Consider the following 112,987-nt stretch of genomic DNA (forward strand, 5'->3'; position numbering starts at 1 on the left):
GGCCGCCGCAGAGACCGCGACATGACGCCCGACGAGGAGTACGAATTTTTCGCGGCGCAGTTGCGGACGGCCAACAAGCTCGGCTTTCACCGGGTGGTGATCCGCTCGGCGGGCAAGGAATTGCTCCGGAGTCTGCTTCCTCTGGCCGAACAGTACGACCAGAAGCTCGGCTACGAGATTCACGCACCCTCGGGTCCGAACGACCCGAAGATCCTGCAGATCCGGGAAATGTACGAAGAGCTCGGAAGCGACCGGCTGGGCTTCACTGCCGACTTCAGCTCCACCATGCACAGCCTTTCACCCACACTGTTCCGCACCCTGACGCAGATGGGGCTGCCCGAGGAGCACTTCGCGGTCATGCAGGAGGTCTGGCGCAAACCGCTGCCCATGCAGGAGCGGAACCAGGAGTTCGAAGACCACCTGCGCGCCAACAACTTTGATCCAGCCCGACTGGGGCCATTCACGCGTCTGGCATTCAACATGCACGGCCTGGTGCCCCCGGAGGAATGGCTGGACATCATGCCGCAGATCTTCCACGTCCACGCAAAGTTCTACGACATCGACGAGAACGGCAACGAACCTGCCATGGACATTCCCCGCATCGTGCGGCAGTTCGTCAAGGGTGGCTACAAAGGATACCTGTCCAGCGAGTGGGAAGGGCATGCGTTCGCGGACCTTGGCGAATCCGATCCCATCGACCTTGTCAAGAAGCAGCACGCGCTTATGCGCCGTGCCATCGAAGAGGCAGTGGTTCCGGCCTAGGGGTTTGGACGCCACCACTACGTTTAGCAAAGGAAAGCCATGGCAACTCATAATTCCCTCTTCCAGGACTCCGACGTCCGCAGGCATCCGGAGGGCGTTGCGGTTTCAGTGCAACTGCCCTGGTACCGCAGTCTTTGGCTGTCGGCAGTGGACGACGTCGCGGCCACGGTCAACGGCGTCGAGATTCCGAAGGACTCCCTGCGCTTCGAGCTGCAGGGAAAGTCGTATTCCATTGCGGAGCTTCCCGGGCAATGGCAAACCCTGTGGTTCGTCGCCGATCGACCGGACGTGATCATTCCCTTGGCGCGCGTCCCCGAGGCTGGCGAGGAGATCGACGTCGAAGTCATCCTGACCCTGCGACTGCTCTATATGCAGATCGCCCCAATGCGTTACGTCGGGAACCGGGTAGCGGTTGAGCGCAAGGTAGTGCTCGCATGAGCGGCCTGAGAGTGGCCATGATCGGATACGGCTTCATGGGTGCGGCGCACTCCCAGGGTTGGCGCACCGGACCGCGAGTGTTCGACCTGCCCGCCGAGCCGGAAATGGCGGTGATTGTCGGACGCAATGCCGACGCCGTGGAAGAAGCAGCCCGAAAGTGGGGTTGGGCCGAGTCAGCCACCGATTGGCGGGAAGTCATCGCCCGCGATGACATAGACATCGTCGACATCGTGACCCCGGGGGACTCACATGCCGAGATCGCGATCGCGGCGCTCGAGGCCGGGAAGCACGTGCTGTGCGAGAAGCCGCTGGCCAACACGGTGGCCGAAGCCGAAGCAATGGCCGAAGCTGCGGAACGTGCCGCTGCCCGGGGCATCCGGGCGATGGTGGGGTTCACGTACCGGCGTGTTCCGGCTGTGACCTTCCTTCGCAACCTCATCGCGGAGGGCGTAGTCGGCACCGTGCACCAGGTGCGGGCTTCGTACCGGCAGGACTGGCTCGTAGACCCCGAGATGCCGCTGGCTTGGCGACTGCAGAAGGAACACGCAGGTTCGGGGGCCCTCGGTGACATCGGAGCCCACGCGATCGACCTTGCCCAGTTCGTGACCGGCATGCACCTGGAGAAGGTCTCCGGCACCATTGACACCATCGTGAAGGAGCGGCCTCTGCCCGTCTCTGCGTCGGGCTTGTCCGGCAAAGGGGCTCCTGTGTACGGACAGGTCACCGTGGATGACATCGCCATATTCGCGGGCCGTTTTGAATCCGGGGCGCTGGCTTCATTCGAGGCGTCGCGCTTCGCGACAGGCCGGAAAAACGCGCTGGCCATTGAGGTTTCCGGAGACAAGGGAGCCCTTGCTTTCGACCTTGAGGACCTGAACAATATCCACTTTTATGATCGCACTGCACTTGCCGACCGTCAGGGCTTCCGGAAGATCCTCGTCACGGAGTCGGAGCATCCCTATGTTTCGGCGTGGTGGCCCGCCGGCCACATGCTCGGGTATGAACATGGGTTCTCCCACCAGGTCAAGGATCTAATTGAAGGCATCGCAGAGGGCACGGACCCGCACTCGACGTTCGCCGACGGCCTGAGGGTACAAAGGGTGCTCGATGCCGTTGAACGGAGTTCGGAGAACGACTCGGCATGGACCCGCGTCTCCGTAGACATTCCGGCCCACGCCGGTTAGGGGAGAACATGGCACGACCTATCACACTCTTTACCGGTCAGTGGGCTGACTTGCCGTTCGAAGAAGTTGCTCGGCTCGCCGGAGAGTGGGGCTACGACGGTCTTGAAATCGCCTGCTGGGGAGACCATCTGGATCCGTGGCGTTGGGATGACGACGCCTATGTGCAGGGCAAGTTGGACGTACTCAAACGCCATGGCCTGAAGGTTTGGACGATCTCCAACCACCTCAAGGGCCAGGCGGTGTGTGATAATCCGATCGACCAGCGGCACCGTGAGATTTTGTCCGACATGGTGTGGGGCGACGGCGAACCGGAGGGCGTCCGCCGTCGGGCCGCCGAGGAAATGAAGCACACCGCGAGACTCGCGGCGAGACTGGGTGTGAAAACGGTGACCGGGTTCACTGGTTCATCAATCTGGAAGTACGTGGCGATGTTTCCGCCTGCGAGCGAGAAGATGATCGACGCCGGATACCAGGACTTCGCGGACCGGTGGAATCCGATCCTTGACGTCTTCGACGAGTGTGGTGTCCGCTTCGCGCACGAGGTGCACCCGTCGGAGATCGCGTACGATTACTGGACGACAGCCCGCACCTTGGAGGCGATCGGACACCGCAAGGCCTTTGGCCTCAACTGGGATCCGAGCCACATGGTCTGGCAGGACATCGACCCTGTCGGCTTCTTGTGGGACTTTCGTGACCGCATTTACCACGTGCACTGCAAGGACACGAAGAAGCGCTTGGCCAATGGCCGCAACGGCCGTCTCGCGTCCCACCTGCCCTGGGGCGACCCGCGCCGCGGCTGGGACTTCATTTCGACGGGCCACGGTGACGTGCCGTGGGAGGACGCTTTCCGGATGCTCAACGCCATCGACTACCGGGGGCCACTGTCGGTCGAGTGGGAGGACGCCGGCATGAACCGGCTTGTCGGCGCCCCCGAGGCCTTGGGGTTCGTTCGAAGGCTCTCAAGTTACGAGCCCTCGGCGGCCGCTTTCGATGCGGCCTTCAGCACTAAATAGCACCAAGGAAGAGCGGCGGCCGGCTGCAGTATCTGCTGCGGCCGGCCGCTTTTGTGCGTTCAGCGGCTAACGCTCGACGGCGGTCGCCACCTGAGGCGGGTCACGCCGCCGTCGCTGGCCCCGGCAGCTTTACGTTCGAGGGCGGTCGTCACCCTGGAGGGTGGCGCCCCCCAGTGCACCCTCGGCAAGTGCCGAAGCTGCAAGCGCTAAGTGGCGTCGCGTCATGTCGGTGGGATCATCCTGGAGCCATTCGTGGCCGCCCCATTCGCTGGTGAGCGTGCCCGCAAATCCGTTGCGACCCAGGAGGCTGCCAAGATCGTGAAGCGGCTGCGAAACGCGCCCATCGGCGTCGTCCAGATCCCAGAACTTCAGGTGGAAGGCGCCAATCAGGGGAAAGATGTTTTCCAAATCCGAGGCGTCGCTGCGGCCGAAGCGGATCAACAGATTCATGAAGAGCGTGTGGATTTGCTGAGGAACCTTTCCGGAGCGCAGCAGGACCGTCACGGCGTCGAGTGTGGCAGGGTCCTGCCACTCCTCGGCCAGGCGCTTGAGCAGTTCGGTGGGCACGTCCGCGCGACTAAGTTCCTCCAGATAGCTCATAGGAAGGGCAGGCATCAACATGCTGATGTCCACCAGCACGCGAACGTGGTCGTCTGCGAGCCCGGCTATACAATCCAGGGCCGGCGCTATCGCGGGGTTATGCGGATTCTGCTGCCCTTGGATTTCCTCATAGAGCACGAGGTCGAGGTCATGCAGTACGGGCTGCACCAGTCCGAGCAGTTCGGCGCCCGCCTGGCCGATCGGCAGCCGGATTCCGGTAGCGCCGACCCGGTGGGCGGCTCGTATTTGGGGGACGAGGAAATCCAGGCGTTCCTGCGTGGTTCGGCGGTTCGTGGGGGAGGTGAAGTCGTCAAGGCTGCCGCCCATAATACTGATGCGTCCTCCGTTTGCGGCCACGGATTCGCGCAACTCGTCCACCTCGGCGTCCTTCGGATCCGGAAAGGACCGCCAGAGCAGTCCGGGCTCCAGTTCGATTGTGTCCACCACGCGCTCCGCCACGATGCCGGTGACGATGTCCAGGGCCGAGCGGCGTGCGGCTGTGACCTCCGGCGTCCAGTTGAAGGAGCTCGCGCAGAGGGTCCAATTGTCGGGAATTCCGGGAGTCATGGCACCTTCCCAAATAGGCATGTTAATGACAAACTTATGTCACTTTTAGGATAAAGGATGGAAAGCATGCTGCAAACCGCTTTGCGGGACGACGCGCTCGCGTCCACTTCTGAGGGTTTTGAACTGAGGATCGGCCTTCCGTGGATTCGCTCGATGCCTTTGTCCAGCGTGTCGTCGCTCGAGTTAGTGATAGACGATGAGCCGATGCCTCCGACCGCGCTCAGCGCCCTGCTTGGTGAACGGCGGGTGCCGGCATCATCGTTGCAAGCGGAATCGGGCTGGTGGTTCGTGCAGGATCGCCTTGTCATCGCTGGTCAGCGCAGACTGGGCCCAGGTGAGCACACGGTATCCGCTGGCTTTTGGCTGCTTGTCCCCTACCTGCAGGCCGGGCCGGGATCGCCCCTCATCCTGCCATTCCACCTCAAGTCCCGGCTGCAGCTCGACCATGCCCACGTTCCCAGCGTCTCTTGCGACGTCGCCTGAGTCGAGCCGAGGCCTTAACGCTTACTAGTTCACCGTTACGCTTCTTGGGGAAGGCAGGCCCTCGGCAAACCAGCGCGGGAAAGTCACTTCGAAGAGCTGCTCAAGGGCCAATTCGGCGCCACCCCGTAGCGGTTCCCGCGCGTCATTGACCGAGAGGACAATGCTGAGGTCACGGGTGGCCAGCGGGAGTGACAACTCGTAAACGCGCTGGCGAACCTCTGCCAGGAATACTTCGCCGGCGGCGGCCATTGCGCCGCCTATGACGATCACCCCTGGATTGAACAGATTGACCAGTGCAGCGATGGATTCGCCAATCACTCGCGCCGATTTTTGAATGAGCGTGATGGCGAGCGGATCTCCATCCTCCGCGGCGCGGGCAATTCCCTCGGGGGTGATTGCCTTCCCATTGCTGCCAAGGGCCGATGCGCCGGCCGTTCCTTCGTGGATTGCCGTCTCAGCGTCGCGGACGAGGGCCCAGCCGCCGGCCACGGCTTCCAGGCAACCGATCTTGCCGCAGCGGCAGGCGGCGTTTGAGCCGGCCACCTTTACGTGGCCGATGTCACCCGCAGCCCCGTTGGCGCCGCGATGTATGCGGCCTTGGGAGAGTAGCCCTGCCCCGATTCCCGAGCCGACTTTGCAGTAGATCAGGTCGGCGTTGACGTCGCGTCGGCGCGCGCGTTCCCCAAGTGCCAGAAGGTTGACGTCATTGTCCACCCAGACGGGCGCACTGTAACGTCGCTCGAATGGTCCGCGCACATCAAAACCGTTCCAGCCGGGCATGATCGGAGGTGCTACCGGGCTTCCGCTTTCAAAATCCACCGGACCCGGAACCCCCACCACGACCCCCCAAGTCGGCACCTTGGCGACTCGATCGAGCAGTTCGTCGATGCGGGTCATGACGACCTCGAGAGTCTCCTGGGGGCCGCGGGCAATCTCCCAGTATTGGTGGGTTTCGTCGAGTATCTCGCCGTCCAGATTGGCGATCCCCACGCGGATGTGCAGGGCGCCAAGTGCGCAGATAATGATTCGGCCCTGCTCGGCGCGAAACCGCAATGTTCGAGGTGCCCGGCCGCCCGAAGAGGCTCCGAATACGCCATCGCCCAAATAGCCCATTTGGATCGCCTGGTCTACCCTCTGCGTGACCACCCCGCGCCCCAAGCCGGTTACTCGGCCGATCTCGGGCCTTGTGGTGACTTCCCCCGTGCGCACAAGGTTGACGATGCGCAGCAGGCTCGTCACTTCATCCGTTTGTGCTCCGAACCGAAGTGTGGACTCTGATGTCATGATTACGATTCTCCCATATTCCTGCCCACTAAGGTGCAAGCGGCGGCTACTATAGCCAAAACTATGTCTACTTTGGAGCGAACATGACAAAAGTGGAGAGATTGCTATGCCTTGGAACGTAGGCCTTATTGGCGCCGGTCCCGGGGTTGCGGCGCTGCACCTGGCGACTCTGGGGCGAGTTGACCAGATTTTTCGGATCGTACACATCTCAGATGCGGGGAGTGGCCGTGCCCAATCGCTGGCAGAGAGATACGGTGCACGCTGGTCCCAGGGGGACGAGGCCTTGCTCGCTGACCCGGAAGTGGAAGTCGTGGCCGTCTGCAGCCCGCCCTCTGAGCATGCCCGGCAGATCCTCGCGGCCGTCGCGGCGGGTAAGCGGGCAGTCATGTGCGAGAAGCCGCTCGCAACCAGCCGGCTCGAAGCCAGCGCGGTGATTGCGGCGTGCAGGGCTGCCGGTACGGCACTCCTGGTGGGGACAAACCACTTGTTCGACACGGCTTGGGGGCGTGCAAAGCACCATCTGGTTGCCTTTGAAGGCCGCGCGCAGACCGTCTCCGTGACGCTCGCCCTCCCGCCGAACGACCGGTATCATCGCCTGGTCGCGGAGGTCGGGCCATATCTTCCCTCGCACCGGGGTCGGCCGGATCTCAGTGACCCCGTGATTGCAGCGGACGTCCTTCGGCAACTGGTGACCGGACTTGCCGTACACGACCTTCCGGCTTTGCGGGATATTGCGCCGGTCCTGGAAAAAGTCGAGTACGCCCGGCTGGTTCCACCCGTGGGGTATGTTGTCGGGTACCGCGCCAGTGGTGTACTAGTGCAATTGGTGGCGACGATGATTCCGCATGGACCCGACGCCCTATGGCGCATGAGTATCGCAACCACGGAGGATCGAATAGAGGTTGATTTCCCTCCGGCCTTCGTCCATGCTGGCAGCGCCGTGATTCGCGTCCGAACCGCCGACGGGCGTTGGACGACGTACCGGAGGGATCTCGAGGACGGGTATATTTCCGAATGGCGCGCTTTCGCCGCACTCATAGAAGGCGTTGCGCCCACGGAGTACGACGATTTGCTCGCAGACGCCTACTACGCGATTGACATAGCGGATGCGGCCGTGTCGAGGCTGCGTGCTGAGGCGCCGCGATGATCGGGGAGGGCGCTGCCGTGCCTGTGTTCACCTCGCTTCCGGCGTATCGGGCCGCCGCGGCCGAACTGCCGCTGAGTACGCGCCTCACGACGACTGTGGGGGGATCGGTCGCCGTCGTGCCCGGAGCAGGGGAATGGTGGAAGGAGGCGGCGGAGGCGCGGCGGCAGTCCGCCGCCGCGATCGTGGTTGTGGATCCGGTCGAAGCGCCCGCGAGTGCCGTGGAGATGCTTCACCAGCGGTGCAAAGGAATTCCTGTAATCGTCGAGCGTCCCCGTTTGCGTTCCGATGTCGTCGCTGATGCGCGCGCGGGGAGGGCAGGGATTCCGGCTCGCGTGGTGATGGTGGAATGTGCGTCGCTTGACTCGGAGTTCGAAGCGGTTGTTCGTGATGCGATCGGATGGGCCAGGGTGTTCGATGGGGGATCCCTGAGGGTCCGTTCCGTCAGTGCAACGCCTCGCAGCCGCATGGGCCTGCTTGAGTCGGCTAGTGCAGCCGGGGCACTTCCGATAGCCCTGAGCGCGACAACCCTGGCAGGACGCGAGGAGGGGGGCCTCGTCCGGGTGCTGGTTCTCGCTGAGGTACTTTCTTCGGTCACCGTGGACGTCCCTGCCGGGTTGATGTGCGTTGAGAATTCCACTTCCGAGGGCACATTGAGGATGCCGACGCGATTTGAGGCCTCGGCTCGCCTTTCGCTCCGGCGGGCCCTCGAAGCACTGGCGAGTGGCGAAGCTTTGGCCGATCTGGAGGAGCTTCTTCACGATAGCCGACTGGCGGCCGCCTTCTCGCGGCCAATCCAGGGCGATGGTCTTGAATAGCTGGCCGCTACAAGGGAGAGGCGGTGGTGCGGTCAACTTCAATGTCGCTTTCAGTCATTCTTTAGTTGATTATCTACTAAAGCCGCCTCTATGATGGTAAAGACGCCGGGGTTCCTCCGAACCCGTTCTCCGCCGTGCTGATGCGGCTGAGGCACAAAACGTCGCGTCGACGGCCCGATCGTTCGGGTAGATCACAATGTCACTTTCGCCTTTCAGGCTCCGCCTCCTCGTCGTCTCACTACTGACTGTGTCCTTCATCGGGGCGCTCGATCACACCGTGGTCTCCACCTCGCTCGCAACAATTGCGGGCGAGCTGGGGGGCCTCAGGCTCATGAGTTGGGTGGTGGTCGGCTACACCCTCGCAAGCACTGTGCTGTTGCCCGTCCTTGGCAAACTTGGCGACGTGCTCGGTCCTCGGCGGGTGTTCCTGTCCTCCCTCGTTGTCTTCATCCTCTCGTCGCTTGCCTGCGGATTCGCCCCGACAATAGAGTGGCTCATCCTTGCGCGCGTCGTGCAAGGAATGAGTTCCGCAGGCCTGCAGCTGATGTCGCAGACGATCATCGCCCGCGTCACCACGCCACGCGAACGCCCCCGCTACATGGCCATCATCGGGGCAGCGTTCCCTTTTGCTATCCTGATCGGCCCAGTGCTCGGCGGTGCCATAACCGACTATTGGGGCTGGTCGTGGGTGTTCTGGATTAACATCCCGGTCGGCGCAGCGGCCCTCGTGCTCGCATTCATTGGAGTGCCTTATCTCGAGTGCAGCCCGGGGCGTCGTAGCTTTGACGTCGCCGGGGCGACCACTTTCACCATCGGGCTGGTGTCTCTCGTACTGGCGGCTACCTGGGTAGCGGAACGCAGCGCCGGGACCGAGACCGTCGTCGCACTCGCGGTCGCCATTCTGGGGTTTGTACTTTTTTTCTACATTGAACGGCAGTCGCCCGAGCCGATCGTCCCTCTACGGCTATTTGCGAACCGGATGATTACAGCCAGTACCGCGCTGTCGGCGATCATCGGCGTCGGGCTGTTTTCCATCACGGCCTATCTGCCCACATATTTCCAAATGTCATACCGGACCAACGCAACGGTGTCGGGGCTCGTTCCCATGGCGACAGTGTTCGGGATGCTGATAAGCAATCTCTTCACGGGCTGGCTAGCCAGCCGAACAGGGCGCTATCGGGTTTTCCCGATTTTGGGTACATCGCTTGGGGCAGCGGGACTTCTTGGCATGGCACTGCTGCCCGTGGGACTGCCTATCTGGGTGCCGATGCTCGTCATGGGGATCGTCGGAATCGGTACAGGTTCCTTCATGAGCCTGATCGTCGCCGTCGTCCAGAGTGCGGCACCGCAGAGTCAGATAGGCACGGTCACCGCCACGATCAACCTGGTACGCCAGGTTGGGTCCACCCTCGCCACGGCGATCATTGGTGGCGTGATCGGCTTCGGTGTGGCGGTTCTTCTGCCTGCGGAAGTGGACGCTGCCAGCCTGACTCCCCATTTTGTCCAGGGAGCAGCGCCGAGTCTTCAAACGAACATTGCGCAGATATACAGCGACGTTTTTCGACCGATCTTCATTGCCCTCGGGATCACCTATGCTCTCGGCATCATTGCCGCGGTCCTGCTCCCGCCCGGACGTCTGTCCGACGAGCCCGAATCCTCACGTCAAACGACACCTGAAACCCTTTCCGCCTGAGCTCCCGAAGGAGACGATATGTCCCAGAACCCCACCATCGCCATTGTCGGCAGCGGCCCGATCGGCTCGGCGTACGCACGGGTCCTCCTCGAAAGACTCCCCTCAGCCCGCGTCGTGATGTTCGAAGCCGGCCCGCAGCTCACGGAACGTCCGGGAGAAAGCGTGAGAAACATCGCCGATCCGGAAGAAAAAGCGCGGGCGCGGGAGATCTCCCAGGGTCCACAAGCCGGATCCCACCGTGAATCCCTAGGTCTCCCCGCAGGCACCGTAGCGGAGGGCATGTTCACTGCCCGCCAAGGCACTCACCTGCTCGATTTCGGCGGCGAGGGCTCCGCGCACGCGCCAACTTTTCCGGCGGCCGCGGCAGCCACCAATGTCGGAGGCCAGGGTGCGCACTGGACCTGCGCGACCCCATCGCCTGCCTTCAGCGAGAGGATCCCGTTCATCGCGAACAGGGAGTGGGATGAGCTCATCCGCACCGCAGGAGAGCTCCTGCACGTGCAAAGCGCCGCGTTTGCCGATTCCGCAGTGGGAGGCGCCATTCGGTCCCTCCTCGAGGAGGAGTTTGGCGACAAGTTGCCGGAAGGTTATGGGGTGGGCACGCTTCCTGTCGCTGGTGACCCGCAACCCGACGGATCCATGCGCTGGGCCGGTGCCGATGCTGTCCTCGGACCGCTCATTGACAAGGATTCCCCTCTTTCTGCGCAATTCGAGCTCCATGACCTCACCCTGGTTCGACGCATCGACCTTGAGGCTACTCGTGTCACGGGGGTGACGGTCGAGGACCTCCGTACCGGCGAGACATCACTTGTTGCCGCTGATGTTGTGGTTGTCGCGGCGGACGCATTCCGCTCTCCCCAGCTCCTCTGGGCCTCTGGCATCCGCCCGTCCGCACTTGGCCACTACCTCACCGAGCATCCGGTGGTTATCTCGACAGTGGCTCTGGACGCCGAGAAGATGATGCGGTTCGCCACTGAGGAGGATCTTGCCGCCGAGCTTGCCCGTCGCGCTATGAATCCTGCTGATCCTGTCGCGGCCGTTAACCGCATCCCATTTTCAGAACCGGACCATCCCTTCTCCGTGCAGGTGATGTATGCGGAGACAACGCCTTTCCCGATGGAACCGCGGACCCCGTACGCGAACAACCGGTGGGGATACGTCAATATGGGATACGGCATGCGAAAGCAACCTCGTTATGAGGACGGTGTAACTTTCGATGACAAGGAGCCGGACTACCGAGGCCTTCCGAATATGACCATCACGTATTCACTGACCGAACGGGAACACGCCGAGATTAAGGAAGCGACCCTGCGCCTGCGTCGCGCCGGGGGAGCGCTTGGTGTGTTCGTTGCGGAACCTCGTCTCATGCCCAATGGATCAAGCCTCCACTACCAGGGGACGATGCGCATGGGTGAGAAAGACGATGGCACTTCGGTGGCCGATCCATGGTCGAGAGTGTGGGGATACGACAACCTCCTTGTCGGCGGTAACGCCCTGATTCCGACGGCAACCGCGATGAATCCGACCCTCATGAGCGTCGCCATTGCCGTGCGCGGCGCGCGCAAGTTGGCGGACGAGCTCAGCTTCACGACTGCGGTGGCATCCAAGGGCCCAGATGTGACGGAACGCCGCTGAGCGAAGAGTCCCCAGCGGACCGTTAGCCTGTATGGGTGGCCTGGAGGGGACAGGTGGATAACCTATGGGTATGAAGAACCTTGACCTGAACTTGCTGCCCCAACTTCAGGTCCTGCTGGAACTGCGCAACGTCTCCCGGGCGGCTGAGCGCCTCCAGCTCAGCCAGCCGGCCACGAGCGCCGCAATGGCCAGGCTCAGGCGGCATTTCGACGACGAACTCCTCGTGCGCACCGGCCGCAGCTACGCACTCACCCCGTTCGCGCAGGCGCTGGTCCCGCTGGTGGATGAAGCCATGCTTCATATCCAACGGGCCACGCGCGTGCGTTCCGGCTTCGATGCCGCTACGAGCGAAAGGGAGTTCGTCATCGCGGCCTCGGACTACGCGGCGGCACTGATTGTGGGGCCGCTGAGGGGAATTCTGCAGGAGGGGGCCCCTAAGGTTTCGGTGGATTTCGTCCCGACCGCGGCCACCGGCATCCAGGGCCGGATGGCTGACTACTCCAAGATCGACCTGCTGGTGGGGCCCACGGGCTACCACATGCAGGGCGCCACGAAGCAGCTGTTCCGGGACAGTTTTGTAGCCGTTGTGGATGCCGGGAACCCGCTGCTCCACCAGCCCCGCCTGACGCTGGAGGACCTCACCACGGTCCCTCACGCCGTCGGCTACTTTGGCGAGGGCATCAGCACCCCGGCGGACAAGCTGTTTGAAGCACGTGCCCTTAAGCGCCGCGTGGCAGCCGCGGTTGCGGGGTTCCTGTCGCTGCCGCTCCTGGTCGAAGGCACGGACCTGGTCGCGTTGGTTCCGCGAATGCTGGCGTCACGGGCCCAACGCGGCGCAGACATTGCGGTGCTGGAGTTCTCCCAAGAGATCGAGGCCTCCCTGGTTGAGGCCATGTACTGGCATCCATCGCAAACAGAGGATCCTGCGAGCGTCTGGCTGCGCTCGGTGGTGCAGCGGGCGTGTTCGCGGCTCCACGAGTTGTTTCCGGTCGCGGCCCATCCAATAACTATCCACGACGCGGATACCACGTAGAGCCAACGAGCCATTCCCCTTCCGCGCAGTCCCTGCGAAAGTCGGAGAAACGTACTTCGGAAGGAACTCCCATGCCTGTTTTCAACCAACGCCTGGCCGGCAAGACGGCCGTCATCACAGGAACTGCCAGCGGCCAGGGGAGGGCAGCCGCGCTCGCCTTCGCTGAAGCAGGCGCCTTGGTGATCGGTTGCGATATGGACGACGACGGCGCCGCGGCCACGGTGGCGGAGGTCACCAAGGCAGGTGGCCGGATGAGCAGCAGCCGGGTGGATCTCACGGACGAGGCTGCGGTGGCGTCGTGGGCCCGGGACGTTGCCGCCACCCACGGCCAGGTCCACATCCTGTACGCCAACGCGGCCGTGACCCGGTTCGCCGCGGTGGACCAGCTCACATTCGCGGACTGGAAGTGGAACGTGGCGCATGAAATGGATGTGGTCTTCCTGCCTGTGCGGTATTTTTGGCCGCAGCTGGTCCTGGCGCAGAACGCGGCCATCATCCTGGTGGGCTCCACGGCAGGGGTCACCGGGTCCATGACCAACGGTCGCCTGGCCCACACTGCCACCAAAGGGGCCGTGGTGGCCATGACCAAGCAGCTCGCCGCGGAAGGCGCTCCTCATGGTGTGCGCGTGAATGCCGTCAGTCCGGGGATGATCCGCACCGCAGCAACTGAGGGCAACCTGCTTGCTCCGGATCACCCGATGCGGACCATCGCGGGCAGTATCCCGTTGGGCCGGATAGGCACTCCGGACGAGGTCGCCCAGTGTGCCTTGTTTCTGGCTTCGGACGAAGCCTCATACGTGACTGGGGTCAATCTGATGGTCGACGGCGGCTGGTCGGCCGTTTTGCCAGGCTAACTGGATCGGCGGGGCGTGCGTGAAGCCGCGTTAGCGCATGGAGTCAGAGACCGACTTGGCCCCGCCGTGGCCAGTCTGGCCGCCGTCCACGGGGATCTCGGCGCCCGTGACGAATGAGGACAGGGGGCTGAGCAGGAACAGCACGACGCCAGCCACTTCATCAACGCTTCCGGTGCGGCCCAGCGGGGTCTCGGCCAGCGTGGCCTGCCTGAACTCTGGCTTGGCGCCGGCCGTCATGGGCGTTTCAATGAAGCCGGGATGGACGGTGTTCACGCGGATCCCGCGAGGGCCCAGCTCCATGGCCGCCACCTGCGAGAGGCCACGCAGGGCCCATTTGCTCGCGGTGTAGGCCACAGGATAGTGCGCGCTAAGGCCCGCCACGGATCCTACATTCACGATCGACGCGCCGGCGCGCATGTACGGGGCGAGGGCCTGGATGCCCAGCAGCGATCCGGCGACGTTTACGTCGTACACCTGGTGAAGGTCTGCCACCGAGGCATCCATGAGCCGGCTGCGCTGAGTGATGCCCGCGTTGTTGACGAGGCCATCCAGGCGCCAGCCCTGAGACCCAACCCAGTTCCCCAAGGCTGCCCAGGCTGAAGGGTCGGTGACGTCAAGCTGCCGGTAGAGCAGGCCTGCGCCGTCCGAAGAGCAGGGAGCTGCCACCGAGGCCAGCCCGGCAGGCATTTCTGCTGCCAGATCAGTAGCGATGACGCGTGCCCCGGCGTCGACAAGGAGCCGCGCTTCGGCGGCTCCCTGGCCTTGGCCGGCCCCGGTGACCACCACGGTGCTGCCTTGGAGCCGGAGGGATACCATCTAGAGTCCCCTGGAGGCTGGCTGGGCGGTCCTGGCACGTGCCCGTGGTTTGGCGGGGACCCGGGTCATGGCGTCCCGCCGTTCGCCTACGGTATTTTCGATGGTCCCGATTCCTTCCACCGACATCCGGACCGCGTCGCCGGTCCTCAGCGGCGGTGGTGTCTTTGAGCCGGTCCGTCCCCACAGCTCGGCGAGGCAGCCACTCCCGCAGGTTCCGGAGCCAAGCACGTCGCCCGGACGGACCACTGAGTCCTGCGAGGCGTACGCGACGAGTTCAGCGAAAGGCCAGGCCATGTTAGAGAGCAGGTCCTGCCCGATGATGACCCCGTTCACTTCCACGGTCATGGACAGCGGCAGGAACCCCTCGTCGTCGTGCTGGTGCCCAAACTCGTCTGCCGTCACAATCCACGGGCCCAGCGTGCTGGCGAAATCCTTGCCCTTGCACGGCCCTAAACCCACCTTCATCTCGCGCCGCTGCACGTCCCGGGCCGACCAGTCATTGAGCACGGTGTATCCGAAGATGTGCCGGTGTGCCTGGGCGGCGGAGAGGTTGCTCCCGTTGCTTCCGGGAACATGACCGACGACGGCGGCGACTTCTGTTTCGAAGTCCAGTTCGTTGCAGCCGGCCGGAACCCCGATGACCTCGCCGGTTGCCCGCGCTGTGTGCGGGTTGGTGAAGTAGAACGTGGGTGCCTCGTACCATTCCGGAACCACCCCGGCCGCGCCGTCGATGCTTTTGCGGACACCTTCGACGTGCTCTTCGAACGCCACAAAGTCCCGCATGGTGGCCGGGACCAGTGGGGCCAGCAGTTCGACGTCGGCAAGCGGCGTCGGCGTGGACTGCCGGAGGGTCTGTTCGGCCAGCCGGAGGGTGGCCTCGAGGCCGGATTCAAGCAGGCCGTTCACTGTCTGTCCTTGAGGCAGGGCATGGCAGGAATCGCCGGAAACGAACCCTGAATAGGTTCGGCCGTCGTGGTTCCAGCGTGCGATCTTGACCATGGAGGTGTTCCTTAGGCGATGGGGCGGGCGGTCAGGGCGGCAGCGGCGATGCCAAGTCTTGCGGCGTTGCCGGCCCGTATTTTCGCCGCAGCATCCGCGGGGAGGGCCGCGGCGGCAAGGGCCGCGACGGGATCATTCACGCCCATGTCGAAGGGGTAGTCCGAGCCCAGCAGGACCCGGTCCGCTCCGGCGGCGGCCACCAGCGCCCGGAGCTCGTCGGGGCTGTGCACAAGGGAATCAAAATGCAGCCTCTTCAGGTACGACGACGGCGGTTCGGCGCAGGTGCGTGCTTCCGGCCGGACCTTCCAGGCGTGGTCGGACCTGCCGAGTTTGGTGGGCAGGTATCCGCCGCCGTGCGCTGCGATGACCGTCAGGTCCGGGTGCCGGTCGAGGACACCGCTGAAGATCAGGTGGGACAACGCCACCGCGTTTTCGGCCGGTTGGGAGACGGTGTTGGCGAGGTAGAACCGGTCCAGGCGCTCGTCCAGCGAGCAGCCAAAGGGGTGGAGGAACACGATCGCCTTCAGTTCTTCCGCCCTGGTCCAGAAGGCTTCGAGTCGCGGGTCGGAGAGTTCCACTGTGGGTCGTTCGGCGTCGCCGGGAGTGGCGGCGAAGGATCCGATCTCCACGCCCGCGAGCCCGCACCCCAGCACGGCATCCTCCATGGCTTCCACCATGAGCTTCGGGTGCTGGAGCGGGACAAGGCCGAGTCCGTTGAGTCGGTCCGGTGCCTGGTCCACGAGGGCACGGATGGACCTGTTTGCCCGGCGTGCCAGTTTGAGGGAGAGCTGTTCGCCGGCGAAGTAGTAAAAATGCGAGGGCGAGGGCGAAACGAGCTGGACGTCGACTCCGGCGGCGTCCATGTCGGCAAGGCGGCGGTCGAGGTCCGTCAGCTGCGGCCAGCGTTCCTTGATCATCTTCCCGGAAGCAGCCATGGAGGGGCCCCCGTTGCGGCGCACCTCAAGCTCCTGCTGTGCCGCGAACCCGGCCGGGTCGTCGTCGGCCACGAGCTGCTGCAGTCCAGGCAGCAAGGCGTGGGCGTGGACGTCCACCACCGCTGTGGCTGAAGATTGTGCGCTCATGCTTTTTCCTTCAACATCATGGACAGGGAGTGCATCAAACCGGGCACATCGGCGTCCCGGACGCCGTCGAGCATCCACTGCCCCAGCTGGACAGAGGCCTGGACCACGGCCCGGGCGCGGTCCAAGCGGCGGTCGGAGAACTCTTTCCAAAGCGTCTCGGTCAGTTCGTCCCGGGTGGTCAGCAGCTCGGCGAGGACGGCCGCGTCCTCCACTGCCATCGCTGCCCCTTGCGCCACGGTGGGCGGGCAGCTATGCGCGGCATCGCCGATGATTACCGTGCGGCCGCGGTTCCAGGGGCCATCCACCAGGTGGGTGGTGAACTTGGTGTAGTTGACGCGGGCGCTGTGGTCCAGGTTGGCCCGGATCTCGTTCCAGGGCCCGCCGTAGGCTGCGGCGAGCCGGGACATGATCTTGGGACCGTCCTCCTGGTTGCGTTCCTGCGCTTTCTCCACGAGGTAGGCGTAGATAGTGTCCGGGCCGGTGGGGCAATAGCCGGCGATGTAGCACGGGCCGCCGTAGGTGAGGTCGGTGCGGACCACGTCCTCGGGCCGTTCCACGAAGGCACGCCAGATCCCCATGCCGGTGGCAACAGGCTCGACGTTGATGCCGATCCCGCGGCGGACCGCCGAGTGCAGTCCGTCCGCACCGATGAGGAGGTCGTAGCCGTGGCTGGCGCCGTCGGCCGTGTGGACGGTGACGGAACCGCCGACGTCCGTCACACCCGAGACGGTCTTGCCGTAGCTGATGGCCGCCCCCGCCTGCAAGGCGCGTTCCCGGAGGATGGCGGTGAGCTCGGGGCGGTACATCCCGAGAGTGGCCGGCAGGTCGTCGCCGCCGGTCCGGATGTCCTCGAGCACGGCAAGGACGGTTCCCTCCGGGTCGGGGGCGCGCAGGCCCAGCGTGCTGAAAGCGAAACCTTTTTCCTCGATCCGGTCCCAGACACCGAGCTGCCGGAAGATCCGCAGGGCGTTCCCCTGCAGGGTGATCCCCGAACCAAGGGTCTGCGGTTCGTCGGCCCTTTCCAGGATCTCTACCTCGACGCCGGCATCTGCCAGCAGGATGGCTGCGGTCAGTCCCGCGGCTCCCGCTCCGACGATTCCGACTTTCTGTACTGCTGCCATCTGGAACTCCTTTGTAGTGACGGCGGAATGTGTTGATGATGCGACGATGCCGCCGCGGGCCTGCTACCTCAATGCGATCGGGTTCACCGGGGAGCCTACCGCTCCGGTGATGGGAAGCGGTGCCGCGGTCAGCAGGAAGTCATACCTGCCGTCCTCTGCGCAGGCTACGGCGAGGCCGTCCGGGTCCCACATCTCGCCCAGGAACAGTCCAAGGTTCGGGATGGCGATCTGGTGCAGCGGTTGGAAAGCGGCGTCGAATTCGTTGGGCCGTACTTCGAAGCCCCACGTGTCGGTGGCGATGCCGGCGATTTCGCTGCGGTGCAGCCACGGAGCAGTGCCGAACGACAGGCCCGGAGCGGACCCTCCGGCATAGTCGCCCCAGCCGTCGCGCCGTACACGGGTGTACTGGCCGGTGCGTACCACCACGATGTCCCCGCGTCCCACACGGGAACTGGGCCCTTGCAGTTCAATGGTGCGTTCGAGGTGCTCCACGGTGATGGCGAATCCGTCCGGCAGTTCGCCGTCGGCCAGCCCGAGTTCCGGGCCGAGTGCCCTTCCCACGTCCAGCAGCACTCCGCGGCTGATGATCTTCGCCGACGCAGTTTCGATACCTGTGACCAAATCCCCTTCGGAGGTGACGACGTCCCCGGCGGCCCGGCCGTTCCACGCCTTGGCACGGTCGAAGATATGGCCCAGGCCATCCCATTGTGTGGAGCATTGCAGCGGCATGGCTATTACGTCGTCGGCACCGCCGAAGCCATGCGGGAAACCCTGGTTGCCGCGTTCGGCATCGACTCCCGTGTCCGTCATGGTGTGCACGGGGTTGGTACGGCGGCGCCAGCCCTTCTGCGGGCCGTTGGTGTCGAACGGCTGGGAGAGGGAGAACGCTTCCCCGGTGCGCACCAGGGAGGCGGCCTCCACACGCTTGGCGGCGTCGATGAAATTGAGCGTGCCCAGAACGTCGTCGTCGCCCCAGCGTCCCCAGTTGTTGTGCGCCTCGGCCATGGCAGCGATGCTGCCCATGGCGTCCGCGCGGTTGATGAGGGACGTTGCCCTCCCGGTTTGGCTGGTCACTGCTGGCCGCTTTCGGTCGGTTCCTCGTCCTTGCAGTGTATGAGCTGGGTGCCCAGGCCGGTGATGGTTCCTTCCATGACGTCGCCGTCCTTAAGCAGCCTGCCCCAGTGGGCGCCGTTCCCGGCGGGGCTGCCGGTCAGGACCAGGTCGCCGGGGCGCAGCGGGATGATCTGGGAGGCTTCGCTGACCAGCTTGGCCACGCCGAAGATCATGTCATGCGTGGACTCGTCCTGCATGGCTTTGCCGTTGAGCTTCAAGGTCACCTGGACGTCTTGGGGGTTGCCGAAGAACTTCGCAGGTAGCAGAAGCGGACCGGTAGGCAGGAATCCCGGGGCGTTCTTGGCGCGGTACCAGTCTGTGCCAATCTCAGGCATGTCCTTGCGGAAGACGTACTCTCGGGTGGTGATGTCGTTGACCATCGTGTAGCCGAAGACATGCTCGAGCGCTTCTTCCGGGCTGACGCGGAAGGCCTCCTTGCCGATGACGGCCGCCAGTTCCAGCTCCCAGTCATGGGAGTTGGAGTAGGCCGGCAGAACGAGATCATCCGTTGCCGAGGCGATGGCGGTGGGAAGCCCGATAAAGAAATACGGCGTCCCCTCGCCGGCGCGGGCGTCCATCATGGCCGCCGTTTTGGCGCGAACTTCTGCTTCATCCTCGCCGGGCCCACGATGCGCAGCGGCGAGGTCGATTACGTGTTTACGGTAGTTGGCGCCTGCCTGGAGCACCTGGACGGGTTCCACCGGGGCGAGGACCTCTACGTCGGACACTGCGAGGCCGGTTAGCCCATCGACGGAGGCCGCGAGGGCATCCAACTGCCCCTCCGTGGTGTCCCAGTGCCGGATCAGCGTATTGATGTCCTCCCCCAAGGCCAGGACGCGGTCTCCCACCAGAAGGCCGGTCTGCACTTTGGCCGCGCCAACCTCCTGGAAACGGATCAGCGCATATGTTGGCTGTGCCATGGTCGCTAGCCTCGTCCCTGCTTTGCGTACGGGTTCAGAAGGACGTCCTTCATCTCGGGTGAGGCGCCTTCTTCGGTAGCAGTGAAACCCTCGGCCGGGGGGAAGGACTCTGTCATCGAGTGCGGCATGGCACCGTTCTTGTAGAAGTTGTTCGAACCCTCGGAGGGCTTCCACGTGTTTGCTTCCCAGTCCGGGACGTAGTTGCGGTAACCACCGGAGTTCAGCTCAATGCGCAGGCCGGAGGGCTCGCGGAAATAGAGGAAGTTCTGCTCGCCGACACCGTGTATTGAGGGTCCGTATTCCATCGGGGTGTCGTTTTCCATCATGACGTCCGCCGTGCGCAGGAGATCTTCCGTGGCGTCCACCCAGAAGGCAATATGGTTGACGCGGCCGGGACGGCTCGACGTATCCAGAACCACGCCGAGGTCGTGTGACTTCTCGTTCGTGGTCAGCACGGAAAAGACCGTGATCGGCGCTTCATCCAGGTCCACGAAGGCCATGACACGGAAACCGAGGGCTTCGTTGTACCACTTGGCGAACCCTCTGACGTCGGATGAGGCCACCGTGACGTGGTCCAGGAAGCGAGGAGCGGCTGCGTGGCTGGAGCGCTTTTCCGGGCGGTCAGGGTAGATCGACGCGAATTCGGGCTCGGCCACAAACCTTTCGACGTCGAAAAAGAGACGCATATGGTGGCCGTAAGGGCCGGTGAACTCGTAGGCCTTGCCGTAACCGTGCCCGCCAGCGGTCCACGTTCCCTGGACGCCGTTGGCTTCGATGCGGGCAGCGGCAGCTTCGAGTGCTGCCTGGCTGGTGGTGCGCCAGGCCATCCGGCCAAGGCTCGCTTCCTCGCCATGGGTCACAACAAGGCTGTACCGGTAGTAATCGCCCCAGCACCGCAGGTAGACATTGCCATCCACCCGGCCGATGATCCGCATACCGAACTTCTCCTCGTAAAACCGGGCAGAAGCCTCGACATCGGGGCTGGTAATTTCGAGGTGGGCAAGATGGGAAAGGGGAGTTTCCACGCTGAATTCCTTCTACTAACTATTGGCCAGGCAGGTGTTGCGAAAGGCCTCCCAATAACTGTGACTCAGCGCATGTATCTGAGGAAGGCGACCTTTTGGATGTCAGCTATCAGCCTGGCGAATAGTTGGGGCGCCCGCGGGGAGCGCTGTCCCGGTACAGGCCTTGTGGTGATTGCAACCGACTCACCTTTAACTCACCTCAATCAGCAACAACCAACAACTATTCATCGCCTGTCGTTGGTTGCAAAAACCCCTAGAATCCGCGAGAAAATCGCCATATTCCAGGCAACGCTGGGCATTCAGGCATAAAGCGGGGGTCGTCGGTTCGAATCCGACAGGGGGCTCTTAATTTGACTTTGACCTGCGGGTCCGTAAATTCGCGGTGCGCCCGAACAATTGCCCGTCGCCCCAACCTTGCGGCCAGCTCGATCTGCTGATGCGCGCAACGCGTATTCGGCCGTTATGGGGTCTCTGGATGAGTGCCCGCCCTTTGCCGTCCGCGATTAGCTTGAGGCTGGCTTTGTCGCCTTTACTGGCGGGGCCGATCGGGCTTACAAATCGGGACAGGATATAGAACGAGCGCCGGTTTCCTCCGGGGTCCTTCCCTTCGAGCCGGATAGTGACGCCGTCTCGGCCGGCGGTCTTCCGTGTGACGGTGACCTCGACCTGCCGCCACTGGGCTCCGGAGGCGAGCAGTTTCCGGATTCTGCCATAGTCTCCAAGCTCGTTCCTGAGTACGAGGGTGATTGTGGTCGGGAGTATTAGCAGAAATATGCCCATGGCCAGAGGATCGGGATGGTTCGCATCGCTGGCGCCGTCGATCCAGATGTCTTGGGGATCGGCTGTGTCGACGTCGATCGTTGTCGGGAACCCCGGGCCCGGCAGGGTATTGCAGTTCTCGTTGACTTTCGCGACGCTGTGCAGTTGGCGGCCGTTGACGGTGTAGTCCACGTCCAGCTGGCACGAGGAATCGCGGCGTGTTGAGGTATCAATTTGTGCCGTGACCGTCCCATCGGTCTTGGTGTGCCTGGCGAGTGCGTGATTGATCCCCTCGATGACGGCCCATCCGAGCCAGACAGTGACCGATGCGATGAGCACGACAGCGGCGGCGCGTTTGAGCCAAAGCCTCATGTGAAGCCAGCTACCTTTCCAGATCGGAGGTGCGGAGTCTGGCGGTATGGTGGCCTCTATGCGGGTTTCCCTGGTGACCTGGACCCAGGGTCCCATTGCCTCGCTGCCCGTGACCGCCGACGGATCTTCGATGGTTTCGCGTGCAGAGTGGCGAGGGGTTCTCGGTGGAAGATTGCCGAGTTCGGACGAGGTCAGGTGGGCCTTTGCCGTGAACCATGTGCGGGACATGGCGCTCGTGTTCCAGTCGCTCTCGACCTTGTGCGCCGCATCCGTGCCTGTCAGCGGCCAGGGCATGTACCGGCCTGTTCCGAATGCTCCCGGGACCAATAGTCCTTCGGAAACCAGCTCTTTGATCGCCTCGAGGGTGAGTTCCCTAGCCCGTCGATGATCCGAAAGAACACCAGTGCTCCGTACGACGGCGACTAGGTCGGAGGCGCTGAGCCAGCGGGCAGCGGCCGCTGCCATCATCGACTCCCGGAGAGTGTCCGCCTTCATGCGGGCACGTCACCAGGAACATTGCCTGGAGCCCGAGCTGAGTTGTGTCCAAAGATGTGGGTCATTGCGTTTCCCCCCCGCGGATGCTTCCACGTTCTTACGGCAAACTATCGCATAATCGGGGAGGGGCCGAAACGGCGATCTGGTCTAATGTGGATCGATGATTGAACCGCGCCAACTTAGTGAAAGCGTCAGCATGCGCGTACTGCGCATAGGTGATGCGGCCGCGCTTGCCGCCGCATATGTGCGCAACCGTGCGTACCTTTCAGCTTGGGAGCCGCTACGGCCCCGGGAGTACTTCACCGAAGATTGGCAGTCAGCGGACATTGCCAGCCGCCTCGCCGCGCATGAAAGAGGGGAGGCGTATCCGCTCGGGCTGTTCGACGGCGATCGACTCGTCGGCCGATTCAACATGGCAGGAATCGTCCGCGGTCCCTTCCAGAGTGCGGGCCTGGGTTACTGGGTTGACAGCGATTATGCGGGCCGCGGACTGGCGTCGGCGGCAGTCCAGGCGATAGTCGAAATGGCGCGCGACGAACTCGGACTGCACCGCATCGAGGCGAGCACCCTTCTGCACAACGCTGCCTCGCAGCGCGTGCTGCTTAAGGGCGGCTTCCAGCAGATTGGCATGGCGCCGCGATACCTGCAGATTGCCGGAAAATGGCAGGACCACAATCTCTACCAAGTGGTCCTTCACGACTAGAACCGTACACGGGCTCGTCAAGTACGCTATCGCCATGCAGATTCGTGAATGCACCCTCGACGACCTGGCGCAGGTGAATTCGCTCTGTGACGCCAGCGAGCGAAAACGCTGGACAAGCGACATGATCGCCCGAAGGAGCGACCGAGTCGTTTTAGTGGCCGTAGCAGACGGCAAGGTCATCGGCGTGGCCAAGACGCATTTCCACCCGGATCCGGAAGGCCACTCGCCCGCAGGCCACTATCTCGGCGGCGTGGTGGTCGCTCCGGGGTTTCGACGGCGACGGGTCGGTTCTGCCCTCACCCTGGCGAGGTTGGAATGGATCTGGTCCCGGGCGTCGATCGCTCACTACTTCGCAAACGAACACAACACGGCATCCATCAGAATGCACGATTCTCTCGGCTTTCAACCGGTCGCCCGATTCTCGGAGATTCGCGGAGTGACCGCCGACGACGGCCGGTCTGAGCTCATTCTCTTCGCGGCGTCCCGATAAGCGATTGGGCTGTTTGACTACGGCGACTCGCCGGAGAACCCGGACGGCCTGCCCGCACGGAATGTGCGGGCAGGCCGTCAGCTCTTGAACGCTATGAAGGGTTTAGGGGCGGAAGAGTTCCTCGAACGTGCCCGACGTAGTGGGCGAGCAGGGGTTCCCCAGACAGCCGAGGTGCCACACATGAACGGGTTGTGCTTCTGGGCGTACAGGTTGACCGTGGTGGAGCCGATTGTGGGTGCGTATTCGACCTGGGAGCCGGTGCTAGGGAGGTTCTCCATGTGTGCCTTTCAGCTCAGTCCCTTGTTTTCGAGCTGGTCGACGATGGTCTGGCCGGAGAACATATGCGGAGTCGCGGCGGCGCTGGCCGCCTGTTCTGGCGTGAGCTGCCGGTGACTCTTGTGTCGCTGGAACCGGGGACGAACTCTTCAGGGGCACACGTGACATTCGCTCCCGCTTTGCAGTCGTCCCAGATTCCTTGGAAGCTGCCCGAGATGGCTGAGAGGTAGTTGGGCAGGCTCGGGTACGTGACGCCGTGGTAGTTCGCCGCGGTGTTGTCCTTTCGGGTTGCGCCCCTGTCGGAGCGCTTCTATTCGGGTGAAGCAGCGGGATGAGGAACAGCAGGCGACGGCGGGCGGGCGCCCGTTATCGGCCCAACTGTGGGTCGGACGTGAGAGCCCGGCCGTCGTCGAGGCGCCCTGCGAGGACTCGCACGAGCTTCGGATCCGCTGCGGCGGTGATCTTGAGGTCGTACCAGCCGCCTTGCGTGGGGATCACCACGGTCTTGGCCTGGCCCGGGTTGAGCGCGAGGGCCTGCGATCCGGGGCCGTACGAGTCTGTGAGCGTGAGGGCGGCAGCGGCCGGGCCAGCGTTCTCGATCCGGAACTGCGCGTGGCCGGACACGCCGTGGCGGGTGACGGTCGCGCGGATGTCCGCGGCCGCCGTCGTGCCCGCGAAGCGGCGGTACCAGCCCGCCGGGCCGTGCATCTGCACGTCGTACTCGGCGCCAAGCGCCCACGACGCGTCGAGTGCCGCGCCTGCGCCGATCGTGTACGAGAACGGTCCCGCCGGAAGGAGATTCGAGCGGACCTGCACGTGTGCGCCGAGCGCCCCGGCGTTCGACCAGTGGGCGGAGAGCTTGCCACCGGCCACCGAGACCGCGACGTCGAGCGCGTACCCGAGCGGGCGCGACGGGCGCGTGCCCTTTTCTTGGGCCGGCATCGAGTTGACTGCGGGAGGCGTCGGCACGTAACTCGGGTGCCGATTGTGGTCTGCGGGCTTGAATGCCGAGGTGTCGGGAAGGGCCGGCGCCGCGCCTTCGTTCGCCGAGAAGTCGAACGCGCTCGTGAGGTCGCCACACACCGCGCGGCGCCACGGCGAGATGTTGGGGGACTTAACACCGAAGCGTGATTCGAGGAACCGCACGATCGAAGTGTGGTCGAACGTCTCCGAGCAGACCCACCCGCCCATGCTCCAGGGCGAGGCGACGAGCATCGGCACGCGCACTCCGAGACCGTAGTGGCCCGGGGCATCGGCGATGCCGGAGAACGTCATCCGGCCGTCGTACCACTCGCCCTCGGTAGAGACCGTGGATGCGCCGGGGATCTGCGGGGTGTTGGGGTGCGGCGGGACGACGTGGTCGAAGAAACCGTCGTTCTCGTCGTACATGAAGAACACTGCCGTCTTGCTCCAGACGTCCGGGTTGGACGTGAGGATGTTGAGGATGTTCGCCGTGTACCAGGCGCCGAAGTTCGGCGGCCAGTTCGAGTGCTCGGTGTACGCCTCCGGGGCCACGACGTAGGAGACCTCCGGGAGCTTCCCGCTCGCGACGTCCTCGCGGAAGATCCGGAACAGGTCGTCGCCGGCCTTCGCGTTCGTGCCGGTCAGCGCCTTCTCGTAGAGCGGGCTGCCGGGCTTCGAGTTCTGGTACTGCGTGAGGTACAGGAGCGAGTTGTCCCCGTAGTTGCCGATGTGCGCGTCGCCCGTCCAGCCCCAGTAGCCCGCGGCCGTGAGGCCGTCGCCGACGTCCTGGTACACCTTCCAGCTGACGCCGGCCTTCTCAAGCTCCTCGGGGTACGAACTCCACGAGTAGCCGACCTCGGCGTTCCACAGGTCGGGGCCGCCGGCCTTGTAGTCGTTGCCGTCCCAGCCCGTGAACATGTAGTAGCGGTTGGGGTCCGTGGGGCCGAGCAGCGAGCAGTGGTACTGGTCGCAGATCGTGAACGCGTCCGCGAGGGCGAAATGGAACGGGACGTCGCCGCGTTCGTAGAACGCCATGGTGGCCTCGGACTTGGCGGGGAGCCACTTGTCGTATTTGCCCACGTTGAAGGCCTCGTGGGTGAGCTTCCACGAGTGGTCGAGGTCTTCCATGAACTGCATGCCGAGATCCGGCGCGGTCGGGTGGTAGGGGAAAATGTCCCGCGTTCCGTTGTTCTGCGCAAACGCGTCCTTCCCGCTCGGGAGGATGGCCGGATGCGGGTCACCGAACCCGCGTACGCCCTTGAGCGTGCCGAAGTAGTGGTCGAAAGCGCGGTTCTCCTGCATGAAGACGATCACGTGCTCGACGTCTTTGATCGAGCCGGTGGCACGGTTGGCCGGAATGGTCGCGGCGCGCGCGATGCTCTCGCCGAGCATTTCCGCGATTGCGGTACTCGCCGCGCTAGCCCCTGATAGTTGTAGAAAACGCCGACGGTTGAGACCTGACATGAGATGCTCCCAGTGCTTGCATTTGCTGACGAAAACCCCCGACCGACTCTTCCAGCACCAGGCAAAAGCTAAGTGCAGGAAAGGCAAATTTTGGGGCAACATGCAGCCGCGGCGCCGGAGGCGGCTTTCATCCGCTTTGAGTCCCGCCCCTGGAGTGGTTGGGCTTTTCAGTCTTTCGGGCGGTGAGGTAAAGACGGTGAGCTGTAATGACCAGGACCAGCCACGCCGCGCCGAGCGTCCAGGCCGCCAGCACATCGGTGAGCCAGTGGTGGCCCAGGAACACCCGGCTTAGGCCGATGGTCAGGGCGAAGAAGGCCGCAGCGGTCACTGTCCAGGTACGGGCCCGGCGGGAGCGGCAACGCAGGATGACCAGGTAGGCGACGATTCCGGCGATCACGAACGAATTCAGCGAATGCCCGCTGGGAAACGAAGGGGAATACTCGTAGGGCGGCACGGCGTCGCTGAGCGGGGGCCGGGCACGGCCGATGAGCTGCTTGCCGGCGATGGTCATGAGGAGGGAGCCCCCCCACCGCGGTCACAATGAGGATCGCCGGCGTCCATGAGCGGCGCCGGAGGACCAGCACGGCGGTGGCGATCGCGGCGAGGATCGGCATCCCGATTCCTCCGCCCAGATCGGTGTAGGCCGTGGCGGCGGCGTCCAGTGCGGGGCTGCGCAAGGTCATTGCTGCCTCCAGGACCGGGTGGTCCAGGGCGGACACGCCATCTGCTTCTGTCACGGCCTCATACACTCCGCCGGTCGCGAAAGCCAGCAGTGATGCCGCTACGGCTCCAGCAGCGAGGATCAGGATCAGCGCACCGTACGGGCCGAGACGGGCACTGAGGCGTTGTGCACGGGAGGCGAGCCACCTACCAGCGGGGGACTTCCACCGGGCCAGGTCAGCGTCACCGACGAAACGGTCGTCGGCAAGCTCGCCTTTGCCTCCGGCTGAGTCGTCGTCCGACGTGCCTTGGGGATGAACGCCCATTGTCTGCCGCCTCACCTCGTGAATTGATTTGATCAGTAAGGTTACCTTCTAGGCTGTTTGAAGACCGGACCCCAGAGGATTGGCCTCGCCCCCGGAAGGAGCACTGAGTGGACACTGATGCTGGCACGTGGTTCCTGAGTCGCGCTGAGCGGGGGAATCTGGCCACGGAAGTGCACGCGGGCGGTGCCGGGTCTCCGGCGTGGTCGGAGGGCAACCTTGTGCGGCCCCTGATTCATGGAGTGAGCTATTTTGCCCGACTGCATGAGGAGCTGACTGCTCTGCGGGCGGGAGACCGTGTGTGGTTCACCGACTGGCGTGGCGACGCCGACGAACGGCTGCTTGCGGACGGACCGACGATCGGGGACTTGCTCGCGGGGTTGGCTCGCGCGGGCGTGGAAGTGCGGGGCCTTGTCTGGAGATCCCACGGAGAGCGGGTATCGGCCCCGATGAGCGGCCGATCCAACGAGCTCCTGAGCCGCAAGATCAACGACGCCGGCGGAGAAGTGTTGTTGGATCAGCGGGTCCGCCTGTTCGGTTCCCATCACCAGAAAATGTTCGTCATCCGCCGTCGTGACGATCCGTCGCGGGATGTCGCGTTCATCGGCGGGCTCGACCTTTCCCACAGCCGAAGGGACGACGCCGACCATGCGGGAGACCCGCAAGCGGTGACCATGGATCCCCGGTACGGGAAACGTCCCCCGTGGCACGATGCCGCACTCGAACTGCGGGGGGCCCGTGGTCGCGGATGTACTGGCGGTGTTCGCTGAACGGTGGAACGACCCCCATCCACTGGATCGACGCACCCCGTACCGGATGCTGCTGCAACGCCTGGCCCGTATGCCCCGGCACCCCGAACCGCTCCCGGCCGCTGCACCGCCGCCGCCTGCGGCCGGACCCCATGCCGTGCAGCTGCTGCGAACCTACGGTGTTAAACGTCCCCCGTTCCCGTTCGCGCCCGAAGGGGAACGCAGCGTTGCCCGCGGATATGCGAAAGCCTTCGCCCGCGCCCGCTCGCTGATCTACATAGAGGACCAGTACTTATGGTCGACAGAAGTTGCAGCCGGAATCGCAGAGGCCCTTGAGCAGAACCCCGAGCTGAACGTGATCGCCGTCGTGCCACGCTACCCCGACTCCGACGGCCCCCTTGCGGGGCCGGCAAGCCGGATCGGGCAACTTCGCGCCCTCAAGTTGTTGCGCGAGGTCGCACCCGACAGGGTTGGCGTGTTCGACCTGGAAAACAGCTCCGGAACTCCGATCTACGTCCACGCCAAGATCTGCATTATCGACGACATCTGGTTCACCTGCGGCTCAGACAATTTCAACCGCCGGTCCTGGACCACCGACAGCGAGCTCACCTGCGCCGTATTCGACACCACTGCCGACACCACTGCCGAGAACGGGGAGCCGCCCGGCACCGACAACGGCCACGCCGCTTCCGGGCCGCTGGCCCGCGGGCTCCGGCTCCAACTCTGGGCCGAACACCTGGGCTTGGATCATGACGATCCCCGAATTCACGACCCGGCGGCTGGGCTAAAGCTGTGGAAGACCAGTGCCGACGCCCTCGATAACTGGCACGAAACCGGGCGCCGCTCGCTCCGCCCCACCGGAAACGTGCGGCACCACACGCCGGAATCCGTGTCGGCCCTACAGCGTCTGTGGGCGGATCCGCTCAGCCGCTTCGTCGTGGACCCGGACGGCCGTCCCCGGCGACTGCGCGGCACCACCAAGTTCTAGGCAAGCTGGGTCGAAGCGCCCACCACGTTCATAGCCGCCGGATTCAGGCGGCCATCACCGCGTCTGCGGATGACCGGACGGAGATGTTGACATCTGACTGTTGGGGATCGATCAGGGCCGGAAGACGGCGGGATTGCGAGCAGCGGCGGAGCGCTTCCATGGCCGCCGGGTCCACGTTGGCCCCGCTGACGTCGATTTCGAGGGCCAGGCCATGCATAAGGGCGTTGGCCCGCCTCGCGACTACGTAAAGGGCGTGGAGGCTCCGGGAGGTTAGCCGTCCATGGGCTGTGATGCGGACCTGGGCACCATCGATGTCCATTTTTACGAGAAGCCGGATTTTTTCGGTCATGAGTCCTCTTCCGATCAGGAACCGCGACGCTGCGGCCCGGAACAAAGACTAAACGGAGGATGTGACGCAGGCAACAGTTACCTCCGTTTGCGGCTTAACTGATTGCGAACCATCTCTTCTGACTGGCCCATGGCCCTTCAGGGAATCCTGGCATAGGGTTTGACCCACTACCCGCTGGCTGCCCCATTGGGTTCATACGCACGATGTGGGCGTTCGGGCATGAACTTTGAACGCGGGATCCGGCCGACGCCGATTCCCGACCGATGAAGACGTGAGGGAGAAACATGACGCTTGCTCGTGCTGGACATCGAATTGCCGCCCATCGTCCCTGTATCCCCGCAGCGCTGCCAAGGGTGCCAGCCTGCGGGCAGTGCGGCCCTGGGTTTCCGTTGACCTTCCATGAGTATGTTCCGGCGGTTTATGCAGCCGATGGCAGCGGATTGCGGCCGCCGTCGGCGAGCTACAGCTGCGCAAAATGCGGTACGAAGGACAACCATCAGGTTCCCTCGGGCTGGGAACCGCCTGAGTGGCAGTGGTACTCCTGAGCGGCGTCGCCGCTAAACGCAGGGAACGACGGCGGGAGGCCCCGCCGTCGTCCGCGCGCAGCGTTTTCATGGAGCTCCGCCTCGGAGGGTAAGACTGGAACAGCAACGCGGAGACTCGTTGCGGGAGCTCGCTTCCGCGCCCTATGATCGCCATGGGCTTGCCGTCGGCGGGCTTCGGGGTGCGGCACCGGCGTCGCTTCATGGGTGCGTCTAAAGTGACTTCAAAATTGATCAGGATCCGGGAATTCACGAGGCGTTTGATGCGTCTTGGATTCATGGCGACGACTATTGCTTCCATGGCGGCGACCGGCATCATAGGGATGGGTGCGGGTCTCATGCCCCCAGGATCACCCGGTGCCCCCATAGCCGTGGACGGAGTCTCTTCGGCCAGCGTTTCCGTTTCCCCGCCGTCTTCCGGCGGGGCAGTGGATTCATACACCGTGACCGCCAACCCCGACGGCGCCACCTGCACCATCACAGGGGCATCGGGTTCATGCGTGGTCAGAGGTCTGATCAATGGTTACACGTACAGCTTCACAGCCACGGCCACCAACAGCGCCGGTACGTCACAGCCGTCGCCACCCAGCAATTCGGTCACCCTCCACCTGACTCCTATCGACATCTACTACTTTTCCCTCGGCGGTCCTGCATTTCTTGGTGATCCCACCGGCTGGGAGGTAGACAATTTGCGCTTCGGTGGAGCCTACCGCAACTACAGCCGGGGGACGATCTACTGGTCGCCGACGACCTACTCCCACCTCAATCAGGGTGCGATCCGATCCGCCTACGCGGCTCAAGGATGGGAGAACGGCCCCCTCGGATACCCCACCTCCGATGAAGTCGGACCGATCCGCGGCGGCGGCGTCTACCAGTCCTTCCAGGGCGGGGCGATCTATTGGTCACCGGCCACAGGCGCACACGTGAACGCGGGCGCCATCCGCTCTGCGTATGTCGCTCAAGGTTCGGAAAACGGCCTGCTGGGCTACCCCACGGGCAATGAGGTAAAAGGGTTGCGCGACGGCGGCGCCTACCAGTCGTTTCAAGGCGGGGCGATCTACTGGTCGCCGGCGACCGGCGCCCACGTGAACGCGGGCGCCATCCGCTCCGCCTATGCGGCACAGGGATGGGAGAACGGCCTGCTGGGCTACCCCACGGGCAATGAGGTAAAGGGGCTCCGCGACGGCGGCGCCTACCAGTCGTTTCAAGGCGGGGCGATCTACTGGTCCCCGGCCACCGGCGCGCACGTGAACAAGGGCGCCATCCGCGATGCATACGCCGCTCAGGGGTGGGAGAACGGCGAGCTGGGCTATCCCACAAGCAACGAGTACTCCGTTTGTTGCGGTGGTGCTGCCCAGGACTTCCAAGGCGGCCGAATCACCTGGACGCCAACAGGGGGCACCTCCATCACCCGACGCTAGCCGCGCCCGCGCGGAAGCCGCGAGCGGAGTGGGTGATTCCGCGTCGTGGCCTCGGAAGGGGTGGCACTAGTCAGCGAGGATGTGGTACAGCGCTCGCCGGGTTTCGTCGATCTTTTCCATGGCGGCTGTGCGCTGTTCGTCGGTTGCGGCAAAGCGGAATTGGTGGATAACCCCCATGAGCTTTGCCACGCTCTGGTGAAACGCGGGTCCTGATCCTTCTGGATCGATGTTCCACGCATTTTCCAGCTCCTCGGCGTGCTCCGCTACGTATGCCTTTCCGGCGTCGGTGAGTGTGAACTCAGTGCGCCGGCCTTCGCCGACGGGTGCAATGAGCTCTTCGTCAACGAGCTGCTGCAGCGTCGGATAGACGGAACCCGGGCTTGGGCGCCACGATCCGGACGTCTTCTCGGCGATTGTCTTGATGAGTCCGTATCCATTGGATGGTGCTTCGGCCAGCAGGGAGAGGATCGCGAAGCGAACGTCGCCCTTGTTGGCCCGACGCTGGCCGCCGGGGCCAAAGCCGGGACCAAAGCCTGGGCCAAACCCCGGCCCGAAACCGCGGCCTGGCCCAAACCCGCGGCCCGGCCCGAATCCGCCGTGTCCGTGGGGCCCGCGACGGCTCCGGCCGCGTCCGAAGCGTTCCATATCCGGACCGCAATCCGTGTGTCTGTTGTCGTGAATGCCTTTCATAGCGGCATCGTCCTTTCAATCTTGTGTGGGTTGCCCTGAGGCTCGCAGTTTGTTCTGCGATAGTTAACGATATATCGCTGACTGTCGTTAAACAAGGGCCAATTCATGTCCGGGTGGTAAGAAGAAGAACGTGTGTTCGAACGGCGGCAGCCCCGTGCCTTCGGCCGTATCGGCCCCTGCCAGGAACCGGCACCGTTCGCGCGCAAGGCGCACATCCGGCGTCGGCTCCCTTCTGCCGTTGACGACTCGGCCCTGACTCTCCGCTACCAGCCAGTCCTGGATCTCGCGACCGGGGAGGACGCCGGCGTCGAAGCGTTCCTGCGCTGGAACGATAGGGAAATCGGCTCAGTGGCCGGACGAGTTCATCCCGCTCGCAGAACATACCGGAGAGATCCGCAGGATCGGGGCATGGGTTCTGGCTATTCGTCCTTGGCCATGCTTCGAGTCCTTCCGCTGACCACGCTAAAAATCGACAAAGCGTTCATCAGGGACATTGATAGTGAGCCGCAGACTGCGACGATTGTCCGGGGGTTGATCCAAACCCTCAACGCGATGGGGGTCCGGGTTACCGCCGAAGGAGTGGAACGCCAGGAGCAATTGAATATTCTGCGGGACCTCGGCTGCGACACCGCCCAAGGGTATCTGATCGCTCCGCCGATGGCTCCCTCGGAATTTAGGATGGTCATGAACGAGATTGAGGACAGCAAGTGAGTGAACGACTTACGACCATCGAGGTCGAAGAATTCTTGCCGTATTCGCCTGCCAAGGTTTGGCAAGCGCTGACGGATCCGGCACTGATCGCCGGCTGGTTGATGGAAAACGACTTCCAGGCGGTCGTCGGGCACCAGTTCCAGATGCGCGGGATTCCCGTTCCGGCGGTCGGATTCAGCGGCTTGGTGGCCAGCGAAGTCCTTGACGTGGAAACGGAGAAGCTCCTGCGTATTTCATGGCGGGACGCGAACTCTGGAAACAGCCTCAACAGCACTGTGACATGGTCAATCACTGCGGAGGACACCGGCACCCGGCTGTCGCTTGTCCATGACGGCTTCAATCCCGACGAGCCGACCCACGTGGCATCGCACCGCATCATGAGCGGCGGGTGGCGAAACCATGTTCTTCCGCGGCTCGGCCAGACCCTGGCCGAATCCGACAGCGCCGAATCCGACAGCGCCGAATCCGACAGCGCCCACCCCGACAGCTAAGGAAAACAATGCAATTCGTTGTCTTCTACAGCTCGGATCCTTCGGCGCTTCCAGGGCTGCAGGCCGTTTACCCCAGGCACGTTGAATATATGCAGGCGTTCGCTGCCGAAGGCGGCCTGATAGGCATCGGGACTTTCAACAACCCTGCCGTGAACGGTTCGATGGGCATCTTCACCAGCAAGGAAAGGGCGGAGCAGTTCATTGCTGGCGATCCTTTCGTCCTGGAAGGACTGGCCGTACCCAGCGAGATCCGGGAATGGAATGCAGTCATGTTCAGTCTGCAGGATGGTGCTTGACTTCCCCGGGAGCCGGCTGCTGCATGGCGCCGATGGCTGCTCCGCGGGCCCAGTGAGTGTCGTCAACGTCGATGACGGCAAGAGGTACATCGCGGGCATGGACTTCGCGATCGTGTCTGCGCCCGGCGTCAATGGCCCCCCGGGCCGCCCCCACCAAGCCGACGCCTTCCCCACTCAGGATGATCAGTTCAGGCATGACCAGTGCTGATGCGATGGTGAGCAGGCGGCCCAGGGCGAATCCGGCCTCGTCGACGAGTGATTTGGCAACCCCGCCTTGTGCCGAGAGCTCGAGCAGTTCCGCATAGGCGACGGGTCTGCCCATGGAGGCCAGAGCCCTTGACTCGAGGCTGGGCAGACTCAGCATGACGTTGGCGCAGCCGCGGTGGCCGAGATCGCACGGCGGCCCGAACGGATCCAAGGGGATATGGCCGGCAGTGCCCAGACCGGAGTTGGCGTCGGTGATCATTTGATGATTGATGACCAGTCCGTACCCTACGCCCGCACCAACAGTGAGAACCACGAGGTTCGCTATCCCGCGGCCTGAGCCTAGCCAAAGTTCCATCAAGGTCAAGGCGTTGAGGTCATTGATGATGCTGACGGGCAACGCCATCCGTTGCTCCAAGAGGTTGCCGAACGGAACGTTTTCCCATTTGAGGAAGGGTGCCCAGCCGATGTTCCCGCCGTCCAGGACTTGGCCGCCAAGGCATACCCCTACCGCGGCAACCGGCCGGGGGGCCGACTGCTCAACCCTGCGGACCAGAGCCGCGACGAGATCGGCCACGGCTGCGGGATCCAGAGAGTCGATCGGGGCTTCCGCGGTGTCAATCACGTTAGCCCGCAGGTTGACCAGCGCAGCGGATGCATGCGTTCCAGTGAGTTTCACACCAACGAAATAGTGGCGGCCGGCTACGATCTCCAGCGGCTGCGTAGGCCGTCCGGTAGGGCCGACATGCCGTGATTCCGTTTCGACGATTTCCCCCGCAGTCAGCAGGGGTTTGGTGACACGGGTAAGGCTTCCGGCTGAAAGGCCGAGCTTTTCGGCCAGGGCGCTTCTGGATGAAGGGCCGTCCACGAGGAGTTGGTACAGGACGTCGCGGGCAGAGCCGGGCGCGCCCAGCCACGTTGGGTGGGCGGGGGTTGGCTGGGCGTCCATGTCGCCTCCTCATCGATGGGCTTGTGTCAGACTATCTCAGCAATGCTGGTTTTTGTATCGAAAGTTAACTTCAAAAAATCATACCAAAGCGAGTAATTCTCATCACATTTTATCAATCTATTGACAGTTGGGAGTTCTACGGCAAAACTTTCAGTACTTCACATGCGGCAACGTCGCCCAGCAAGGGACTCATCAATGACGATTCAAGAAGCGCACGCAGACCCTCCAGTGAGCACTGACCACGAATGGTTCAAGAGCGCGGTGGTTTACCAGATCTATCCTCGCAGCTTTGCCGACTCGAACGGTGACGGCGTGGGAGACATTCGCGGCATCATCTCCCGGCTCGATTACCTGAACAAGCTTGGGGTGGACGTTCTGTGGTTGTCCCCCGTCTACCACTCGCCCCAAGACGACAATGGCTACGACATCAGCGACTACCAGGACATCGATCCGATCTTCGGAGACCTCCAAACCTTCGACGAACTCATCGCCGGCTTGCACGCCCGCGGCATGAAGCTCGTGATGGATTTGGTAGTCAACCACACCTCCGACGAGCACCCGTGGTTCGTGGAATCCCGCTCCAGCCTGGAGAACCCGAAACGCGATTGGTATTGGTGGCGGTCCCCGAGAGTTGGGATGGAGCCTGGTTCTGCCGGGGCGGAGCCGAATAACTGGGGCTCCGCCTTCTCCGGCCCGGCATGGGCATACGACCTGACCACTGGTCAGTACTACCTCCACCTTTTCTCCAAGAAGCAGCCTGACCTCAACTGGGAAAATCCGGAAATGCGGGCGGCCATCTACAGCATGATGAACTGGTGGCTCGACCGGGGCGTCGACGGTTTCCGGATGGATGTCATCAACTTCATCTCGAAGAACCAACAGCTGCCTGACGGACCAAAGTCGCAGGACAAACTTTATGGCGACGGCGGCGCCCACTTCATCAGTGGTCCGAGGATCCACGAATTCCTGCAGGAGATGCACGAAGAGGTATTCGCGGGCAGGAACAGGCCGCTGCTTACCGTTGGAGAGATGCCAGGAGTCACGGTGGAAGACGCTGCCCTGTTCACCGACCCCGCCAGACATGAAATCGACATGGTGTTCCAATTCGAGCACGTCGCCCTCGATCAGGAAGGCGGCAACAAATGGCGCCCCAAGAAGTTGCGGCTCAGCGAGTTGAAGAAGTCCCTGGGTCGCTGGCAGGAAGGGCTGGCCGTCCGCGGATGGAACAGCCTGTACTGGGGAAATCATGATCAAGCGCGCGCTGTGTCCCGCTTTGGGAACGACGGCCTTTACCGGGAAGCCTCGGCCAAGATGCTTGCGGGCATCCTCCACCTCCACCGCGGGACTCCTTACGTGTACCAAGGCGAAGAGCTAGGCATGACCAATATGTCGTTTGGCGCGATCAGCGACTACCGCGACATCGAAGTCCTCAACCATCACCGCGAAGCCACCACGCATCTGGGCCACACCGATGCCGAAGTCTTAGCGGCTTTGGCACCACTGAACCGGGACAACGCCCGCACCCCTGTCCAATGGGATGCGACCCGGAACGCTGGATTCACCACTGGATCCCCGTGGATTGCTGTCAATCCGAACGCCAGTTCCATCAACGCGGCCGCCCAGGTTGAGGATCCTGGATCCGTTTTCAACTTCTATCGCGAGGTCATTGCATTGCGCCATCGTGATCCCGTCGTTTCCCGAGGAGACTTCACCATGCTCCTCCCGGAGGACGAGCAGGTGTACGCGTTCAGCCGAGCACTTCCCGACGCGGGGATGCTGGTCCTAGGCAATTTCTCCTCCGACGAGTGCATTGCCGACGTCGGCGACGAATCCTGGGCTGCGGCAGAGCAAGTACTGGGCAATTATCCCGTCGAAAAGTCGCTGCGCCTCCGCCCTTGGGAACTCAAAGTCTTCCGACGCCGGCTGTGATCCGCAGCAAGACCCCATAACCTCTCCCCAAAATGCTTCATCAAAACCCTGCGGGCAGTAGCTGCCCGAAATGTGAAAGGTCCAGCCATGATGAAAAAGCTTGTCACTCTCTCCTCCATAGCCCTCCTGGCGGCCGCAGGCCTCACGGCCTGCGACACCGGAGGGGGCGGAGCCCAATCCGCAGCAGTGTCCACACTGTCATCGGGGGCCGCTGTATCCGGCGAGATCACGTTCTGGCATGCCTACAGCGCCGGCGGGGGTGAGATCAAGGCGCTGGAAAACACTGTCATCCCGAACTTCGAGAAGCTGCATCCCGGGGTCAAGGTCAAGGCGGTGCAGATTCCAGACAAGGACATGCACCAGAAACTCGTCACCGCAGCTGCTGGTCAGAGCCTGCCGGACGTTGTCCGCGCGGATATCGTCACGGTCCCCGAACTGGCCAAGATCGGTGTGCTGACTCCACTGAGTGAGGCCATGCCGGACTTCCAGTCCTGGGCCGACAAAATGTTCCCTGGTCCGCTGGCTACGAACAAGTACAACGGCAAGTCCTGGGGACTTCCGCTGGACACCAACACCAAGGTGGTCATCTACAACGACGAGGCGCTCAAGGCCAACGGCGTCGCTTCCGTCCCGAAGACTCTGGACGAGCTCAAGGCAGCGGCGGACAAGGTGGGAGGCAAGTACATCCTCGCCGAAGGCGGTTCCGGAGCGTGGCAGATGCTGCCTTACATCTGGTCCAACGGCGGCGACATGACTGATCCGGACGTGAAGAAGTCCTCGGGCTACCTCAACGGGCCCAAGGCCGTCGCAGCCTTGCAGATGATCGTCGACCTGTACAACAAGAAGGCCATTCCCGGAGTAATTCTCGGCGGCAGCGGCGGGACGCCCACGGGCGACGGCCTGCCCAAGGGAATGTATCCGACCATTGTGGACGGCCCATGGACCTTCCCGAACATGGCCACCTCCTACCCGAATTTCCACCCCCAGACGTCACCGATGTTCAGCGGCGCCGGCGGCAGCATCAGCGTGGTGGGTGGCGAGGACATCGTCATGACGCAGCAATCCAAGAACAAGGAGTTAAGCGCCGAGTTCATCCGTTACATGCTTTCTCCGGATGCCCAGAAAGCGATGGGCCAGGTGGGCCAACTTTCCGCGGAGAAGGACATGGCCGAAACAATGGCCGCCATCCAGCCCTACTATGGCGCCTTCCTTGAGCAGCTCAAGACAGCCAAACCCCGGCCTGCCACCCCCCAGTGGGCAAAGGTCGATGACATCTTCACCAAGCAGGCCCAGCTTGCACTCCAAGGCAAGCTGTCCGCCCAGGAAGCGATGGATGCAGCGGTGGCACAGATCGATCCGCTCTTGGCGCAAGGCTGATACATGCCGTCACAAGATGTCCTCCCGGAACAGGCAGTCTCGACGCCCTCCGCGGCCCGGCCTCGCAAGCCGGGCCGCGGAGGGGCGAGCCGCAGGCCCTCGCACTGGTGGGTGCCCTGGGCGTTCGCGGCGCCCGGGCTGATTCTGTTCTTGCTTACCACCGGTTATCCATTGGTGCGTTCCCTGCAGATCTCCTTCTACAACTGGTCGGTGCTGCCGACGCAGGCCAGCACTTTCATCGGACTGGACAACTACATTCGGGCTCTTGGAGATCCCCAGTTTTGGACCAGCGTGGTCAACGCAGGCGTGTACTTGTTGATGTCCGTCCCGGCCACCGTAGCGCTCGGCCTGTTCTTCGCAATCTTGCTCCAAAAGAAGATGCCGGGGCGCACTCTCTTCCGGGTCCTGTTCTACATCCCGGTGGTCACCAGCTGGGTGGTCGTCTCCTTGTTGTTCAAGTTCCTCTTCACGACCGACAACGGCGCTGTCAATTGGTTCATCACTGACTTCTTCTCCTTTTCCGACCATGCGGTGCCGTGGCTCGAACAGCGTTGGACGGGGCTGATCGCGATTTCCCTCCTGGGGATTTGGAAGAACCTCGGATGGTGCCTGGTAGTGCTTCTCGCGTCGCTGGGCGGGGTAGGCGAGGAACTGTATGAAGCGGCAGCGCTTGACGGGGCCAATGCCTGGCATAAGTTCGTCCACGTTACGCTTCCCGGAATCAGGGGAACATTGCTGTTTGTATTGGTCCTGCAAGTGATCGGGGCGTTCAATGTCTTCCCCTCGGTCCTTCTCATGACCAACGGCGGACCTGCCGGAAGCACGGAAGTTCCCCTGACTTATATGTACAAACAGGCATTTTCGTTCCTGGACTTCGGCTATGGCTCGGCCATGTCCTTTATCCTCGCCATTTTCATCTTCATTGTGTCGTTCGCCCAGTTCAAATTCCTTGGCGAGAAGAAGGAGGCCCTGCGATGACGACGACTTCCCTCAAGCCCAAAAGCTTGCGCGAGGCGGACAAAGCCGGCGGGAACGAACGCTCTAAACGGCCGTTCAACGCCTGGCCGCTGGTCCGCGTTGCGATCGTCTTGTGCGGGGCCGTGATGATGGTGGCGCCATTCTTGATCATGGTGTCCACTTCGCTGGAGCCGAACACCGCCACACTTCCAAATCCTCCCCACTTCCTGCCACAGAACCTCACCCCGGCAAATTACGAGGAGGCCTGGACGGAGAACAATTTCGCCGGGTTCTTTGGCAATTCCGCCTACGTTTCAGTGCTGACCACCGTGGCGTCAGTGGTCATTTCGTCAATGACGGCCTTCGCTTTCGCCCGCTTCGACTTCCCACTGAAGAACCTCATGTTCTCCATGCTGCTGGCCGGGCTGATGATTCCGGGCATTGTGGTGATCGTCCCGCAGTTCGTTCTCGCGAAGAGCCTGAACATGCTCGACTCCCTGGAAGGCCTGGTGTTTTTCTACACAGCCGGCCAGATTGCCTTCACCACGTTCCTCCTGCGGGCCTTTTTCGAAAGGGTTCCTCGGGAACTGGACGAAGCCATGACTGTAGATGGCGCGGGCATCCTCCGTAAATTCCTGGTCTTGTACATCCCTCTTGCCCGGCCCGCCCTGGCGACCGCAGCCGTCTTTTCGTTCCTGGGGGCATGGGATGAGTACGTGTGGGCCTTGACCGTCATCAGCGACGCTGCCAAGCGCACGCTTCCCCTTGGCATCGCTGCGTTCCAAGGCGAACACTCAACCGCGTGGGGCCTTGTATTCGCGGCGTCCACGCTCGCTGTCATCCCTGTTATCGCGGTCTACATCGCTGGACAAAAGCACCTCATCGCCGGAATCACCACCGGCGCCGTCAAATAGGCGTCTAATCGTCACAACTCCCAAGGACAATCCCATGCCTCAACCCCTCGACATTCTCCCTACCAAGGCGAGCTACTCGCCCACGGAACCGGTCGCCGTCGAGCTCTGGATTCCCGACGGCGGCACCGCCGCCTTGACGGTCTGGCACCTCGGCAAGCAGGTCCAGGCACTCGAAGGATGCACGTCCGGGGTTCTTAGCCTGGGCCCTCTCGACCCGGGTGGCTATGGCATGGAACTGGAGTCCGGCGGCAAGACGGCGCGGACCGCCGTCGAGGTTTCGGCGGACCCAAGGGCGCGCCTGAGGTACGGTTTCGTGGCTAGCTACGCTCCGGGCAAGGACGTGCAGCCCGTTGCCGAACTCGTGCGCCGGCTGCATCTGAACGGTGTTCAGTTCTACGATTGGGCGTACCGGCACGCGGACTTGATGGGCGGCGGCGAGGAATACTCGGACGCCCTCGCCCAGCCTGTTTCCTTGGCCACGGTCAAGGAACTTGTGCGGACTGTTCAGGCAGCGGGATCCCGGGCACTCGGCTATGCCGCGGTGTACGCAGCCGGTCCCGGCGAGTGGGACAACTGGGAGCAGCACGCCTTGCTCATGCCAAATGGCGAGCCTTACGCGTTGGGGGACTTCCTTTTCCTCCTGGACCCCGCAGCCCAACCATGGCTCGCCCATTTCACCAGGGAACTCGCCGACGCCACGTCGTCGCTAGGATTCGACGGCTTCCACCTGGACCAATATGGATATCCGAAACGCGCAGCCACGCCCGATGGTGCCATGGTCGACGTCGCGGATTCCTTCGTTCAACTGATCGACGGCGTCCGGGATGCCTTGCCCGCCAGCCATCTGGTCTTCAACAATGTCAACGACTTTCCCACGTGGCGCACGGCGCCGGCCCCCCAGGACGCTGTTTACGTCGAAGTCTGGCCTCCGCACACGACCTTGGGTTCCCTGGCAGATGTGGTCAACCGAGCCAAGGCCGTGCGTCGAAACCAACCGGTGGTGATCGCTGCATACCAGCACGTGTACGACAGCGCCGACCAGCAAGCCGCCGACCGGGCAACCGCGCTGACCATGGCCACGCTGTTTTCCCATGGGGCAACCCAGCTACTCGCCGGCGAAGGGGACAGGGTGTTGGTTGATCCCTACTACGTCCGCAACCACCCCATCAACCAGGAGACATCGAGTTTCCTGGCCCGCTGGTACGACTTCCTGGTGGAACACGACGAACTGATCATGGATCCCGGGATCTGCGATGTCACCGGATCATACGCGGGTGCGTACAACGACGATCTGGACATTTCCTACCAAAGCGCGGCGGTATCGGATCGGCCTGAGCCAGGGGCTGTCTGGCGCCGCGTGACCAAGGTGCCGGGCGGCTTCGTCATCCATCTGATCAACTTGCTGGGCCAGTCGGACACCGAATGGGATGCGCCGCGGGCGGTACCGCAATCACCTGGCGATGGGCGTCTGCGCATCCGGCGAACACGGGGTACAGTGCCACGCATTCGGTACGCGGACCCCGACCGCAGGTCGAGATTGGTTGAGGCTCCAGTGGAACTCGAAGGAGACTATGCGACGGCGATTCTTCCTGCGCCGCACTTCTGGCAGCTCGTCTACGTGACGGAGGAACCCGCTAAGGTTCCACCAACGCCGGCACCTTAGGCTCAATTCCCCAAGCTACCCGGTGCAATGCGGTTGCGAGCCAACCCCGGAGCCGAGCCAGCCGCAGGCTCCTCGCCGGGCGTGCCGGAACAACCGGTGCTCCCGGCAAGGCACTGCGGCTGTCATTATTCACGATGCCGATAACTGCACAAGCCATCATCAACGAAAATTCCATAGTCATCTTCTTCTCATCTAAAACGTGGAGCCCTGGACTGTAAATCAGTTAGCGGCTGGAAGAAACCCGAGTACTCAAGGCGGAACCGCCGTCGTTCAAGGTTCTGTTAAAGACGCTAAGGGCTCCGGAAGACGATGTCAGCAGCTGGGCCGCGCCCTGCTTTTCCTAGGATTGACGGTCCTACCCTCACTGCGCGCGGCCGAGCGGCGGCCGCCAGCGGCCTGGCCGCAATGCCCTGAACGGTCAGTCGGAGATCGACGCCGGCGCAGCCAGTTCGCTGGCGGTGGTAGCCGCCCAGCTCGCGAGCAGTTTCAGGCGTTCGTCGCTCGCCGACCCTGGTTCCGCGGTGTAGGCGAACACCGTCCACCCGGGGTTGGCGGGCAGCTCCATTGCCTCGTAGCTGAGTTCGAGATCCCCGACCACCGGGTGGTGCATGCGCTTGGTGCCGGTTCGGTGGAAGCGGACGTTGTGGGCGGCCCAGCGTGTGCGGAATTCCTCGCTTCGAGTGGCGAGCTCGCCGACCAGGTCGCTCAGGCCCTTGTTGTGCGGCTGCCGGCCGGCGTAACTGTGGAGGGTGGCCACAATGTCGTTCGCACCTTGCTCCCAATCGAGGTAGAAGTTGCGTGACTCGGGGTTGAGGAACACGAACCGGGCGTTGTTCACGGGCCGGACCGGATCGGCAAAGAGGGGCGAGAAAAGGGCGCGGCCGAGCGGGTTGGCAGTGATGAGGTCCATGCGCTCGTTCCGCACCCACGTCGGGGCACCCGTGATCGCGTCGATAAACCGCTGGAGGCTCGGGCGGACCTGCTGCGCGGGCGTGACTGCCCGACGGCGGCGGGCCGGCCCGGGCTGCGCGGCCCGGGCGAGATCGAACAAGTGCGCGGTTTCGGCTTCGTCCAGCCTGAGGGCGTGGGCAATGGATTCGAGCACTTCGTCGGAGACGCCTGTGAGGTTGCCGCGTTCTAGCCGCGCGTAGTAGTCCACGCTGACTGAAGCCAAGGTTGCGACTTCTTCCCGCCGCAGCCCAGGCACCCGGCGGTTGGCACCCACAATGAGATTCACTTGCTCGGGGGTCACTTTGGCCCGGCGGGAGCGCAGGAACTCACTCACATCGTTTTGACTGTCCATGGATTCAGGCTACTTCCGGCAGTGGAGGTGTGGGAGGTCCCATCAGTACACCCTTCAAGCCGGCTGTGGGCGGATACGGCTGGGTGCCGTATCCGCCCACCGTGGTTAGTTGGACTGGGAGTTAGTGACCGGGGCCGCCGGTTTCGGTTGCGGTGACCTTGAAGCTCGCATCGAGCTTGACGGTGGCGTGCGTGCTGTCCGACTTGGTGATGTGGGCTTCGTAGGCGGCGCTGCCGTCGTCTTCGGTGGTCATGTTCTCCACCGTGGCGCCGGAGTTGGCCGCCAGCACAGCGGCCTTCACCTTGGTTGCGGTGTCACCCGTGAGGTCGGTTTCGTTTCCGTGGTTGCCGTGGCCGCCCTTCCCGCCGCCCGGGCCGCCGGTTTCGGTTGCGGTGACCTTGAAGCTCGCGTCGAGCTTGACGGTGGCGTGCGTGCCGTCCGACTTGGTGATGTGGGCTTCGTAGGCGGCGCTGCCGTCGTCTTCGGTGGTCATGTTCTCCACCGTGGCGCCGGAGTTGGCCGCCAGCACGGCGGCCTTGACCTTGGTTGCGGTGTCGCCGGTCAGGGCCGTTTCGTTTCCGTGCGTGCCGACGTTCGTGGCAGGGGCGGATGGACTGGCGGTCGAAGTGTCAGTAGTTGCAGCGTTAGCCGGCAGGGCCATGGCGGTGAGGGCTCCGCCGCCTGCGACGGCGCCGATCAGGGCCGCGCCCACTGCGATTTTCCGGACTTTGTTCACGATGTTGCTCCTTAGAGGTTCAACTCCGAGGGGTTCGAAGCTGTTTCCCATCCTCGAACCCCAGGCTTTGGCCCCTGTATACCTATGCTGTGCCTGAACTGTGACATTTTGCCTGGCTCACAGGATCCGGAAGCGTGGCGCCGTGCGGACGCCTAGAGGTTGGTCATCCGTTCTGCGGCGTCGTTGTAGCGCCCGCCCTGCACCTGGATCCTTGAGGCGGCGTCCTCGATTTCGCCCAGTTCCGCGGCGGACAATTCGACGACGGCGGCACCGATGTTTTCCTCCAAGCGGTGCAGCCTGCGCGTTCCGGGGATCGGGACGATCCATGGCTTCTGCGCCAGGAGCCAAGCTAACGCGATCTGCCCGGGAGTGGCGCCCTTGCGTTGTGCGATTCTTGCGAGCAGTTCGACGACGGCGGCATTGTGCTGGAGCGCATTCGGCGCGAACCGTGGGATAGTGCTGCGGATGTCGTTGCCGGCGTCGAAGCTGGTGGCCGCGGTAATGGTTCCTGTCAGGAAGCCCTTGCCGAGCGGGCTGTAGGGGACAAAGCCGATGCCCAGTTCCTCGCACGCCGCCAGCACTTCCTTCTCGGGACGGCGCCACCAGAGGGAGTATTCGCTTTGGACAGCGCTCACGGGCTGGACGGCATGCGCCCGGCGGATTGTTCCCGCTGACGCTTCGGACATGCCGAAGTGCTTCACCTTGCCGGCCTCGATCAGTTCCTTGACCGCACCCGCTACGTCTTCGATGGGAACGTCGGGGTCCACGCGGTGCTGGTAGTAGAGGTCGATCGCGTCGACGCCTAGCCGGCGCAGGGAGCCGTCCACGACGTCCTTGATGACCTCGGGGCGGCTGCTCACGCGCCCGCTCGGCTTCCGCTCGGCGGGATCGATGTCCCAACCGAACTTGGTAGCGATCACCACTTGGCCCTTGTACGGGGCGAGGGCTTCGCCCACGAGCTCCTCGTTGGCATACGGGCCGTAGATTTCGGCAGTGTCGAAGAATGTCACGCCCCGGTCGACGGCGGCGCGGATCAGCGAGATCATTTCCTGCCGGTCCGGCTTGTCGCTGTATCCACCGGTCATGCTCATGCAGCCCAGCCCGACGGCGGAGACCTCCAAGCCGTTGGTGCCCAGTGTGCGCTTTTCCATCGTTCGTCCTCCTGTGTCGTGAATCCCAGTGTCGTGAATCAAGCTCCGGCCTTGCCGTCAACACTAGGGACGCTTTGGTACTGGCTGGGAGTCCCTGTCAGTACCTCTCTCAGAGGGAAGTTCCCGACGACGGCGGTCCGCCGCCGTCGTGCACCAGGTGAGCTGCCGCCGTCGGGCACTGAATGTCAGCAGGCTGGCCGGTTCCGAACGTCGCTCGAGACATGCTGCTTGAGCAGCGAGCCGCCGGCTTCTGCCTTCAGTTCGCGGTTTTCAACCATGACCTGTCCGCGCAGGATTGTCATGCTCGGCCATGCGGCCACCTCGTAGCCGTCCCAGGGTGTGTAGTCGGCTTCGTGCAGGTCCTCGGCGTGGATGGCACGCTTCACTGTGGTGTCCAGGACAGCCAAATCGGCGTCGCTGCCCACGGCAATCACGCCCTTCTGCGGGTACAGGCCGAGGATCTTCGCCGCGTTGGCGGAGGTGATGTCAACGAAGCGGGTGAGATCGAGCCCGCGTTTGGCCACCCCCTCGGTGTACGCCACGGCCATGCGCATCTCGACGCCGGCATGACCGCCCGTGGCGTCAAGAATGGTCTTGCCCCGGGTCTTCACGTCGAGGTCGGTGCACACGCCGTCGGTTGCCAGGGTGCTGAGCGAGCCGTCGAGCAGCGATTCCCACATGGAGTCGCGGTCGGTTTCCGATTTCAACGAAGGGTAGGTGTGATAAATCGCGCCGTTCTTCTGTTTGTAGTCTTCCGCCGTGAAGTACGCATAGTGGGGGAGGATCTCGCCATAGACCGCTTGGCCGCGCCCCCTCGCCTCCCGGATGGCGTCCACGCCTTCCCGGGCGCTGACGTGCATGAGGTAGATCGGCGCACCGACGTGCTCGGCGAGCGTAATGACTCGCTGGAAGGACAACTTTTCCGAGAGGTTGTTGTGGGCGTGGTGCATGTTCTCCAGCCCGATCCTGCCTTCGCGCTGCAATTGCTTGTAGGCGTACATGACGATGTCGTCGTCCTCGGCGTGTACCGCCAGCATTGCTCCGGCCTGGGCTGTCTGTTGCATGAGCCCCCACATATTGCCGAGGTCTGTCTTCTGCTTGGGGCGCGTCGGGGTGGTGTTCGTCATCCAGACCTTGTAGCTTCCGTGGCCGGCGGCGACGGCGTCGGGAATCTGTTCGAGTACTTCGAACGGAATCTCCGGTTCCTTGAACGTCCCGTGCAAGGCGTAATCGGTGTAGCTTGATCCGGCCCATTCGGCCGATTTGCGGGCAAAGGACTCCGAGAGCTCATCGCCGGGTTGCCAATGCGCGAAGTCCACCAAAGTGGTGGTGCCACCGTAGATGGCGCCCTCACTCACGCGATCAGGGCCAAAACACTTGATTCCGCTTTCGGCAGCCGTTGGAAGGACGGAGTTGGTGTGGACATGCGGGTCCACGCCGCCGGGGACAACCAATTGGCCGCGGAGATCGACCGTACGTGTCGCCTCCTCCGCGGGTCCGAGGCCGGTCTCGCGAAGGGACACAATCTTGCCCCCCGCTATGCCGATGTCCAGGGTTTTGGCGCCGGACGGGGTAACCACCAGGCCGTTGGTGAGAACGAGATCAAGCATCAGGAGGTCGCGCCTTTCAGTGTTGGTGAGGTTCAGGATTGGTGGGGGTTGAGGGAAAACGGTGCGGACGTGAAGTAGCGGTCGGCGAGGGAGACTTTTACCGAGGCGCGGGCGTTGACGAGCTGGGACACGGAAACGTCCGCGGCTGCGCTCATCAGCATCGCCGTCTTCTCCCGGGTCCATTTCCTGTCCGCCTGCAGGAGCTCGAGCATGTCGTCGAGCGCCAGCCGCGCGGCGTCGTCGAGGGTCTCGCCGTCGCCGATCGTGATGACGGAGCCCCCGGACAAGACCACCGGCCGCTTGACGGTGACCCCTGCAAGGACGTGGCAGGATAGGACGATGCTGCCCTCGACCTCGACGGCGGTGAGGGAACACTCGCCGTCTCCCTGTACTGCATGGAGGTCGCCGGCGTATAGCAGGGCGTTCGCGTTCTGGACGGGCAAGATGACGGCGGAACCGGCGGTCACGTCCTTGCAGTCCATGTTGCCGCCGTGCACTCCGACCGTGCTTGAGTTGGGAGTCCCATCGGCCGGTGCCACTCCGATCTTGCCGATCATCGGCCGGATGGGAATCCGGATGTCGTCGTCGAACCGGACGCTCCCGTCCACAATGTCGACAACCCGGCCGGATCGCCCCAGCCCGCCGGTGAAACCGCCGCGCCCGGGAAGAGTGACCATGGCGCCACGGTCCGCTATCCGGATCTCGTGGACGTTTATCCGGAGTGTGTCCCCTGGATTGACGCCGCGCACCGCGACCGGCCCGGTCACGGGGATCGACAACTTCTCGTACTCCCCGGTGCTTTCGAACAGGCCTCCGGTCAGCAGGCTCCGGGCGCCGAGGGAGAACTGCTCGCCCTGGCTTACTTCAATCACCGGGGTGGCGTCGCGGTCGAAGGATCCCGACGCCGATTCGTGGCTTGCGTGGAGCATGTTCAGCATGCTGCCCCTTTCGTTGAGGCGGTGCGGTGAAGCTATGCGGTGGGGTAGACGGGCAGGGCCCACTTTTGATCGGAGGCTACTCGTCCGACGACGGCCTGCCGGTAGGCCTGTTGAAGCTGGCGGGTGAGTTCGCCGGCCGTTCCCTCGCCGATCGGCGTGCGGTCCACGGAAGAGACATGGTTGATTTCGGCGGCGCTGCCGCACACGAAGATTTCGTCGGCCGAGTAGAGTTCCGTGCGGTCGATTGCCCGGATGTCGACGTCGACGCCGAGGACGTTTCGTGCCAGATGAAGGACGCTGTCCCGGGTTATTCCCTCCAGGATGCTGTCCGTTGCGGGGGGCGTGCACAGCCGGCCCTGGCGAACCATGAACACGTTGTAGCCGGCACCTTCGGCAACATGGCCGTCCTCGGTCAACAGCAGGGCCGCATCGTAGCCGTTGCGCCGCGCCTCCAGCATGGCAAGACGCCCGTTTTGGTAATTGGCGATCGACTTGACCCGGGGCGGCATGGAGCGGTCGGACAAACGGGCCCAACTGCTGATCTGCACGTCCAGTCCGCTGGCCCCGAAATAGTTGCCCATGGGGATGGCCGCCATGAATACGGTGACCGGACCGGTGTCCTCCGGCTTGCCATCGCTCGAGTCGACGAATACTTGTGCGCGCATGTGGAGGTTCCCGCGCAACTCGTTTGCGCGCACCAGGCCGAGCAATTGTTCACTCAAGACGCCGATGTCGCGGGGCCCGTCGATTTCCACCACCCGCATCGAGTCAATCAACCGGCGCATGTGGTCGGCAACCCGGAAGGCGTAGAGCTGCTGGTCCTCATCGCTCCAGTAGGCGCGGAATCCTTCGAAGACGCCGACGCCGTACTTCAACGTGGTGCTCAGGACATGGAGCTTGGCATCTGCGTATTCCACCAGTTCGCCGTCACGGAGAAGGTATTGAACACTGGGCTCGAATGCGGGCGCTTTGGTGTCGGTCACAGTTGCGGATTCACTCAGATTGGTCATTGTTGTCTCCAAATCGTGTTCGGAAAACAGATCAGGGGCTCGGCTTCACACCAAGGTTGACATCCGTCTTCATCTTACTGTCGGTGTTGTCACCATAATGAAGATGCTTGATGATCCTGTCAACAGTGACCATTGACACTCAATGAGAGACTTCAATAAAGTGATGAAACTTCGATATGTAAATTCTCGGCAGGATGTCGAGTGGCTGGAGCCCGGATGCGCCAGTCAAAAGAAGACTTTCACCTACACCCGTCAACCGGATCGAGTGCCAATTGAGTGAAACTACGACAGTCGAGTCCCGGACTCCGGTGACCTCCCTGGGCGGACGTGCGTCGAGCTGGGCCAAGCAAGGCAGGGCCTGGGCGTACAAGCGATCAGGGGCGGTCCTCGCCGTCGTCGCCGCCGGCATCATTGTGGGACTCCCGCTTGCGGCGATTTTTCTCCACCTTCCCCAGAACCCCCTGCAACCGGACGTGGAATCCATGGCCCTGGCCCCCAACTCCGTTCATTGGTTTGGCGCGGACGGCAACGGCATGGATGTGTTCTCCCGGACGATTGAATCGGCGAGGCTCGACCTTCCTATTTCGCTTGCGGCGACGGCTATTGCCCTTGTCATCGGCGTTCCCTTGGGCCTGTTCGCCACTACCGGTTTGGCCGGCGAAGCGATCATGCGGGTAGTTGACGCTTTCGCCGCGCTCCCCATCATCGTGATTGCCGTGGTGTCCATCCAGCTCATGGGCGGCGGAGCCACCGATGTCATCCTCGCCATCGCCCTGGTTGCGGCTCCACGCTTTGTTCGCTTGTCCCGCGCGGCGGCGATTTCGCTCCGTTCGTCAAGGTACGTCGAGGCGGCAGTGGCCATCGGATGTTCGCCCATCCGTGTGGCCTTCAACCACATCTTCAGGAACGCCTACGGTGTGATCCTCGTGCAGGCCACGCTGACCACCGCCGGCGCCTTGAGCACGATTGCCGCGTTGAACTTCCTCGGCGTCGGGGTCAAACCGCCCCAGCCAAGCTGGGGCGCGATGATCGAAGACGGCGTCAGCATGCTCATCCGGGGTCAGTGGTGGGCCGTGGCCTTTCCGGCACTGGCCCTGCTCCTGGTCATCGGTTCGCTCAACATCATTGCCGGTGCCGTTGAGAACAAGATGGAACGAGTGGAGCGCCCCCGATGAACAAGACCCTCCAAGTCCGGGAACTCGAAACCGAGTTCCACACTCCCCGGGGTGTGGTACGAGCGTTGCACGGTGTCTCCTTTGAGGTGCAGGACAACGAGATTGTCGGGATAGTCGGTGAGTCCGGATCGGGCAAATCGACGGTGGTCCGTTCCATCACGAAGTTGTTGATGCCGCCAGGCAAAGTGTCCGCCGGCAACGTTAGCTTCGCCGGACGCAGTCTCTTGGACCTGCCCGAACGGGAGATGCGCCAAATCAGGGGAAAGGACATCGGATTCATTGCCCAGAATCCATTCAGCGCCCTGAATCCGGTGACCCGCATCGAGAAGCAGTTTGCCAATATCGCCAAGGCGCATGGAGTGAAGGTTGATGCCTCCGAGCGCAGCCGTGCACTGCAGCTGTTGGAATCGACGGGAGTCCGCGATCCGGAACGCGTCATGCGCGGTTATGCGCACGAACTCAGCGGCGGCATGGCCCAGCGCGTCGTCATCGCCATGGCGCTTTACCTCAACCCGCAGCTGGTGATCGCCGACGAGCCGACGACGGCGCTCGACCTCACCGTCCAGCGCCAGGTCCTCGATACTCTTCGCCGCCTGACGGTCGAGAGCGGCCGCTCGATGCTGATTGTGACCCATGACCTTGGGGTGGTGGCCGCATACTGTAACCGCGTACTGGTCATGTACCGCGGAAATATCGTGGAACAAGGACCCGTTGACGACGTTTTCGTCCGTCCACAGCATCCCTACACGATCTCCCTGCTCAACTCGGTGGTGCGTCCCGAAGACGAGACGCCTTACGTGCCAGGGAGCGCTGAAGCACCGGATATCGCGGAGCCGGAAACGCAGGACTCGTCCCAGGTCCAATTGTCCGAAGCCCGGAGGTCTTGAGAATGCCGCTCCTTGAACTCGTGGACGTCACGAAGATCTTCCGTACTCCCCATGGAGAAGCGCGTGCCGTGGACGGAGTTACCCTGTCCGTGGACGCCGGCGAGACGCTCGGCATCATCGGCGAAAGCGGTTCCGGCAAGTCGACGCTCGGCCGCCTGGTCCTGAGGCTGACGGAGCCCGATTCCGGATCCGTCGTCATCGAAGGGCAGGACGTGTTGGCCCTCGGCCGTGGCGAACTCCGCCGCAAGCGGCGCCATTGGCAGATCGTCTTCCAGGAACCCTTCGCGTCATTGAACCCGCGCCTGACGATCCGGCAGATCGTCGAGGAGCCGCTCATCGTCGCCCGGATGGGCAACCGTGCCGAGCGTCGGTTGCGAGTCCTGGCGACCCTGGAGGAGGTAGGCCTCTCGGCCGATTTCATGGACCGGCGTCCGGCGAACCTGAGCGGTGGACAACAACAGCGCGTAGGCATTGCACGCGCCCTGGTCACGAATCCCAGCCTGGTGGTCCTGGACGAACCAACGTCCTCGCTGGACCTGACCATCCGGGCCTCGATCCTGCGCACCCTCGCTCGTCTCAGGGCTTCGCGGGGCCTCACCTATGTATTCATTTCCCATGACATCGAAACCGTGCGGCATTTCTGTTCCACCGTGGCTGTCATGCATCGCGGCAAAATCGTCGAGGTTGGCCCCACCCGGGACGTCTTGATGGCGCCGCAGCACCCCTATACCCAATCGCTCATTGCAGCCGCGTTGCCGGTGGTTCCCTATTCCGCCGTCGTTGGCACTACGAATTCCCAGGGGCAGATTTCATGATCCGCTACATCATTTCAAGGCTCCTGATTGCAGCCTTACTGCTGTGTGGCCTCATCACTCTCAGTTTTGGCCTCGTATCCCTTCTTCCCGGCGACCCGGCCGTGGCCCTTCTGGGTGAATACGCAACTCCGGCAGACGTCGCCCGTATCCACGCGGAACTTGGCCTGGACCTGCCTTTCTGGGAACGCTACCTCGGCTACATGTCCAGGACCCTGAGTGGCGACCTTGGCCATTCCCTCTTCACGGGCAGTTCGGTTTCCGGCGAAATCCTGACCCGGCTCCCCAATACCTTGATCTACTTGGTGCCAGGACTCGCCTTGGCCCTCATCGTCGGCATGGCGAGTGGAACGTTCGCGGCCTATCGCTACCGGCGCTTTGCGGACAAGGCCTTCACCTTCTGGATATCCATCCTCATGGCAATGCCGGAATTCGTGCTGGCGCTCGTGTTGCTGTTTGTCTTCTATCAACAACTGCGCATCGCGCCCGCGCCGATCGGCATGCTCTCCAGTGCGCAAATCACTCCGCCGCACGTCACGGGATCAATCCCTCTTGACGCGATAATTGCCGGCCAGTGGGGAACGTTTTCGTCAATCCTCGGCCGGGCCGTCCTTCCTATCGTGACTATGGGCTTGTTCTTCGCTGCCCCGTTCGGAAAGACAGTGCGCTCAGGACTACTGCAGGTGCTCCAATCACCACAAATCGAATTTGCGAGGGCCTGCGGACTGCGCCCTGCCCAGGTCTTCAGGTATGCCCTCAGCGACATTCGAGGGTCACTCATGACCTACTTGGTACTTCTTTTTGCCGCGTCCCTCAGCGGAGCGGCCATTGTGGAAAGTGTCTTTTCCTGGCCTGGAGTGGGCGGTTGGTCGCTCGACGGCGTGCTCAAAGGCGACGTGCCGGTCATTCAAGGCTTTGTCCTCATCATGGGATCCACGAGCTTGCTCGGCTATGTCATTCTCGACGCCCTGATAACCCTTCTGGACCCCCGTACGCGCAGCAAGGCCGTGGCCGGACGCCGTCAGCCGCGCCTGGGCGCAACCCCGGCAGCCATCTCTTAAGAAGCCCTTAGCCGCCTCCGGAGAAGTCTTGACAGACATCTCCCGACTTCAATAGATTGAAGATATGTTCACTAAAGTTCATGAAGATAAAGTTATCGCCCTCGGTGGAACCATTCCGCTCGACGGCCGCGTGAGCTGGGTACCGGCCGGAGCAACCGGCTTCCAGCCGTCGAATTGCTATCTCCTCAGTGAGGGGTCCGGCCGGCTGTTGATCGACACCGGGCTCGCGGTCCACAGCCAGGAGATCCTCGATGACCTGGTTGAGCTGCTTGACGACGACGGCCGGCTCTCCATGTTTTTCACGCGGAGCGAGATGGACTGCGTTTCGAACCTGGAACCCATTGCCGGGAAATTCGACATCGAGCGCCTCTTCACCGGCGGCGCGATCAACCCCTTCGATGCCTTCGACGACCTGAGCCGCCTCGCGCTTCGAGGCCGCCGGCAGCAGATCGACCAGAAGGGAGAGGGCGGAGATTCCATGGCCCGCACCCCGGAGATCGAGGTGGCGCCGGGGCGTCACTTGACCATTGAGTCGCCGCTCCTGCGGCTCCTCCCGACCTTCTGGGGATGGGACGCGAATACCGGAACCATCTTCACCTCCGATACCTTCACCCACGCCACCATGACGAGCCCGGACGGTTCCCGCATCATTGACTCGCTCGCCCAGGACACCACCACGGCCAAGCAAGTCGCTGAGCATCTTTACGCGAAATACGAGTGGATCCCGCGGGCCACGTGCGAGCCGCTTCGCGAATGGCTCTCTGACAAGTTCGAGACCCTGGCCCCCGAGACCATCGCCCCTTCCCGCGGCTGTGTGATCCGCGGACGTGAACTCGTCCGCCGGCACCTTGATTTCATGCTCGCCGCGCTGACACCGGAAAAGGCATAGGAGAATCCCATGGAAGAACTAGTAGAAACCATGAGCCGCGACCTCCCGCGTGAGGTAGCCGACGGCGTCACCTGGATGAGCTCGTGCCTGCCGTTCCACCTCCAGGACCGCGTGATCCACGGGCACACCTCCACGTACCTGGCACAAGGGACCGAGTCGTCAATCCTCATTGACACGGGCAACCCCTCCAGCTGGAACATCATTTCGGAAACCCTTGACGGGTTGCTGGGGGACAAGCCGCTGAGCTACGTCTTCCCGACGCATCCGGAGCTTCCGCACACAGGAAACCTTCCCCGCCTCGTCGAGAAGTACCCCGACATCATAGTTGTCGGCGACATTCGGGACTACCACCTCTTCTACCCCCAGATCGTGCCCAACCTTCATGCCCGGGTTCCCGGGGACAAAGTGGATCTCGGCGGCGGATATGAATTCGTGATCGTCGAGGCGATGATCAGGGACCTGCCAAATACCCAATGGGGCTTCGTACCGAAGTCGGGCGTGCTCTTCACGGCCGATGGCTTTTGCTACATGCACCGCCCGGAACTCGATGATGAGGATCCGGTGCACCTCCCCGGCGAATGTGGCCTGACGACAGATGAACTCTCGGCACCCATCGCGGTCGAGAACGCAGCCTTCTTTACCGGCAGCGCGTTGTACTGGGCCAGATTCGCCAACGACGCCGACCAGGTTTACGACCGGGTCGGCAAGCTGATGGACGACCTTGGGGTCAAGATCGTAGCGCCCACCCACGGCAACGTGATCACCAATATTCCGGAGGTGGCGCCCATCATCCGGGCCGGCCACAAGCACGCCTACCGTTACTAATCCACTGCCCACATCAGCAGCGCACTACTCGTAACACGTCCTTTCCCTCTGTACAGAAATTGGAACCAGGCTTATGAAGAATTCGCGTTTATTGCTTGGCTGGGTCGCAGCCGCGGCAGCTGTTTCGCTCACCGGATGCGGGGGAGCCACTCCCACCGCTGCGGTGGCCAAGCCGGAGTCGGTCGTCATCGCCGTCGGCGCCCTCCCGGACAGTCTCACCCCCGCCCCCTGGGGCGGCAGTGCATCGCATGTGGTGCTCACCGGCCTCGGTTCCCAGCTGCTGGAGTACAAAACCGGCGCGACTGATGACCAATCATGCTCGACGCCGTCTACCGCGGTCACCGGTCGGCTCGCCGAGAGTGCGGTAGCCGCCGCCGACGGCAAGGGGGTCATCGTTAAGCTGCGGAAGCTGACAAGCCAGTTTGGAAACACCCTCTCGGCCGAGGACGTGAAATGGAGCCTGGCGATTGGCATGGTGCGGCAGCCCGTCATGAAGGGGACGCTCAAGAGCAGCGGATTCAACGTGGACAACCTCGTCACCGTGATCGATGACCGCACTGTTGAACTCAACACCCTGGGGATGACCTCCTACACGCTCGAGTCACTGCAGAACAATCTCTTCTACATCCACGACAGCAAGGAAGCTAAACTTCACGTCACGCCGGATGACCCCACGGCCAACAAGTGGCTCTCGAAGAACCTGGCCGACTACAGCGGTTGGAACCTTGAGGAGTTCACTCCCGGCACGTCCCTGACGGTGACGGCGGACCCGAACTGGGGAGGCGATCGAGGCTCGGTAAAGCGGGTTGTGGTCAAGGCTGTCCCCGACACCGCCACCCGGACCCAATTGGTGAAGACCGGCGAGGCCCAGATTGCCAACGGCTTTGAATATGACCAATACAGCTCCATGACCGGTGTCAGTGGGGTCAGTGTCCTCAAGTGCACCAGCCAGACCCGCGACACCATGATGTTCAACACGAAGACCGGTCCTTTGGCAGATGAGAAGGTTCGCCAGGCAGTTTCCATGGCGATCGACCGAGCAGCCCTGGCCAAGGGCGCCTACGCCGGCCTCGCGGACCCGGCAGGCTCGATCTTTCCGACGGTGAAGGATTCGCCCACCTACAAATACGATCCCGACGGGGCCAAGAAGCTGCTGGCGCAGACCCAGTACGCGAACGGGTTCCCCCTGACTCTCAGCTACAGCGTCAGCCGCCCGGGCCCCGTCGCGAAGAGTTCAGCCGTCCTCATCCAATCCATGCTGGCGAAGGTCGGAATCACAGTGCAGCTGTTGAACGTGGCCAGCCCGACCGACTTCTCCTCAGCGCTCATCGACGGCCGCTTCCAAGCCGTCCTGTACTCCGAGCCGATCGTCATCGCCGACCCCGCGTTCTACACCTACGCGTTCTACTCCACCGGAGCCCCAAGCAACAGCACCGGATGGTCCAATCCTGAATTCGATGCCACGCGGACCCAGCTGGCCGCCACCCCGAGCGCGAACACGGACCAGAGGGCAGCCCTGCTCAAGAAGATGGCCGGATTGGTGGACCAGGGCGCCCCGATTCTCTCCCTGGTGCAGGTCCGGAACCTGATCGTCAAGCAGGACACCCTGACGGGGGCCGTACCGCTCACCAACGACCAGGTCTATTTCGCCGGTCTGGGCAAGTAACAAACCCTGTGAAGCACATGGTTCTGGCCGGCGGGCGACCGTCGGCCAGAACTCACCCGACCCCAGATCCGCTTTGACGCCGGATCCGCTTGAAGGAAGAAGATCATGATTGAAATTTGCGGCAAACCCGTCCGCGACACCCTCCATGAACTGCTCGATCCCGCCACCACTGCCTTGGTTGTCATCGACATGCAGGTGGGGGCTGTTTCGTCCGGTGGCGCAATAGGAGACTCCGGGCACGACATGAGCATGATGCCGTCCGTTGTCGAAAAGTGCGGCCGCGCCATCACTGCGGCTCGTGCCAATGGGGTGCCGGTTTTCCACATTCGCGTCGAGAACCTTCCTGACGGCGCCAGCTCGCCGGCGGCCTGGCTGCGTGCCCTCTATACCGCAGCGAACGGTCGCCCCATTGACCTCGGCAAACTCAGCGCCAAAGGCGACCCCGCGACGGAGTTCTGCGAACCCTGCATGCCCGAAGACGGGGAAGTCGTGATCACCAAGCGACGCCCCAGCGCCTTCATCGCCACAGAACTCGCCTTGCTGCTCCGCAGCCAGGGAATCGAGTCGGTGGCGCTCGTGGGCGTTTCCACCGGTGGCTGCGTGGAAGCAACCCTGCGCGACGCCGTGCACAACGACTTCTATGCAGTGCTGCTCGAGGATGCGGTGGGAGCCTACGACACCGTGGTGCACGACGCCGCGCTGACAGTCATGCGAGCCCGGCACGACGTCTGCACCCTCGATGAAGCTATTGCTGTCTGGGAGACAGCCAGCACCTCCTGAACCATCCGGATCCAAGGGAAGGAGTGAGAGTGAGCGATTTGCTGAGCGGCCGGATCTACCGGCTCGGCGGGGACATCGAACTGGATGAGCGCGTGAGCTGGTGCCCTCCTGGCGTACGGCGTGCGCAAGCGGTGAACTGCTACTTAATCAGGGGGCCGTCCGGTTCAGTGCTGGTAGACACCGGGATTCGCCTTCATCAGGAAGGCATCATCGAACAGCTTGACCGGCTGCTCTCACCCGGAGAGCCGCTCTCCATTGTCCTCACCCGGACCGAAATGGAATGCTGCCTCAACATCCCCGCCATCGAGGAGCGCTTCCCGGTCGGCTCGGTCTGGTACACCGGCGGAATCACCGTGCCTCGTTCGAAGGCCGAATCCAAACGGATTGCCGTCGATCCGGGGACATCGATGCGGGTAGAAGTGCTGGACGGCGTCGTCGTCGAACTCGTTTCACCGCTCCTCCGGCTTCTGCCGACGCTCTGGGTTTTCGATCCGGAATCGGGCGGGCTGCTGACCTCGGATGCATTCACGCACGGCGGCAGTGCCGATCCGGAGACCCGTGAGGGGCTCCGGAAATTCCGCTGGTTCACCGGGGCGGATACCAGTCCGATCGCCAAGAACGTTAGGGACATCTTCAGGGACCGCGATGTCCGCGCGGTGGGCCCCGGCTACGGAACTCCCTTTATTGGCAGGGACATGTGCCTTGAGCAGGCAGGGGAGCTGGCGCGGGCAATCGAGGAAATGGGTATCCAGTGAAGCACGATTCAATAAACAGCAATCCAGTGAAGCACGATGCAGTCGAACTCCGGTGGCTCGCCGACGGAACCTACTGGCTGGGTGGCTGCCTGTCGGCCAACGCCCAGGGGCAGGAAGTCCACTATCACGTCTCGTCCTATCTGGTGGTGGGCTCCAAAGCGACGCTCTTGGTGGACACAGGGGATCCGGCTCACCGTGCCCTCCTTCTCGCCCAGCTGGAATTGGTCCTCGGTGAACGTCCCCTGGACTATGTCTTCCCGACCCATCCCGAGATCCCTCACGCCGGGAACCTGCCCGCACTGCTGGACAAGTACCCCGGCGCGCTCGTGGTGGGTGACGTCCGTGATTACCATCTGCATTTCCCTGAATACCGCTCCAGGTTCAGGACCCACACGGCCGGAAGCCGGATTGATCTGGGCGATCGGGAGTTCCGCTTCCTCCCGGCCTTCATCCGGGACCTTGAGAACACGCTGTGGGGGCACGACGACGGCGCCCGGATGATGTTTGTTTCGGACGGCTTCTCCTTCATCCACGATGTTCCCGCAGCGGACGGGGCGGCGGCAGAGGACGACGACGAGCCGGTCCATCTTCCCGGCCAATGCCGCTTGTTGTCCGGCGAGATGCCGGAACCTCCCACCGTGGAGCAAGCGGCATATGGCACTGGCCGGGCTCTCTACTGGACGAAGTTCGTGGACGTCAGCGATGCCTTCGCCGGCATTGAAGCGGTACTGGACACGCTTCCCACGAAGCTGATCGGTCCGGCTCACGGCAACGTGATCGACGACGTCGACGGAATGCTCAGGACGTCTCTGGCCGCGCACAGGAAGGTCTACGCGGAAGGCCGCTGATTGTATAGTGAAGTTTGATTCAATATAATGAATTCGAGATGCGACGCTTCGATTGAGAGCGGCGAACGGCAAGGAGTGAGTCAATGCGAGACCTCATTGGATACGGGGAACACCCCCCGGTCGTGACGTGGCCGAATGGTGCCAAGGTGGCCATCTCCATGGTCATCAACTACGAGGAAGGCGCGGAGAGCTCCATAGAGGCCGGTGATGAAAGCGATGAAGACGTCACGATTTTCGGTGGCTGGTCTTCGGATCCGGGCCGGCGGAGCTTGATGAAGGAATCCTTCTTTGAGTACGGCAGCAGGGTAGGCATCTGGCGCTTTTTGGCTTTGCTCCGGGACTACGGCGTGCCCGCGACATTCATGGCTTGCGGTGTAGCCCTGGAACGGAACCCCGAAGCCGCCCATGCGATCGTTCGCGATGGACATGAGATTTGCGCGCACGGCTACAAATGGCGGGGAACCGTCGGAATGACTCCGGCCCAAGAACTGGCCGAAATCCGGGCCTGCGTGGCGGCGATCGAGGGAGTCTCGGGTGTCCGGCCGGTGGGCTGGTATGTCCGCGAGGGAATCACGGAGAACACCCGCGAGATCCTCAAGGACGAGGGCTTTCTCTATGACTCCAATTCCTATGCGGACGACTTGCCGTATTTTGTCGCCGCCGGAGAATCCCGCCACCTTGTGGTCCCCTACTCGGGCGACACCAACGACGCGAGGTTCTGGGGCCCGGGAAGCCTCGGGACGGCGGATGACTTCTTCAATGTACTGAAGGACAGCCTCGACTGCCTCCTGATCGAAGGTGAAACCGTACCCAGGATGATGTCCGTAGGAGTGCACTTGCGCATCGGCGGGCGGCCCAGCGTCGCCTTGGGGGTCAGGCGCTTCCTGGAGTATGCACTCGCGCGGAACGACGTCTGGTTCGCCACAAGGGAGGAGATTGCCCGGTGGTGGATCGCCAACGCGCCTGCCGCCGGCCAGCTCGAAGCAGCGTACGAAGGCCGCGCGTGACTACGTCCATGCCGGGAGAAAGAACTCCTGCGGCCACGGATATTTCGCGGTTGGTCCATAACGTGGTTCAACAGGGCTTTACGGCACTGGAGAAGACGGGACTTCGCGGGCAACAGGACCAAGGCCTCGTCTCCACGCTCATCTCGCGTGACCTGAGCGGATCCGACGACCTGTGCGTCAGTTGGGGCAGGATTCTCCCCGGTCAACATCACCTGTGCCATCACCATCCCGATGCCTCCGAGTTCTACGTGGTCATTTCGGGCGAGCCTCTCGTCCACTTGGGCGACACCGAGTACAGGGCTAAGCCTGGCGATGGCATCTACATTCCCCGGGGCACCACCCATGGCATCACCAACGACGGCAACGAAGACGTCAACCTGGTTGTCGGCGTCAGCAAGCCCGCCGACTGGCAGTTCGTGGCGGACGAGTGATGGCGACGTCGCCGCTGGTCCGGCAGGTTGGACTCATCACGGCCGAGCCGACTCCCACGCTCTTGTCGGTAGTTGCCTACCGAAACCTGGATTTCGTGGTCCTCGACGCAGAGCAGACCACGTTGACGCTCCAGCAATGCGCGGATGCGGTCCAGCGGCTGTCAGGGGCCACTACCCGGGTCGCCGTCCGTGTCCCTGACCTTGAAGACATGACCTTGGTAGCGTTCGCCAACACTGGCGTGGACGAAATTGTCCTCCCCAGGGTGCGGCATCCGAAGGAACTTGAACGCGCCTACCGGGCGACGAGGTTCGGCCCCCATGGGTTCCGGCCAAAACAGGCTTCGTTCGCCTCGGCGTTTGGTGCGGACTATTCCCTGGAACCCCGGCTGACGGTGCTTTTTGAGACGGCGGAAGCCGTCGACGCCGTCGAAGACTTCGTGGCGCTGGAGTGTTTCGACGGCGGCTGGGTTGGCCCCACGGACCTTGCCGGCGAACTGCTGAAACAGGGGAGGCCCGGGGCGGCCGCGCTTGAGGAATCCGTCCAGCGCGTCGTCGACGTCCTCGGAGCCTCCGGCCAAAGCGTGGGACTTCCCGCAAGCGACATCGCCAGTGCCGGCGATGTCCATGCCCGGGGCGCCGATCGCGCCGCGGTGTACTGGGAGCGGGAACTCGCCTCGATGATCGCGCGGTTGGCAAACTCCGCCGCTCCAGAGACCAAATGGAAGCGATGTGACTCCCCGTGAAAATGAGTCGAATAATTCTTCTGCCGCGGTGCCGAAGCTGGCATGCTGTGACGATGAAGAAAGGCTCGACGCCGGAGGATCCTGCCGGATTCTTCGTTTAGTTGACGATTCTTCGATATACTGATGATGAGTGCTGGAACACTGAGGAGCTGTATTGGGAAGCACGGAAGTTGTTAAAGTCGACGACGATGACACTCTGCACCGCAACCTGTGGATCACCCACCTGGGCGCCATGCTCAAGGAACAGCGTGCCGGGCGATTCACTGTCGAGGAATTGGCGGACCGCGCCGGCGTGAGCGCCGGACTGATCAGCCAGATCGAGCGCGGCATCGGTAATCCGTCCTTCGCCACGCTCCTTCGCCTCGCCAACTCCCTCGGTGTGCCGCTGGCGAGCATGTTTACCGACCCCAGCGAGACGCAGAACCACATGCTGGTGCGCCGGGCCGATCGCCGCCGCATTGAGATTCCTTCCCAGGGCATCGTCATGGAATTGATAGTGCCTGATGCGGACCGGAAGCTTGGCGTCATCAACATGACCATCCCCGCGCATTTCGACGGCGCAGAGGTTCCGCATTCGCACGAGGGTGAGGAATGTGTCGTGGTCCAGACCGGCACGCTCGTAGCGAGTGTCGGCGGCCAGGAATTCACCTTGGGCGAGGGCGACAGCCTGACCTATGACGCTACGTTGCCGCATTGGTGGAGCAACCTCACGGACACTGCGGCGGTCATGGTGGCGATCTCGACGCCGCCGTCGCTGGGTAAATCCCATTGACGAGCCGCCCGCCCGGCCCGTCTTCCCGCTTGGGAATGCTCGTGCCGTCGTCGAACTCCAACGCGGAGTCCCTGACGGCCGACATCCTGGCCGGATCGCCCGACGTCGGCGTCCATTACAGCCGCTTCCGGCTCCCGGCAGACCTCGATGACCGCATCGACGCGAAGGTGCTCGGTGACGCGCCGTCGCTGCTCAGCGATGCTGAGCTGGATGCCGTCGCGTTCCACGGAACGTCGGGATCCTGGACCGGCCTCGAAGGCGACCGGGCGCTTGCCGAATCGTTGACGGAGGCCACGGGCGCGCCGGCCACCACCGCATCCCTGGCGCTTGTGGCCGCCCTGAAGGCGCTCGACGCCGGCCGGGTCGCCGTCGTTTTTCCCGGCCCCCCGGGCATCATGGCACTCATTGAACGCGAGTACGCAGCCAGCGGCCTCGAAGTAGTCCGCTCTTCGGTGCCCGCGACATCGATGTCCAATCCGGAGATCTCGCGGATGTCCGGCGCGGATATCGGCGCGCTCATGAGGCCCGCCTTTGGCTCCGGGGTTGACGCTGTCGTCTGCATCGGGACGAACCTTCGCTCGGCTTATCTGGCGGCCGGCTTCGAATCCGAGTTCGGCGTGCCCGTCGTCGACAGCGCAACAGCCACGCTGTGGCATCTCCTCCGCTTGGCCGGAACTGCGCGCTCGATCCAGGGATGGGGCGCGCTGCTCGCAAGCGCCTAGGGCGTTCGCCGGGTATTCAGCAACCAAGCCTCGATGATCTGCGAACGCGTCGCGATCCAGGCCGGATTCTTGCCCGCGTGGGACAAGAAGGTGTCCAGGGCGGCTGCGTAGGCTGGCCGGCCAATGAGGCGCGGGTGCAGGCCCACGTTCATGACGGACGGGCCGGACCGGCTGTCAGTGAGCATCATGTCCAGCGTGCCGCACAAGTGGCGGGCGAAAGCCGTAGCAGTGGGGAACTGCCTGAAAAGGCCAGAGTCGTTGGTGTCACCGGCGTAGGGCAGCACCGGCAGCCCTGTTCCGTCCTTCCCCGCGTTGTCCATCCCCGTTCCAAAATGCGGCAAGTCGTCGTTGAAGCTATTGGACTCATACATGAATCCAGCTGCGGCGAGCATGTCCCGCGTACCCGGGTTGAGTCCGTCCCGGGAGTACCAGCTCGTCGGGGGAACGCCGGTGCTCTTGGCGATGGAGTCGCGGGACGCCGTAATGAGCGCGCGTTCCTCGTCCGGAGCGAGCCCGGCGTGGGTATCCCAGTTGTAACCGTGGTCGGCAATTTCGTGGCCGTCCCTGACGAGCGCGGCTGCGATCTGGGCGTTTTGCTCAAGTGCCGTGGCGCAGCAGAAAGCAGTTGCCCTTGCGTTGTGGCGCCTCAGAATGCGCAATACACGCCAGATGCCTGCCCTTGATCCGTATTCGAAAGCCGATTCCAGGGTGAGATTCCGGACCGTGGGGTGGGCGGGGTGCTTGATCCAGTGGGCGCCAAGATCGTCCGCAGGGCCTCCGCGCGCGATGCTGCGCTCCGCTCCGTCTTCGACATTGATCACTAGGGACACGGCGACGCGTGCACCCCCAGGCCAGCGGAACTCCGGTGGATGCTCGCCGTAGCCGACGAAATCCCGGGTGGTGGAGGGGATTGGCACTGTGGAATCTCCTCTGTGGTTATAGTGAAGATACTTCGATATCATGAACGTAATCGATAGGGAGTCGAATGTCTACGCTCATCCACGGTGGCACCGTAGTGCCAGGCACAGGCAACACGGTGCTCGAATCAGGAGCAGTCATCCTGCGCCACGGGCGCGTCGCCGACGTTCTCGAGCGTTGGGACCCCGATCAGGCCTTCGACGGCGAGGTGATCGATGCGAGCGGATGCGTCGTGATGCCCGGTCTCATTAATAGCCACGTCCACGGGGTGACTCCCGGCCCGCTCATGCCCAGCGGCGCCCCCGCGCTGCCCGACGACGAGTGGCTGGCGAATCTTGACCGCCACCTTCTTGCGGGAACTACCACGGTGCTGAACCTTTGCGGTTTTTGCACCATGGACCATGTCCGGGAAGCGGACCGCCGCCATGCGGTTCACGTCCGGGGAGCCACGACGTACTTGCCCGAGGCTGAGCGGGCCGCACGAATGGCTGACGGGAGGGGACTGCCTGCGCAGTCTGGCCACAGCACAGTGGAAAAGATGCTCGACGACGGCGCGATCGCGATCGGTGAGCTTGGTGGCGGGCAGACCCTCGGCGGGGGAGGGCAGGACCTGAGCTACATCCCTCGCGCCATCGAAAGGGCGAGCGGCGTGCGGGTGCACTCGGCGCAGGCCCGGCGGATGAAGGAAGCCGTTCTTGGCCGCTTCATCGATCCCGAAGCTTGCGATATGGCCGAACTGCGCGCCGCGGCCGCCGAAGCCGGGTTGGAAGGACAAATCGACCTCGTTGAATTGCGGAAAATCATCGCGGATTCCGTGTTGCCTTCCTTCGAGCCGGCGCTCAACGGCATCCGGGAAGGCGTGCAAGCCGCGGCCCGATATGGCGTGCCGGCGATCCTGCACAGTGCAGCCGCGACAGCACGGGTCATGCGCGAACTCATGGAAGGGCCACCTGAGCCCAAGACCGGCGGGGCCAAGGCGAGTGTCATTGCCTCCCACGCCAACCACCCCTCGCACACTCCCGCGGAGGCCCTCGCGCTGGCCAGGCTCGGCCGGGACCACGGCTGGCCGGCCGAAGCTTCCGTTTTCGACCTCCTGCACCGCAAACAGACCGTGACAACGCGCGAGCATTGGGATGTTCTGCTGCAGGAGCCAGGGCTCATTGAGGTCCTCGCCACCGACTACGGACACGAGGGTCATCACGATGAATTGATCTCGGCCGTGCAGGATGTCGCCGAGCGCGGCTATCGATCCTTGGCAGGAGCAGTGGCCATGGCGACGTCGGCAGTGACCGGGTTGATTCCGGGGATTGCGCCGAATGGTGGGCGGATTGAGGCGGGGTGGGATGCCGACGTCGTCGTGGCCAGCGCCGAAGACTTCCGGGACGTACGCTTCGTCTTCGTCGGTGGCGTCTGCGTGGTGCGGGAGGGTCTGCTCACTCGGGCGGCGCGCCCGTGAGTGGGCAGCTGACCCCGGAGCAGTCTGCGCGACTCATCGAGCTGGTTGGCGAGGCCATCCAGCGGGAGGACGCTGCCGCCGTCGAACGCTCATTTTCTGACTTTCAGCGCGGCATGGCCGCGTTGAGGGCCGATTTCGACCCCCAACGTTTGCCGGAAGCCCCGGGAGGTGGCGCGAATGACTGAACCATGGGAACTGGGAATCGCGGAGGCGTCCGGCCTGCTGCGCCGCGGCGAACTCTCGGCGGCCGAGCTCGTGGAATCTGTCATTGGTCGGCTAGAAGCCACTGAAGATTCAGTGCATGCGTGGGCATACGTCGACAAGCGAGCCGCTCGAAACGAGGCACGCGCCGCTGATAATTGTGCGGAGCGCGGAGAGTTTCTCGGACCGCTCCACGGGATTCCGCTCGGAGTGAAGGACGTCATCGACGTGCGGGGGATGCCTGCTGAAGGCGGATCCCTCGCGCTCAGGGGCCGTGTTGCTTCCGACGACGCCGGCGTGGTTCGGCAGCTGCGGCGGAACGGGGCAGTGATCCTGGGCAAGACGGTGACCCATGAGTTCGCCTTCGGGCAGGGGACCCCGCAGTCGAAAAATCCTTGGGGAGCCGAGCGCTACGCCGGCGGTTCGAGCATTGGCTCGGGAGTGGCCGTGGCCGTCGGGAGCGCGCCGGGCGCCTTGGGCACGGATACCGGCGGATCCGTGCGGAATCCGGCATCGGTCAACGGGTTGGTGGGCCTCAAAGCAACGGCCGGACTGGTGGACGGATCGGGCGTGCTCAACGTCAGCCATACCCTCGACCACATCGGGCCCATTACCCGAAGCGTGGAAGATTGCGCGGCGCTGTTTCGAGGCATGGTGGGTCCGGAGTCGCCTGCCCGGCTGCAGGAGATGGTGCTCCCCGAGGCCATGCCCACACTGACCCGCGTCGCAGTGGATCGTGGCGCCTGGGCCGAGTGGGAGGTCACGCCGGAGGTGGCTGCGGTCCTAGAGCGGGCTGTGCATGCGTTGCAGGAACTCGGGGTGGAGGTTGTGGAGCTGTCCCTCCCTGAACTGAAGATGGCACTGCCGGCGAGCTTGGCGATTTCGTTGTCCGAATCGGTCGAACACCATCGCGAGCTGCTGGCCAGAAGGGCTGACAAGTATCTGCCGGGTACCCGCGTGATGATCGAGACCGGCGCATTGGTGCCGCGCGAAGATGTCGAGCTCGCACGTCAAGTGCGCTCGTATCTTCGGGGCTCCCTAAGGACTGCCATGGACAACGCAGGGGTCCAGGCCTTGGTGTCCCCGACGCTGCCGTCCATCGCGCCGATCGAAGCGGACATGTCCCATTCGCTGACCGGTTCAACGGGGAAGGATTCCCTCTCAAGTGCGCTCATGATGCTCTCGCCGGCAAACCTCACCGGCATGCCCGGGCTGAGCATCCCTTGCGGATTTGCGGGAGGACAACCGGTGGGGATGCACTTCCTGGGGCGGGAATTAGCGGAGACAGACCTCTTGGGCATCGCGCACGTCTATGAGAGACACACCTCGTGGCACGCCAAGGTGCCGGTCCGCGGCTGAGCCGTAGTAGCCGTGAACTTTGTCACATAAGCTACTAGGAGAGTAGGAAGAGGTTGGCGGTGCATCCAGAGTTGCGTGGCTTGCGATTTTTCGGTGCGCGCTGGAAGACGCGACCGCTTGCCTCCCAGATTCTGGTGTGGCTGCTCTGCATCCTCTTTGTGACAGTCACTTTGGGCGCGCTTCTTTACACCCAGATCAGCAACCAGACCCTCGAGGACCAATACCGGCTCAGGGCGCTGGGGATCGCGACTACGGTGGCGCAAATGCCGGAGATCGTCACGTCGCTGGGGAACGGGGATCCAACGCACTCGATTCAGGCGATTGCGAGCAAGGTCCAGTCCCAAGCGCAGCCGGACTACGTCGTCGTCTCCGACCGGAAAGGTGTCCGGTATTCCCACCCGAATCCAAACCTCATCGGGCAGACCTTGGAAGAACCCGTCGCCGTCCTCGACGGGCAGACCCATGTCGGCATCGACAAGGGCAGCCTCGGCGACTCAGTCAACGCCAAGGCGCCGGTGCGCGCGGCGGACGGGACCGTCGTCGGGCAGGTCTCGGTGGGAATCCTGGAGACCACGGAAAGCAGCGAACTCGCCAAACAGGTGTTGTTGATTGCCGGCTATTCGGCGGTCGTGCTCGTGATCAGCGCCATGGGTTCTGCCTTGCTGGCGCGCAGGATCAAGCGGGTCACCTTCGATCTCGAACCGGTGGAGATTGCGTCCCTACTGCAGGAGCGTGAAGCCCTGCTGCACGGCATCCGCGAAGCAATGATCGGCTTCGACGACGACGGCCGGGTCACCGTCATCAACTCCGAGGCGCGCTCCCTGCTGCACCTGGAAGAAAACGTGCTGGGAGAGAAGATCGAGGATCTTCTGCCGTCCGGACGGCTCCGTTCCCTCCTGACGGGTGAGATCAGCGGTACCGACCAGATCGTGATCACCGAGGACGCTTTGCTAGTGGTGAACCGGATGTCCGTTGCCTTGGCGGGAAGGAGCATAGGCTCGGTGGTCACATTGCGCGACCGTACCGAGGTAGAGGGCCTCGTCCGCGACTTGCGCTCCGTCGAAGGGCTGATGGAAGCTTTGCGCGCCCAGGAGCATGAGTACGCCAACCGTCTCCACGTGGTGGACGGACTCTTGGAACTCGGAGATGTGGACCAGGCACGGAATTTCGTATCGCGGATTTCGGACACCTCGCGCTCCCTTGGCGAAGGGCTGCGCTCGCGGATCGAGCCGCCGGAGCTTGCGGCCCTGCTGCTCGCGAAAATCACCGTGGCTGCTGAGCAGGATGTCGAAATCTCGGTGACCGACGACTCTCAGCTGCGTCAACCATTCCTCGAAACGCAAGCGCTGCTCACGATCGTCGGCAACCTCCTGGACAACGCCGTCGAGATCCTCGCGGAGCAACCCACGCCCCGTGAGGTGACCATTCAACTGGACGATTCCTCGGGCATTTTCATTTGCGTGACCGACAATGGGCCCGGTGTTCCTGCGGAATTGGTGGGCACGATCACCGCCGACGGGTTCACCACCAAGGAACCGCGGCCAGGAATGCGCCGCGGGATAGGCCTTGCGCTGGTGAGCCGGATCGTTCACCGTGCAGGAGGAACTATGGATGTTTTCCCCGGACCCGGGGGACGCTTTGAAATCTGGTTGCCGGAACCGCGCTTGGGATCCGAAACCCCGGTCATGACAGGAAAGTCGATCGAATGATCCGCACCTTGGTGGTCGACGACGACTTCCGCGTAGCGCGCATCCACGCCAGCCGCGTGGCCAAAATCGAGGGATACGAATGCGTCGGCGAGGCGCACACCGCCGCCGAGGCCAGGGAAGCGGTACAGCGGCTCAAACCGGACCTTCTCCTCCTCGATGTCTACCTTCCCGATGAAGACGGCATCAGCCTGTTGAGGTCGCTTCAGGGAGCCGGCGAAAAGCTCGACGCCGTCATGATCACCGCCGCGCGGGACCTTGAGACCGTGCGGGCCGCCATGCGCGGGGGAGCGGTGTACTACCTCGTCAAACCGTTTGGCTTCGAGCAGCTGCAAACCCAGCTGGAGGCCTATCGGCGCTGGCGGCAGGAGGCGGAGTCCCGGACCGTGGCGGACCAGGCGACCGTGGACCAGCTCTTCAGCCTGCGCCGGACGGCTCCCCCTGCCAAAGGACCGCGGCGTCTGCCACCCACGATGCAAAAAGTCCTCGACATGGTGGTTCACTCCACGGAGCCCTTGGGTGCCTCCGAGATTGCGGGCAGCGTCGGCATCAGCCGCCCGACGGCCCAGCGCTATCTCAGTGAACTCGAACGCAAAGGACTTGTTGACCTGCATTTGGCCTACGGTTCCACCGGGCGCCCGGTTAATACGTATTTGCCGCGCAAGGGTTGAGGACCGACGGCGGGATATGCTGCAGACGCGGAGCTCGCTCCGCTGAGCCGGCGTCGAGCGCCGTTGTGGGGATTTTGGGGGAAGAAAAGTGAAATTTTGGAGCCTGGCCGTCGTGGCCGCGACGGCGTTCGCCTATCTGGGCGCTGTGCCGGCGATGGCGGCACCTTCGGAAGTTCTGGGCGTGAGCGGGGTGCCCGTTGGCGTGGTGGTTGGTTCCGACGGCACTGCGTATGTGGGCAATTACGGCGGGGCTGGTGGCATCCAGGTGATTCCTCCCGGAGCGGTCCGGCCATCCCGGACCATCAGCACGGGAGGGTCCACGTCAGGCCTGGCAATGGCCCCTGACGGCACCCTTTTTGTGGCTGAGCTGGATAGCGCCAGCAATCAGTACGACGTGGGCGTCATTCCTGGTGGCGCGACCGGAGTCGCGCGACGAATTCCGGTTTCCCGCGGGAGTCATCTGATCGCCGCAGGCCCCGACGGGACGATCTACGTTCCGAACTCCTCGGAGCACACCGTGTCGGTCATCGCGCCGAACGGATCGACCGTGGACCGGACAGTTGGTGTCGGAGCAGGCCCGGTGGAAGTCGCGGTCACGAAGGACGGCACCGCATTCGTGGCAAACCAAATCGCGGGGACGGTCTCAGTCATTCCGTCCGGAGCGAGCGCTGTGTCCAGGACCATTCAGCTCAGCGCAACACCCGGGACCACAGAGAATCCCCACGGGATCGCCGTAGGCCCCGACGGAACAATTTATGTCACCAACATCAGTTCCAATGAGCTCGCTGTCATCAAACCGGGCGCTGGCACAGTTGCCTACCGCATCTTCGTCCCGGGAGGACCCCAAGAGGCGGCCGTCGGGCAGGACGGTACCCTCTATGTGACCACGGTCCAGGACCGCGTGTTGTCAGTCATCCCGCCGGGCGCAACAGCTGTGGGATCCTCCATCCCGACTGATAAGAACTCCGGGCATCTGGCGGTGGCTCCGGACGGGACAGTCATCGTGACGAGCCCGGGCGGCGGTAGCGGCGACGGCTCAGTATCCCGTTACGCCGCCATTGCACCGGGCGCAACAACCACCACAGCCTCGAAACCCGCCACCCCCGGAACGCAATCCGGCGACGGGATTGCCAGCCCGTGGAACATGATCACTGCAATCGGTGGCAGCGCCGCGATAGTGGCAATCGCCGTCGCCGTCTTCATCGTGGCCGCGGGACGCCGTAAGGGATCCGGACTTGGCGACCCCAGTAGGCCTCGATCTGCAACCTAGGGGTTGCTCTTTCTTTGGGTTAGTGCAACCCTGTAGTTGCAGCAACTGACTGAAAGGAACAGAATCATGACTATGACTGCAAACCAGGCCTCTGTCGTCGATGCCGGCGAATTCACCGTCAGGCGCACCATCACCATAGCGGCACCAATCGAGAAGGTTTGGGCCGCGATCACCGAGGCCGAGCACATCGCGCGCTGGTTCGGACAGGCCGCCGTCCTCGACGAAGTGGCCGTCGGCGCCGGCGGTGTCTTCTCTTTCGAAGGCTACGGCGCCTTCCCGGTGCGGATCGAGGAGCTCGACCCACCGCGAATGATCGCCTACCGCTGGAGCAACGACGACGCGCGCGGCACCCAGCCTGCCGAGGTCGATCCTGACCACTCGACCGTGTTCCGCTTCACGCTTGAAGCGCTTGACGGCGGAACGCGGCTCACCGTCGTCGAGACCGGCTTCGACACGACGAGCGATCCCTCGTTCAACATGGAGAGCCACCGCCAGGGCTGGGACTCGGAACTCGACGAGCTGGCAGCGTATGTCGAGGGTGGGTCGTGACCGCGAGCACCCTGGTTCCAGTGTTCGCCGCGCTCGGCGACGAGACGAGGTGGAGCATCCTGGCTGCCCTCGGCGAGGGCGACGCATCGGCGTCGGCCCTCGCTGGGCGGCTCCCGGTCACCCGACAAGCGATCGCCAAGCACCTCGCTGTGCTGCAGGAGGCCGGACTCGTTGAATCGGTGCGCGTGGGCCGCGAACTGCGCTACAGGGTGCTCGGCTCGCAGCTGAGCGAAACGGCACGCAGCCTCGACCGCATCGGCGCAGAGTGGGACCGCCGCCTGGCCGCGATCAAGCGCATCGCGGAGGGGTTGTAATTCTTTGACGACGGGGCCGTCTAAGTTGAGCGTCGGTTGCGCGCTTGGTGCGCCAACTGGATGAAGCCATAAATGAACGCGGCCTCGATGAGCACCATCAACCCCAGCCACAGCAACTCGCCCGTGCCGATAAAGTCAATGATCCCGACAAGGACGAGCACGGTCCCGAGGACCAGCGTGTAGACGGCGAAACCGAAAGCCACCCTTGCGCTCCGCACGCCCGTCTGGAAGCCAAATCCCAAGGGTTCGCCTCCCGGATAGCCCTGGACGCGATCGTGTCCCACGGGCTTGAGCCTGTCGAACTCGTCCCAAGGATCCAGATCCTGATCGGCCATAGTTCCATTATCCCGCGAATCGAGCCGGCCGCTTGGGGGTCCGTTGCCGTGTCAGGCGGGGGTGCCTGGGTGTCATTTTCGGGAAACGCTCGGGAAAGCCATGGACAATGGGGGCCATGATGCCCGAAGAACTCACCGCTAGCCCGCGGGTCAAGGACACCGTAGCTGTTGGCGGACAACTCCAAAACGCCGTCTCCCGAGCCTCCGCCTCGAAAGTACCCGAGGTCACCCTCTTGTTCTGGGTCGTGAAGATCCTCACCACCGGGATGGGCGAAACTACGTCCGATTTCCTGGTCCACCGGTTCGAACCCGAGATCGCTTTGGGCCTCGGTTTCGCGGCATTGGTGATTTCGTTGGTCCTGCAGTTCCGGGTCCGCAGGTACATCCCCTGGGTGTACTGGACCGCCGTCGCGATGGTCAGCGTGTTCGGGACCATGGCTGCGGACGCCGTCCACGTCGGACTTGGCGTCCCCTACCTGGCGTCGACCCTGTTCTTCACCGTGGCGCTCGCCGTCGTTTTCCTGCTCTGGCACCGGAGCGAAAAGACCCTCTCCATCCACAGCATCACCACCCCGCGTCGGGAGGCCTTCTACTGGGCTGCCGTGCTGACAACCTTCGCGCTCGGCACGGCCACTGGAGACCTGACCGCGTACACGCTGGGCCTGGGCTACCTCGCCTCAGGCATCATGTTCGCGGTTGTCATCGCCGTCCCCGCATTGGCCCACCGGCGTCGCTTGCTGGCGGCGATTCCGGCCTTCTGGTTCGCATACATCCTGACCCGGCCATTGGGGGCGTCCTTCTCTGACTGGACCGCTGTTTCCCCCGACCGAGGGGGACTCGACTGGGGTACCGGCCCCGTCAGCCTGGTCCTCGCCGCGGGAATAGCTGTACTGGTCACGTTCCTGACGATCAAATGGCGGCGAGCCGTCAAGTAGGGCGATCCACTGCCGCATGTTTCGTACTGTTGTTCGCATGTCCTGACATATTTGCGTTAATTCTTCCTCCAGTTCACCCCGGATTCATAGCACGTGACCCGCTCCTTCACCTTGCCCTTGGATGGTAGTTCCTGCCCTTGGGGGACTTTTCGGTTCAAGATGAAGGAACACCATGACCAACCGCTTCCTAGCAGCGGCCGCCGTCGCCGTTGTTGCAGCCACCGCTGTGACCGGCTGCGCGCAAAGCAGTACTGCTTCGGCCCAGAACAATGGCGCCAGCGCATCCCTGGACAAGACGATCACCGTCTTCATTAGCGGAGACACGAACGTCCAGAACCTGTGGGAAAAGAGCCTTGTTCCCGCCTTCGAGAAGGCCAACCCCGGCTACAGCGTGAAGGTCACGCTCGATCTGCACGGCGAGCACGATGCCCAGACCCTGGCGAAACTGACCAGCGCCACGGAGCAGAACAAGGAACCTGATTTCGACCTCGTCGATGGTGGCTTCGTTCCCAAGGCCTCCGCAGCCAATCTGCTGACCTCGGTGAGCTCGCAAACGATTTCCGCCCTGAACGATGTCCCGCAGGACGTCATCAAGGCCGGCGGCACCGGCGGCATCCCGTACCGCGGCTCCGCTGTACTCCTGGCATATGACACTAAGACAGTTGCCACACCGCCGAAGACCCTTGACGATTTGCTCGCCTGGATCAAGGCAAACCCGGGCAAGTTCACCTACAACTCGCCCAAGTCGGGAGGGTCCGGCGGCGCATTCGTTGCCACCGTTCTGGACAAGTTCGTCCCTGCCGACGCCCGCGCCAAGATGACGGTGGGCTACGAGAAGGACCTCGAGAAGTACTGGGACCAGGGCTTCGCGACATTGAAGGACCTCAACTCGTCCGTCTTTCAGAGCGGCGTCTACCCCAACGGCAACCAGCAGACCCTTGACCTGCTCGCCAAGGGACAGATCTCCATGGCTCCGGTGTGGTCTGACCAGTTCATCACCGGCTTGACCAACGGCCAGATCCCGTCCACCGTGAAGGCCACCCAGATCAGCAACCCGTCCTTCACCGGCGGTGCCGCCTACCTCGGCATTCCGAAGTCCTCCACCCGCCAGGAAGCGGCACTGAAGCTTGCCAACTTCGTCCTGTCGCCGGACGCACAGACCATGATCATCAAGGAAATGTCCGGTTTCCCGGCTATCAGCCTGGACAAGTTGCCTGCTGATGTGAAGGACAAGTTCAAGGACGCAGACACCAACAACCTGCGTAAGGGCTACTTCGACCAGATGGGCAAAGACCTGAACAACCTCTGGGACCAGAAGGTTCCCGGCCAGTGACAACCACGCTTCAAAAGCCGGCGGAACTGCAACAAACAGTTCCGCCGGCGGGTGCCCCGCGCCCCAAGCGACTGAGCCTGCGCGCCGTCGGGTTCTTCATGGCGCTGCCGCCGATCCTGTTGATCGCGATCTTCGTCGGCTTCCCGATCGTTCTCGCCTTCGGCTTCAGCATCGGCTTGACCGGCGGGTTGAACCACACCATCGCCACGATTGGCCAGAACGTGCACGAGGCAGACGCATGGTGGGGAACGCTGGCCGCGTACCAAGAGATGTTCACCAACAAGCGTTTCCTCGGGGACCTTCTGGTCACGGTCGTCGTGACGCTGGTCAGCACGGCAACAGTCATCTTCCTCGCGTTGGGCATCGGGCTCTACCTCAAGCTCAAGGGCGGTCGAATGGCCCGCCTCCTCTCCGGACTCGCAATCGTGCCGCTCTTCATCCCGGTTGTCATCGCCTCGTGGGCGATCCTGACCTTCTACTCCGGGACCGGTTTCCTGAGGAGCGTCTTTGCGCTCTTCGGTCTTGACTTCCCCGTGTGGGCCTTCACTATGGTCACGGTCATCATCGGTTCAGTCTGGACGTCGCTTCCGTTCGCTGTGCTCATGGTCTCCTCCGGACTGCAGTCCGTGCCGAACGCCATGATCGAAGCAGCACGCGACGCCGGTGCCGGCTCCTTGCGCACGATCGTCTCAGTGATCGTTCCCATGGCGGCAGTCCCCATCATCATCGCGACGACGTTTACGGCCATCGGAATTGTTGGATCGTTCACGGTCCCGTACTTCACCGGGCCCAATTCACCGAACATGCTCGGAGTGGACATGTCCAACTACTTCTCTGCCTTCAACCAACCCCAGCAGTCCGCCGTCATGGCCTTCACTGTCTTCCTGATTGCCTCCGGAATCGCCGCGCTCTACGTGTGGGCAAACTTCCGTTCCGCCAAGGAACAGGGGAAAGTCTGATGGCTATCGCTCCTGCTTCCCGCACCCGCCGACCGCTCACGCTGGACTCGATTGTCCGCAGTGCGCTGGTGGGCCTGTTCGTGGTGCTCATGGTCGTTTTCATCCTGGGACCCTTGCTCTGGCTCGGCGTCCGCGCCTTCGCCGGTAACTGGACCTTCCCCAATCTCCTTCCCGATGACTGGACATTGCGCTGGTGGCAGGTTGTCGTCAACGACGGCGCGCTCGGCATCGCGGTGCAGAACTCCTTGTTCTTCGCCCCGCTGACGGTCCTCGTGTCTGCGATCATCTGCTTGCCCGCGGCCTACGCCTTCGCCCGCTTTGATTTTCCCGGACGCCGATTCTTCCTGATCAGCCTGTTCGCGACGAACGCCTTTCCTAAGATGGGCTTGTTCGTTACCCTGGCGGCTCTTTTCTACGCGTTGAACCTGATGAACACCATTTTGGGAATCCTCGTGGTGCACGTGCTGGGCACAGTGGTCTTCATGACATGGATCCCCGCGGCAGCGTTTGCTGCCGTGCCGCGAAACCTGGAGGAAGCAGCCCGCGACGCCGGAGCCTCCAAATTGCGCGTGTTCGCCTCAGTGACGCTCCCCATGGCGCTGCCCGGGATTATCGTCGCGGCCGTGATGTCCTTCCTGGCTTCCTTCGACGAAGCACAAGGAACGTACTTGGTGGGCGCGCCGGCCTTCATGACCATGCCCACCCAGATGTACAGCCTGGTGCTGAACTACCCCACCCAGGTGGCTGCCGTCTTCTCGATCCTGCTGGCCATCCCCTCCGTTGCCCTCATGCTCGCGGCGCACAAGCACATCCTCGGCGGCCAGCTCGCCGAAGGCTTCCAGATCAAATAGCGCCCCGCGCTCAACGTCAGACAGAGAACCCATGACAATTCATGAACCATTGACTGAACCACCCGCCAGCACAACAAAGCCGGGAACTCCGGCGTCGGGCGGTGGGCTGTCTATCCGCGGCCTCCACAAGATCCTCGGCGGCCGCACCATCATCGACAACCTCGATCTGTCGGTAAAGGAGGGCGAACTGGTGTCCCTGCTGGGGCCCTCTGGCTGCGGAAAGACAACGACGCTGCGCATGATCGCCGGCTTCCTCGAACCGGACTCCGGCTCCATCGAGGTGGAAGGCCAGGAAGTCTCCCACCTCGGCGCGGAGAACCGCCCGAGCGCCATGGTGTTCCAGAACTACGCGCTGTGGCCCCACATGACCGTGGCCAAGAACGTCGGCTTCCCGCTGAAACTCCGCAAGATGTCCAAGGCTGAGATCAAGGACAGAGTGGAAGCCGTCCTGGAATTGGTCAGCCTTTTGCACCACAAGGATTCCAAGCCCGCCCGCATTTCCGGCGGCGAGCAGCAACGCGTAGCTTTGGCCAGGGCACTCGTCCAGGAGCCGAAGCTCTTGCTCCTTGACGAACCCTTGAGCAATCTGGACGCGAAGCTGCGTGTCAAAGTGCGTGAAGACATCCGCAAGATCCAGCAGGAACTGGGCATCACCACGGTCATCGTCACCCATGACCAGGAAGAAGCGATGTCCATGTCCGACCGCATCGCCGTCATGAATGCGGGCCGGATCGAGCAATACAGTACCCCGGAAGCGCTCTATGCCCGCCCGGAAACCGAGTTTGTGGCCACCTTTATCGGCAGCATGAACCGCCTGGAGGGCTCGCTCAACAACGGACTCATCACCGCGGGCCCGGACATTCTCGGGATCCGGCCCGAGGACGTCATCCTGGCAGACGCGCCCTTTGCGGGTGCGGTCCCGGCGACGGTCGAGAGGGTCGTCCCCCGCGGACACTTCCAGGAAGTGTACGTGCGCAGGGCCGACGCCCAGCTCCGCAGCTTTGTGAGCGGTGAGCTCATGCAGCCAGGCCAACAGATGTATGCGGGGATCCGCAAGGCCATGTCCTTCCGGGACGGACGCTCGGTAGCAGAGGGAGGTGCCGCGCTTTGAGAAACACCGTTGACACCAAAAGGACCCGCGCGACGGCCCATCGGGGCGACTCCAGCAAGTATCTCGAGAACACTTTGCCCGCCATCGCGTCAGCCATCGACGCGGGTGCGGATCTCGTGGAAGTAGACGTCCGGGTAACGAAGGACGGGCAGGTGATCCTGCTGCACGATGCCTCGCTGCTCAGGATCTGGAGCCTCGACGCCGACGCTGCAGACGTCGACTATGACCGCATCACGCAACTGGGCGCCGGCGAGGAGCGGATTCCCCTGCTTTCCGAAGCCCTAGAGCTTTTCCGCGGGCGCCGGTCAACCTTGCTCATCGACATGGACGAGCCCGGCCCCGCAGGGGCGGCTGCCGCCGTCGTGCGCGAAAGCGGCATCGAAGTGGCCTGGTGCGGGAACCTGGACGGAATGCGGATCATCCGCGCCCTCGACCAGGACGCCCGGATTTGGCTGCCCTGGAGCAAAAGGATCGCCCCACCGGAAGAGCTGCTGGCCGAGCTGAATCCTGAGTTCGTCAATTCCGAGCACGTGGTTCTCAGCAAGCACATGGTCGAACAGATCCACGCCGCGGGGGCCAAAGTTGCGTGCTGGACCATTGATGATCTCGAAACAATGCGCTGGGCCTTGGGACTCGGCGTGGATTCGATCACGAGCAACCAACTGGATCTGTTGCAAAGCGCCATCGCTGAAGACCCGCAGGTGTGGGCTTCGGCCCAGGCTCCCGGGGGACTCGCCGGCGATGAGGTTCTTGAGTCCCGGAAAGTCGCCTTTGAGCTGGCCGAATGGGCCGTCGGGTACATGCGCGACGCCGATCGTGGCCAGGTCTCGACCAAGGCGCACCCTGCTGATCTGGTCACGGAAGTCGATGTCGCCGTCGAGCGCCATGTCCGCGAAGTGATTGCCGCCCGACTTCCCGGCCACACGGTAGTGGGCGAGGAAATGGGCGGGGTCGCCGTGCCCGGCGCACCGTGTTGGTACCTTGATCCCGTCGACGGAACCACCAACTACGTGAACCACATTCCCTGGACGGCGTTCTCGCTTGCCTTGGCTGTTGACCGCAAGCCCGCGGTGGCCGTCGTCGCAGATCCTTGGCGTGGCGAGATTTTCGAGGGGTGGTCCGGTCATGGTGCCTGGCTCAACGGAAAGCCGCTATCGCTGGCTCCGGCGGGGGTTTCGACGGCGGCCCTGGCCGGAACCGTGGTGGCGACCGAGCTCGCGGGGCACTTGCCGTGGCCCGGAATGCTGGAACTCCTCGCGGAGCTTGGCGAGCGGCACAGCATCATGCGGATCATGGGATCGGCGACCATGACGGTGGTTGGGGTAGCTGCCGGGCGTGGTGCGGGGGCAATCATCGGGAGCTTCAGCCCGATCGACCACCTGGCGGCCACGCTCGTTGTTCAAGAGGCTGGAGGCGTCGTCCTCAACTCCGAAGGTGAGATGGACACGTTCCCTGAACAGGGCGGGGTACTCGCGGCACGTCCGGAATATGCCGCCGAACTCTACGAACTGTGGAGGCAAGCACATGACGACGCGGGGGACTGAGCTCCTCAGCGACGCCGTATCCGCCCTTGACCGGCGGAGCCGCTTCGAACTGGTTGAGGAGATCCGCCTCGACTTCCCGACGCACCACCCGCAGGGCATGGCCTTCGCCAAGGGTCTGACGTTCTTGTCGTCCGTTGAGATCCTCGAAGCGCCGCGCCCTGCGGCGGATCCGGCGCTGCGCACTCCGGGCCGGGGGAGCGGGCACGTCTTCGTCCTTGACGCAGGCGGGCTGCTACGCGATATCGCCGTGGGTGAGGGCTTGGCGTATCACCCCGGTGGTATCGACTTCGACGGCGACCACGTGTGGGTTTCCGTCGCCGAGTACCGGGCCGGGAGCAGAAGCATCGTCTACACGATCGATCCGGGAACCTTCGAGGTCCGTGAGCGGTTCCGCGTGGACGACCACATCGGTTGGATCGCCCGCGATCCCGGGCTGGACCTGGTGTTCGGCGGGAGCTGGGGTTCCCGGCAGCTCTACACCTGGGACACGGAAGGCCAGCTGGTGGATCAGTGGGAGAATCCCGGCCATTTCGTCGACTACCAGGATGCCCAGATCCTCGGTCCGGGACTCCTGCTGTGCAGCGGGATTTCCTTGCTGCCGCAGGCCGATGGCGGTGTTGTTGAACTCGGGGGACTGGCCTTGGTGGAGCCGCTGCGGCAAAGAATCACGTGGGACGTGCCCATCAGCGAGTTCAGCAGTGCCGGTCACGTCATCACACGCAATCCTGTCACGGTCACCGTGGATGAATCCGGGCTGCTGATTCACGCGGCGCCGGATGACGGCGACGACGGCGGCGGCACGCGGATACTGAGCTACAGGATCATTTAACACAGCCGTGACAGACCGGAAACCGGTCCTGAACGGTGCCTCGATAGCGTGGCCACATGATCGTATCCATCATGTCCAAGGTCAGTGCCTGGATCGAAGCCGCCTACTTCTACGACGCCGCCGAGCTGGGGGCCTCCGGAGCCACTGAAACCACCCGCTATGGCTGGCTCCCAGCCCTCAGCGGTGTGGCCATCGCCGACGCCCAGGCGCGGAAAATCCGGGCCGCGGAGTAGCTAAAACCCCGGGATTCCGGGGTTTTTGAATTGCTAGATGTCTTGTTGAACACACTATTCGTTGATGGCGTGTACTATGCCCTAAACTGCTTCACTGAGGTGCCTGAAATGGCACTATGCAGCAACGAAAGTGAACCAATCAATGGCTACCGATTACGACGCCCCACGCAAGACCGAAGAAGAGTCTCCCGCCGAATCGCTCGAGGCCCTTCAGGCGTCGCGCGGCTCCGGTGCCCAGACTGCTGTCATCGACATCGACGAGAACGACACAGCCGAGGGCATTGACCTTCCGGGCGCCGATCTGTCCGGCGAAGAACTGACCGTCATCGTTGTCCCGGAGCAGTCCGATGAATTTACGTGTTCATCGTGCTTCCTGGTCCGTCACCGGTCGCAGATCGCGCTGGAAAAGAACGGCCTCAAGTACTGCCGCGACTGCGAAGGCTAAACCCCGCACGCAATGCAGCCCCTCTCGACTGGAAACCAGCAACACCAAACCAGCCGGGTGGGGCTTTTGCATACCCGAGATACCGACACCGCTGCGGCGCGGCTACTGTAGCGGGGGCATCGCGCTCGCCGAGATGCTTAGGCGGCTAGGAGTTCTGTGACGTGGGTGTACCTCAATGCTTTGGCGTGGTGCCGTAGCTTTCGTCGGTGGCGCCGGGAATCTAGTGCCGTGGTATCGGGTGGATTGTTGCCGGGCAGGGGCGGGGCTGTTGATCGGTAGTGGTGTCCGGTGGGGGTGCGGATTTCGAAGGTGTGCCGTGTTCCGTGACCGGGTTTTATTGTCTTGGTGCGTGTTGTCCAGCCGTTGAGTTCTTTGGTGTGGTTGCAGGCTTCGCACAGGCCCGCCCCGTTGGCCAGGCTCGTTGTGCCGCCGTCGTGCCAGGGGATGATGTGGTCGAAATGCCGGATGGGCGCGTCGCAGTAGGGGGTGCGGCAGGTGTCGTCGCGGGCTTGGATGAAGCGCCGCATGCCTGCCGGGAAGAACCGCGCCCTCGAGTCGACGGCGACAAGGTCTCCGGTCCCGGGGGCGGTGAAGAGACGCCGGAGCCAGAGCTTGAAAGCCTGATCGCACTCAGGCTCGCCGGGACCGGCCTGGCCGGGTTCATTGTTGCTGCCGGATCCCCCGGCCAGAAGTGTCCTTGCCCAGCCGGCGGGGACGATGCCGTAGCCGGGGAGCCGGGCGGGTTCGCTGTCGCCTTGGAAGAGGGTGCGGTCGGTCATGACGAGCTGGACTTCCACCCCGGTGATGCCTGCGGGGGTGCCGGTGGTGCGTTCGACGAGGGTGTCGGCCATGATCTGGCCCCGGGACCGGGTCTCCCCTCCGGCGCGGAGGGTGTCGGCGTGCCGGGACAGCGCCGCGTGCACCGCAACGCCCTGCGCGACGGGGAGCAGGGCGGTCAGATAGGTCATGGTGTCCGGTGCCGGGCGCAGGCTCACGTGCCGTTCGGCCGTCGCGTGGCTGGCGCGTTGCGTGACCGAGCGCGGGTCCCGCCGGTAGGCCGCGTTCCTGGCCGCCGCGATGATGGCCTTGTCTCCGGCGCCGTCGAAGACTCCGGTGTCGGCGGCGAGTTCCTCGTCCACGGCGCAGCGGTCCTCGGCGGACAGGCAGGCTGTTTCCTTCACCAGCAGCGTCGCCCGCCATTCGCTCAGCCGTCCGGTGTCCAGGGCGGCGAGGGTGTGCGGCATTTCGGTCACGAGGGCTTTCGCGAGGCCGTGGAGCCGGGATCCGCGGGCCGGGGACTCCCGCCGGGCAAGGGCGATTTGTGCTCCGACGCCGCGTCCCTGCTCGTCGGCCGGAACACCCGCCGCCGCGTCGGCGCTGCGCTGTGCGGCATCGAACACGACGGCGATCCGGGCCTGCGCGGCCGCTGCCGCGGACTTCAGATCCTCAAGGGCACGCAGGTGGTCAATTAGTTCGGCGGGGTCGGCCAGTTCAGTGTCGCCGGCGCCCGGCCGAAGCGATCTCACGGCATTGATCAGATCCCCCATCTGGACGCCCGGCACGGCAACATCCGGACCCGCACCGCCCGAAGGCGCGCCCGCTCCGATCAGCTGTGATCCCCGAATCCTGTCCATAATCAAAGCATTTCAGGGACCTACGACATTATTAGGCCGAAAAGACCCGCCCAATCGAAAGAATCCAGAAAATTTGAGCAGCTACTGGAGACAGACCGACGACGGGGAGCCATCGACCCCGGGAGTGCCCAAGCCTAGGCCAGCAGGTCGACCAACCGGCCTCGACCCTTGAGGTCTGTTCCGGTCGCAGGCCGACCAAGACCCCGATTGAACAGTCGCCAGGCTGGTGCCTACCTGCACCGAGCGACCCCTCTGCGGTCACCACTCCGGCGTCGTTATCCGTGATAACAAACGGAGGCGCGAAACGGTCCCGAAACCCCGGAAAACCCCGGAAACCAAGCCGCTGAATCACGTCCTCGTGACCCTTCTCGAAGCCCGCTAACAGTTGGGCGCCGAAGCGGATACGAAGCTCATGAAAGGGCCCCGACGCTCCTACGCTTGAGGTATCGGATCGCTCAAGCACTCAAGGGGATGGGCCCAAGTGAGAAAGTTTCATGCGTGGTTCACGGCTTTGCTAGTGGTCGCCGGGCTTGGTCTCGTGGCTCCAGGGACAGCATCCGCAGCCCCGTATTGCGGAATCGTCTGGGGATCGTTGGCGAAGTCCAACCTGGCGCTGACCCAGGCACAAGTGGTCAATGTCCGGACGGGCCAGCAACCCTGCTATGACCGCCTGGTGATCGACCTGAACGGCGCTGTTGCCGGCTATTCAATCCGCTACGTTCCACAAGTATTGCAGGACGGTTCGGGCCTTCCGGTCGAGCTGAGAGGCAATGCGTTCCTGCAGATCACAGTCAATGCCCCTGCGTACAACTCTGGCGGCGCTGCCACGTACAACCCGGCCGACAAGAACGAGCTGACGACCGTCTCAGACTACAAAACCTTCCGGCAAGTGGCCTATGCGGGGAGCTTTGAGGGATACACCAGCCTTGGTCTCGGTGTCCGCGCGCGGCTCCCCTTCAGGGTCTTCACGCTGGCTGGCCCGGGAACGGGATCGCGGCTGGTGATCGACGTCGCCCACATGTGGTGAAGCAACCAACACAGAAGCCCTGCTCCGGGTGATTCCGGAACAGGGCTTCTGACATGGTGAGGGTTACTCCGGTACCACGAGGGCCGGCGTGTCCTTCCGAAGGGTTTCGCCGCGGAAGAAGCCGGGCCGGACGCGGGACATGATCACCATGACCACCGCTCCGAGGGCCAGGATACCCACGCCGATAATGAAAACGAGGCCGACGCCGAAGATCTCTGAACCGCTGCCGAAGTCCGGAGACCAGCTGTCCACCGCCGTTTGGATGAAGACGAGCGTCAGCACCACGCCGCCGACTACCGGGAAGAGCAGGCGCATGAAGAAGTTGCGGACGCTGCTGAAAACGCTGTGCCGGAAGTACCAAGCGCAGGCAAAAGCGGTCATTCCGTAGTAGAAGCAGATCATCAAGCCCAGGGCCAGGATGGTGTCGTTGAGGACGTTCTCGCTGACCACCTTCATGATGGCGTAGAAGCCGCCGGAGATAGCCCCGGCAATGATGGTGGCGTATCCCGGGGAACCGAAGCGCTTGCTCACGGTGGAGAACTTCTGCGGCAGGGCGCCGTAGTGACCCATGGCGAGAAGGCTTCGGGCAGGGGAGGCCATGGTGGACTGCAGGGACGACGCTGTGCCTGCGAGTACGGCCAAGGACATTAGGATGGCCAAGGGACCCATTACCGGGGAAGCCAATGCGGCAAAGATATTGGACTGGTTGTCCGGGTTGTTGAGCCCGATGCCGTCGCCGCCAATGCCGGCAACCATCATCGTGGCTACGATCACAGCGACGTAGAGTCCCAGGACGGCGATCGCCGTCGTGGTTCCGGCCTTGCCGGCAGTGCCCTTGCCGCCCTTGGTCTCTTCATTGACCGTCAAGCAGACGTCCCAGCCCCAGTAGACGAAGACCGCCAGGGACATGCCGGCAGCGAACTGCTCGAAGCTGCTGATCTTCGTGGGGTCGAACCAGTCCCAGCTGAAGGCGATGGCCGTGGGGGTGTCGCCGGAGGAGGCGTGGGTGAGGGCCATGACGATGAACACGCCAAGGACCACTACCTGGAACCCCACCATGGCATACTGCACCAGTTTGGTGGCGTGTAGGCCCCGGTAGCTGACCCAGACAGCCAGTGCCACGAAGGCCAGGCACGTGGCGATGTTCAAGGCCTTGTTGGAGGTGAGGTCGGCAAGATCGGGATTGCCGAAAACCTGGGCGAGGAAGAGGTAGAAGAAGTCCACGGCGACGCCTGCCAGGTTGGAAAGAACGATAATGTTCGCGGCCAGCAGCCCCCAGCCGCCCATCCAGCCGATGAACGGGCCGAATGCCTTGGTGGCCCACGTAAAGGTGGTGCCGCTGTCCGGGGAGTCTGCGTTGAGCTCCCTGTAGGCGAACGCCACGAGGATCATCGGGATGAAGGCGACGATGAAGATCGCAGGCAGTTGAAGGCCCACCGCGTTGACCGCCGGGCCGAGGGAACTGGTCAGGCTGTAGGCGGGTGCCACCGAGGAAATACCCAGGACGACGACGGCGAGGAGCCCCAGCTGCCCCGTCTTGAGTCCTTTGCCGCTGATGCCGTGTTCGGTGCCAGCGGGATCGTGGGCCTCCACGGTTTTCCTGGCGCTTGGGCGGGTTAATTGAGTCATGTGCTTGGCTCTTTCTAAATGGGCCGAAGGTTTGTTGCTGGGTGATGCCGTGAAGCCGTCAGCGGGGTATGAGACGGGAGTCACTAAATGAATGACGTTCATTTAGTATGGACGCGGAGAAGCCTTGGCGCAAGTGGTTTGGCGAAACATTTTGGTTCGGGGCGGATCATCTGAGCGAGCGTCCGCCGGAAACGGCCCAAAAGTGAGCGAGCGTCGGGAGGCCGGCAGGTTGAAAGAGCCCGGATCCCACGGCTCAAGAAGGGACGCTCGCTCACATATGCGGCCAAAAGGGCAGACGCCCGCTCAGATCATCTGAGCGAGCGTCTGCCGGAAACGGCCCAAAAGTGAGCGAGCGTCGGGGGAACGCGTGCTGCTTAGGCGCTCAGCTCGGCCCGGAGGGGGTATTCCTTGCTGTCGAGGAGAAGCTGCGTGCAGCGTCCGGTTTCCGGGTTCAGCACGATGGGGGCCGCGAGATTGACCGTGGTCTTTTGTGGAGTCGGGTTGACCACCACCAGGGTGGTGGCCAGCTCAGCCCGGTCCAGCCCGAGATCTTCCAGCGTCGAGCGGGGGATGGCGGGCGCGTAGCCCGGAACGTAAACGGCGGCCTCGGCCAGGAACATCCGGATGCGCGGACTGGCCGACTCCATCGCGTAGAGTCCCGGGGCGCCGTCGATTCCCCGCAAAGCGAAGCCGTCGGAAGCTTCAAGCCCCGGCATGGGCGCGGTGAAGCTCAACTCCCGGGAGGCCTGTGCCGTGCTCATTTGAGGAAGTCCATGAGCGTAGGCTGCAGCGTCTTGGCGGTGACCGCGAGGGCAACCTGGTAGTTGGTTTCCTGCAGCTTCAAGTCCATGACGACCTTTCCGATGTCTGCGTCTTCAATTCCGGAGCGCTGTGCGTCGAGTGAGGCCTTGAGACCATCGACGGAATCCTGGGCGCGCATGAGCTTGGTCTGCCTGGCACCGACGTCGGCGCGTCCGTTGACGACCGACTTGATCTTGTCACCGATGGCCGCCAAACGGCCGCTGACATCCGCGCCGGAGCGGATATCGGCGACGACGTTGCTCACCAAAGCGAAAACCGAACCGGCGCCGTCACCGAAGATCGCACCGCCGTCGGCGTCTACCCGGACCGTCTGGATTGCGTCAATCCGCCGTTCCACGGTGCCGCCCGGTGTTCCGTTGAAGACAGGTGGCGTCGCGTTGCTGAACGCGCCGGCGGAATCGGAACTTCCAGCAAAGACGTTCCGGCCCAGGTACTGGGTGTTCGCCTGGGCGAGGAGGTCCTTGTTGAGGCCTTCGATTTCGACGGCGATCGCCTCCTTGGCGTTGCTGTTCAGTGAACCGTTGGCGGCTTGGACCGTGAGGTCACGGACCCGGTTGAGAATGTTGGTGGCCTGGCCGAGGGCCGAATCGGCGGTGGTCAGCCAGCCGTTGCCGTCGTTGATGTTGTTCGAATACTGTGCGACGGCGCTGAGCTGGCTTTTCGTGGCGAGCAGGTTCGCCGTGGCCGCGGGATCGTCCGAGGGCCTCGTGATGTTCTTGAGGTTGCTGGCCTTGTCCTGCAGCGCGGCGAGCTTTGCCTGCCCGGCCTGCAGGTTCAATTGCGCGGCCGCGGACATTGTTTGGTTCGTGACACGGTTCAGCATGGCTTACCTTCCCACCAATCCGGTGTGGTTGATCAGGACGTCGAGGGCTTCATCCACGGCCGTCATGGCCCGGGCGGCCGCTTGGTATGCGTGCTGGTTGCTCAGGAGGCTGATGTTCTCCTCGTCGAGGCTGACGGACGCACCGGAGGAACGCTGCCCGACGGCGGCAGTGCTCGCCGCGTCGGCGAGCTGCTGGTGCTGCTGTGCGGACTGGGACGCCGTGCCGATTCCTGTGACGATTCCGGACCACAAAGCGTCAGGGGAACCCTGTCCGGCGCCGATTTGGGCAACTGCGTCGGCGATCTTGCCGTCAAGGGCGCCGGAGCCGGGGCTGCCGGTCGCCATTCCCGCGGCGCTCGTCGGGACAATGCTGAGCGACAGGGCCGCCGGGGCGCCCGGGGTGGTTGCGAAGAAATCGAGGTTTGAGGCGCCGGTGGTGGACTGCCCAGTGCGGTGCACGGCATTGACGTCATTCATGAGCTTGGTGGCGAAGGCGTCGTACGACGCAGCGGCCTCGGAGATGGCGCCTCCCGCGCCTCCCGCCGCCGGGGCAAGAAGCGAGACCGCGCCGGCGAGCTTTCCGCCGTCGAGGGGAACCGCCACACCCGGGCGATCGGCCCATTCCAACTGCACCGGTCCCCCCAACTGCACTGCGGAACCTGGCGCGCCCATGCTTGCCTGGCCGCTCAAAGTGAGGTCGCGGTGGGAAGTACCCGAGACGATGGCGTTGCCGCCGACAAAGACATCCACCGTGCCGTCGGCGTTGTCCCGGACAGTTCCACCAGCCAGGGAGGCGATGGTTTCAGTCACCTTGTTACGTGCGTCGATGATCTCATTGGCGGAACCACCCGAGGCCGTGACGGAACGGATGGTTGCGTTGAAACCGGCCACGCGGGCGGCGGCATCGTTCAGGGTGGCGACGGTGCTTTGGGTTTCGCCGCGAATCCGCGTCCACTGTGAATCCAAGGCCTTGTAGCCCGCCGACACTGTGTTGGCGAGGGTGGTGCCAGCTTGAAGCAGCACGCCGGCCGGGGCTGCTTCTCCCGGGTGGTTGGAGACGCCCTGCCACGAGGACCAGAAAGTCTGGAGCGCCGTCGATATTCCGGCGGGCCCGGGCTCGTTCAGGGAGCCTTCGAGTTGCTGGAGCTGCGTGGACCGATAGCCGGCGAAACCGGCCTGGGCCGCGCTGGAGCGCACCCCGGCATCGAGGAAGCTGTTGCCCAGGCGGGCGATCCCGTCCACCGACACGCCTTGACCTGCCTGTGCGCCCGCTGTGAAGAGACCCGTGCGCGCGGGTGCGCCGACGGCCGATTGCTCGATCCGCTGCCTCGTGTACCCGTCAGTGCCGGCGTTGGCGATGTTCTGTCCGGCAACGTTGATGCCCTGTTGCGCTGCGGTGAGGCCCAGGTAGGCCGTATTGAGTCCGCCGAATGTGCTCAATGTTGTGTGTCCTTTGGTGATCCGGGCCTGAGTGGGTGCGGCCTCTGGTTGTCCGTCTACGTTTGATGAGTTTCGGTCAGAGTTGCTGGTCGAAAAGGCGGGACGGGGTTGAGTCTGCGGTCCTGCCCTGGGAACCGGTCCGCCCGTGGGAGTCGTAGGTCCCGGCCGTCGGCTTCAGATCCGCCATGGTTTCCTGGGTGGAACGGACGGCGGCGCGAAGGAACTGCTCGTTCGAATCACGCAGCTCCTTGATGATGGCGGTCTGTTGCTGCATCGCGTTCAGGTGCGAGGACAGGACATCAGCCCAGGCTTCTTCTGGAGCGGACGAGGCCAGCTCGCCCAGTGAAGACTCGGCAGGCAAGCCCCATTGCTCTGCCACCGCCGCCACTTCCACCGCCCTTGCAAGCCCGGCCTTGGACAGGTGCCCCAGGACCTGTTCCACTTCCCGGGTGCCATGCGGCAACCAGCGGGATTTGCCTGCCGTGAGGAGCAGTTGCTCTTCCTCCAGCTTGAATGTCAGCAGATCCAGAAGCTCACGTTCTCGCCACAGCAGCGCCGACAGTTCATGGATGGCCATGTCGGGTCAACTCCAGTTCCGGGTTCTTTTTTCGGGTGCGTTGCCGCGGGAAAGCACTTCCCCTGTGCCTTCGCCGCGTTGAAAACAACTATCGGCTGCCGCCGCCCATGCGTTAGGCGCTGTTTATGCATGATCTATTCGCTTTGTCCAGTCAAACGACGGGCGGCGGAACTTGTGGCCTGCGGCAAATTTTCCTGCGGCGTTTTGCTAACCAAACGGGGCCACTGTTCCGATAACCAGAAGTGACAGGCCACGGACGGCCTGGGAGTTCCAGCAGACCCAATCACGGAGGAATACATCATGGGCATGGCAATCAACACAAACCTGATGGCGAACAACGCGTACGGCAACCTCAACCGCACGCAGAACGACGTGTCCAAGTCCATGGAGAAGCTCTCCAGCGGCCTGCGCATCAACCGTGCAGCTGACGACGCAGCAGGCCTGGCAATTTCGGAAGGCCTGAAATCCCAGGTCAGCGGCTCGGCAGTCGCCGCCCGCAACGCCCAGGACGGCATCTCGGTCATCCAGACCACTGAAGGCGCACTGACTGAAGTCCATTCGATCCTCCAGCGCATGCGTGACCTCGCTGTCCAGGGCTCGAACGACACCAACAACGCCGCATCCCGCTCAGCGATCAAGGGTGAAGGTGACTCACTCGGCAAGGAACTGGACCGTCTCACGCAGTCCACGCAGTTCAACGGCATCGACCTGCTCAAGGGTGCGGCTGGAAACAGCGGCGCGGCCCTGAACATCCAGGTCGGCACCGGCGGCAGCGCCAACGACAAGATCGCCGTGAACCTCGGTGACGTCGCAACCGCCGTCGGAACCGGCGCGACGGGCCTCTCCGGCGCAGCTGGTGCCGCAGGCTTCAAGGTGGACACGAGCGCCAACGCTCAGCTGACCATCGCTGCCGTTGACACCGCCATCGCGGCAGTTTCGGCTCAGCGTGCGGACCTGGGTGCAACCCAGAACCGTTTGGAGCACGCCACGAAGACCCTCCAGGTCTCCGGCGAAAACCTGCAGGCAGCCGAGTCCCGCATCACGGACACGGACATGGCTTCGGAAATGGTCAAGTACACCAAGGCCAACATCATGTCCCAGGCCGGCACGGCAATGCTCGCCCAGGCTAACCAGTCCGGCCAGGGCGTTCTCTCGCTCCTGCGCTAAGACCTTCCGGTAGCTGACCGGTAATCAGCGAATGGCGGCCAGGACGGGAGCACACCCCTGGCCGCCATTCGCGTCCCGATCCCGCCGACAAAACCAATACCTCCGGAAGGACCGAACGTGGCAAGCTCGATCGACGGCCTCGCCAGCGGCTTGAACACCACCTCCATCATTGATTCGCTCATGGCGGTGGAAGCGCAACCGCAGACACAACTGAAGACGAAGCTTGCGTCAGACCAGACAATGATTTCGACGCTTCAGTCGCTCAACTCGAAGTTGTCATCGCTGAAGGACCTCGCGAGCGGCGACTCGGCCGTGAACGCCTTGAACTTGTTCACCGCCACCACGAGTGCGCCGTCGATCACTGCGACGGCGACCACCTCCGCGACGGCGGGCTCCATCGACGTCACCGTCACCCAGCTTGCCCAGAGCCAAGTGGACGTCACTGCCGCAATGAGCAGCTGGCCCACCGACGGATCAGGTGCACCCGCACACCTGACGCTCGTCGACTCCGCGGGGAAACAGACCGAGATCACGCCGGCATCCACCTCTCTTGACGACGTCGTGACGGCGATCAACGCGGCATCCGGCCCGGCCCGTGCCGTGAAGGTCCCGGCAGGCAACGGAACCTATCGCCTTCAACTGACCGCAGCCACGTCAGGCGCGGCTGGAGCCTTCAGCGTCTACCAGGGCACGGCAGCACAGGTAAGCGCGGGCACCGCGAGCGACCTAATGGCTGACCCCTCCGCCGCCGTCGTCAAGGCCGCCCAGGACGCCAAAGCGACCATGTACGCAGGCACTCCGGCAGCACAGACAATCACGTCCGGAACCAACACCTTCACCGATCTGCTTCCCGGCGTATCAGTGACGGCCTCCGCCGTCACTGCCGGACCGATGACCGTGAACATTGCGAGCGACTCCGCAGGCATCACCAAAAAGGCCGGGGATTTGGTGAACGCGGTCAATGACGTCCTGGGCTTCGTGTCCATATACAGCGCGGTGACCCAGACGACGAACGCTAATGGCGCGTCAGTGGCCAGCGGCGGGATCTTCAGCGGCAACAGCAGTGTCCGCTCGGTCAACGACCAGGTCTTCTCAGCCATGTCGATGCCCGTGAACGGGAAGTCCCCCTCCGAATACGGAATCAACGTCACCCGGGATGGAAACTTCACTTTTGACGCGGCCAAGCTCCAATCGTCCCTGGCTTCGGATCCGGCCGGGACGCAGGCAGCGCTCCAGACCATTGCGTCCCGGGTGTCCGACGCGGCCACCAGCGCTACCGATCCGTTCACTGGTTCGGTGACCGCCCTGATCAAGGGGCAACAATCCGAAGTGGCTGACCTGGGCAGCCAGATCTCCGATTGGGACCAGCGCTTGGCCACCAGGCGGCAGACCCTGCAAACCACGTACAACGCCATGGAAGTGGCCCTTGGCCAACTCAACGCCCAGCAATCATGGCTCACAGGCCAGATTGCCGGCCTTTCGAGCTCGACGAAGTAAGGAGCGTAAAGCATGACCTCCACAGCCCTCCGCGCCAGCCAGCTTTCCCGGTACAACGACGACGCCGTCCTTTCGGCCCCGCCGGCCAGGCTTCTCACGATGCTGTATGACCGGCTGCTCCTGGACCTGAACCGCGCCCAGTTCGCCCAGGAGAATGCCAACTGGGGTGTCGCAAGCGAAAACCTGCTGCATGCCCAGTCGATCGTCACGGAGCTGTCCTCTACCCTGAAGACCGATGTGTGGGATGGCGCGCCTGGGCTGCTGAGCATCTATCAGTACGCGATGGAAGCCATGATCGGGGCCAACATCTACCGCGACGTCAACCGGACCAAGGAATGCATCGCGCTGCTGGAGCCGCTGCGGCAAGGCTGGCACGACGCCGCCTCGCAACTGCCGGTCCAGGCCGCGGTATCCGGCATGGCAAGGACGAACGGCACTCTTGGTGTCGGCTGATCCGGTCCAGGAATGGTCCGAAATCCTGGATCGGCTTGAAGCAAACATCGCCGTGGCCGTCTCCGGCGGCGAGGCTGAGCCATGGAATCCGCCTGCGAACGCCGGACCACTTCCTGAAGAGCTGGCGGACCGGGCACGCCGGATCCTGGACGCGCAGCAGGAGTCCATGGCCATGCTCGGCAAGGTCCGCAACGATGCACTCACCCACTTGGACGCCCTCAGCACCGTCCCGGACAGCCAAAGTTCGGCGCGCCCGCTGTTTCTCGACGTGCAGGGCTGACGAGAAAGTATCGAAAACATTCCCCTAATCGGCTAACGGATGGCCCGCGGTTGCCGATGGTGGAAGTTGAGCAGGGATGCTCGATGCACGGCCACGGATCGGCCTCTTCAAACTATTCGCGAAGGCAGGCCGTCGTGTTCGAGTCAGTGACTTCTGTTGCCCTTGGTAGCGCCCTGGACGGGCTCTCATTGCGCCAGCGCACCATCGCCAACAACATCGCCAACATCAACACGCCGAACTACCACGCCAAAAGGGTCCAGTTCGAAGACGCCCTTGCGGCCTCGGTGAGCGCCGGAGATGGGCAGACCGCGCCGACCGTCACCACCTCCCAGGAACCCACCCAGCTCAACGGCAACAACGTGAACCTGGACACCGAGACCCTCTCGAACGTGGACACCGTCTTGCGCTACCAGTTCGCCTCCCGGGCCATAGGCGAGCAATTCACCGCCCTCCGCACGGCCATGAGGACCAGCTGATGACTTTCGACGCGATCGGGATCGCCGGCTCCGCACTCACTGTCCACCGCAAATGGCTCGACGCCGTTTCCGACAACCTGGCCAACATGAATACCGCCACGCGCACCAGCGGCAAGGCGTTCCAAGCCCGCTACATTGAGGCCGCCGAGGGCAGCAACGGAAACGGCGTGTACGTCAAGAGCACCCCTCAAGGCAGCGCAACTGGCAGGCTCGTGTATCAACCGGACCATCCGCTTGCCGATGCCCAAGGCTACGTCCGTTACCCGGACATCGACCTCGCCGAACAGATGGGTGCCCTGATTGTGGCGCAACGCGGCTACCAGGCCAACGCCCAAGTGGTCGACCGTGCCCGTGAGACTTACCAGGCAGCGCTTGAGATAGGAAAATCCTGATGGCTTTGGACCCGATCGGCGCAATTCAAGGTGGCGGAGGACTTTCGGTGCAGGGCGTCACCGGCACGGGCTACCTAGGCACAAACAACATAAGCGGAGCCACCGGAACATCGGACGGCAATGGCTTTGCGACCGCGCTGACCGGTGCCGTGGACAACCTCCAGTCCCTGCAATCGACGTCGAACCAGCTCGCAGTGTCTGCGGTGACGGGCAACCTTGACGACATCCACAAGGCGACAATCGCTGCCACCCGCGCCCAGATCACCATCGAGCTTGTCTCCACGGTGCGGAACAAGGGTGTTGACGCGTTCAACGAGATCATGAGGATGCAGGCCTGATGCCGCCACAGATTGCCGCCTTCTTCCGCAAGATGGGCGATGGATTCAAGGGGTTCACCGCCGGGCAGCGCACCATCGCCATCATCGGCATCGCCGTCCTGGTGCTCGGCGGAGTGGCATTGTCAGCATGGTTGGGCAAGCCGTCCTACTCGCCGCTGTTCTCCGGTTTGAAGGACACGGATGCCAACGGAATCGTGGAGCAGCTGCGCAAGGACAATGTCCCGTATGAGCTCAGCAATGGCGGTTCCACCATCCTGGTTCCCGATGACAAGGTTAACGACGAACGGCTGAAAGCCGCCGCGGCGGGCCTTCCTGCGGCCGCGGCCACGGGCTATTCGCTGCTCGACAAGCTCGGGGTAACCTCGTCCGAGTTCCAGCAGTCCGTGACTTACAAGCGTGCGCTCGAGGGCGAACTCGCCACCACCATCCAGGCCATGGACGGCGTGAAGACAGCGGCCGTGCAGTTGGCCATTCCGGCCAAGACAGTTTTCGTGGACAAGGCTCCCGACGCCACTGCATCCGTGTTCGTGGAAACGCAGCCGGGCATCACCCTGTCTGCCGACAAGGTCCAGGCGATTGTGCATTTGACGTCCGCCGCGATCGAGAACCTCAAACCGACCAACGTGACCGTGGTGGACTCCCAAGGCAACGTCCTCTCCACGGTGGGAGGGGGAGCCACGGGTTCCTCGTCCAAGCAAGCCGCCGACTACCAACAGCGCACGTCCGATTCGGTCAAGGCCGTGCTGGACAGGGTAGTGGGACCGGGCAACGCCACTGTCGCCGTCGCGGCCGACGTGACCGCCGAGTCCGCGCAGCAGCGCAGCGAGACGTTCTCCACGGCCAAGGATGCCGCTCCGCTCAGCGAGACCACCAAGACCGAGAAGTACACGGGAACCGGCGGCGGCGCCTCCGGTGTCCTTGGCCCGGACAACATTGCCGTGCCGGGCGGCACCAACGGCAACGGAACGTTCGACTCCAGCGACACCACCAAGAACAACGCCGTCAACAAGGTCACGGAAGACCGCACCATTCCGCAAGGCGCCGTGAAACGCCAGACCATCTCAGTGGCGATCAACCAGTCGGCTGCGGCCGGACTCAACGTCAACTCGGTCAAGGCTCTCGTTACTTCCGCGGCGGGCGTCGATCCTACCCGCGGCGACGTGGTGACGGTTGAAGTGCTGCCCTTCAGTACCTCGGCCGCAGACGCGGCGGCTCAGGCATTGGGCGCGGCCAAAGCGCAAGCCGATGCCAAGCAACAGTCGGATTTGATGAACACGCTCATCCTGGCGGGCAGCATCCTGCTGGCAGTTGTAGCGCTGATTGTGCTTGTGCTGATCCTCCTGCGGCGCAGGCAGCGACGCGAACCGGTTGACCTTGGCGAACGCCTTGACTACGAGATGCTGCCGCAAGGCGTCTCCACGCCGGCGCTCGAAGGGCCGCCTGCCACGTCGGCGATCGAACTGCCGACTGTGCATCCCGTTCCGGCCTTACCGATGTCCGGCTTGCCGATACCAGGCGCCGAGGCTCTCGACGGCGAGCGGCGTCGGGCCCAGATTGAGGCCATGGTTGCCGAGAACCCGGCCCGGACCGCCGACTACCTGCGCGGACTCATGGATGAAAGGCAGTCCGTATGAGGGCCGGGGAGTTGGACGTAAGCGGGTTGAGCGGTGCCCAGAAGGTGGCCGTGGTGCTGATGCAGATGAGCCCGGCCAGTGCGGCCTCCGTCATGACCCAATTCTCCGAATCCGAGGCCGAGGACATCGCCGCCGAGATCGTCCGCTTGCGCCGCGTCTCCTCAACCGTGGCGGACCACGTCATGACCGAGTTCCACGACCTTGCGGTCAGCGGCCGCCGCACGGCCCGCGGCGGCCAGGAATTCGCCGTCGGGCTCCTGGAAGCGTCCTTCGGTGCGGACAAAGCGGCCGGTTTCATGGACCGTCTCGCCTCGACCATGGCCGGGAAGTCGTTCGAATTCCTGGAAATGATGGATTCCGGACAACTGCTGGCCCTCATCGACGGCGAGATGCCGCAGACCATTGCCCTGATCCTGGCGCATTTGCGGCCGGGCAAGGCTTCCGCGGTCATGGCCGGACTGGGCGACGTGCAGCGGAGCGAGGTGGCCCGTTGCATCGCCACGATGGGAATGGCTTCGCCGGAGGCCGTGGGCATCGTGGCCGAAACCCTGAAAGTTCGCGCCGGGGCGGTCATGTCGCAACGGAAGTCGAGCGAGATCGTCGGCGGCATCCAGCCCCTCGTAGACATCATCAACCGCTCGGACATCAACACCGAACGCTCCGTGTTGGAAGGCTTGGAAACGCTCGATCCGGAGCTGGCCACGGAAGTGCGCGCCCGGATGCTGACCTTCGTGGATATCGTGAAATTGGAACGCCGCGACATCCAGCAGATCCTGCGTGGCGTCAATGCCGAAGTGCTCGCTGTCGCTATGAAGGGTGCCCCTGCCGTGGTGCTCGAGGCTGTACGCACCAACGTGTCCGGCCGCAACCTCGAAATCCTGGAAGCCGAAATGGCTTCCGCCGGGCCCGTGCGCGCCTCCCAGGTTGAAGAGGCCCGGGCAGAGATTGTCCGTTCCATCCGTGAACTGGAAGCCGAAGGCGCCATCGTTGTCCGGCGCGGCGAAGAAGACGACTATGTCTACTGAGGCTAAACTCCAGAGAGTGGTCTTTCCGGACATCCAGCCGGCTGCGAGGTCGCGAAAGGAGGACCGGGGGTTCACCCAGGGGCACGCGGCAGGTTACGCCGCCGGGATCCAGGCTGCAGCAACGGAACAGCGCCGTCTCAGCGAACAGTTTCACGCCGAACACCGCGCAATGCTCGACGCCGGACGCCTGGCTGTGGCGCAAGCTGTCCGCGTGCTCGAAGCGGCGGCCACCGCGTCCCAGGAGCGCCGCGGCGCTGTTTTGGAGGAAGCGCAGGACGTGTTGGCGGCCAGCGCGATGGAGCTTGCCGAAGCCGTCCTGGGCTACGAACTCAAGGACGGCGGGAAAACGGCCCGCGCCGCGTTGGCCCGTGCCCTTGGCACCGTGTCCGGAGTGGAAACCGTGACTGCGGTGCGCCTCCACCCGGCGGACCTCGCCGCGCTGACCGCCGTCGACGTCGGGAACGTGGCAGGCGTCGAACTCAAGGCCGATCCGGCACTGAATCCCGGCGATGCGATCGCGGAATATCCGCACGGCTGGCTCGACGCCCGGCTTGGCACCGCTGTGGACAGAGCCAAGGCAGCCCTGCTGGGGAACGACTCATGAACCACACCGACTTCCGGCCGCACCCGGGCCGTTTCCGCGCAGCCCTCGCCGCCGCGGCGCCGCAGCGCGTGGGCACCGTGACGTCCGTGCTCGGCCTTGGCCTGGAGGTCTCCGGGTTGGACTGCGCGGTGGGCGATCTGGTGACCGTTGGCGAGGCACCCGGGCTCGACGCCGAAGTGGTCGCCTCGGTCAGTGGTGCCGTGCGCTGCATGCCGCTGGGACGGCTGACCGGGGTGGCCGCGGGAGAGCCGGCACGTTCCAAGGGCGCACCGATCTTGGTACCCACCGGCCGTGGCCTCTTCGGGCGGGTACTGGATGGGCTCGGGCGTCCAATCGACGGCAAGGGCCCGTTGCCCGCCAGCCCCATGGTCCCTTTGGACAACGAAGCCCCGTCGGCGATGCACCGCGCCCGGGTGGACACCCCGCTCCAGACCGGGGTCCGCGTCCTGGACACCATGGCCACTCTTGGCCGCGGGCAGCGCATGGGGTTGTTCGCCGGCTCGGGCGTCGGGAAGTCCTCGCTGCTGTCCATGATTGCCCGCGGCACGGATGCCGAAGTGTCCGTGATTGCCTTAGTGGGGGAGCGCGGACGTGAAGTGCGCGAGTTCCTGGAGGACGATCTTGGCCCCGAAGGCCTGGCCCGTTCCGTGGTGGTTGTTGCCACGTCCGATGAGCCTGCACTCATGCGCCTCCGTGCCGCGGTCACGGCCACCCGGATTGCCGAATCGTTCCGCGAAGCCGGGCAGGACGTGGTGCTCATGATGGATTCGCTCACCCGCGTGGCCATGGCCCAGCGCGAAATAGGCCTGTCCGCCGGTGAGCCACCCGCCACCCGCGGCTACCCGCCGTCGACCTTTTCCGTACTGGCCCGGCTCCTGGAACGCGCCGGGACCGCCGAAACCGGATCCGTGACCGGGATCTACACGGTCCTGGTGGACGGAGACGACCACAACGAACCGATCGCCGACGCCGCCCGCTCAATCCTGGACGGACACGTGGTCCTGGACCGGAAGCTCGCCGTCACGGGGCATTTTCCCTCGGTGGACGTGCTTGGTTCGGTGTCCCGCGTGGCCTCCAAGGTGAATTCAGCCGATCGCACGGCGCTCGCGGCATCCTTGCGCAGGGTCCTCGCCGCGCGGCGCAACGCCCAGGACCTGATCGACGTCGGCGCTTACCACCGTGGCAGCAATCCGTTGGTTGACGCGGCACTGGACCACGAAGCCGCCATCAACGGGTTCCTGCAGCAAAGCATGGACGAATCCACCCCGTACAGCGAGTCCTGGCCGGAACTCCTCCGCCTCTCGGCAAGCCTCGAAGGAGCCGCGTGAACCGTCAATTTTCCCTGGCCGGGCTGTTGCGCCTGCGCCAAACACAACAAGACGCCGCCGCCAGCGGACTGGCCCGCGCCAACTCCCGGACCGCATCCTTGCGATCCCGCCGAGCCACCGCCCGGGAGGAACTGGCCGAGTCCGCCGGAGATGCCGGCAGCTCAGCGTCGCTCCTGGCCATCGCGGCCTCCCGCGCATCCTCGCAAAGCATGTTGGCTGAGCTTGACGCCTTGGCCGCCAGTGCGGAGGCTGAAGCCGCAGAAGCCCGCGCGGAATACACCGAAGCCAAACGCCGTGCGGTAGGACTCGAGAAGCTCGAAACCCGCCACGGCGCCGCCTTCGAGGCTTTCGCGCTGCACGCCGAACAAAGCGTGCTGGACGAGATCGCGTCCTCCGCTTGGCACCGGAAGGCCACCTCATGAGCATGACCGAGGCCATCGGCCGCATCCAGAGCATCGAGTCGATGTTGCAGCAACTGAGCCAAGGCGTTCGCCCACAGACCGCGACCACAGGGACAGCGGACTCTTCCGCGGGCACCGCCTCTTCTACGGACGCGACGTCCTTCGCGCAAGCGTTGAGCTCCGCCGTCGGGGGTTCGACGACGCCGGACGTGAGCCAGCTCGCTTCATCTTTGGGACTCGGCGGCACCGCCGCGCTCTCCGGCATTGCGGGCCTTACCGGTACAGTGGGCGCGCTTTCGGGTGCTGGTACGGGCACTGCTACCGGCGCTGTCACGGGCGACGCAGTGGTGGCTGACGCTAAGAAATACGTGGGCGTGCCCTACGTCTGGGGCGGCACGAACCCGGCGGTGGGCATGGATTGCTCCGGCTTCGTGCAGCGTGTCTTCAAGGATCTCGGAGTCGACCTGCCGCGCGTCGTCAGCGACCAGATGCGGCAAGGCACTCCCGTGGCCTCCCTGGCGCAGGCCAAGCCCGGCGATCTGCTGGTCAGTTTCGGCGGCGAACACATCTCCATCTACCTCGGCAACGGCAAAGCGATCGACGCACCCGTCCCCGGCCAGACCATCCAGATCCGCGATGCATGGGAACAGCAGTCCAACTTGACCGCCATCCGCCGCATTGTCCCCGCGGGAGGCTCGTGATGCAGTTGCCTCCCGCGGGTGCGGCTTCACCCCGTCCTGCCGCTCCCGGCTCTTCGCCTGTGCCGCAGTCTGGCGCCGCCGCCGGTTTTGAGGCCGTGATGAACGGCGTGCTGGCGTCCGACTCGAAGACCTCCGACGGGACCGCACAGCAAGCGCCCGACGTCGGCGCTCAGGGAAAGCCTGCCGCAGGCGGTGCCGGGACGGTCACCTTGGTCGCCAAACCAGACGGGTCGAAGGTCGCCAAGGACACGGTTGATGCGCCGGGTTCGCTTGGTTCGCCTGGTGCGGTTGATGCGGCTGCTCTTGCAGGTGTGGCCGCTGTTGCGGGTGGACTTGCGGCCGCCGGAGTAGCAGTCGGAACCGCTGCTCCGCAGGCGAGCCGGCCGGGCATCGCTGTGCCGGTCAAAGACGGTGTCGTCGACGGTACGGCCCCGGCCAAAGCGATTGCCGACAGCTCGGAAACAGCAAGTCTCGTCGTTGGGATGCCTGCGGGCAGCACTCAGGCGACGCTGGCTGGATCGGGGGTAGGCGATGCTGTGCCGGCAGCGCTGCCACTCGGGAGCCTTGGTCAAAGCCCCACCCAAGCTGGTCCGTTCCCGGCCAGCCCACTTCCCAATAGCTCACCTCCCACTAGCCCGCAGCCGGCCTCCGCTCTGCCCGCCAGCCCACAGCCGGCTGGCACCGTGCCCGCCAGCCCACTGCCCTCCGCCCTGCCAGCGAGCCCAGTGCCGCCCGCCGCTCTGCCCGCCAGCCCACTGCCCGTTGGCCTCGAACCCGGGGTCAACGTGACCGCAGCCCAGCCACTCGAGTCCGGGACCGCCGTCGTCCTTCCCACCGGGAAACCCGCCGTGCAACAGGACCCGCAGCGGGTCCTCGGGCAGGACGCCCCGGACGCCCCGGCACCCGGGCTTCCCTCGGGGATTCAGGCCGGAATTCCGGGGCTGGTGCAGCCAGCGTCGCCACTCCAGCAAGCCCCTTCTACAGCCCCTCCTGGCATCGCAACGCCCACGCCCTTGGCGGACCCGGCGAAACTGCTGCCCCAAGTGTCAGGGCCGCTGTTCTCCCTAGCATCGGCGGCGCCCGGCGCGCACGTGATGACCTTGAAGCTGTCTCCGGAGGACCTCGGCCCGCTGACTGTCCGGGCGCATATCGAGGGCGCTGGGGTTCGGATCGAATTGTTCGCCCCAGGGGAAGCCGGCCGTGAGGCAGTGCGCAGCATCCTGCCGGAACTGCGGCGCGGACTCGGGGAATCAGGCTTCGGTGCCAGCCTCGACCTGTCCGAGCACAATGCTCCGGCCGATTCCGGTGCGGGCGGCTCGGACCCCCGGGACCGGCGCCCGGCGGAAAGCTCTGGCTTCCCACGGGGCAGCGACGGCGAGTCGCTTCGCCTGGCGCGGACCGCCGTCGTACTTCCCCGAAGTATTACCAGCAGCCTGGACATTCTCGTTTGATGAAGGAGCACCAATAGTGACCATCCAAGCCATCGCGGCAAGCAGCGGAGTCCAGCCCGGAACCACGGCTGGAGCCGCCGCGCCCAAACCCGCGCAGACCATGGACTCAAGCATGTTCATGTCCCTCCTGGTCACGCAGCTGAAAAACCAGGATCCGAGTGCTCCCATGGACACGAACCAGATGATGAGCCAGACCGTCCAGCTGTCCATGATGGAGAAAATGACGGAGCTCACCGCAGACGCCAAGGAGAGTTTTTCGCTCCAGATGCGCAGCGCCGCGGCAGAGATCATCGGGCACAACGTCAGCTACGCGCTCGCGGACGGGACAAAGGGATCGGGTGTCGCGAGCTCGGTTTCCTTTGCGGCCGGAACCCCCACTGTGGCGGTCGGAGGAGTGAACGTTCCGCTCGACTCCATCAGCGGGATGACGGCCGCCAATTCGCCCACCGCTACGCCCACGGCCTGACGCTCTACACCCCTGAACCACCCGAAGAAAGGCAACACCATGCTTCGTTCGCTGTACTCCGGAATCTCCGGCCTCCGTGCCCACCAGGCCATGCTGGACGTCACGGGAAACAACATCGCCAACGTGAATACGGCCGGCTTCAAGGCTTCCTCCACCCAGTTCCAGGACACGCTCTCGCAGATGACCCAGGGCGCCGGCGCCCCGCAAGCCGAAACCGGTGGCACCAATCCCGCCCAAATCGGCCTTGGCGTTCGCGTGGCGGGAGTCAGCACCAACTTCAGCCAGGGTTCATCGCAGAACACCGGTCGAGCCACTGACATGATGATCTCCGGCGACGGCTTCTTCATCACTAGCAAGGCCGGCCAGCAGCTCTACACCCGCGCCGGCGCCTTCGACATGGACGCGGCGGGCCGTCTCGTGAGCCCCGACGGAGGCATCCTGCAGGGCTGGTCCGCCGCAAACGGGGCCGTGAACCTGGGAGGTCCCGTAGGCCCGATCGCCCTCTCGCCCAACACGACGTCGGCCGCCGTCGCCACCACCAAGGCCTCACTGGACGGCAACCTGCCGTCCGACGCGGCCGTCGGGACCAGCGTCGAGCGCCAGGTCAAGGTCTACGACGCCGACGGCGCCTCCCGCAGCCTGACCCTGACGTTCAGCCGCGCTGCGGGCGGCTGGGATGTGGCCGGGGCAGACTCCAACGGCGCCACGGGCAACTCGACGCTCACGTTCACGAACGGTGCGCTGACCTCGGGCGGTGCCATGACCGTCGGCGGTATCACGGTGGACATGTCCACTGTTACCGGCTTCGCCGCCATGAGCACACTCACGGTCGGCAGCCAGAACGGATCCGAGGCAGGCAAACTGGAGTCCTTCACCCTCGGCGGCGACGGCTCACTCATCGGCTCGTTCAGCAACGGCAGCAAACAGGTTCTGGCACGCGTGGCCCTTGCCCGCTTCACCAACCCCGGCGGCCTCGAGAAATCCGGTAGCTCGACATACGTGGCCACCGCCAACTCCGGCACGGCCCAGTTGGGAGCACCGGGCGACGCCGGACTCGGCACCCTGACCGCCGGAGCCCTCGAGATGTCCAACGTGGACCTCTCCCAGGAATTCACCAACCTGATCGTGGCCCAGCGAGGCTTCCAGGCCAACGCCCGCATCATCACGACGTCGGATGAGGTCCTGCAGGAGCTGACGAACCTGAAGCACTAAAATTCCGGAAAGCGCCGAACCCGGGTCGCGTCACGCCACGCACTTTTTTGGCGCTGCGACGCCTCAGGAACCCCGGAATCCCGGGCTTGCCGTCTGCTGGGGGCGCTGAAAGTCTGCTCGGCGTGACGCTGCCCGTTCACAGACACAAGAGTGGCCGGCATCCTTGGACGCCGGCCACCCTTCAGGCAATTACTGCATTTTTAGAGTCCGCCGACCCCGTTCGGAGTGCCGACGCCCGTGGGTCCGTCCCATCCGGTGCCGGAAAGGCACCACGGGCTCGTGGAGCACGTGCCCGTTGAACCCGAGGCGACGTCATTGAATTTCCCGGAGTTCGTGTACGGAAGCGAGTTGGCCAGCGCCGTCGAGCTGCCGGAGTTCCCGGAAAGCGCGTACATTGCCGCGATCAGTGGTGAGGACAGGCTGGTCCCTCCATACTGGGCCCAAGACGAGGTGGTGCTGCTACTCGGCGCATACACTGCCAATCCGGTCTGCGGATCTGCGACGGCGGAGACGTCCGCTGAGGCGCGCTTGCCGCACCCAGTACCGAATGTGGCAGCCGCAGGCAACGCGGCATTGACACTGGAGCAGCCGGATCCAGAGCCGGACCAGGCAGACTCGCCCCACCCGCGTGCACTGGTGTTCTTGACCAACGATGTGCCTCCCACCGCGGTGACGTAACTCGAGGAAGCGGGGTATGACGAGCCGGTATACCCGTTGTCACCGGTTGACGCTGTCACCGCGATGCCCGGGTGGTTGTAGTACGTACCGTAGCTGGAGTCTGCCGAATCCCCACCGCCGTAGCTGTTGGAAATCGCGACGACCCCTGGTTGTTTGGCGGCCGTCGCCACGGCTGTTCCAAGATTAGTGATACTGGCTGTTGTCGCTTGCACCACCAGGATCTTGCAGTCCGGGCAGGCTGCCGAGACGGCGTCGACGTCGAGGGCGGTTTCGTCGGCCCAGCCGGAATTGAACCTGGGAAGCTTATTGCCGCCGTTTTGGTCCTTGATGGTGAGGCAGCCGTTGCTGACCGTGCATGCCGGAAGGCCGAACTGTGCGCGGTAAACGCCGAGATCGCGTTCAAGGTTCGGATAGCCATAGGCATCTACGACTGCGACGGTGCGGCCACCGGACGCGAGGCCCGTGATGTTGTAGGCGCTCTGTATATCCGCAGGGGTCTTGCCCGTGGCGGGCGGCGTGCTCGAAGCGGGCTTGGCTTGTCCTCCCTGCGGCAGTGCCTTGGCCGGGCTCGTTGAATCATCGACGTACTTGAGCGCAAAACACGACGCATCGCCGGCCGGGACATCGGCGCAGACCCTCTCCGCATGCCAATTGGCTGACGGAGCTGGTTGGGCAACTGCCGCCGGGGCAGTGGCTGAGACCGCACTCAGCAATAGCAACAACGCCCCGGAAACGCTAAGAATCTTCTTCACGAAACCTCCCTGAGGGTCAATAAGATCCGAGTTGACAGAACGGGTCAACTCAGCGTGACAAGCTTCGCACCAAACGCCACTATTGTCACCCACGTCACATCCATCCCCGCGGTCTCATGAGCCACTGGGGAGATTCGCAGTTGGACTATCGGTGGTTGGTGAGACGGGGGCTGTGGATGTGTTCGCGACGGAAGCCGAGGCCGACGATCCGCCCCAAGAGGCGTTTGACCGGTGGAGTGTTGCTGATGAGTCGCATGAGTTGGATGGGTGGGTTTCTTTGGGAGAGGCGGGCGAGCTGGCGGGTCTGCTGTCGCTGCAAGGCCTGTGCTCGGCGTACCGCGGGTTCGCGTCGTCGTTGCAGTCGCTGGAGGTCGGCGATGGCGACGGTTCCCGTTCGCAGGGGTATCGCGAGATGATTGGCCGTTGCGACGGCATCGGCAATGGCGTAGTTCACCCCGGCGGCGCCGGCCGGTGACATGGCGTGCGCGGCGTCGCCGATGCACAACAGCCCGGGTTCGTACCAGCGTCTCAACCGATTGGAGCGCACCGACAGCAGCTTGAACTGGTCCCAGTCGGTCAGCGCGGCCAGGCCCGCAGCCAGGAACGGTGCGGCATGTGCCGCCCGCTCTCGGCAAGCGGCCAGACCTGCGGCCTGAATCTGTGGGAGTGTTCCTTTCCCGATGATCGTGCCGCACTGCCAGTAGTCGCCGCGGTCGATGGCGAGCACGATCTGGCCGCCGCCGAGGTAGCCCAGGGTCGGCGGCGCATCCTGGCTGCGTGGCACGCGGAACCACAGCACGTCGATCGGCATCGCAAACTCCCTTAGCGGCAAGTCCGTGTGTTCCCGGATAAGGGAGAACCGGCCGTCACACGCCACCGTGAGATCCGCGCGGATCTCTACTTCGCCGTCGTTCGTGCGCGCCCGTACGCCGATCACGTGCTCGCCGCGGCGGAGCAGGCCGGTGGCCTCGGTGCTCATTTCGAGTCGGAAGCCAGGGAACTTTCTGGCCTGGCTGGCCAGGAAGTTCAGGAAGTCCCACTGCGGCATGAACGCCATGAACTTACACCGGGTAGGCAGGTGCCGGAAGTCCACCAGCCCGAAGGTCTGTCCGTCGATGCCGAGGCGCAGTTCCGGTACCTCGGTGTGGGGCAGGCGCAGGAACTCTTCCAACAAACCCAGTTCGGCCAGTACGTCGGTGGTGTCCACCGCCGACCACACAACAGGATGTGTTCCAAGATCGTGGAGCGGGTGTGGCTTCGGGTTCGCCGGGCATCTCTAGCTCACCTCATCGAGCGGCCGAGGCCGTCAAGGATGAGGGTCAGCCCGAAGTCGAACTCGTCCCCGAAGTCGTAGCCGGGCTTGAGGACGTGTTCGGTGGCAATCTCCATCATGTGGGGGTATTGCCCGGTCGAAAAGCGTTCAACGATCGGCGCTGTGATCTCCGAGGCAGTGTCCCGGCCGTCAAAAGGCAGGGCGGCCTCCTGTAGGGCGAATCCGTAAATGTAACTGTCGAGCAGGGCGTAGGCATGGGCCGTCATCTGAACGGAAAAGCCTGCTGCCCTCAACGTCCCCAGCATCGCTTCGTGGTGGCGAAGGTTGGCTTCGCCCGGGGAAGAGCGGCTTTCCAGCAGTCCGACCGCCCACGGATGGCGTTTGAGAGCGCTGCGCACGCTGTGCGCCCGTCGGTACATTTCCTCCCGCCAATCGCCCGCGGGGGAGGGCAGTTCGATTTCGCTGAAGACCATGTCCACGATGCCATCCAGAATCTCATCCTTATTGGCCACGTAGTAGTACAGCGACATGGGCTTGGTTCCCATGCTTTGGGCGAGCGAGCGGATGGTCAGCGCTGCGATTCCGGACTCGTCAGCGAGATTCACAGCGCATCCGAGCACCCTTTCGCGGCTCAGCGGAAGGCGCCGTTGGGGGAGGGGCTGTGCAGTGTCCGGCATCGGGACTCCTTGGACTCTAGCGGTTTAGTACATTGTACGATAATCTCTTTTAGTACAGCGTACGAAAAGCTACGCACCCCATTGACTGGAAAGGAACGGCCATGACCGCTGGTCAGCATGCTGCGGAGACTTCGATTTCGGGCGGCTCGCCCACGGCGCAGCCGCATGCGTCCGGCACGATGCGGGCCATCGTGCAGGAGGCTTATGGCTCCGCCGACGTCCTGCACATGGCGCAGATTCCGAAACCGAACATCGCCGAGAACGAGGTCCTGGTCCGGGTCCACGCTGCAGGACTGGACCGGGGGACCTGGCATGTGACCCGGGGCCTGCCCTACGCATTGCGTCTGGCCTTCGGCGTTCGCGCCCCCAAAAACCCTGTGCCCGGGATGGACCTGGCCGGCACCGTCGTGGCGGTCGGAGCTGCGGTGACCCGCTTCGCCGTCGGGGATCACGTCTTCGGCGTCGGGAAGGGCTCTTTCGCCGAGTACGCGACGGCCCGCGAAAGCCAACTCGCGCTCAAGCCGGCGGACATCAGTTTCGAACAGGCCTCGGTGGTCCCGGTTTCCGCCTGCACTGCGCTGCAGGCTCTGCGCGCCGCAGGCCAGATAGCGCAGGGACAGAAGGTGCTGATCCTTGGCGCCTCGGGCGGAGTAGGCAGTTACGCTGTTCAGCTCGCCAAAGCAGCCGGGGCCGAGGTCACAGGCGTTTGCAGTACGGCCAAAGCGGATCTGGTGCGTTCGCTCGGCGCCGACCACGTCATCGACTACGCCACACAGGACTTCGCCGACGGCACTGAACACTATGAGCTGATCCTGGATATCGCCGGGAACCCCACCCTGGCTCGCCTGCGCCGGGCCCTCACCCCCTCGGGCACGGCCGTTATCACCGGTGGTGAAGAAGGCGGCTCCTGGACGGGCAGTATCGACAGGCAATTCAGGGCCCTGGCGCTGTCCCCGTTCATCAGTCAGCGGTTCGCCATGGTCATGGCCACGCAAGGCGCGGCAGACCTCGAATACCTTGCCAGGCTCATCGACGCCGGAACCCTCACCCCGACCATCGACCGGAGCTATCTTCTGGAGCAGGTTCCGGACGCCATGCGCTATTTCGACGCCGGCAAAGTGCGCGGGAAAATCGCGATCACCATGCAAGGCGCCGGGGGCAACTGAAACAGGCACTGGCAGTACCCGGTATAACAGGCACTCCCACGCGGACGCGGGGACTGGTTTTCTTGAATCAGTCCCCGTTTAGCGAAAGGAACACGATGAAGCCCGTACCCCCTACCCCCACGGCCAAAGCCCCGCAGGAGAGGTTCACGGGAGATGTGTACCTCAACTCCCTCCACAACGGCGAGGCGCCCTCGCGTCTCGTGGCGGCGATAGTCCGCTTCACCCCTGGCGCCCGTACGAACTGGCATTCCCATCCCCTTGGCCAGACCCTGCACTGCACCGACGGCATCGGTTTCGTTGCTACCCGGGACGGCAGCGTAATCCATATGCGCGCAGGAGACACGGTCCACACGCCGCCCGGCGAGGAACACTGGCACGGCGCAACCCAAGACAACATGATGTGCCACCTGGCTTTGGTGGAGCACGACAACGGGGAGAGCGCCACGTGGCTTGAACCCGTCAGCGACCAGGACTACGAAGCCGCGCACGCCCAAGCCAGCCGATAACCCACCCACGCGAAGGAACCCCATGAACACCGTCACCCTTAATAACGGCGTCGAAATGCCGATCCTCGGCTTCGGCGTCTTCCAGATCCCGGATGAGGAAACCCAGGCCGCGGTGGAAGCCGCCCTCGCCGCCGGTTACCGCCACCTGGACACGGCTGCATCCTACGGCAACGAGGCCGCCGTCGGCGCGGCGATCAAGGCGAGCGGCATCGCCCGCGACGAACTATTCATCACTACGAAGCTCTGGATCCAGCACGCCCCGGCGGGGAGCGTCCAGGACGACACCAAGCACGCTTTAGACAACTCACTGAACCGGCTCGGACTGGACTACCTCGACCTGTACCTGATCCATCAGCCATTGGGCGACTACTACAGCGAGTGGCGCGCCATGCAGGACATCCACAAGGACGGCCTCGCCCGCGCGATCGGTGTCTCGAACTTCCACCCCGACCGGCTAGTGGACCTCATCGACCACAACGAGATCGTCCCGGCCGTCAACCAGATCGAGACCCACCCCTTCCACCACCGCGCCGCCGACCAGGCAATGATGCGCGAACGCGGCGTCCAGATCGAATCCTGGGGGCCATTCGCCGAAGGCAAGAACGACCTGTTCTCCAATCCGCTCCTCAGCGCCATCGCCAATGCGCACGGCAAGTCCGTCGCCCAGGTGGTTCTCCGCTGGCTCATCCAGCGAGAAGTGGTCGTCATCCCCAAGTCAGTCCGGCCGGAACGCATGGCCCAGAATCTCGACGTCTTCGATTTCGCCCTCACGGGCGAGCAGATGAGCCAGATCGCCACCCTGGACACCGCTGCCAGCCTCTTCTTCGACCATCGCGACCCCGCTATGGTGAGCTGGCTGGGCGGACGGAGGATCGCCTGAGACCACACTGAGTTCACGCCCCGCCCTCTTACAGCAAACTTGCAGCTTTTGTCCGGTTCCCGCACTGTGTTCCGGTTCTATCCTGAGGGGGTGGAGCAGCATACGGAGTCTGGGAGTGCCGAGCGGGAACACCGCGAATCCCGCTTCGGGGTGAGCCGGCGTAGGTTCCTAAGCGGGGCGGGAATGGCAGGGGCCGGATTGCTAGCCGGACTCGGGATCGCCAAGGCAGGCGTGTTGCACGGGGGAACGGCCCCGGTCAGCGCAGCTTCTCCGACGCCGGTGGCGTCACCCTCGCCGTCGGCGAGCGGCACGGCTTCCGCCCCTGCGATCCGCAGCTTCGTTTCAACTGCTTTGACCGCTGCCCGCGTCGCCAGCTGGGCTACCGGGCCGACGGGCGCAGGCCTCCTGTTCGTGGGACCGATGGGCCACGGCACCAACGGGCTGATCATGGACAACCACGGAGAACCGATATGGATGGAACCCACAGGTTCCGGCGTGACGGACCTTCGCGTGCAAGCCTTCGAAGGCCAAGCAGTACTGACTTATTGGACTGGAATTGGAACGGGTGGCCACGGTGCAGGGAAGGGCGTCATCAAGGACGTCCACTACCGCACCGTGGCCGAAGTCAACACAGGCAACGGGCTGCAAGCGGATCTGCACGAGTTCACCATTACCCCCGCCGGGACGGCGTTGATGATCTCCTACCCGACCGTCCGGCACGACCTGACGTCGGTGGGTGGACCCGCGCAGGGCTACATGTTTGACTGCCACGTCCAGGAAATCAACATCCGTTCCGCCAAGGTCCTCTTCGACTGGACGGCCTCGGACCACATTGACCTGACTGAGTCCTATTTACGCCCGTCCGATAACCCCAAGGCCGACGGTTCCGACGCCACGAAAGCGTTCGATCCGTTCCACCTCAATTCCGTGGACGAGAGCGGGGACGCGCTCCTCGTTTCGTCCCGCCACACGCACACCGCCTATCTGATCGGCCGTCCGGACGGAGAGATCCGCTGGCGTTTGGGCGGGAAACGCAGCGACTTCTCGATGACGCCGGAGTCTGTCTTCGCTTGGCAGCATGATGTTCGACGCCGGCCCAACGGGATCGTCAGCATGTTCGACAACCATTACAACCAAGGCACCACCGGGACATCCCGGGGGCTGCTCCTCGCCGTCGACGAAAAGGCGCGCACCGCCGTCGTCAAGCAGGAGTTCAGCCGGGGCGGCCACCGGGGCGACGCCGAAGGGAACCTGCAGTTCCTTGATAGCGGGCATATCCTGGTGGGCTGCGGAGCGGACCCCGCGGCCACAGAATTCACTCCCGATGGGAAAGCGGTATTCGAGGCGACCGGACTGGGCGATGCCTCTTACCGCACCTACCGCTCGCCGTGGACAGGCCGGCCGGACACCGTCCCCGACCTGGCCGCGGTGCCCGGCAACGGGTCCACAATGCAGCTCTACACCAGCTGGAACGGCGCAACCGAGGTTGCCAAGTGGAGGTTCCTCACCGGAACCGGTCCCGGGTCCATGTCCGAAGCAGTGACGGTTCCTCGTCGCGGCTTTGAGACGTCGACGGCGGTGGCTGCCGCGCCGAGGGCCGCCGTCGAGGCTTTGGACAAGTCCGGAAACGTTTTGGCGACGTCCACGGTCATCGCAACGGTGTGAGTCCGGCGCCCGCTTCTCCCGGCCGTGCTACGGCAATATGTGTTCGTGCGCGGCTGCCTCCAAGGCCTCGGCCTCTGCCTTGGCCAAGCGGGTCTCTGCCTCGACGTCGATACGCCGGGTCATCAGCCAGTACAGCCCAGCGGAGACGGGGAGTCCGATGAACAGCGAGATATCGGCGCCGTCAAGGGCGTGGGCTATGAACCCGACGAAGAGCTTACCGGCGGAGAAGAAGGGGATCATCAGCACAAAGCCGACGAGGTATGAGATGATGCCAGGCCAGCCCCAGCGTCCGTAGATCCCGTCCGGCTTGAAGATCTCAGCGATGGCGTAGTGGCCCTTGCGGACGATGAAGTAGTCGGTGAGGTTGACCGCCGTCCACGGAATGAAGAAGTACAGCACCAGCAGCAGGAAGTCGTTGAAGTTGGCCAGGAAATCGGCCGAGGCAAGGTTCGCCAGGACCACGGAAATGAGTGCGGTGATGGAGATCGTGATGATCCGGAGCCTCAGGGTCGGCCGGATCTGCCGCACGCTGTCGATGGACGATATCAGGGTCAGCGAACCGCCGTACATGTTCAAGGCAGTGACGGACAGCAAGCCCAGGGCAGCGACGAACAATGCGATGCCACCGAATCCGCCGAAGAGCTGGTCGGCGGTGGATTTGATCGAGCCGATGGTTTCGAAGTTTTCCCCGGCTGCGGCACCGATGTATGCGCCCAGGAACATCACCCAAATACCGCCGAGGGCGCTGCCCCAGAACGTCCACCGGAAGGTGCCCCGTCCGCTGGACGGCGGAAGGTAGCGGGAGTAGTCCGAGACGTAGATGGCCCAGGAGATCTGGTAGCCGGCCGCGACCCCCAGCTGGCCTAGGAACGGCACCAGGTGGAAGTCGGCCAGGTTGTATGCGCCGGCGGGAATGACCAGCTTCACGGCTGCAATGGTGAGCAGCGCCAGCATGATGATGGTCAGGTAGGTCAGGTAGCGCTCAAAGGCGTGGATGAGGTCGTAGCCGAACAATGCGATGACGACGGCAACAATGGTGACCACCCAGAACCAGAGGTTTTGGGACCCGACGTTGACCGATTCCTGGATGGCTTGGCCGGCCAGGATCGTGTTGAAGATGTTGAAGCCCGCGTACTGGAGGTAGGCGAAGAGCCAAACCAGCAGGGCGCCGATGTAGCCGAATTGCGGCCGGGACTGGATCATTTGCGGCAGGCCGAGTTGGGGGCCCTGCGAAGAGTGCGCGGCCATGAACAGCGTGCCGACGAGCACCCCGATGGCGATCGCGAGCAGCGACCAGATCAGGTTGCCGCCGGTGGTGATGCTGATCAACCCTACGGCCAGGGTGGCGATCTGGGCGTTGCTGACGAACCACAACGGTCCGATGTGCGAGACCTTGCCGTGCCGCTCGTTCAATGGAACATAGTCGATCGACCGGATCTCCAGTCCGCGGCCCGATCCTTTGTCCGTCGTAGTGCTCATGGCGTTTCTCCTTCGGAGCATCGGTGAATCTTGACTTTGGTTTAGCACAGAGTGGGGCGGCCCAGAAGAGGTCGCGAGATTCCTAGACGAGCCGGTGGTGCCGCCACGTGGGGAACTGGTCCCGGGCTACCTGGACGGCATCCGGTGAAATGTCCAGCGTCGCGGTGGCCGGCTCAGTGCCGAGGCTATGCAGGACAGTTCCCAGGGGGTCAATGAGCATGCTGTAGCCGATGGACACCGGCGGAGTCTGGGAGACCGCCGCCACGTACACGCCGTTCTCTATTGCCCGGGCCTTGGCCAGCGTGGCCCATTGCTCGGTCTTGGCTGTGCCGGGAACCCACGAGGAGCAGACGAGGAGCACCTCGGCCCCGGCATCGGCCAGCATGCGCGCCAACTCGGGGAAGCGCAGGTCGTAACAGGTCATCAACCCGAACGTCATGCCGCCGCAGGAAAAAGTGACAGGCACTGGCTCGGGCGCGGCTTTGATGTAATCCGATTCCCGGAACCCTTGGCAGTCAAATAGGTGGATCTTCCGGTAGCTGGCAAGGCGCGAAGCGTCCGGAGCGATGGCCACCAAGGTGTTGAAGGCCCGATTCCGCTCACCGGATGCTTCCAGGAGGCCCGCGACGACGGCGATTCCGTAACGCGCCGCCGTCGCCTGGAGCTTGGCGGCCACCGGGCCGTCAAGGGGTTCGGCCATGTCTACGAAGCTCCGGTCCATCCGGCTTTTCTCGTACGTCGAGTACTCAGGGAACACAATGAGGTCGGAGCCCTCGCGGACGGCCCGGGCACAGTAATCCGCCATGAGGTCGAGGTTACGGCGGACGTCAGTGCCGGAATCGATCTGGGCCAGGGTGATGCGCATGCAGTCCTCATTTCTCAGTGTTCCGGCAGCACGCTGTGACCTGTCGTCATACCAGGGCGGCTTCTTTTTCCTCCATCACCATTTCCGGTGGTGCCTTCCGGAACCCCTTGGTGATGATGCCCAGTACCACGACGCCGACGCAGAGCCAGATCAGCCCGAGCGTGATCGCATTCGAATCGAGCTGGGAGAGCAGGAAACCGTCGATGATCGCGCCCACCGCCGGCATGACCACGTAGAACAATACGCTGAGCCGGTGCCCCGAGCGTCGTTGGCGCAGGTAGTAAGCAATGACCGAGATGTTGACGAGTGTGAAGGCCGTAAAGGCGCCGAAGTTGATGAACGACGTCGAGGTGGCAACGTCCAGGAACATGGCGATGAGTCCCACCGCCCCGGTGATGACCAGGTTGAACACCGGCGTGTGGAAGGACTTGTTCAGCGCCCCGAAGACCTTCTTCGGCAGGACTGAATCCCGGCCCATGGCGTAGAGCAGGCGCGAGGCGCTGGCCTGTGCCGCGAGCCCGGAGGCAAACTGGGACACCACGAGTCCCGCCAGGAAAACCGCGCCGAAGAATTGCCCACCGATCTTCAGGGCAATGTCCGACGCCGCCGACGCCGAATCGTCGAACACTCCGCCAGGGTGGATCAGCTGGGTCGTGTAGGACGCGACAACGAAGATCGCGCCGCCGATGAGTGCGACGAGCATGATCGCCTTCGGGACGGTCTTCTTCGGCTCGATGGTCTCCTCGGTGAGGGTGGACACGGCGTCAAAGCCGAGGAACGAGTACGCGGCTATCGCGGCTCCGGCGGTGATCTTGTCGAAGCTCGACGTGTCGTTGAAGAAGGGAGCGGTGCTGATCAGGGCGCTCGCGCCGGAGGTTGAGACCAAGGTTCCCACGGACAGGGCAACGAACAGGACTATCACCAGCAGCTGAAAAGCCATCAGGAGGTAGTTGGCCTTGTCCGCCACCTTGACGCCAACCACGTTGAGCAGCGTGGTGATGGCGATGAACGCGACGATCCAGACCCCGATGGGAATGTCGGGGAACTGCGCCGTGAGGTAGGAACCCCCGATGAGCCAGATGACCATCGGCAGGAACAGGTAGTCCAGCAGGACAGCCCAACCGGCCAGGAATCCGATCCGGGAATCGATGGAGCGCCGGATATAGGTGTACGCGGAGCCGGCCACCGGATAGGCAACAGCCATCCGTCCGTAGCTCTGCGCGGTGAAGAGCATCGCGACCATCGCCACGAGATAGGCCGACGGCGATGCTCCGCCAGTGGTTTCGGCGATCACGCCGAAGATCGCCAGGACGATGAGCGGGGTCAGGTAAGCCAGCCCGAACAGGACCAGCGAGGGCAGTTTCAGGGCGCGCGTGAGGCTCGGTTGTGTAGTCACCGGTGGTTCCTTAGGAGTTGGAGGACCGAGGGGTCCAAGTAGTCGGGTCGATGCGGCCTTGGTAGACGGGCAGCTCGATGGCCGGTTCGCCGGGACGGAATTGGGACCAGGGACGGTTGAGGTTTTCGGTCCCGTGCGTGCGGACGTGCTCGACGGCGGAGAGATCAAGGTCCGCGGCGAGAAGGGTGGGGGCGTCGTCGTCGGCCTCCGCTAGGGTGTTCCCCTCGGGGTCGACGATCAGGCTGAGGCCCTTGCCGGTGGGACCCGCGCAGTTGACGCTGACCATGAAGACCTGGTTCACAATGGCGTTTGCCTTGGCCAGGACCAGTTCTTGCTTGCGATCCGGCGTCGTGGTCTTGACGACATTGAGGATGACTTCGGCGCCCATCCACGCCAGCTGGCGGGTTACCTCCGGGAACCACGCGTCGTAGCAAATGTTCAGGCCGACCCTGCCGATCCCTTCCAGGTCAACGGTCGTGAATCGATCGCCGGGATCGTAGGGCTCAAAGGGGCGCCAAGGGAAGACCTTGCGGTAGTAGCCGGCAAGGTCACCTTCCGGGGACAGGACCAACTGGGTATTGAACAATTGCCCCTCGGGGCCGCGCTCGCAGACGCTGCCCGGAACCAGCCAGATACCCAGGTCCGCTGCGAGCTGCCGCAGCTCGTTGACGCGTGGACCGTCCAGAGGCTCGGCCGAGTCCTGCAGCTTTTCAGTGCGCTGCAGGTCAGGGTTGGAATCCCCGAAAAGGTGCAGCTCCGGGAAGACCACGAGCTTGCTGTGCGGTTGGATCGCGACGGCGGCGGCGACTTCGGCGGCGAAAGCCTCGATCGGTTCGCCGATCAGCCGGGGCGACGCCTGAGCGGCGATGAGGGGAAGGATGCGTTGCACTGGTTTCTCCACGTTGTCGTTGTGACTCGCCTCATATTAGATCATAATGATCAAATAAAAGGAAGGTGGATTTTGCCCCGTAAAGTAGCGGATATGACCCGTCAGCTCGAGGACACCACCGGCGACTCACCCATCGATGCTGCCCCTTTGCTCGGAATCGACCGCAGGAGCGCAATCGACGCCGTGCGGCTGCGGATCGGCATGGCCATATCCTTGGGGCTGCTTCAGCCGGGGGAGAGGCTGCCCGACCAGCAAGACGTCGCGCTGGGCCTATCGGTCAGCCCGATCACCGCCCGCAGGGCCCTGGCGAGCCTGGCTGATCAGGGCGTCGTTGTCCGCCGTCGTGGACGTGGCGGCGGAACCTTTGTCGCTGACGAGCCGCCGCAGAACGTGCTCGAGCAGCTCGCTGCGTCGCCCGCCGAATCCCTTGCAGTGAACCGGCTGGTGGACCGTCGGCTGCTGTTCGAATGCGCGGTCACCCATTTCGCTGCAGTCAATGCCACGGCAGCGCAACTTGATGAGCTGGAGCGGCTTACTCGTGAAATGGCCGGATCAAATAATTGGTCCGAGTATCACCAGGCCGACGAGAGATTTCACCGGCTGGTCGCGACGTCCTCGGGCTTGGGAACCGCGGTCGAGGCGTATAACGAGGCATTGGCAGAGCTTTATGCCTACTTCATCCCGTACCCGATTGAGTTTCTCCATGAGTCCAATAGGGACCACATTGCGCTCGTGAATGCCCTGCGGGCCGGCGACGATCGCGGCGCGGTGGAGGTGTCGCGGCGGCACGTGGACGTCTTGCACAAGACGATGTTCATGGGCCTGGCGGGCGGCGACGGCGCTAAGAGGGACAAAAAGGGGTAAACGACAGCTCCTGCCCTATCGTCCGGGATATCGGACTAAAGATGGACACCTTTTCGTGATC

At 63.7% G+C, this 112,987-nt stretch carries 115 protein-coding genes (1 of these 115 running past the window's edge); 79 read left to right on the plus strand and 36 right to left on the minus strand.

Features of this window, described 5'->3' with window-relative positions:
- The 4 genes in view from AC4CS3_RS13715 to AC4CS3_RS13730 are tightly spaced (at most 39 nt apart) and all read left to right on the plus strand, a layout consistent with a single transcriptional unit that may run on beyond the window.
- Positions 1–762: the 3' portion of a sugar phosphate isomerase/epimerase family protein gene (locus AC4CS3_RS13715; protein WP_234748590.1), read on the plus strand. Its footprint begins 264 nt before the window's first position; only the last 762 of its 1,026 coding nucleotides appear in the window; its start codon lies off the left edge, out of view; its stop codon occupies positions 760–762.
- A gap of 39 nt (positions 763–801) precedes the next feature.
- The gene (locus AC4CS3_RS13720; protein WP_234748589.1) at positions 802–1,200 is read left to right on the plus strand and encodes a C-glycoside deglycosidase beta subunit domain-containing protein; all 399 of its coding nucleotides are present in this window, start codon (positions 802–804) and stop codon (positions 1,198–1,200) included.
- Positions 1,197–2,384, plus strand: coding sequence for a Gfo/Idh/MocA family protein (locus tag AC4CS3_RS13725; protein ID WP_234748588.1), 1,188 nt, complete (start codon positions 1,197–1,199; stop codon positions 2,382–2,384). Before AC4CS3_RS13720 ends, AC4CS3_RS13725 begins: the two co-directional genes overlap by 4 nt.
- Positions 2,385–2,392: 8 nt before the next feature.
- Positions 2,393–3,397: a sugar phosphate isomerase/epimerase family protein gene (locus AC4CS3_RS13730; RefSeq protein WP_234748587.1), complete on the plus strand. Its 1,005-nt coding sequence runs from the start codon at positions 2,393–2,395 to the stop codon at positions 3,395–3,397.
- Between the two features lie 129 nt (positions 3,398–3,526).
- Here the strand turns inward: AC4CS3_RS13730 and AC4CS3_RS13735 are convergent, their stop codons facing one another.
- Positions 3,527–4,564: a sugar phosphate isomerase/epimerase gene (locus AC4CS3_RS13735; RefSeq protein ID WP_234748586.1), complete on the minus strand. Its 1,038-nt coding sequence runs from the start codon at positions 4,562–4,564 to the stop codon at positions 3,527–3,529.
- Positions 4,565–4,630: 66 nt separating this feature from the next.
- On the opposite strand from AC4CS3_RS13735, the gene AC4CS3_RS13740 reads away from it, so the two are divergent.
- Complete coding sequence (locus AC4CS3_RS13740) at positions 4,631–5,047, plus strand: C-glycoside deglycosidase beta subunit domain-containing protein (protein ID WP_490783927.1); 417 nt, start codon at positions 4,631–4,633, stop codon at positions 5,045–5,047.
- 24 nt (positions 5,048–5,071) lie between these two features.
- Here the strand turns inward: AC4CS3_RS13740 and AC4CS3_RS13745 are convergent, their stop codons facing one another.
- Entirely contained in the window at positions 5,072–6,331 is a 1,260-nt protein-coding gene (locus tag AC4CS3_RS13745) for an ROK family protein (RefSeq protein WP_490783928.1), read from the minus strand.
- A gap of 106 nt (positions 6,332–6,437) precedes the next feature.
- On the opposite strand from AC4CS3_RS13745, the gene AC4CS3_RS13750 reads away from it, so the two are divergent.
- From AC4CS3_RS13750 to AC4CS3_RS13775, 6 genes are all read left to right on the plus strand, one after another.
- Positions 6,438–7,478: a Gfo/Idh/MocA family protein gene (locus AC4CS3_RS13750; protein WP_234748583.1), complete on the plus strand. Its 1,041-nt coding sequence runs from the start codon at positions 6,438–6,440 to the stop codon at positions 7,476–7,478.
- A complete protein-coding gene (locus AC4CS3_RS13755; protein ID WP_490783929.1) occupies positions 7,475–8,293 on the plus strand; it encodes a hypothetical protein in 819 nt (272 codons plus the stop codon). Before AC4CS3_RS13750 ends, AC4CS3_RS13755 begins: the two co-directional genes overlap by 4 nt.
- 196 nt (positions 8,294–8,489) lie before the next feature.
- Positions 8,490–9,986, plus strand: a complete 1,497-nt coding sequence (locus tag AC4CS3_RS13760) for an MFS transporter (RefSeq protein WP_234748581.1) — start codon at positions 8,490–8,492, stop codon at positions 9,984–9,986.
- A gap of 18 nt (positions 9,987–10,004) precedes the next feature.
- Positions 10,005–11,621: a GMC oxidoreductase gene (locus tag AC4CS3_RS13765; RefSeq protein WP_490783930.1), complete on the plus strand. Its 1,617-nt coding sequence runs from the start codon at positions 10,005–10,007 to the stop codon at positions 11,619–11,621.
- A gap of 70 nt (positions 11,622–11,691) precedes the next feature.
- Entirely contained in the window at positions 11,692–12,654 is a 963-nt protein-coding gene (locus AC4CS3_RS13770) for a LysR family transcriptional regulator (RefSeq protein ID WP_234748579.1), read from the plus strand.
- Between the two features lie 71 nt (positions 12,655–12,725).
- The gene (locus AC4CS3_RS13775) at positions 12,726–13,508 is read left to right on the plus strand and encodes an SDR family NAD(P)-dependent oxidoreductase (RefSeq protein WP_234748578.1); all 783 of its coding nucleotides are present in this window, start codon (positions 12,726–12,728) and stop codon (positions 13,506–13,508) included.
- A 30-nt stretch (positions 13,509–13,538) separates the two neighbouring features.
- Here the strand turns inward: AC4CS3_RS13775 and AC4CS3_RS13780 are convergent, their stop codons facing one another.
- The 7 genes from AC4CS3_RS13780 to AC4CS3_RS13810 form a co-directional block, all read right to left on the minus strand.
- Complete coding sequence (locus AC4CS3_RS13780; RefSeq protein ID WP_234748577.1) at positions 13,539–14,324, minus strand: SDR family NAD(P)-dependent oxidoreductase; 786 nt, start codon at positions 14,322–14,324, stop codon at positions 13,539–13,541.
- Complete coding sequence (locus tag AC4CS3_RS13785) at positions 14,325–15,323, minus strand: fumarylacetoacetate hydrolase family protein (protein WP_490783931.1); 999 nt, start codon at positions 15,321–15,323, stop codon at positions 14,325–14,327.
- An 11-nt stretch (positions 15,324–15,334) separates the two neighbouring features.
- Positions 15,335–16,405, minus strand: a complete 1,071-nt coding sequence (locus AC4CS3_RS13790) for an amidohydrolase family protein (protein WP_234748575.1) — start codon at positions 16,403–16,405, stop codon at positions 15,335–15,337.
- Complete coding sequence (locus AC4CS3_RS13795; RefSeq protein WP_234748574.1) at positions 16,402–17,526, minus strand: FAD-dependent monooxygenase; 1,125 nt, start codon at positions 17,524–17,526, stop codon at positions 16,402–16,404. Before AC4CS3_RS13795 ends, AC4CS3_RS13790 begins: the two co-directional genes overlap by 4 nt.
- A 63-nt stretch (positions 17,527–17,589) precedes the next feature.
- Positions 17,590–18,549, minus strand: a complete 960-nt coding sequence (locus tag AC4CS3_RS13800; protein WP_490784053.1) for a cyclase family protein — start codon at positions 18,547–18,549, stop codon at positions 17,590–17,592.
- A gap of 47 nt (positions 18,550–18,596) precedes the next feature.
- A complete protein-coding gene (locus AC4CS3_RS13805; protein WP_234748573.1) occupies positions 18,597–19,559 on the minus strand; it encodes a fumarylacetoacetate hydrolase family protein in 963 nt (320 codons plus the stop codon).
- A 5-nt stretch (positions 19,560–19,564) separates the two neighbouring features.
- Positions 19,565–20,584: a VOC family protein gene (locus AC4CS3_RS13810; RefSeq protein WP_234748572.1), complete on the minus strand. Its 1,020-nt coding sequence runs from the start codon at positions 20,582–20,584 to the stop codon at positions 19,565–19,567.
- A 99-nt stretch (positions 20,585–20,683) separates the two neighbouring features.
- Between AC4CS3_RS13810 and AC4CS3_RS13815 the strand changes: the two genes are divergently transcribed.
- Positions 20,684–20,893: a hypothetical protein gene (locus AC4CS3_RS13815; RefSeq protein ID WP_234748571.1), complete on the plus strand. Its 210-nt coding sequence runs from the start codon at positions 20,684–20,686 to the stop codon at positions 20,891–20,893.
- 36 nt (positions 20,894–20,929) lie between these two features.
- On the opposite strand, the gene AC4CS3_RS13820 is transcribed toward AC4CS3_RS13815, so the two are convergent.
- On the minus strand, positions 20,930–22,210 hold the full coding sequence (locus AC4CS3_RS13820) for a hypothetical protein (RefSeq protein WP_490783932.1): 1,281 nt from the start codon (positions 22,208–22,210) through the stop codon (positions 20,930–20,932).
- Between the two features lie 160 nt (positions 22,211–22,370).
- On the opposite strand from AC4CS3_RS13820, the gene AC4CS3_RS13825 reads away from it, so the two are divergent.
- Both AC4CS3_RS13825 and AC4CS3_RS13830 read left to right on the plus strand, forming a co-directional pair.
- Entirely contained in the window at positions 22,371–22,913 is a 543-nt protein-coding gene (locus AC4CS3_RS13825) for a GNAT family N-acetyltransferase (RefSeq protein ID WP_490783933.1), read from the plus strand.
- Positions 22,914–22,947: 34 nt separating this feature from the next.
- Complete coding sequence (locus AC4CS3_RS13830; RefSeq protein ID WP_490783934.1) at positions 22,948–23,403, plus strand: GNAT family N-acetyltransferase; 456 nt, start codon at positions 22,948–22,950, stop codon at positions 23,401–23,403.
- A 642-nt stretch (positions 23,404–24,045) separates the two neighbouring features.
- Here AC4CS3_RS13830 and AC4CS3_RS13835 read toward each other — a convergent pair.
- Both AC4CS3_RS13835 and AC4CS3_RS13840 read right to left on the minus strand, forming a co-directional pair.
- The gene (locus AC4CS3_RS13835; protein ID WP_490783935.1) at positions 24,046–26,106 is read right to left on the minus strand and encodes a phosphocholine-specific phospholipase C; all 2,061 of its coding nucleotides are present in this window, start codon (positions 26,104–26,106) and stop codon (positions 24,046–24,048) included.
- Positions 26,107–26,233: 127 nt separating this feature from the next.
- Positions 26,234–26,617 carry a phosphatase PAP2 family protein gene (locus AC4CS3_RS13840; protein ID WP_490783936.1) on the minus strand — a complete coding sequence of 128 codons (384 nt, stop codon included), beginning with the start codon at positions 26,615–26,617 and terminating at the stop codon, positions 26,234–26,236.
- Positions 26,618–27,199: 582 nt separating this feature from the next.
- On the opposite strand from AC4CS3_RS13840, the gene AC4CS3_RS13845 reads away from it, so the two are divergent.
- Complete coding sequence (locus AC4CS3_RS13845) at positions 27,200–27,859, plus strand: hypothetical protein (protein ID WP_490783937.1); 660 nt, start codon at positions 27,200–27,202, stop codon at positions 27,857–27,859.
- On the plus strand, positions 27,828–28,826 hold the full coding sequence (locus AC4CS3_RS13850) for a phospholipase D-like domain-containing protein (protein WP_490783938.1): 999 nt from the start codon (positions 27,828–27,830) through the stop codon (positions 28,824–28,826). Before AC4CS3_RS13845 ends, AC4CS3_RS13850 begins: the two co-directional genes overlap by 32 nt.
- 43 nt (positions 28,827–28,869) lie before the next feature.
- Here AC4CS3_RS13850 and AC4CS3_RS13855 read toward each other — a convergent pair whose 3' ends face one another.
- Positions 28,870–29,175, minus strand: a complete 306-nt coding sequence (locus AC4CS3_RS13855) for a hypothetical protein (RefSeq protein ID WP_441412546.1) — start codon at positions 29,173–29,175, stop codon at positions 28,870–28,872.
- 820 nt (positions 29,176–29,995) lie between these two features.
- On the opposite strand from AC4CS3_RS13855, the gene AC4CS3_RS13860 reads away from it, so the two are divergent.
- Positions 29,996–31,138: a fibronectin type III domain-containing protein gene (locus tag AC4CS3_RS13860; protein WP_490783939.1), complete on the plus strand. Its 1,143-nt coding sequence runs from the start codon at positions 29,996–29,998 to the stop codon at positions 31,136–31,138.
- A 66-nt stretch (positions 31,139–31,204) separates the two neighbouring features.
- Here the strand turns inward: AC4CS3_RS13860 and AC4CS3_RS13865 are convergent, their stop codons facing one another.
- Positions 31,205–31,828, minus strand: coding sequence for a PadR family transcriptional regulator (locus AC4CS3_RS13865; RefSeq protein WP_490783940.1), 624 nt, complete (start codon positions 31,826–31,828; stop codon positions 31,205–31,207).
- A gap of 132 nt (positions 31,829–31,960) precedes the next feature.
- Between AC4CS3_RS13865 and AC4CS3_RS13870 the strand changes: the two genes are divergently transcribed.
- From AC4CS3_RS13870 to AC4CS3_RS13880, 3 genes are read left to right on the plus strand one after another with little or no spacing between them, the layout of a single operon-like run.
- The gene (locus AC4CS3_RS13870; protein ID WP_490783941.1) at positions 31,961–32,539 is read left to right on the plus strand and encodes an EAL domain-containing protein; all 579 of its coding nucleotides are present in this window, start codon (positions 31,961–31,963) and stop codon (positions 32,537–32,539) included.
- On the plus strand, positions 32,536–33,030 hold the full coding sequence (locus tag AC4CS3_RS13875; protein ID WP_490783942.1) for an SRPBCC family protein: 495 nt from the start codon (positions 32,536–32,538) through the stop codon (positions 33,028–33,030). The genes AC4CS3_RS13870 and AC4CS3_RS13875 overlap by 4 nt, the downstream gene beginning before the upstream one ends.
- Before the next feature lie 8 nt (positions 33,031–33,038).
- On the plus strand, positions 33,039–33,326 hold the full coding sequence (locus tag AC4CS3_RS13880; protein ID WP_490783943.1) for a YciI family protein: 288 nt from the start codon (positions 33,039–33,041) through the stop codon (positions 33,324–33,326).
- Here the strand turns inward: AC4CS3_RS13880 and AC4CS3_RS13885 are convergent.
- On the minus strand, positions 33,304–34,479 hold the full coding sequence (locus tag AC4CS3_RS13885; protein WP_490783944.1) for an ROK family protein: 1,176 nt from the start codon (positions 34,477–34,479) through the stop codon (positions 33,304–33,306). The genes AC4CS3_RS13880 and AC4CS3_RS13885 overlap by 23 nt on opposite strands.
- A gap of 195 nt (positions 34,480–34,674) precedes the next feature.
- Here AC4CS3_RS13885 and AC4CS3_RS13890 point away from each other — a divergent pair, with 195 nt between their 5' ends.
- The 5 genes from AC4CS3_RS13890 (at position 34,675) to AC4CS3_RS13910 (ending at position 41,319) form a co-directional block, all read left to right on the plus strand.
- Positions 34,675–36,408: a glycoside hydrolase family 13 protein gene (locus tag AC4CS3_RS13890; RefSeq protein WP_490783945.1), complete on the plus strand. Its 1,734-nt coding sequence runs from the start codon at positions 34,675–34,677 to the stop codon at positions 36,406–36,408.
- 87 nt (positions 36,409–36,495) lie between these two features.
- Positions 36,496–37,785: an extracellular solute-binding protein gene (locus AC4CS3_RS13895; RefSeq protein ID WP_490783946.1), complete on the plus strand. Its 1,290-nt coding sequence runs from the start codon at positions 36,496–36,498 to the stop codon at positions 37,783–37,785.
- Positions 37,786–37,788: 3 nt separating this feature from the next.
- The gene (locus tag AC4CS3_RS13900; RefSeq protein ID WP_490783947.1) at positions 37,789–38,763 is read left to right on the plus strand and encodes a carbohydrate ABC transporter permease; all 975 of its coding nucleotides are present in this window, start codon (positions 37,789–37,791) and stop codon (positions 38,761–38,763) included.
- A complete protein-coding gene (locus AC4CS3_RS13905) occupies positions 38,760–39,656 on the plus strand; it encodes a carbohydrate ABC transporter permease (RefSeq protein WP_490783948.1) in 897 nt (298 codons plus the stop codon). The genes AC4CS3_RS13900 and AC4CS3_RS13905 overlap by 4 nt, the downstream gene beginning before the upstream one ends.
- A 34-nt stretch (positions 39,657–39,690) precedes the next feature.
- On the plus strand, positions 39,691–41,319 hold the full coding sequence (locus AC4CS3_RS13910; protein WP_490783949.1) for a glycoside hydrolase family 66 protein: 1,629 nt from the start codon (positions 39,691–39,693) through the stop codon (positions 41,317–41,319).
- 418 nt (positions 41,320–41,737) lie between these two features.
- Here the strand turns inward: AC4CS3_RS13910 and AC4CS3_RS13915 are convergent, their stop codons facing one another.
- From AC4CS3_RS13915 to AC4CS3_RS13940, 6 genes are all read right to left on the minus strand, one after another.
- Positions 41,738–42,622, minus strand: a complete 885-nt coding sequence (locus tag AC4CS3_RS13915) for a helix-turn-helix transcriptional regulator (protein WP_490783950.1) — start codon at positions 42,620–42,622, stop codon at positions 41,738–41,740.
- A 121-nt stretch (positions 42,623–42,743) separates the two neighbouring features.
- Positions 42,744–43,358 carry a PepSY domain-containing protein gene (locus AC4CS3_RS13920; RefSeq protein WP_490783951.1) on the minus strand — a complete coding sequence of 205 codons (615 nt, stop codon included), beginning with the start codon at positions 43,356–43,358 and terminating at the stop codon, positions 42,744–42,746.
- Between the two features lie 152 nt (positions 43,359–43,510).
- On the minus strand, positions 43,511–44,509 hold the full coding sequence (locus AC4CS3_RS13925) for an aldo/keto reductase (RefSeq protein ID WP_490783952.1): 999 nt from the start codon (positions 44,507–44,509) through the stop codon (positions 43,511–43,513).
- A gap of 185 nt (positions 44,510–44,694) precedes the next feature.
- Positions 44,695–46,119, minus strand: coding sequence for a dihydroorotase (locus AC4CS3_RS13930; protein ID WP_490783953.1), 1,425 nt, complete (start codon positions 46,117–46,119; stop codon positions 44,695–44,697).
- A 32-nt stretch (positions 46,120–46,151) separates the two neighbouring features.
- A complete protein-coding gene (locus AC4CS3_RS13935) occupies positions 46,152–47,057 on the minus strand; it encodes an acetamidase/formamidase family protein (RefSeq protein WP_490783954.1) in 906 nt (301 codons plus the stop codon).
- Between the two features lie 32 nt (positions 47,058–47,089).
- Positions 47,090–48,067, minus strand: a complete 978-nt coding sequence (locus tag AC4CS3_RS13940) for a branched-chain amino acid transaminase (RefSeq protein WP_490783955.1) — start codon at positions 48,065–48,067, stop codon at positions 47,090–47,092.
- A gap of 272 nt (positions 48,068–48,339) precedes the next feature.
- On the opposite strand from AC4CS3_RS13940, the gene AC4CS3_RS13945 reads away from it, so the two are divergent.
- The 15 genes from AC4CS3_RS13945 (at position 48,340) to AC4CS3_RS14015 (ending at position 61,440) form a co-directional block, all read left to right on the plus strand.
- Positions 48,340–49,242: an ABC transporter permease gene (locus AC4CS3_RS13945; RefSeq protein WP_490783956.1), complete on the plus strand. Its 903-nt coding sequence runs from the start codon at positions 48,340–48,342 to the stop codon at positions 49,240–49,242.
- A complete protein-coding gene (locus tag AC4CS3_RS13950; protein WP_490783957.1) occupies positions 49,239–50,129 on the plus strand; it encodes an ABC transporter ATP-binding protein in 891 nt (296 codons plus the stop codon). The genes AC4CS3_RS13945 and AC4CS3_RS13950 overlap by 4 nt, the downstream gene beginning before the upstream one ends.
- Before the next feature lie 2 nt (positions 50,130–50,131).
- Complete coding sequence (locus tag AC4CS3_RS13955; protein ID WP_490783958.1) at positions 50,132–50,944, plus strand: ATP-binding cassette domain-containing protein; 813 nt, start codon at positions 50,132–50,134, stop codon at positions 50,942–50,944.
- Complete coding sequence (locus AC4CS3_RS13960) at positions 50,941–52,002, plus strand: ABC transporter permease (protein ID WP_490783959.1); 1,062 nt, start codon at positions 50,941–50,943, stop codon at positions 52,000–52,002. The genes AC4CS3_RS13955 and AC4CS3_RS13960 overlap by 4 nt, the downstream gene beginning before the upstream one ends.
- A gap of 64 nt (positions 52,003–52,066) precedes the next feature.
- Positions 52,067–52,891 (plus strand): MBL fold metallo-hydrolase, encoded by an 825-nt coding sequence (locus tag AC4CS3_RS13965; protein ID WP_490783960.1) that lies wholly within the window; start codon positions 52,067–52,069, stop codon positions 52,889–52,891.
- Positions 52,892–52,900: 9 nt separating this feature from the next.
- Positions 52,901–53,716, plus strand: coding sequence for an MBL fold metallo-hydrolase (locus AC4CS3_RS13970; RefSeq protein WP_490783961.1), 816 nt, complete (start codon positions 52,901–52,903; stop codon positions 53,714–53,716).
- 73 nt (positions 53,717–53,789) lie between these two features.
- Positions 53,790–55,382 (plus strand): ABC transporter substrate-binding protein, encoded by a 1,593-nt coding sequence (locus tag AC4CS3_RS13975; RefSeq protein WP_490783962.1) that lies wholly within the window; start codon positions 53,790–53,792, stop codon positions 55,380–55,382.
- Between the two features lie 105 nt (positions 55,383–55,487).
- On the plus strand, positions 55,488–56,162 hold the full coding sequence (locus tag AC4CS3_RS13980; protein ID WP_490783963.1) for a cysteine hydrolase family protein: 675 nt from the start codon (positions 55,488–55,490) through the stop codon (positions 56,160–56,162).
- 29 nt (positions 56,163–56,191) lie between these two features.
- Positions 56,192–56,917 (plus strand): MBL fold metallo-hydrolase, encoded by a 726-nt coding sequence (locus AC4CS3_RS13985; protein WP_490783964.1) that lies wholly within the window; start codon positions 56,192–56,194, stop codon positions 56,915–56,917.
- Between the two features lie 26 nt (positions 56,918–56,943).
- Positions 56,944–57,765, plus strand: coding sequence for an MBL fold metallo-hydrolase (locus tag AC4CS3_RS13990; RefSeq protein WP_490783965.1), 822 nt, complete (start codon positions 56,944–56,946; stop codon positions 57,763–57,765).
- An 83-nt stretch (positions 57,766–57,848) separates the two neighbouring features.
- The gene (locus tag AC4CS3_RS13995) at positions 57,849–58,772 is read left to right on the plus strand and encodes a polysaccharide deacetylase family protein (RefSeq protein WP_490783966.1); all 924 of its coding nucleotides are present in this window, start codon (positions 57,849–57,851) and stop codon (positions 58,770–58,772) included.
- Positions 58,769–59,203, plus strand: coding sequence for a cupin domain-containing protein (locus AC4CS3_RS14000; RefSeq protein WP_490783967.1), 435 nt, complete (start codon positions 58,769–58,771; stop codon positions 59,201–59,203). Before AC4CS3_RS13995 ends, AC4CS3_RS14000 begins: the two co-directional genes overlap by 4 nt.
- A complete protein-coding gene (locus tag AC4CS3_RS14005; RefSeq protein WP_490783968.1) occupies positions 59,203–59,946 on the plus strand; it encodes an aldolase/citrate lyase family protein in 744 nt (247 codons plus the stop codon). Before AC4CS3_RS14000 ends, AC4CS3_RS14005 begins: the two co-directional genes overlap by 1 nt.
- 154 nt (positions 59,947–60,100) lie before the next feature.
- Positions 60,101–60,718: a helix-turn-helix domain-containing protein gene (locus AC4CS3_RS14010; RefSeq protein ID WP_059388278.1), complete on the plus strand. Its 618-nt coding sequence runs from the start codon at positions 60,101–60,103 to the stop codon at positions 60,716–60,718.
- Positions 60,719–60,759: 41 nt separating this feature from the next.
- A complete protein-coding gene (locus AC4CS3_RS14015; RefSeq protein WP_490783969.1) occupies positions 60,760–61,440 on the plus strand; it encodes a maleate cis-trans isomerase family protein in 681 nt (226 codons plus the stop codon).
- Here the strand turns inward: AC4CS3_RS14015 and AC4CS3_RS14020 are convergent.
- Positions 61,437–62,357, minus strand: coding sequence for a polysaccharide deacetylase family protein (locus tag AC4CS3_RS14020; RefSeq protein ID WP_490783970.1), 921 nt, complete (start codon positions 62,355–62,357; stop codon positions 61,437–61,439). The genes AC4CS3_RS14015 and AC4CS3_RS14020 overlap by 4 nt on opposite strands.
- Positions 62,358–62,425: 68 nt before the next feature.
- On the opposite strand from AC4CS3_RS14020, the gene AC4CS3_RS14025 reads away from it, so the two are divergent.
- The 8 genes from AC4CS3_RS14025 (at position 62,426) to AC4CS3_RS14060 (ending at position 69,884) form a co-directional block, all read left to right on the plus strand.
- Positions 62,426–63,814 (plus strand): amidohydrolase family protein, encoded by a 1,389-nt coding sequence (locus AC4CS3_RS14025; protein ID WP_490783971.1) that lies wholly within the window; start codon positions 62,426–62,428, stop codon positions 63,812–63,814.
- Positions 63,811–63,999 carry a hypothetical protein gene (locus AC4CS3_RS14030; protein WP_490783972.1) on the plus strand — a complete coding sequence of 63 codons (189 nt, stop codon included), beginning with the start codon at positions 63,811–63,813 and terminating at the stop codon, positions 63,997–63,999. Before AC4CS3_RS14025 ends, AC4CS3_RS14030 begins: the two co-directional genes overlap by 4 nt.
- Positions 63,992–65,374, plus strand: a complete 1,383-nt coding sequence (locus tag AC4CS3_RS14035; protein ID WP_490783973.1) for an amidase — start codon at positions 63,992–63,994, stop codon at positions 65,372–65,374. The genes AC4CS3_RS14030 and AC4CS3_RS14035 overlap by 8 nt, the downstream gene beginning before the upstream one ends.
- 80 nt (positions 65,375–65,454) lie before the next feature.
- A complete protein-coding gene (locus AC4CS3_RS14040) occupies positions 65,455–67,083 on the plus strand; it encodes an ATP-binding protein (RefSeq protein ID WP_439180683.1) in 1,629 nt (542 codons plus the stop codon).
- Positions 67,080–67,751, plus strand: coding sequence for a response regulator (locus tag AC4CS3_RS14045; protein WP_284982098.1), 672 nt, complete (start codon positions 67,080–67,082; stop codon positions 67,749–67,751). Before AC4CS3_RS14040 ends, AC4CS3_RS14045 begins: the two co-directional genes overlap by 4 nt.
- 88 nt (positions 67,752–67,839) lie before the next feature.
- Positions 67,840–69,021 (plus strand): NHL repeat-containing protein, encoded by a 1,182-nt coding sequence (locus AC4CS3_RS14050; protein ID WP_490783974.1) that lies wholly within the window; start codon positions 67,840–67,842, stop codon positions 69,019–69,021.
- A 66-nt stretch (positions 69,022–69,087) separates the two neighbouring features.
- The gene (locus tag AC4CS3_RS14055; protein WP_490783975.1) at positions 69,088–69,570 is read left to right on the plus strand and encodes an SRPBCC family protein; all 483 of its coding nucleotides are present in this window, start codon (positions 69,088–69,090) and stop codon (positions 69,568–69,570) included.
- The gene (locus AC4CS3_RS14060; protein ID WP_236815476.1) at positions 69,567–69,884 is read left to right on the plus strand and encodes an ArsR/SmtB family transcription factor; all 318 of its coding nucleotides are present in this window, start codon (positions 69,567–69,569) and stop codon (positions 69,882–69,884) included. The genes AC4CS3_RS14055 and AC4CS3_RS14060 overlap by 4 nt, the downstream gene beginning before the upstream one ends.
- A 20-nt stretch (positions 69,885–69,904) precedes the next feature.
- On the opposite strand, the gene AC4CS3_RS14065 is transcribed toward AC4CS3_RS14060, so the two are convergent.
- Positions 69,905–70,219, minus strand: a complete 315-nt coding sequence (locus AC4CS3_RS14065; protein ID WP_490783976.1) for a hypothetical protein — start codon at positions 70,217–70,219, stop codon at positions 69,905–69,907.
- A gap of 116 nt (positions 70,220–70,335) precedes the next feature.
- Between AC4CS3_RS14065 and AC4CS3_RS14070 the strand changes: the two genes are divergently transcribed.
- From AC4CS3_RS14070 to AC4CS3_RS14110, 9 genes are all read left to right on the plus strand, one after another.
- Positions 70,336–71,154: a COG4705 family protein gene (locus AC4CS3_RS14070; RefSeq protein ID WP_490783977.1), complete on the plus strand. Its 819-nt coding sequence runs from the start codon at positions 70,336–70,338 to the stop codon at positions 71,152–71,154.
- 172 nt (positions 71,155–71,326) lie between these two features.
- On the plus strand, positions 71,327–72,487 hold the full coding sequence (locus AC4CS3_RS14075) for an extracellular solute-binding protein (RefSeq protein WP_490783978.1): 1,161 nt from the start codon (positions 71,327–71,329) through the stop codon (positions 72,485–72,487).
- Positions 72,484–73,446, plus strand: coding sequence for an ABC transporter permease (locus tag AC4CS3_RS14080; protein WP_490783979.1), 963 nt, complete (start codon positions 72,484–72,486; stop codon positions 73,444–73,446). The genes AC4CS3_RS14075 and AC4CS3_RS14080 overlap by 4 nt, the downstream gene beginning before the upstream one ends.
- Positions 73,446–74,297 carry an ABC transporter permease gene (locus AC4CS3_RS14085; RefSeq protein WP_490783980.1) on the plus strand — a complete coding sequence of 284 codons (852 nt, stop codon included), beginning with the start codon at positions 73,446–73,448 and terminating at the stop codon, positions 74,295–74,297. Before AC4CS3_RS14080 ends, AC4CS3_RS14085 begins: the two co-directional genes overlap by 1 nt.
- Positions 74,298–74,346: 49 nt before the next feature.
- Positions 74,347–75,408 (plus strand): ABC transporter ATP-binding protein, encoded by a 1,062-nt coding sequence (locus AC4CS3_RS14090; protein ID WP_490783981.1) that lies wholly within the window; start codon positions 74,347–74,349, stop codon positions 75,406–75,408.
- A complete protein-coding gene (locus AC4CS3_RS14095) occupies positions 75,405–76,952 on the plus strand; it encodes an inositol monophosphatase family protein (RefSeq protein ID WP_490783982.1) in 1,548 nt (515 codons plus the stop codon). Before AC4CS3_RS14090 ends, AC4CS3_RS14095 begins: the two co-directional genes overlap by 4 nt.
- Entirely contained in the window at positions 76,933–77,781 is an 849-nt protein-coding gene (locus AC4CS3_RS14100; RefSeq protein WP_490783983.1) for a DUF6454 family protein, read from the plus strand. Before AC4CS3_RS14095 ends, AC4CS3_RS14100 begins: the two co-directional genes overlap by 20 nt.
- A gap of 56 nt (positions 77,782–77,837) precedes the next feature.
- A complete protein-coding gene (locus tag AC4CS3_RS14105) occupies positions 77,838–78,014 on the plus strand; it encodes a hypothetical protein (RefSeq protein WP_236815494.1) in 177 nt (58 codons plus the stop codon).
- Between the two features lie 142 nt (positions 78,015–78,156).
- On the plus strand, positions 78,157–78,459 hold the full coding sequence (locus AC4CS3_RS14110) for a DUF4193 domain-containing protein (RefSeq protein ID WP_059388261.1): 303 nt from the start codon (positions 78,157–78,159) through the stop codon (positions 78,457–78,459).
- Between the two features lie 137 nt (positions 78,460–78,596).
- Here AC4CS3_RS14110 and AC4CS3_RS14115 read toward each other — a convergent pair whose 3' ends face one another.
- Positions 78,597–80,093, minus strand: a complete 1,497-nt coding sequence (locus AC4CS3_RS14115) for an HNH endonuclease (RefSeq protein WP_490783984.1) — start codon at positions 80,091–80,093, stop codon at positions 78,597–78,599.
- 481 nt (positions 80,094–80,574) lie between these two features.
- Between AC4CS3_RS14115 and AC4CS3_RS14120 the strand changes: the two genes are divergently transcribed.
- Positions 80,575–81,120 carry an AMIN-like domain-containing (lipo)protein gene (locus AC4CS3_RS14120; protein ID WP_490783985.1) on the plus strand — a complete coding sequence of 182 codons (546 nt, stop codon included), beginning with the start codon at positions 80,575–80,577 and terminating at the stop codon, positions 81,118–81,120.
- A gap of 63 nt (positions 81,121–81,183) precedes the next feature.
- Here AC4CS3_RS14120 and AC4CS3_RS14125 read toward each other — a convergent pair whose 3' ends face one another.
- From AC4CS3_RS14125 to flgN, 5 genes are all read right to left on the minus strand, one after another.
- A complete protein-coding gene (locus AC4CS3_RS14125) occupies positions 81,184–82,749 on the minus strand; it encodes an APC family permease (protein WP_490783986.1) in 1,566 nt (521 codons plus the stop codon).
- A 374-nt stretch (positions 82,750–83,123) separates the two neighbouring features.
- Complete coding sequence (gene fliW / locus AC4CS3_RS14130; protein ID WP_490783987.1) at positions 83,124–83,510, minus strand: flagellar assembly protein FliW; 387 nt, start codon at positions 83,508–83,510, stop codon at positions 83,124–83,126.
- Positions 83,507–84,394, minus strand: coding sequence for a flagellar hook-associated protein FlgL (flgL, locus tag AC4CS3_RS14135; protein WP_490783988.1), 888 nt, complete (start codon positions 84,392–84,394; stop codon positions 83,507–83,509). The genes fliW and flgL overlap by 4 nt, the downstream gene beginning before the upstream one ends.
- Before the next feature lie 3 nt (positions 84,395–84,397).
- On the minus strand, positions 84,398–85,834 hold the full coding sequence (gene flgK, locus AC4CS3_RS14140) for a flagellar hook-associated protein FlgK (RefSeq protein WP_490783989.1): 1,437 nt from the start codon (positions 85,832–85,834) through the stop codon (positions 84,398–84,400).
- Between the two features lie 76 nt (positions 85,835–85,910).
- The gene (gene flgN, locus AC4CS3_RS14145; protein ID WP_490783990.1) at positions 85,911–86,411 is read right to left on the minus strand and encodes a flagellar export chaperone FlgN; all 501 of its coding nucleotides are present in this window, start codon (positions 86,409–86,411) and stop codon (positions 85,911–85,913) included.
- A gap of 300 nt (positions 86,412–86,711) precedes the next feature.
- Here flgN and AC4CS3_RS14150 point away from each other — a divergent pair, with 300 nt between their 5' ends.
- From AC4CS3_RS14150 to AC4CS3_RS14225, 16 genes are all read left to right on the plus strand, one after another.
- A complete protein-coding gene (locus AC4CS3_RS14150; protein WP_284982081.1) occupies positions 86,712–87,578 on the plus strand; it encodes a flagellin N-terminal helical domain-containing protein in 867 nt (288 codons plus the stop codon).
- 117 nt (positions 87,579–87,695) lie between these two features.
- Positions 87,696–89,075 carry a flagellar filament capping protein FliD gene (fliD, locus tag AC4CS3_RS14155; RefSeq protein WP_490783991.1) on the plus strand — a complete coding sequence of 460 codons (1,380 nt, stop codon included), beginning with the start codon at positions 87,696–87,698 and terminating at the stop codon, positions 89,073–89,075.
- A gap of 12 nt (positions 89,076–89,087) precedes the next feature.
- Positions 89,088–89,528 carry a flagellar export chaperone FliS gene (gene fliS / locus AC4CS3_RS14160; RefSeq protein ID WP_441412520.1) on the plus strand — a complete coding sequence of 147 codons (441 nt, stop codon included), beginning with the start codon at positions 89,088–89,090 and terminating at the stop codon, positions 89,526–89,528.
- Positions 89,518–89,808 (plus strand): hypothetical protein, encoded by a 291-nt coding sequence (locus AC4CS3_RS14165; RefSeq protein ID WP_441412519.1) that lies wholly within the window; start codon positions 89,518–89,520, stop codon positions 89,806–89,808. Before fliS ends, AC4CS3_RS14165 begins: the two co-directional genes overlap by 11 nt.
- A gap of 134 nt (positions 89,809–89,942) precedes the next feature.
- Entirely contained in the window at positions 89,943–90,284 is a 342-nt protein-coding gene (locus tag AC4CS3_RS14170; protein ID WP_490783992.1) for a flagellar basal body rod protein FlgB, read from the plus strand.
- Positions 90,284–90,676, plus strand: coding sequence for a flagellar basal body rod protein FlgC (locus AC4CS3_RS14175; protein ID WP_236815521.1), 393 nt, complete (start codon positions 90,284–90,286; stop codon positions 90,674–90,676). Before AC4CS3_RS14170 ends, AC4CS3_RS14175 begins: the two co-directional genes overlap by 1 nt.
- Complete coding sequence (fliE, locus tag AC4CS3_RS14180; RefSeq protein WP_441412517.1) at positions 90,676–91,014, plus strand: flagellar hook-basal body complex protein FliE; 339 nt, start codon at positions 90,676–90,678, stop codon at positions 91,012–91,014. The genes AC4CS3_RS14175 and fliE overlap by 1 nt, the downstream gene beginning before the upstream one ends.
- A complete protein-coding gene (fliF, locus tag AC4CS3_RS14185) occupies positions 91,014–92,648 on the plus strand; it encodes a flagellar basal-body MS-ring/collar protein FliF (protein WP_490783993.1) in 1,635 nt (544 codons plus the stop codon). The genes fliE and fliF overlap by 1 nt, the downstream gene beginning before the upstream one ends.
- Entirely contained in the window at positions 92,645–93,673 is a 1,029-nt protein-coding gene (gene fliG / locus AC4CS3_RS14190; RefSeq protein ID WP_441412515.1) for a flagellar motor switch protein FliG, read from the plus strand. Before fliF ends, fliG begins: the two co-directional genes overlap by 4 nt.
- Positions 93,663–94,277 carry a FliH/SctL family protein gene (locus AC4CS3_RS14195; RefSeq protein WP_490783994.1) on the plus strand — a complete coding sequence of 205 codons (615 nt, stop codon included), beginning with the start codon at positions 93,663–93,665 and terminating at the stop codon, positions 94,275–94,277. Before fliG ends, AC4CS3_RS14195 begins: the two co-directional genes overlap by 11 nt.
- Positions 94,274–95,605 carry a FliI/YscN family ATPase gene (locus AC4CS3_RS14200; RefSeq protein WP_490783995.1) on the plus strand — a complete coding sequence of 444 codons (1,332 nt, stop codon included), beginning with the start codon at positions 94,274–94,276 and terminating at the stop codon, positions 95,603–95,605. Before AC4CS3_RS14195 ends, AC4CS3_RS14200 begins: the two co-directional genes overlap by 4 nt.
- Positions 95,602–96,027 (plus strand): flagellar FliJ family protein, encoded by a 426-nt coding sequence (locus AC4CS3_RS14205; protein WP_490783996.1) that lies wholly within the window; start codon positions 95,602–95,604, stop codon positions 96,025–96,027. The genes AC4CS3_RS14200 and AC4CS3_RS14205 overlap by 4 nt, the downstream gene beginning before the upstream one ends.
- Positions 96,024–96,707 (plus strand): C40 family peptidase, encoded by a 684-nt coding sequence (locus AC4CS3_RS14210; RefSeq protein ID WP_490783997.1) that lies wholly within the window; start codon positions 96,024–96,026, stop codon positions 96,705–96,707. Before AC4CS3_RS14205 ends, AC4CS3_RS14210 begins: the two co-directional genes overlap by 4 nt.
- The gene (locus AC4CS3_RS14215; protein WP_490783998.1) at positions 96,707–98,158 is read left to right on the plus strand and encodes a flagellar hook-length control protein FliK; all 1,452 of its coding nucleotides are present in this window, start codon (positions 96,707–96,709) and stop codon (positions 98,156–98,158) included. Before AC4CS3_RS14210 ends, AC4CS3_RS14215 begins: the two co-directional genes overlap by 1 nt.
- A 16-nt stretch (positions 98,159–98,174) precedes the next feature.
- Entirely contained in the window at positions 98,175–98,624 is a 450-nt protein-coding gene (locus AC4CS3_RS14220; RefSeq protein ID WP_490783999.1) for a flagellar hook assembly protein FlgD, read from the plus strand.
- Positions 98,625–98,663: 39 nt separating this feature from the next.
- Positions 98,664–99,836 carry a flagellar hook protein FlgE gene (locus tag AC4CS3_RS14225; protein WP_490784000.1) on the plus strand — a complete coding sequence of 391 codons (1,173 nt, stop codon included), beginning with the start codon at positions 98,664–98,666 and terminating at the stop codon, positions 99,834–99,836.
- A 200-nt stretch (positions 99,837–100,036) separates the two neighbouring features.
- On the opposite strand, the gene AC4CS3_RS14230 is transcribed toward AC4CS3_RS14225, so the two are convergent.
- The 3 genes from AC4CS3_RS14230 to AC4CS3_RS14240 form a co-directional block, all read right to left on the minus strand.
- On the minus strand, positions 100,037–101,266 hold the full coding sequence (locus AC4CS3_RS14230; RefSeq protein WP_490784001.1) for a S53 family peptidase: 1,230 nt from the start codon (positions 101,264–101,266) through the stop codon (positions 100,037–100,039).
- A 145-nt stretch (positions 101,267–101,411) separates the two neighbouring features.
- Positions 101,412–102,473 carry an FAD-dependent oxidoreductase gene (locus AC4CS3_RS14235; protein WP_490784002.1) on the minus strand — a complete coding sequence of 354 codons (1,062 nt, stop codon included), beginning with the start codon at positions 102,471–102,473 and terminating at the stop codon, positions 101,412–101,414.
- 74 nt (positions 102,474–102,547) lie between these two features.
- Positions 102,548–103,216, minus strand: coding sequence for a TetR/AcrR family transcriptional regulator (locus AC4CS3_RS14240; protein ID WP_490784003.1), 669 nt, complete (start codon positions 103,214–103,216; stop codon positions 102,548–102,550).
- Positions 103,217–103,317: 101 nt separating this feature from the next.
- Between AC4CS3_RS14240 and AC4CS3_RS14245 the strand changes: the two genes are divergently transcribed.
- The 4 genes from AC4CS3_RS14245 to AC4CS3_RS14260 all read left to right on the plus strand — a co-directional run bounded on the left by AC4CS3_RS14245 (position 103,318) and on the right by AC4CS3_RS14260 (position 107,433).
- Complete coding sequence (locus tag AC4CS3_RS14245; protein ID WP_490784004.1) at positions 103,318–104,382, plus strand: NAD(P)-dependent alcohol dehydrogenase; 1,065 nt, start codon at positions 103,318–103,320, stop codon at positions 104,380–104,382.
- Positions 104,383–104,477: 95 nt separating this feature from the next.
- The gene (locus tag AC4CS3_RS14250; RefSeq protein ID WP_490784005.1) at positions 104,478–104,888 is read left to right on the plus strand and encodes a (R)-mandelonitrile lyase; all 411 of its coding nucleotides are present in this window, start codon (positions 104,478–104,480) and stop codon (positions 104,886–104,888) included.
- 22 nt (positions 104,889–104,910) lie between these two features.
- Positions 104,911–105,768, plus strand: coding sequence for an aldo/keto reductase (locus tag AC4CS3_RS14255; protein WP_490784006.1), 858 nt, complete (start codon positions 104,911–104,913; stop codon positions 105,766–105,768).
- Positions 105,769–105,858: 90 nt separating this feature from the next.
- Complete coding sequence (locus tag AC4CS3_RS14260; RefSeq protein WP_490784007.1) at positions 105,859–107,433, plus strand: arylsulfotransferase family protein; 1,575 nt, start codon at positions 105,859–105,861, stop codon at positions 107,431–107,433.
- A gap of 27 nt (positions 107,434–107,460) precedes the next feature.
- Here the strand turns inward: AC4CS3_RS14260 and AC4CS3_RS14265 are convergent, their stop codons facing one another.
- The 4 genes from AC4CS3_RS14265 to AC4CS3_RS14280 form a co-directional block, all read right to left on the minus strand.
- Entirely contained in the window at positions 107,461–108,912 is a 1,452-nt protein-coding gene (locus AC4CS3_RS14265; RefSeq protein ID WP_490784008.1) for a purine-cytosine permease family protein, read from the minus strand.
- Between the two features lie 82 nt (positions 108,913–108,994).
- Positions 108,995–109,777: a carbon-nitrogen hydrolase family protein gene (locus tag AC4CS3_RS14270; protein WP_490784009.1), complete on the minus strand. Its 783-nt coding sequence runs from the start codon at positions 109,775–109,777 to the stop codon at positions 108,995–108,997.
- A 46-nt stretch (positions 109,778–109,823) separates the two neighbouring features.
- Positions 109,824–111,173 carry an APC family permease gene (locus AC4CS3_RS14275; protein ID WP_490784010.1) on the minus strand — a complete coding sequence of 450 codons (1,350 nt, stop codon included), beginning with the start codon at positions 111,171–111,173 and terminating at the stop codon, positions 109,824–109,826.
- 10 nt (positions 111,174–111,183) lie between these two features.
- Positions 111,184–112,062, minus strand: coding sequence for a carbon-nitrogen hydrolase family protein (locus tag AC4CS3_RS14280; protein ID WP_490784011.1), 879 nt, complete (start codon positions 112,060–112,062; stop codon positions 111,184–111,186).
- Between the two features lie 93 nt (positions 112,063–112,155).
- Here AC4CS3_RS14280 and AC4CS3_RS14285 point away from each other — a divergent pair, with 93 nt between their 5' ends.
- Positions 112,156–112,926, plus strand: a complete 771-nt coding sequence (locus AC4CS3_RS14285) for a FadR/GntR family transcriptional regulator (protein WP_490784012.1) — start codon at positions 112,156–112,158, stop codon at positions 112,924–112,926.
- Positions 112,927–112,987: the final 61 nt, after the last annotated feature.

This window comes from Arthrobacter sp. SE2 (genome assembly GCF_058244265.1).

Bases quoted from the DNA above. Each gene is read 5' to 3' on its own strand.
- AC4CS3_RS13720 (WP_234748589.1), top strand. From the start codon at position 802: ATGGCAACTCATAATTCCCTCTTCCAGGACTCCGACGTCCGCAGGCAT.
- AC4CS3_RS13725 (WP_234748588.1), top strand. From the start codon at position 1,197: ATGAGCGGCCTGAGAGTGGCCATGATCGGATACGGCTTCATGGGTGCG.
- AC4CS3_RS13730 (WP_234748587.1), top strand. From the start codon at position 2,393: ATGGCACGACCTATCACACTCTTTACCGGTCAGTGGGCTGACTTGCCG.
- AC4CS3_RS13735 (WP_234748586.1), bottom strand. From the start codon at position 4,564: ATGACTCCCGGAATTCCCGACAATTGGACCCTCTGCGCGAGCTCCTTC.
- AC4CS3_RS13740 (WP_490783927.1), top strand. From the start codon at position 4,631: ATGCTGCAAACCGCTTTGCGGGACGACGCGCTCGCGTCCACTTCTGAG.
- AC4CS3_RS13745 (WP_490783928.1), bottom strand. From the start codon at position 6,331: ATGACATCAGAGTCCACACTTCGGTTCGGAGCACAAACGGATGAAGTG.
- AC4CS3_RS13750 (WP_234748583.1), top strand. From the start codon at position 6,438: ATGCCTTGGAACGTAGGCCTTATTGGCGCCGGTCCCGGGGTTGCGGCG.
- AC4CS3_RS13755 (WP_490783929.1), top strand. From the start codon at position 7,475: ATGATCGGGGAGGGCGCTGCCGTGCCTGTGTTCACCTCGCTTCCGGCG.
- AC4CS3_RS13760 (WP_234748581.1), top strand. From the start codon at position 8,490: ATGTCACTTTCGCCTTTCAGGCTCCGCCTCCTCGTCGTCTCACTACTG.
- AC4CS3_RS13765 (WP_490783930.1), top strand. From the start codon at position 10,005: ATGTCCCAGAACCCCACCATCGCCATTGTCGGCAGCGGCCCGATCGGC.
- AC4CS3_RS13770 (WP_234748579.1), top strand. From the start codon at position 11,692: ATGAAGAACCTTGACCTGAACTTGCTGCCCCAACTTCAGGTCCTGCTG.
- AC4CS3_RS13775 (WP_234748578.1), top strand. From the start codon at position 12,726: ATGCCTGTTTTCAACCAACGCCTGGCCGGCAAGACGGCCGTCATCACA.
- AC4CS3_RS13780 (WP_234748577.1), bottom strand. From the start codon at position 14,324: ATGGTATCCCTCCGGCTCCAAGGCAGCACCGTGGTGGTCACCGGGGCC.
- AC4CS3_RS13785 (WP_490783931.1), bottom strand. From the start codon at position 15,323: ATGGTCAAGATCGCACGCTGGAACCACGACGGCCGAACCTATTCAGGG.
- AC4CS3_RS13790 (WP_234748575.1), bottom strand. From the start codon at position 16,405: ATGAGCGCACAATCTTCAGCCACAGCGGTGGTGGACGTCCACGCCCAC.
- AC4CS3_RS13795 (WP_234748574.1), bottom strand. From the start codon at position 17,526: ATGGCAGCAGTACAGAAAGTCGGAATCGTCGGAGCGGGAGCCGCGGGA.
- AC4CS3_RS13800 (WP_490784053.1), bottom strand. From the start codon at position 18,549: ATGGGCAGCATCGCTGCCATGGCCGAGGCGCACAACAACTGGGGACGC.
- AC4CS3_RS13805 (WP_234748573.1), bottom strand. From the start codon at position 19,559: ATGGCACAGCCAACATATGCGCTGATCCGTTTCCAGGAGGTTGGCGCG.
- AC4CS3_RS13815 (WP_234748571.1), top strand. From the start codon at position 20,684: ATGTCAGCTATCAGCCTGGCGAATAGTTGGGGCGCCCGCGGGGAGCGC.
- AC4CS3_RS13820 (WP_490783932.1), bottom strand. From the start codon at position 22,210: ATGAAGGCGGACACTCTCCGGGAGTCGATGATGGCAGCGGCCGCTGCC.
- AC4CS3_RS13825 (WP_490783933.1), top strand. From the start codon at position 22,371: ATGATTGAACCGCGCCAACTTAGTGAAAGCGTCAGCATGCGCGTACTG.
- AC4CS3_RS13830 (WP_490783934.1), top strand. From the start codon at position 22,948: ATGCAGATTCGTGAATGCACCCTCGACGACCTGGCGCAGGTGAATTCG.
- AC4CS3_RS13835 (WP_490783935.1), bottom strand. From the start codon at position 26,106: ATGTCAGGTCTCAACCGTCGGCGTTTTCTACAACTATCAGGGGCTAGC.
- AC4CS3_RS13840 (WP_490783936.1), bottom strand. From the start codon at position 26,617: ATGACCATCGCCGGCAAGCAGCTCATCGGCCGTGCCCGGCCCCCGCTC.
- AC4CS3_RS13855 (WP_441412546.1), bottom strand. From the start codon at position 29,175: ATGACCGAAAAAATCCGGCTTCTCGTAAAAATGGACATCGATGGTGCC.
- AC4CS3_RS13860 (WP_490783939.1), top strand. From the start codon at position 29,996: ATGGCGACGACTATTGCTTCCATGGCGGCGACCGGCATCATAGGGATG.
- AC4CS3_RS13865 (WP_490783940.1), bottom strand. From the start codon at position 31,828: ATGAAAGGCATTCACGACAACAGACACACGGATTGCGGTCCGGATATG.
- AC4CS3_RS13880 (WP_490783943.1), top strand. From the start codon at position 33,039: ATGCAATTCGTTGTCTTCTACAGCTCGGATCCTTCGGCGCTTCCAGGG.
- AC4CS3_RS13885 (WP_490783944.1), bottom strand. From the start codon at position 34,479: ATGGACGCCCAGCCAACCCCCGCCCACCCAACGTGGCTGGGCGCGCCC.
- AC4CS3_RS13890 (WP_490783945.1), top strand. From the start codon at position 34,675: ATGACGATTCAAGAAGCGCACGCAGACCCTCCAGTGAGCACTGACCAC.
- AC4CS3_RS13895 (WP_490783946.1), top strand. From the start codon at position 36,496: ATGATGAAAAAGCTTGTCACTCTCTCCTCCATAGCCCTCCTGGCGGCC.
- AC4CS3_RS13900 (WP_490783947.1), top strand. From the start codon at position 37,789: ATGCCGTCACAAGATGTCCTCCCGGAACAGGCAGTCTCGACGCCCTCC.
- AC4CS3_RS13905 (WP_490783948.1), top strand. From the start codon at position 38,760: ATGACGACGACTTCCCTCAAGCCCAAAAGCTTGCGCGAGGCGGACAAA.
- AC4CS3_RS13910 (WP_490783949.1), top strand. From the start codon at position 39,691: ATGCCTCAACCCCTCGACATTCTCCCTACCAAGGCGAGCTACTCGCCC.
- AC4CS3_RS13915 (WP_490783950.1), bottom strand. From the start codon at position 42,622: ATGGACAGTCAAAACGATGTGAGTGAGTTCCTGCGCTCCCGCCGGGCC.
- AC4CS3_RS13925 (WP_490783952.1), bottom strand. From the start codon at position 44,509: ATGGAAAAGCGCACACTGGGCACCAACGGCTTGGAGGTCTCCGCCGTC.
- AC4CS3_RS13930 (WP_490783953.1), bottom strand. From the start codon at position 46,119: ATGCTTGATCTCGTTCTCACCAACGGCCTGGTGGTTACCCCGTCCGGC.
- AC4CS3_RS13935 (WP_490783954.1), bottom strand. From the start codon at position 47,057: ATGCTGAACATGCTCCACGCAAGCCACGAATCGGCGTCGGGATCCTTC.
- AC4CS3_RS13940 (WP_490783955.1), bottom strand. From the start codon at position 48,067: ATGACCAATCTGAGTGAATCCGCAACTGTGACCGACACCAAAGCGCCC.
- AC4CS3_RS13950 (WP_490783957.1), top strand. From the start codon at position 49,239: ATGAACAAGACCCTCCAAGTCCGGGAACTCGAAACCGAGTTCCACACT.
- AC4CS3_RS13955 (WP_490783958.1), top strand. From the start codon at position 50,132: ATGCCGCTCCTTGAACTCGTGGACGTCACGAAGATCTTCCGTACTCCC.
- AC4CS3_RS13960 (WP_490783959.1), top strand. From the start codon at position 50,941: ATGATCCGCTACATCATTTCAAGGCTCCTGATTGCAGCCTTACTGCTG.
- AC4CS3_RS13965 (WP_490783960.1), top strand. From the start codon at position 52,067: ATGTTCACTAAAGTTCATGAAGATAAAGTTATCGCCCTCGGTGGAACC.
- AC4CS3_RS13970 (WP_490783961.1), top strand. From the start codon at position 52,901: ATGGAAGAACTAGTAGAAACCATGAGCCGCGACCTCCCGCGTGAGGTA.
- AC4CS3_RS13975 (WP_490783962.1), top strand. From the start codon at position 53,790: ATGAAGAATTCGCGTTTATTGCTTGGCTGGGTCGCAGCCGCGGCAGCT.
- AC4CS3_RS13980 (WP_490783963.1), top strand. From the start codon at position 55,488: ATGATTGAAATTTGCGGCAAACCCGTCCGCGACACCCTCCATGAACTG.
- AC4CS3_RS13995 (WP_490783966.1), top strand. From the start codon at position 57,849: ATGCGAGACCTCATTGGATACGGGGAACACCCCCCGGTCGTGACGTGG.
- AC4CS3_RS14005 (WP_490783968.1), top strand. From the start codon at position 59,203: ATGGCGACGTCGCCGCTGGTCCGGCAGGTTGGACTCATCACGGCCGAG.
- AC4CS3_RS14025 (WP_490783971.1), top strand. From the start codon at position 62,426: ATGTCTACGCTCATCCACGGTGGCACCGTAGTGCCAGGCACAGGCAAC.
- AC4CS3_RS14035 (WP_490783973.1), top strand. From the start codon at position 63,992: ATGACTGAACCATGGGAACTGGGAATCGCGGAGGCGTCCGGCCTGCTG.
- AC4CS3_RS14045 (WP_284982098.1), top strand. From the start codon at position 67,080: ATGATCCGCACCTTGGTGGTCGACGACGACTTCCGCGTAGCGCGCATC.
- AC4CS3_RS14055 (WP_490783975.1), top strand. From the start codon at position 69,088: ATGACTATGACTGCAAACCAGGCCTCTGTCGTCGATGCCGGCGAATTC.
- AC4CS3_RS14065 (WP_490783976.1), bottom strand. From the start codon at position 70,219: ATGGCCGATCAGGATCTGGATCCTTGGGACGAGTTCGACAGGCTCAAG.
- AC4CS3_RS14070 (WP_490783977.1), top strand. From the start codon at position 70,336: ATGATGCCCGAAGAACTCACCGCTAGCCCGCGGGTCAAGGACACCGTA.
- AC4CS3_RS14075 (WP_490783978.1), top strand. From the start codon at position 71,327: ATGACCAACCGCTTCCTAGCAGCGGCCGCCGTCGCCGTTGTTGCAGCC.
- AC4CS3_RS14085 (WP_490783980.1), top strand. From the start codon at position 73,446: ATGGCTATCGCTCCTGCTTCCCGCACCCGCCGACCGCTCACGCTGGAC.
- AC4CS3_RS14100 (WP_490783983.1), top strand. From the start codon at position 76,933: ATGACGACGCGGGGGACTGAGCTCCTCAGCGACGCCGTATCCGCCCTT.
- AC4CS3_RS14105 (WP_236815494.1), top strand. From the start codon at position 77,838: ATGATCGTATCCATCATGTCCAAGGTCAGTGCCTGGATCGAAGCCGCC.
- AC4CS3_RS14110 (WP_059388261.1), top strand. From the start codon at position 78,157: ATGGCTACCGATTACGACGCCCCACGCAAGACCGAAGAAGAGTCTCCC.
- AC4CS3_RS14115 (WP_490783984.1), bottom strand. From the start codon at position 80,093: ATGGACAGGATTCGGGGATCACAGCTGATCGGAGCGGGCGCGCCTTCG.
- AC4CS3_RS14125 (WP_490783986.1), bottom strand. From the start codon at position 82,749: ATGACTCAATTAACCCGCCCAAGCGCCAGGAAAACCGTGGAGGCCCAC.
- fliW (WP_490783987.1), bottom strand. From the start codon at position 83,510: ATGAGCACGGCACAGGCCTCCCGGGAGTTGAGCTTCACCGCGCCCATG.
- flgL (WP_490783988.1), bottom strand. From the start codon at position 84,394: ATGCTGAACCGTGTCACGAACCAAACAATGTCCGCGGCCGCGCAATTG.
- flgN (WP_490783990.1), bottom strand. From the start codon at position 86,411: ATGGCCATCCATGAACTGTCGGCGCTGCTGTGGCGAGAACGTGAGCTT.
- AC4CS3_RS14150 (WP_284982081.1), top strand. From the start codon at position 86,712: ATGGGCATGGCAATCAACACAAACCTGATGGCGAACAACGCGTACGGC.
- fliS (WP_441412520.1), top strand. From the start codon at position 89,088: ATGACCTCCACAGCCCTCCGCGCCAGCCAGCTTTCCCGGTACAACGAC.
- AC4CS3_RS14175 (WP_236815521.1), top strand. From the start codon at position 90,284: ATGACTTTCGACGCGATCGGGATCGCCGGCTCCGCACTCACTGTCCAC.
- fliE (WP_441412517.1), top strand. From the start codon at position 90,676: ATGGCTTTGGACCCGATCGGCGCAATTCAAGGTGGCGGAGGACTTTCG.
- fliF (WP_490783993.1), top strand. From the start codon at position 91,014: ATGCCGCCACAGATTGCCGCCTTCTTCCGCAAGATGGGCGATGGATTC.
- fliG (WP_441412515.1), top strand. From the start codon at position 92,645: ATGAGGGCCGGGGAGTTGGACGTAAGCGGGTTGAGCGGTGCCCAGAAG.
- AC4CS3_RS14195 (WP_490783994.1), top strand. From the start codon at position 93,663: ATGTCTACTGAGGCTAAACTCCAGAGAGTGGTCTTTCCGGACATCCAG.
- AC4CS3_RS14200 (WP_490783995.1), top strand. From the start codon at position 94,274: ATGAACCACACCGACTTCCGGCCGCACCCGGGCCGTTTCCGCGCAGCC.
- AC4CS3_RS14210 (WP_490783997.1), top strand. From the start codon at position 96,024: ATGAGCATGACCGAGGCCATCGGCCGCATCCAGAGCATCGAGTCGATG.
- AC4CS3_RS14215 (WP_490783998.1), top strand. From the start codon at position 96,707: ATGCAGTTGCCTCCCGCGGGTGCGGCTTCACCCCGTCCTGCCGCTCCC.
- AC4CS3_RS14225 (WP_490784000.1), top strand. From the start codon at position 98,664: ATGCTTCGTTCGCTGTACTCCGGAATCTCCGGCCTCCGTGCCCACCAG.
- AC4CS3_RS14240 (WP_490784003.1), bottom strand. From the start codon at position 103,216: ATGCCGGACACTGCACAGCCCCTCCCCCAACGGCGCCTTCCGCTGAGC.
- AC4CS3_RS14245 (WP_490784004.1), top strand. From the start codon at position 103,318: ATGACCGCTGGTCAGCATGCTGCGGAGACTTCGATTTCGGGCGGCTCG.
- AC4CS3_RS14250 (WP_490784005.1), top strand. From the start codon at position 104,478: ATGAAGCCCGTACCCCCTACCCCCACGGCCAAAGCCCCGCAGGAGAGG.
- AC4CS3_RS14255 (WP_490784006.1), top strand. From the start codon at position 104,911: ATGAACACCGTCACCCTTAATAACGGCGTCGAAATGCCGATCCTCGGC.
- AC4CS3_RS14265 (WP_490784008.1), bottom strand. From the start codon at position 108,912: ATGAGCACTACGACGGACAAAGGATCGGGCCGCGGACTGGAGATCCGG.
- AC4CS3_RS14270 (WP_490784009.1), bottom strand. From the start codon at position 109,777: ATGCGCATCACCCTGGCCCAGATCGATTCCGGCACTGACGTCCGCCGT.
- AC4CS3_RS14285 (WP_490784012.1), top strand. From the start codon at position 112,156: ATGACCCGTCAGCTCGAGGACACCACCGGCGACTCACCCATCGATGCT.